Source organism: Nitrospira sp., from assembly GCA_024760525.1.
GTDB lineage: Bacteria > Nitrospirota > Nitrospiria > Nitrospirales > Nitrospiraceae > Nitrospira_D.
This window is the reverse complement of sequence record CP060500.1, coordinates 111,942-227,284: the sequence shown is the minus strand read 5'-3', so window position 1 is coordinate 227,284 and position 115,343 is coordinate 111,942. Positions and strand designations below refer to the sequence as shown.

106 protein-coding genes, 1 tRNA gene and 2 pseudogenes (2 of these 109 cut by a window edge) are annotated in these 115,343 nt (G+C 55.6%); 49 read left to right on the top strand and 60 right to left on the bottom strand.

Annotation, left to right across the window (positions count from 1 at the left end; translation table 11 throughout):
• The 8 genes from H8K04_20925 to H8K04_20890 form a co-directional block, all read left to right on the top strand.
• Positions 1–249: the 3' portion of a transglycosylase SLT domain-containing protein gene (locus tag H8K04_20925; GenBank protein UVT18144.1), read on the top strand. 291 nt of this gene lie to the left of the window's left edge; the window shows 249 of its 540 coding nt (coding positions 292–540); its start codon lies beyond the left edge, outside the window; it ends in the stop codon at positions 247–249.
• Positions 250–262: 13 nt separating this feature from the next.
• The gene (locus H8K04_20920) at positions 263–673 is read left to right on the top strand and encodes a hypothetical protein (protein ID UVT18143.1); all 411 of its coding nucleotides are present in this window, start codon (positions 263–265) and stop codon (positions 671–673) included.
• Positions 670–2,046, top strand: coding sequence for an HD domain-containing protein (locus H8K04_20915; GenBank protein ID UVT18142.1), 1,377 nt, complete (start codon positions 670–672; stop codon positions 2,044–2,046). The genes H8K04_20920 and H8K04_20915 overlap by 4 nt, the downstream gene beginning before the upstream one ends.
• Before the next feature lie 18 nt (positions 2,047–2,064).
• Positions 2,065–2,355, top strand: a complete 291-nt coding sequence (locus H8K04_20910; protein ID UVT18141.1) for a hypothetical protein — start codon at positions 2,065–2,067, stop codon at positions 2,353–2,355.
• 3 nt (positions 2,356–2,358) lie between these two features.
• Complete coding sequence (locus H8K04_20905; GenBank protein UVT18140.1) at positions 2,359–3,114, top strand: hypothetical protein; 756 nt, start codon at positions 2,359–2,361, stop codon at positions 3,112–3,114.
• Positions 3,115–3,128: 14 nt separating this feature from the next.
• Positions 3,129–3,509, top strand: coding sequence for a PilZ domain-containing protein (locus tag H8K04_20900; protein ID UVT18139.1), 381 nt, complete (start codon positions 3,129–3,131; stop codon positions 3,507–3,509).
• 818 nt (positions 3,510–4,327) lie between these two features.
• Positions 4,328–5,185 carry an NmrA/HSCARG family protein gene (locus tag H8K04_20895; protein ID UVT18138.1) on the top strand — a complete coding sequence of 286 codons (858 nt, stop codon included), beginning with the start codon at positions 4,328–4,330 and terminating at the stop codon, positions 5,183–5,185.
• An 81-nt stretch (positions 5,186–5,266) separates the two neighbouring features.
• The gene (locus tag H8K04_20890) at positions 5,267–5,686 is read left to right on the top strand and encodes a nuclear transport factor 2 family protein (GenBank protein UVT18137.1); all 420 of its coding nucleotides are present in this window, start codon (positions 5,267–5,269) and stop codon (positions 5,684–5,686) included.
• Between the two features lie 278 nt (positions 5,687–5,964).
• Here the strand turns inward: H8K04_20890 and H8K04_20885 are convergent, their stop codons facing one another.
• The gene (locus tag H8K04_20885) at positions 5,965–6,267 is read right to left on the bottom strand and encodes an antibiotic biosynthesis monooxygenase (protein ID UVT18136.1); all 303 of its coding nucleotides are present in this window, start codon (positions 6,265–6,267) and stop codon (positions 5,965–5,967) included.
• Between the two features lie 103 nt (positions 6,268–6,370).
• Here H8K04_20885 and H8K04_20880 point away from each other — a divergent pair, with 103 nt between their 5' ends.
• The 4 genes from H8K04_20880 (at position 6,371) to H8K04_20865 (ending at position 11,962) form a co-directional block, all read left to right on the top strand.
• On the top strand, positions 6,371–7,333 hold the full coding sequence (locus tag H8K04_20880) for a helix-turn-helix domain-containing protein (GenBank protein ID UVT18135.1): 963 nt from the start codon (positions 6,371–6,373) through the stop codon (positions 7,331–7,333).
• Positions 7,334–8,084: 751 nt separating this feature from the next.
• Positions 8,085–8,855, top strand: a complete 771-nt coding sequence (locus tag H8K04_20875; protein UVT18134.1) for a hypothetical protein — start codon at positions 8,085–8,087, stop codon at positions 8,853–8,855.
• Between the two features lie 541 nt (positions 8,856–9,396).
• The gene (gene lepB / locus H8K04_20870) at positions 9,397–10,749 is read left to right on the top strand and encodes a signal peptidase I (protein ID UVT18133.1); all 1,353 of its coding nucleotides are present in this window, start codon (positions 9,397–9,399) and stop codon (positions 10,747–10,749) included.
• Positions 10,750–11,680: 931 nt separating this feature from the next.
• Positions 11,681–11,962 (top strand): hypothetical protein, encoded by a 282-nt coding sequence (locus H8K04_20865; protein ID UVT18132.1) that lies wholly within the window; start codon positions 11,681–11,683, stop codon positions 11,960–11,962.
• A gap of 317 nt (positions 11,963–12,279) precedes the next feature.
• Here the strand turns inward: H8K04_20865 and H8K04_20860 are convergent, their stop codons facing one another.
• Positions 12,280–13,587, bottom strand: coding sequence for a hypothetical protein (locus tag H8K04_20860; protein UVT18131.1), 1,308 nt, complete (start codon positions 13,585–13,587; stop codon positions 12,280–12,282).
• 1,106 nt (positions 13,588–14,693) lie between these two features.
• Between H8K04_20860 and H8K04_20855 the strand changes: the two genes are divergently transcribed.
• From H8K04_20855 to H8K04_20820, 8 genes are all read left to right on the top strand, one after another.
• Complete coding sequence (locus tag H8K04_20855; GenBank protein UVT18130.1) at positions 14,694–15,365, top strand: SOS response-associated peptidase; 672 nt, start codon at positions 14,694–14,696, stop codon at positions 15,363–15,365.
• 39 nt (positions 15,366–15,404) lie between these two features.
• A complete protein-coding gene (gene umuD, locus H8K04_20850; GenBank protein ID UVT18129.1) occupies positions 15,405–15,830 on the top strand; it encodes a translesion error-prone DNA polymerase V autoproteolytic subunit in 426 nt (141 codons plus the stop codon).
• A 6-nt stretch (positions 15,831–15,836) separates the two neighbouring features.
• On the top strand, positions 15,837–17,105 hold the full coding sequence (locus H8K04_20845) for a Y-family DNA polymerase (protein ID UVT18128.1): 1,269 nt from the start codon (positions 15,837–15,839) through the stop codon (positions 17,103–17,105).
• 5 nt (positions 17,106–17,110) lie between these two features.
• The gene (locus H8K04_20840; GenBank protein UVT18127.1) at positions 17,111–17,467 is read left to right on the top strand and encodes a hypothetical protein; all 357 of its coding nucleotides are present in this window, start codon (positions 17,111–17,113) and stop codon (positions 17,465–17,467) included.
• A gap of 13 nt (positions 17,468–17,480) precedes the next feature.
• On the top strand, positions 17,481–17,783 hold the full coding sequence (locus H8K04_20835) for a helix-hairpin-helix domain-containing protein (GenBank protein UVT18126.1): 303 nt from the start codon (positions 17,481–17,483) through the stop codon (positions 17,781–17,783).
• Between the two features lie 54 nt (positions 17,784–17,837).
• A complete protein-coding gene (locus H8K04_20830) occupies positions 17,838–18,272 on the top strand; it encodes an AP2 domain-containing protein (GenBank protein UVT18125.1) in 435 nt (144 codons plus the stop codon).
• A 140-nt stretch (positions 18,273–18,412) separates the two neighbouring features.
• Positions 18,413–18,976, top strand: a complete 564-nt coding sequence (locus tag H8K04_20825; GenBank protein UVT18124.1) for a hypothetical protein — start codon at positions 18,413–18,415, stop codon at positions 18,974–18,976.
• 23 nt (positions 18,977–18,999) lie between these two features.
• Positions 19,000–19,497, top strand: a complete 498-nt coding sequence (locus tag H8K04_20820) for a thermonuclease family protein (protein UVT18123.1) — start codon at positions 19,000–19,002, stop codon at positions 19,495–19,497.
• Between the two features lie 156 nt (positions 19,498–19,653).
• On the opposite strand, the gene H8K04_20815 is transcribed toward H8K04_20820, so the two are convergent.
• Both H8K04_20815 and H8K04_20810 read right to left on the bottom strand, forming a co-directional pair.
• The gene (locus tag H8K04_20815) at positions 19,654–19,920 is read right to left on the bottom strand and encodes a hypothetical protein (GenBank protein ID UVT18122.1); all 267 of its coding nucleotides are present in this window, start codon (positions 19,918–19,920) and stop codon (positions 19,654–19,656) included.
• Positions 19,921–19,925: 5 nt separating this feature from the next.
• Complete coding sequence (locus H8K04_20810; GenBank protein ID UVT18121.1) at positions 19,926–20,990, bottom strand: ParM/StbA family protein; 1,065 nt, start codon at positions 20,988–20,990, stop codon at positions 19,926–19,928.
• 455 nt (positions 20,991–21,445) lie between these two features.
• On the opposite strand from H8K04_20810, the gene H8K04_20805 reads away from it, so the two are divergent.
• The 3 genes from H8K04_20805 to H8K04_20795 are packed head-to-tail and all read left to right on the top strand — an operon-like array spanning position 21,446 to position 22,948.
• The gene (locus H8K04_20805; protein ID UVT18120.1) at positions 21,446–21,901 is read left to right on the top strand and encodes a hypothetical protein; all 456 of its coding nucleotides are present in this window, start codon (positions 21,446–21,448) and stop codon (positions 21,899–21,901) included.
• Position 21,902: 1 nt separating this feature from the next.
• Entirely contained in the window at positions 21,903–22,385 is a 483-nt protein-coding gene (locus H8K04_20800) for a metal-dependent hydrolase (GenBank protein UVT18119.1), read from the top strand.
• Between the two features lie 32 nt (positions 22,386–22,417).
• Positions 22,418–22,948, top strand: a complete 531-nt coding sequence (locus tag H8K04_20795; protein ID UVT18118.1) for a hypothetical protein — start codon at positions 22,418–22,420, stop codon at positions 22,946–22,948.
• A gap of 469 nt (positions 22,949–23,417) precedes the next feature.
• Here H8K04_20795 and H8K04_20790 read toward each other — a convergent pair.
• Both H8K04_20790 and H8K04_20785 read right to left on the bottom strand, forming a co-directional pair.
• Positions 23,418–23,492, bottom strand: a tRNA-Thr gene (locus tag H8K04_20790).
• A complete protein-coding gene (locus tag H8K04_20785) occupies positions 23,483–23,665 on the bottom strand; it encodes a hypothetical protein (GenBank protein ID UVT18117.1) in 183 nt (60 codons plus the stop codon). Before H8K04_20785 ends, H8K04_20790 begins: the two co-directional genes overlap by 10 nt.
• An 83-nt stretch (positions 23,666–23,748) precedes the next feature.
• Between H8K04_20785 and H8K04_20780 the strand changes: the two genes are divergently transcribed.
• Complete coding sequence (locus tag H8K04_20780; GenBank protein UVT18116.1) at positions 23,749–23,973, top strand: hypothetical protein; 225 nt, start codon at positions 23,749–23,751, stop codon at positions 23,971–23,973.
• A gap of 173 nt (positions 23,974–24,146) precedes the next feature.
• Here the strand turns inward: H8K04_20780 and H8K04_20775 are convergent, their stop codons facing one another.
• From H8K04_20775 to H8K04_20680, 20 genes are all read right to left on the bottom strand, one after another.
• Positions 24,147–24,530 (bottom strand): hypothetical protein, encoded by a 384-nt coding sequence (locus H8K04_20775; GenBank protein UVT18115.1) that lies wholly within the window; start codon positions 24,528–24,530, stop codon positions 24,147–24,149.
• Between the two features lie 120 nt (positions 24,531–24,650).
• Complete coding sequence (locus H8K04_20770) at positions 24,651–24,851, bottom strand: hypothetical protein (protein UVT18114.1); 201 nt, start codon at positions 24,849–24,851, stop codon at positions 24,651–24,653.
• 457 nt (positions 24,852–25,308) lie between these two features.
• Positions 25,309–25,704 (bottom strand): single-stranded DNA-binding protein, encoded by a 396-nt coding sequence (locus tag H8K04_20765; GenBank protein ID UVT18113.1) that lies wholly within the window; start codon positions 25,702–25,704, stop codon positions 25,309–25,311.
• Positions 25,705–25,758: 54 nt separating this feature from the next.
• Positions 25,759–26,079, bottom strand: coding sequence for a hypothetical protein (locus H8K04_20760; GenBank protein ID UVT18112.1), 321 nt, complete (start codon positions 26,077–26,079; stop codon positions 25,759–25,761).
• A gap of 34 nt (positions 26,080–26,113) precedes the next feature.
• Positions 26,114–27,160, bottom strand: coding sequence for a transglycosylase SLT domain-containing protein (locus H8K04_20755; protein UVT18111.1), 1,047 nt, complete (start codon positions 27,158–27,160; stop codon positions 26,114–26,116).
• A gap of 39 nt (positions 27,161–27,199) precedes the next feature.
• Positions 27,200–27,754 carry a hypothetical protein gene (locus H8K04_20750; protein UVT18110.1) on the bottom strand — a complete coding sequence of 185 codons (555 nt, stop codon included), beginning with the start codon at positions 27,752–27,754 and terminating at the stop codon, positions 27,200–27,202.
• 83 nt (positions 27,755–27,837) lie between these two features.
• Complete coding sequence (locus H8K04_20745; GenBank protein UVT18109.1) at positions 27,838–28,605, bottom strand: reverse transcriptase-like protein; 768 nt, start codon at positions 28,603–28,605, stop codon at positions 27,838–27,840.
• A gap of 223 nt (positions 28,606–28,828) precedes the next feature.
• Positions 28,829–29,284, bottom strand: a complete 456-nt coding sequence (locus tag H8K04_20740; protein ID UVT18108.1) for a macro domain-containing protein — start codon at positions 29,282–29,284, stop codon at positions 28,829–28,831.
• Positions 29,281–29,667 carry a hypothetical protein gene (locus H8K04_20735; GenBank protein ID UVT18107.1) on the bottom strand — a complete coding sequence of 129 codons (387 nt, stop codon included), beginning with the start codon at positions 29,665–29,667 and terminating at the stop codon, positions 29,281–29,283. The genes H8K04_20740 and H8K04_20735 overlap by 4 nt, the downstream gene beginning before the upstream one ends.
• An 80-nt stretch (positions 29,668–29,747) precedes the next feature.
• On the bottom strand, positions 29,748–30,134 hold the full coding sequence (locus tag H8K04_20730; protein ID UVT18106.1) for a hypothetical protein: 387 nt from the start codon (positions 30,132–30,134) through the stop codon (positions 29,748–29,750).
• A 75-nt stretch (positions 30,135–30,209) separates the two neighbouring features.
• On the bottom strand, positions 30,210–30,710 hold the full coding sequence (locus H8K04_20725) for a DUF1273 family protein (GenBank protein UVT18105.1): 501 nt from the start codon (positions 30,708–30,710) through the stop codon (positions 30,210–30,212).
• 83 nt (positions 30,711–30,793) lie between these two features.
• Entirely contained in the window at positions 30,794–30,931 is a 138-nt protein-coding gene (locus tag H8K04_20720; GenBank protein UVT18104.1) for a hypothetical protein, read from the bottom strand.
• A gap of 4 nt (positions 30,932–30,935) precedes the next feature.
• On the bottom strand, positions 30,936–31,118 hold the full coding sequence (locus H8K04_20715) for a hypothetical protein (GenBank protein ID UVT18103.1): 183 nt from the start codon (positions 31,116–31,118) through the stop codon (positions 30,936–30,938).
• Between the two features lie 44 nt (positions 31,119–31,162).
• Complete coding sequence (locus H8K04_20710) at positions 31,163–31,363, bottom strand: hypothetical protein (protein ID UVT18102.1); 201 nt, start codon at positions 31,361–31,363, stop codon at positions 31,163–31,165.
• 47 nt (positions 31,364–31,410) lie between these two features.
• Positions 31,411–31,797, bottom strand: a complete 387-nt coding sequence (locus H8K04_20705) for a response regulator (protein ID UVT18101.1) — start codon at positions 31,795–31,797, stop codon at positions 31,411–31,413.
• A 25-nt stretch (positions 31,798–31,822) separates the two neighbouring features.
• Positions 31,823–32,443, bottom strand: a complete 621-nt coding sequence (locus H8K04_20700) for a hypothetical protein (GenBank protein ID UVT18100.1) — start codon at positions 32,441–32,443, stop codon at positions 31,823–31,825.
• 19 nt (positions 32,444–32,462) lie between these two features.
• Positions 32,463–32,984 carry a hypothetical protein gene (locus tag H8K04_20695; protein UVT18099.1) on the bottom strand — a complete coding sequence of 174 codons (522 nt, stop codon included), beginning with the start codon at positions 32,982–32,984 and terminating at the stop codon, positions 32,463–32,465.
• Positions 32,985–33,041: 57 nt separating this feature from the next.
• Complete coding sequence (locus H8K04_20690) at positions 33,042–33,806, bottom strand: hypothetical protein (GenBank protein UVT18098.1); 765 nt, start codon at positions 33,804–33,806, stop codon at positions 33,042–33,044.
• Between the two features lie 88 nt (positions 33,807–33,894).
• Positions 33,895–34,698: a hypothetical protein gene (locus H8K04_20685; GenBank protein ID UVT18097.1), complete on the bottom strand. Its 804-nt coding sequence runs from the start codon at positions 34,696–34,698 to the stop codon at positions 33,895–33,897.
• Between the two features lie 51 nt (positions 34,699–34,749).
• Entirely contained in the window at positions 34,750–37,197 is a 2,448-nt protein-coding gene (locus H8K04_20680; protein ID UVT18096.1) for an AAA family ATPase, read from the bottom strand.
• 709 nt (positions 37,198–37,906) lie between these two features.
• Here H8K04_20680 and H8K04_20675 point away from each other — a divergent pair.
• The 5 genes from H8K04_20675 (at position 37,907) to H8K04_20655 (ending at position 44,518) form a co-directional block, all read left to right on the top strand.
• A complete protein-coding gene (locus H8K04_20675; protein ID UVT18095.1) occupies positions 37,907–39,934 on the top strand; it encodes an AAA family ATPase in 2,028 nt (675 codons plus the stop codon).
• On the top strand, positions 39,927–41,717 hold the full coding sequence (locus H8K04_20670) for an ATP-dependent helicase (protein UVT18094.1): 1,791 nt from the start codon (positions 39,927–39,929) through the stop codon (positions 41,715–41,717). The genes H8K04_20675 and H8K04_20670 overlap by 8 nt, the downstream gene beginning before the upstream one ends.
• 523 nt (positions 41,718–42,240) lie before the next feature.
• The gene (locus H8K04_20665; GenBank protein UVT18093.1) at positions 42,241–42,969 is read left to right on the top strand and encodes a hypothetical protein; all 729 of its coding nucleotides are present in this window, start codon (positions 42,241–42,243) and stop codon (positions 42,967–42,969) included.
• A gap of 118 nt (positions 42,970–43,087) precedes the next feature.
• A complete protein-coding gene (locus tag H8K04_20660; GenBank protein UVT18092.1) occupies positions 43,088–43,906 on the top strand; it encodes a hypothetical protein in 819 nt (272 codons plus the stop codon).
• Positions 43,907–44,245: 339 nt separating this feature from the next.
• Positions 44,246–44,518 (top strand): TIR domain-containing protein, encoded by a 273-nt coding sequence (locus H8K04_20655; protein ID UVT18091.1) that lies wholly within the window; start codon positions 44,246–44,248, stop codon positions 44,516–44,518.
• 199 nt (positions 44,519–44,717) lie between these two features.
• On the opposite strand, the gene H8K04_20650 is transcribed toward H8K04_20655, so the two are convergent.
• Positions 44,718–49,685 (bottom strand): tetratricopeptide repeat protein, encoded by a 4,968-nt coding sequence (locus H8K04_20650; protein UVT18090.1) that lies wholly within the window; start codon positions 49,683–49,685, stop codon positions 44,718–44,720.
• 669 nt (positions 49,686–50,354) lie between these two features.
• Here H8K04_20650 and H8K04_20645 point away from each other — a divergent pair.
• The 6 genes from H8K04_20645 (at position 50,355) to H8K04_20620 (ending at position 56,072) form a co-directional block, all read left to right on the top strand.
• Positions 50,355–51,140 carry a hypothetical protein gene (locus H8K04_20645; protein ID UVT18089.1) on the top strand — a complete coding sequence of 262 codons (786 nt, stop codon included), beginning with the start codon at positions 50,355–50,357 and terminating at the stop codon, positions 51,138–51,140.
• Between the two features lie 305 nt (positions 51,141–51,445).
• The gene (locus H8K04_20640; GenBank protein UVT18088.1) at positions 51,446–52,324 is read left to right on the top strand and encodes a DUF1353 domain-containing protein; all 879 of its coding nucleotides are present in this window, start codon (positions 51,446–51,448) and stop codon (positions 52,322–52,324) included.
• Between the two features lie 584 nt (positions 52,325–52,908).
• Complete coding sequence (locus tag H8K04_20635) at positions 52,909–53,157, top strand: hypothetical protein (protein ID UVT18087.1); 249 nt, start codon at positions 52,909–52,911, stop codon at positions 53,155–53,157.
• A 315-nt stretch (positions 53,158–53,472) separates the two neighbouring features.
• Entirely contained in the window at positions 53,473–53,916 is a 444-nt protein-coding gene (locus tag H8K04_20630) for a hypothetical protein (protein ID UVT18086.1), read from the top strand.
• Positions 53,917–54,025: 109 nt separating this feature from the next.
• A complete protein-coding gene (locus H8K04_20625) occupies positions 54,026–54,472 on the top strand; it encodes a hypothetical protein (protein ID UVT18085.1) in 447 nt (148 codons plus the stop codon).
• Between the two features lie 136 nt (positions 54,473–54,608).
• Positions 54,609–56,072, top strand: a complete 1,464-nt coding sequence (locus tag H8K04_20620) for a hypothetical protein (GenBank protein UVT18084.1) — start codon at positions 54,609–54,611, stop codon at positions 56,070–56,072.
• Between the two features lie 170 nt (positions 56,073–56,242).
• Here the strand turns inward: H8K04_20620 and H8K04_20615 are convergent, their stop codons facing one another.
• The 10 genes from H8K04_20615 to H8K04_20570 form a co-directional block, all read right to left on the bottom strand.
• On the bottom strand, positions 56,243–56,605 hold the full coding sequence (locus tag H8K04_20615; GenBank protein UVT18083.1) for a single-stranded DNA-binding protein: 363 nt from the start codon (positions 56,603–56,605) through the stop codon (positions 56,243–56,245).
• Between the two features lie 136 nt (positions 56,606–56,741).
• Positions 56,742–58,355 (bottom strand): hypothetical protein, encoded by a 1,614-nt coding sequence (locus H8K04_20610; GenBank protein ID UVT18082.1) that lies wholly within the window; start codon positions 58,353–58,355, stop codon positions 56,742–56,744.
• Positions 58,356–58,407: 52 nt separating this feature from the next.
• Entirely contained in the window at positions 58,408–58,770 is a 363-nt protein-coding gene (locus tag H8K04_20605; GenBank protein ID UVT18081.1) for a hypothetical protein, read from the bottom strand.
• Between the two features lie 275 nt (positions 58,771–59,045).
• Positions 59,046–59,876, bottom strand: a complete 831-nt coding sequence (locus H8K04_20600) for a hypothetical protein (protein ID UVT18080.1) — start codon at positions 59,874–59,876, stop codon at positions 59,046–59,048.
• A 696-nt stretch (positions 59,877–60,572) separates the two neighbouring features.
• Positions 60,573–60,959: a single-stranded DNA-binding protein gene (ssb, locus tag H8K04_20595; GenBank protein ID UVT18079.1), complete on the bottom strand. Its 387-nt coding sequence runs from the start codon at positions 60,957–60,959 to the stop codon at positions 60,573–60,575.
• 114 nt (positions 60,960–61,073) lie between these two features.
• Complete coding sequence (locus H8K04_20590; protein UVT18078.1) at positions 61,074–61,355, bottom strand: hypothetical protein; 282 nt, start codon at positions 61,353–61,355, stop codon at positions 61,074–61,076.
• Between the two features lie 4 nt (positions 61,356–61,359).
• Entirely contained in the window at positions 61,360–61,665 is a 306-nt protein-coding gene (locus tag H8K04_20585; protein UVT18077.1) for a hypothetical protein, read from the bottom strand.
• A 251-nt stretch (positions 61,666–61,916) separates the two neighbouring features.
• Positions 61,917–62,105 carry a DUF2997 domain-containing protein gene (locus tag H8K04_20580; protein ID UVT18076.1) on the bottom strand — a complete coding sequence of 63 codons (189 nt, stop codon included), beginning with the start codon at positions 62,103–62,105 and terminating at the stop codon, positions 61,917–61,919.
• A 2-nt stretch (positions 62,106–62,107) separates the two neighbouring features.
• Positions 62,108–62,563 (bottom strand): hypothetical protein, encoded by a 456-nt coding sequence (locus H8K04_20575; protein ID UVT18075.1) that lies wholly within the window; start codon positions 62,561–62,563, stop codon positions 62,108–62,110.
• A gap of 25 nt (positions 62,564–62,588) precedes the next feature.
• Positions 62,589–63,113: a hypothetical protein gene (locus H8K04_20570; protein ID UVT18074.1), complete on the bottom strand. Its 525-nt coding sequence runs from the start codon at positions 63,111–63,113 to the stop codon at positions 62,589–62,591.
• A gap of 909 nt (positions 63,114–64,022) precedes the next feature.
• On the opposite strand from H8K04_20570, the gene H8K04_20565 reads away from it, so the two are divergent.
• Complete coding sequence (locus H8K04_20565) at positions 64,023–64,631, top strand: type IV toxin-antitoxin system AbiEi family antitoxin domain-containing protein (GenBank protein UVT18073.1); 609 nt, start codon at positions 64,023–64,025, stop codon at positions 64,629–64,631.
• On the top strand, positions 64,631–65,545 hold the full coding sequence (locus H8K04_20560) for a nucleotidyl transferase AbiEii/AbiGii toxin family protein (GenBank protein ID UVT18072.1): 915 nt from the start codon (positions 64,631–64,633) through the stop codon (positions 65,543–65,545). Before H8K04_20565 ends, H8K04_20560 begins: the two co-directional genes overlap by 1 nt.
• 743 nt (positions 65,546–66,288) lie before the next feature.
• Here the strand turns inward: H8K04_20560 and H8K04_20555 are convergent.
• The 5 genes from H8K04_20555 to H8K04_20535 all read right to left on the bottom strand — a co-directional run bounded on the left by H8K04_20555 (position 66,289) and on the right by H8K04_20535 (position 70,038).
• A complete protein-coding gene (locus H8K04_20555; protein UVT18071.1) occupies positions 66,289–66,576 on the bottom strand; it encodes an HU family DNA-binding protein in 288 nt (95 codons plus the stop codon).
• Positions 66,577–66,688: 112 nt separating this feature from the next.
• Entirely contained in the window at positions 66,689–67,408 is a 720-nt protein-coding gene (locus tag H8K04_20550; protein UVT18070.1) for a hypothetical protein, read from the bottom strand.
• A gap of 109 nt (positions 67,409–67,517) precedes the next feature.
• Positions 67,518–68,279: a zinc-ribbon domain-containing protein gene (locus tag H8K04_20545; protein ID UVT18069.1), complete on the bottom strand. Its 762-nt coding sequence runs from the start codon at positions 68,277–68,279 to the stop codon at positions 67,518–67,520.
• A 43-nt stretch (positions 68,280–68,322) separates the two neighbouring features.
• Positions 68,323–68,880 (bottom strand): DNA repair protein RadC, encoded by a 558-nt coding sequence (radC, locus tag H8K04_20540; protein ID UVT18068.1) that lies wholly within the window; start codon positions 68,878–68,880, stop codon positions 68,323–68,325.
• A gap of 195 nt (positions 68,881–69,075) precedes the next feature.
• The gene (locus H8K04_20535) at positions 69,076–70,038 is read right to left on the bottom strand and encodes a tyrosine-type recombinase/integrase (GenBank protein ID UVT18067.1); all 963 of its coding nucleotides are present in this window, start codon (positions 70,036–70,038) and stop codon (positions 69,076–69,078) included.
• A 211-nt stretch (positions 70,039–70,249) separates the two neighbouring features.
• Here H8K04_20535 and H8K04_20530 point away from each other — a divergent pair, with 211 nt between their 5' ends.
• Positions 70,250–71,422, top strand: coding sequence for a hypothetical protein (locus H8K04_20530; GenBank protein ID UVT18066.1), 1,173 nt, complete (start codon positions 70,250–70,252; stop codon positions 71,420–71,422).
• A gap of 8 nt (positions 71,423–71,430) precedes the next feature.
• Positions 71,431–71,601 carry a hypothetical protein gene (locus tag H8K04_20525; protein ID UVT18065.1) on the top strand — a complete coding sequence of 57 codons (171 nt, stop codon included), beginning with the start codon at positions 71,431–71,433 and terminating at the stop codon, positions 71,599–71,601.
• Positions 71,602–71,750: 149 nt separating this feature from the next.
• Here H8K04_20525 and H8K04_20520 read toward each other — a convergent pair.
• A pseudogene (locus H8K04_20520) lies at positions 71,751–72,965 on the bottom strand (IS256 family transposase).
• Between the two features lie 577 nt (positions 72,966–73,542).
• Between H8K04_20520 and H8K04_20515 the strand changes: the two are divergent.
• Together H8K04_20515 and H8K04_20510 are read left to right on the top strand one after the other, a co-directional pair.
• The gene (locus H8K04_20515) at positions 73,543–73,836 is read left to right on the top strand and encodes a helix-turn-helix domain-containing protein (protein ID UVT18064.1); all 294 of its coding nucleotides are present in this window, start codon (positions 73,543–73,545) and stop codon (positions 73,834–73,836) included.
• Between the two features lie 260 nt (positions 73,837–74,096).
• Complete coding sequence (locus tag H8K04_20510) at positions 74,097–75,287, top strand: ATP-binding protein (GenBank protein ID UVT18317.1); 1,191 nt, start codon at positions 74,097–74,099, stop codon at positions 75,285–75,287.
• A 284-nt stretch (positions 75,288–75,571) separates the two neighbouring features.
• Here H8K04_20510 and H8K04_20505 read toward each other — a convergent pair whose 3' ends face one another.
• The 3 genes from H8K04_20505 to H8K04_20495 all read right to left on the bottom strand — a co-directional run bounded on the left by H8K04_20505 (position 75,572) and on the right by H8K04_20495 (position 77,323).
• Positions 75,572–76,099, bottom strand: a complete 528-nt coding sequence (locus tag H8K04_20505) for a GNAT family N-acetyltransferase (protein ID UVT18063.1) — start codon at positions 76,097–76,099, stop codon at positions 75,572–75,574.
• A complete protein-coding gene (locus H8K04_20500) occupies positions 76,096–76,374 on the bottom strand; it encodes a DUF1778 domain-containing protein (protein UVT18062.1) in 279 nt (92 codons plus the stop codon). Before H8K04_20500 ends, H8K04_20505 begins: the two co-directional genes overlap by 4 nt.
• A 373-nt stretch (positions 76,375–76,747) precedes the next feature.
• Positions 76,748–77,323: a tyrosine-type recombinase/integrase gene (locus H8K04_20495; GenBank protein UVT18061.1), complete on the bottom strand. Its 576-nt coding sequence runs from the start codon at positions 77,321–77,323 to the stop codon at positions 76,748–76,750.
• A gap of 291 nt (positions 77,324–77,614) precedes the next feature.
• On the opposite strand from H8K04_20495, the pseudogene H8K04_20490 reads away from it, so the two are divergent.
• Positions 77,615–78,763 (top strand): annotated as a pseudogene (locus H8K04_20490) (IS3 family transposase).
• A 27-nt stretch (positions 78,764–78,790) separates the two neighbouring features.
• On the opposite strand, the gene H8K04_20485 reads toward H8K04_20490, so the two are convergent.
• From H8K04_20485 to H8K04_20470, 4 genes are all read right to left on the bottom strand, one after another.
• Positions 78,791–80,647 (bottom strand): ATP-dependent helicase, encoded by a 1,857-nt coding sequence (locus H8K04_20485; protein ID UVT18060.1) that lies wholly within the window; start codon positions 80,645–80,647, stop codon positions 78,791–78,793.
• The gene (locus H8K04_20480; GenBank protein ID UVT18059.1) at positions 80,644–82,632 is read right to left on the bottom strand and encodes an AAA family ATPase; all 1,989 of its coding nucleotides are present in this window, start codon (positions 82,630–82,632) and stop codon (positions 80,644–80,646) included. The genes H8K04_20485 and H8K04_20480 overlap by 4 nt, the downstream gene beginning before the upstream one ends.
• A gap of 331 nt (positions 82,633–82,963) precedes the next feature.
• Positions 82,964–84,493 (bottom strand): hypothetical protein, encoded by a 1,530-nt coding sequence (locus tag H8K04_20475; protein ID UVT18058.1) that lies wholly within the window; start codon positions 84,491–84,493, stop codon positions 82,964–82,966.
• Positions 84,490–85,953: a toll/interleukin-1 receptor domain-containing protein gene (locus tag H8K04_20470; protein ID UVT18057.1), complete on the bottom strand. Its 1,464-nt coding sequence runs from the start codon at positions 85,951–85,953 to the stop codon at positions 84,490–84,492. The genes H8K04_20475 and H8K04_20470 overlap by 4 nt, the downstream gene beginning before the upstream one ends.
• Positions 85,954–86,103: 150 nt before the next feature.
• Between H8K04_20470 and H8K04_20465 the strand changes: the two genes are divergently transcribed.
• The 7 genes from H8K04_20465 (at position 86,104) to H8K04_20435 (ending at position 93,560) form a co-directional block, all read left to right on the top strand.
• Complete coding sequence (locus H8K04_20465; GenBank protein UVT18056.1) at positions 86,104–86,280, top strand: hypothetical protein; 177 nt, start codon at positions 86,104–86,106, stop codon at positions 86,278–86,280.
• A gap of 6 nt (positions 86,281–86,286) precedes the next feature.
• Positions 86,287–87,249: a XamI family restriction endonuclease gene (locus H8K04_20460; GenBank protein ID UVT18055.1), complete on the top strand. Its 963-nt coding sequence runs from the start codon at positions 86,287–86,289 to the stop codon at positions 87,247–87,249.
• A 2-nt stretch (positions 87,250–87,251) separates the two neighbouring features.
• Entirely contained in the window at positions 87,252–88,823 is a 1,572-nt protein-coding gene (locus H8K04_20455) for an SAM-dependent DNA methyltransferase (protein UVT18316.1), read from the top strand.
• A 331-nt stretch (positions 88,824–89,154) separates the two neighbouring features.
• Positions 89,155–90,240 carry a DUF3800 domain-containing protein gene (locus H8K04_20450; protein UVT18315.1) on the top strand — a complete coding sequence of 362 codons (1,086 nt, stop codon included), beginning with the start codon at positions 89,155–89,157 and terminating at the stop codon, positions 90,238–90,240.
• Between the two features lie 423 nt (positions 90,241–90,663).
• Positions 90,664–90,999 carry a hypothetical protein gene (locus H8K04_20445; protein ID UVT18295.1) on the top strand — a complete coding sequence of 112 codons (336 nt, stop codon included), beginning with the start codon at positions 90,664–90,666 and terminating at the stop codon, positions 90,997–90,999.
• Positions 90,996–91,598 carry a Fic family protein gene (locus tag H8K04_20440; GenBank protein ID UVT18294.1) on the top strand — a complete coding sequence of 201 codons (603 nt, stop codon included), beginning with the start codon at positions 90,996–90,998 and terminating at the stop codon, positions 91,596–91,598. Before H8K04_20445 ends, H8K04_20440 begins: the two co-directional genes overlap by 4 nt.
• 123 nt (positions 91,599–91,721) lie before the next feature.
• Positions 91,722–93,560 (top strand): DUF262 domain-containing protein, encoded by a 1,839-nt coding sequence (locus H8K04_20435; GenBank protein UVT18293.1) that lies wholly within the window; start codon positions 91,722–91,724, stop codon positions 93,558–93,560.
• A gap of 189 nt (positions 93,561–93,749) precedes the next feature.
• Here H8K04_20435 and H8K04_20430 read toward each other — a convergent pair whose 3' ends face one another.
• The 10 genes from H8K04_20430 to H8K04_20385 form a co-directional block, all read right to left on the bottom strand.
• Positions 93,750–95,186 (bottom strand): IS1182 family transposase, encoded by a 1,437-nt coding sequence (locus H8K04_20430; protein ID UVT18314.1) that lies wholly within the window; start codon positions 95,184–95,186, stop codon positions 93,750–93,752.
• Between the two features lie 616 nt (positions 95,187–95,802).
• Positions 95,803–96,222 carry a hypothetical protein gene (locus H8K04_20425; GenBank protein ID UVT18292.1) on the bottom strand — a complete coding sequence of 140 codons (420 nt, stop codon included), beginning with the start codon at positions 96,220–96,222 and terminating at the stop codon, positions 95,803–95,805.
• A 104-nt stretch (positions 96,223–96,326) separates the two neighbouring features.
• Positions 96,327–98,375 (bottom strand): protease Lon-related BREX system protein BrxL, encoded by a 2,049-nt coding sequence (brxL, locus tag H8K04_20420; GenBank protein ID UVT18291.1) that lies wholly within the window; start codon positions 98,373–98,375, stop codon positions 96,327–96,329.
• Positions 98,365–100,995: a BREX-1 system phosphatase PglZ type A gene (pglZ, locus tag H8K04_20415; GenBank protein UVT18290.1), complete on the bottom strand. Its 2,631-nt coding sequence runs from the start codon at positions 100,993–100,995 to the stop codon at positions 98,365–98,367. Before pglZ ends, brxL begins: the two co-directional genes overlap by 11 nt.
• Positions 100,995–104,513: a BREX-1 system adenine-specific DNA-methyltransferase PglX gene (pglX, locus tag H8K04_20410; protein UVT18289.1), complete on the bottom strand. Its 3,519-nt coding sequence runs from the start codon at positions 104,511–104,513 to the stop codon at positions 100,995–100,997. The genes pglZ and pglX overlap by 1 nt, the downstream gene beginning before the upstream one ends.
• Before the next feature lie 23 nt (positions 104,514–104,536).
• Entirely contained in the window at positions 104,537–108,118 is a 3,582-nt protein-coding gene (brxC, locus tag H8K04_20405) for a BREX system P-loop protein BrxC (GenBank protein ID UVT18288.1), read from the bottom strand.
• 12 nt (positions 108,119–108,130) lie between these two features.
• Positions 108,131–108,745 (bottom strand): DUF1788 domain-containing protein, encoded by a 615-nt coding sequence (locus H8K04_20400; GenBank protein UVT18287.1) that lies wholly within the window; start codon positions 108,743–108,745, stop codon positions 108,131–108,133.
• The gene (locus H8K04_20395; GenBank protein ID UVT18286.1) at positions 108,742–109,356 is read right to left on the bottom strand and encodes a DUF1819 family protein; all 615 of its coding nucleotides are present in this window, start codon (positions 109,354–109,356) and stop codon (positions 108,742–108,744) included. The genes H8K04_20400 and H8K04_20395 overlap by 4 nt, the downstream gene beginning before the upstream one ends.
• A gap of 311 nt (positions 109,357–109,667) precedes the next feature.
• Entirely contained in the window at positions 109,668–112,811 is a 3,144-nt protein-coding gene (locus H8K04_20390) for a UvrD-helicase domain-containing protein (protein UVT18285.1), read from the bottom strand.
• A 3-nt stretch (positions 112,812–112,814) separates the two neighbouring features.
• On the bottom strand, positions 112,815–115,343 hold the 3' portion of the coding sequence (locus tag H8K04_20385) for a PD-(D/E)XK nuclease family protein (protein ID UVT18284.1). Its footprint extends 102 nt past the window's final position; the window shows 2,529 of its 2,631 coding nt (coding positions 103–2,631); its start codon lies beyond the right edge, outside the window — the gene reads right to left on this strand; it ends in the stop codon at positions 112,815–112,817.

Below are 115,343 nucleotides of genomic sequence, written 5' to 3'. Positions count from 1 at the left end.
ACGCGACTGTGGAAACAGAATGTGAACTTTGATGTGGGGCTAGGCCAAGTCAATACGCGGAATATGGAGCGATACCGTATACATCCGATCTCTCTCCTCGATGGCTGTGCCAACCTGAAAGTGTCGGCTCGAATCCTCAGGGAATCGATCGAGCGTCATGGGTATAACTGGCGTGCGATCGAACGGTATAACGGGATCAATCCGCAATATCCCTGGAGAGTCAAGAAGGCCCTCGACCAACTCCGTTGAGAGAGGAATGACGATGGGACATTGGTATGCCGGTCACGTCGTGCGATCGGGAGTGCGCCGATTGATTCAGTTATTGGAGAAGTCTGGCGCCTCGGACATCCGGCGGATGGCGGATGAGTATGTGGTCTGGCACGGACAAGAAGAATGGATCCCAATGATACGGACCTGTGCCGGGGTGCGGCAGGTGCTGCCCCTGAGCATGGAGGAGGTTGCAGGATTGCAAATGGAGCGTGTCATGCCGTCGTGCCCTGAGATTGGGGAAACGGTCCGTGTGCCGTGCGGAGCGATGCATGTCGTGGGGCGGATAGATCAGATTAGCGATGGGAAAGCCACTATTGTCACAGCCTTGTTTGGCCGGCCGACCAAAATGGTGGTGGCTCAGGAGCAAGTCCAGGCCGTGGAATTGCCGGAGGCGTGGCGATGAGCCGCTGGGTGCATACGGTACTCGATCGGATCCGGCAATCCCTACTGGTCCGCCTGCCGCAAAAGATGGCGACGTCGGTGAAATGGATGCCGCTCGTCAAACCTTCTCCACTCGTGATTGCGTTAGAGGATTTGGCCCCCGTCTGGTTACGGCATAATCAAGACTTTCGATCAGCTCATGGGAGTGGCTTGCGTCCTATTGGGACACCGGCGGTCACGATGGAGGAAGCCCTGGCGCCGGCAGGGGCGACCGTGGTCTCGGCGATCCTTCGTGGACGTGAGGAGGTGGCATCGCCTGGAAAGGAACCGGTTGTGGTGAGTGCAGTGCCAGCGGTGGTAGCGCCAAGGACGCCCATCACGAAACGCGCGGCCGCATCCATCTTATTGCGGGACTTTATCCTGCCGTATCAGGGTCTCCTTGAGCGGCAGCAAGTTCTGGGGCCGTTGGTGACGATGATTGACGTGTTGGAAGAATATGGAGATTGCCCGTCGGTGGTGTTGGAGGCCAAAACGCAAGATGAAGAGGTCGCGGATCTCTATTCGATTCGGGATACGCTCGCGCAAGTGAATTTGCGGGATCACACGCAGCGTGTGACGAAACACGGACTGGCCGAATTGATGAGCCATTACAAAGATCCCGAGCCGCTGATTCCCAAGATGCTGATGTCATGTCTTGGGCATGATCTGGGAAAGATTCCGGTCTTTCGAGCCTCTGGTATTTACTCCATGCGCGATCATCCGGCGATCAGCGTCATGAAGATCCGTGAATATTGCGAGAAGGTTGAAATCTTCTGGATCGACGAGGTCTGTGAGGCCATTCAAGGGCATCATCGCTTGGTGAAGGATGCGTTTGCCACGTTACTGAAAGTGGCAGACGGCCGTGCTCGCGAAGAAGAAGTGGCGTATGTGACGAAGACCCTGGAGATCAAACGCTGGGACGATTGGTTTACGACGCCAGAGTTTCTCGCCCTGCTTGAGCCGCTGATCAACATGGGCGGGACGGACAGTACGAAGAAAGGGGAATGGGCGGCGGTGGCGAGTGGCGGGATCGTGTACTGTCAGACGCGGGCGTTGTACGGTGTCGTGAAGGAACTCGCGCGACAGAAGAAAATCGTGGACATTCATTTATTGCGGATGTCCGACCGTGATCAAGTCTTGAATCAACTGGCGGTCGTGTTAGGGATGGCTGGCGTGTTGGCAGAGTCGATCGGAGAAGGGTTTTCCGGACGACGGTATAAGCTCCGCCTGAAGACCAAGAAAGAACTGCCGATTTATGCCGTACCCATTCTGGAATCGGCCTTTGCGACGACGCCCTCAAACCTGGAACAGCGGAAGACAGGGTTTTTTAAGTTGATCGAGGACATCGTTCACTAAGGGATGGGGCCCTTGCTCATGAATATCAGTTTCCACCTGATTCAGCCGGTCTCAGCGAGTTTGTTCGAGTATTTGGACCCGCTGAATTACATGAGCGAAGAGGCGTATCGCCACATGTGGATGAACTTCTTTAACTTGATGTTTCACGGCACTTTGGCCCGGATCGGCGCCGCGCTGTGTCTGTTCTATTCGTTCTGGTACGGGACCTACAAGCAGAAGTTTGGACTCGCGGTGTTGTTCCTCGTCTTTACGACCTGCTTTGCGTATTTTGGGTCGGTGGCTCGCACGTTTGGACTATTGGGAGAATAACCGATGGAAGGTGGAGGGGGAGGGATTGCAGGGAAAGGGAATCCAGGGCCGCTGTTCCCTAGCACCACCCCACGGGCCAAACCGAAAAGCCTCCTCGAGGCGATCTCTGACATTGAGAAGCTGTCGGCGGTCGAACGGACGGGGATGGAGATCCCGCCCCATTTTCTCCTGCTGAACGAGAAGTTTGGGTATTTCGACGTCGGGTTGAAAGGGGCCTGGGCCGACATGTTGGTCAACATCATTTTCACCCCGATCAGTGTGGGGGTGATCGATCGCGTGATTCCGATCTTCGGCACGCATGATCCTACGGTGACCGATCAGGTCTTTTCTCTTCTCATTGGATTGAGCTACACCCTGGGCATCAATATTCTGTTGGCGTTTAACTTAGGCGCGTGCTATTTCGGCAAAGTGTGCCGCAATGCGATCTGGCAATTGTACGGCGGGTTTGTCACTGGCAGTATTCTCAAGATGCTCTTGATCTTCGTGGTGTTTCATTTCCTCTATTGGCGGATTACCCCGGACATCATTTCCAACGTGCTGACATCAACCTATTTTGTGGTTCATGGGATTTTCACCGTGGAACAATGGGATCATCTGTTCTACTTCCTGGTCGACTTTCGCAATCTGCTGTTTAAGTCCGGCATTTTCATTGTGATCAGTACGATGGTGTGTCTCACTCTTCCCGGGATATCCTTCCTGCTTGGCTCGCGACGGGCCCATCGTGAAGATGAAATGCGCCGGCAATATGACGCGATCTAAAGTGGATGGGAAATATGCTGAGACCCACTTCAGCGGGAGGCGTGGCGCTTTCTAACATGGCCGATCAACCTATGATGCGTTCTCACCGGCGGGTGTCGGTGTGTGCACCCATCACCTATCAGGTGGGGAACGAGGAAGGGGAGGGAACCGCATGGAACCTCTCCCGGTGTGGATGCCAATTCACCGGCAACCTCTCCTTACGGGAAGGGACATTCTTCTCGTTCACGCTTAGTCTGTCGACATCGGAACGGGTTTATGTGGCGGCCGCTTGCGTGTGTTGGACGGATGGAACAAACCATGGGGTTGAGTATCTCGTGATCGATGATGAATCGGTCGAGACACTGGCGGCTTTCATCGATCGTGAAGCAGCCGCTGTCAGGAATCGAGACGAATAACACCTGTGGCTATAGCATAGCGGTTCATTGCGCCGCTTCTTTGTCTTCGATACACTTCTCCGTCATGTGTGGACGGTATACCGCAAACTGCGGCGCCGGACGTCATTATTGCACCGCCACAATGTGTGGGAGTGCTACGGGTGAATCATAAATTTGCCTCCTGAAAATACGTGATGCTTCGATGTTGCATGCAATAACTGTCCGGTCATTGCACGTCAAGCGGCGATGGACTTAGCTTCCAAGCTTTCCTAGAATACGCCTCCCTGCGAGGTCCCCATGCCCCTCTCGTTTCGCTCTTATCGTGGTTTCCCCTGTGTAAGGCGCTGTGATGAGTATCTCTGGTATGTGCGTCAAACGACCGCTTTCGACCGAGGCTGTGTGAAAACTCTTACGCAGTTCGATTTTGCATGATTTCAGGGGTCCTCAGACCATTACCCGGCTCGAAATAATCGAATACAGGTCATTCTGAGAGGTCGATTTTCTTTGACGCCAATTCTTTTCGCGTTTTCACACAGCCTCGACCCAAAGCCGACGTCCACGACCGACCGCTATCAGGTGGTCCAATCGTATGATGGCACCATCGGGATCCCAGGGGTGTTAACTTCCCGAACATCCCCACTACACCCCCTGTCAAAATCCCCATCTGAAATGCCAGCCCAACGTTGGTCGATTTCTCAAGGAATTTGACTTATGCTGACGCTGTTCCAAAAAGAAATGATTCTGATTGTAATAGTCCGTCCTTCAGCCGGACAAAGGAGTTGAGCCAGAACCAGACACGCCGCACATCGTGGTTGGCGTGCACATAATGGAGGTGTGAGATGGCAACGCAGTCGAAGCTCATTCTGGTGACGGGTGCCACGGGACAACAGGGGGGAGCCGTCGCGACCGCGCTGTTGGCGAAAGGGCAGAAAGTTCGTGTGATGAGTAGAACCCCTGAGAAGGCCTCCGCACTTGCTAAAGCTGGTGCGGAAGTGGTCAAAGGGAATTTGACCAATCCCTCAGATTTGCAGGCGGTGCTCCGAGGCGTGCACGGGGTGTTTGCCATGTCTACCCCTTTCGAGGCAGGGATGGAGGCGGAGGTGCGCCAGGGGGTAATGCTGGCGGATGCCGCGAAGCAGGCTGGCATCACCCATTATGTCTATACGTCCGTCGGGAGTGCGCACCGCAACACGGGCATTCCACACTTTGAGAGTAAGTGGAAGGTGGAGCAGCACATCCGGCAGATTGGATTGCCGGCCACGATTCTGCGGCCCGTATGGTTTATGGAGAATTTCACCACCTTTGCGAAACCGTCTGTGCAAGGGGTCTTGTTGCTGCCCATGAAACCGGCTAGGAAGCTGGCGATGGTCGCGCTCAAGGATATCGGCGCGTTCGGTGCGGCCGCGTTCCTGCGTCCGAACGATTTTCTTGGACAGGCCATTGATTTGGCAGGAGATGACCTCACGATGCCTGAAGCTGCCGCACTGTTGACAAAGGCGATAGGTCGACCAATCCGCTTTCAGGAGTTCCAGATGGAGCAGGCCGAGGCGGCGATGGGTCATGACCTCGCCACGATGTTTCGGTGGTTCAACGAGGTTGGCTACGCGATCAATATGCCTGCGTTGAAACAGCAGTTCGGGATGCCGCTCACCACATTTGTAGAGTGGAGTAAGACGGTCGACTGGGCGAAAGTGTGAATGATAGACACCAAGCAAAGGATCAAAATTTCCCACAGCGTGCGGTCAGGACCGCAACTGGTAGTGAACTGGGAGACTGAAATGACGATCGCCGCTGACCTCTTGCAACGACACTTCCAGACACTCGTCGAAGACAACATGCAATGGCAGACGCTGATCGCCGATGATATTTTGTGGGAACTTGCCTACGCGCCTGCCATCGGCCATCCAGCGCGACTATCGGGAAGGGAGGAGGTGGTGCGTCATGTCACCTGGTTCCTGAGAGCGGTGGAAAATTTCCGTTTCTTCGACCTCAAGGTGTATCCCTTCGCGGATCTGGAAGGGGCAGTCGCCGAAGTCAAGGCGGAGGGGCTCATCAAGCCGACAGGACGAGTCTATCACCAGGATTATGTGCTGTTCCTGCGTGCTAGAGGAGAAATAATTGCGTTCCTACGCGAATATTTCGATCCTACGCGTGCGGCCAAGGCGCTCAATACGCCGATCCTCGATCTCGAACCTTAGTGAGAAACGCACCGACATACGTGATTAATTCAATCCTTACTTGCAACCCCCTATGATCCATAAACAGTTCTTTTAGACCCCTTTGATAGCTACTATTTAGCTTCAACTATATCCATAGAATGGCGTCTCGTTCTTCACAACGTTTTTGACGGGCTTCCAGACAGCCAGTCTTGTCTACCACTATCTTGTCATCAGTCGAGCGGCAGCCTCCGGCAAATCGCTGGTTGCCGCTCATGGTAAATCGGCAAGCAATCTCCTCACACCGACCGAGCCAGACCTCAGTGCGGGATCTTCGCGCCAAGCACGTCGACGTGCTCGATCTGTGGCGGTTCGGCAAGCAACTCGGACGCCTTGGCCATCAGTGCTGCCGCGATTGGGCCAGCCAAATGTGCCTTGCGGCCTGCATCATCAGCAAAGGCATCGAAGATGCCAAACGTCGCCGGTCCCAATCGCAGGGCAAACCAGATCGGCGTCGTGGTTTCCTGATTCGCCAAGGTGAGCCCGTTTTCAAGAAAGCGGGCGACATCCGCTTCTTTTCCTGGTTTGGCTTTCAATCGCACGAACAAAGCAACTTGCACCATGGTAGTCACTCCTATTTGAGGTTAAACCGCGTGAGTGAAATTGTAGGGATGAGTGACGATCTATTCTAGTGGCAGAAGTGACAATTATGGTACAGTTCTCGCCATGCGAATTTATGTGCTCGCTCTGAATGAAGTCTTCGACACCGGCTTAACTACGCTGCTCGACACGTTCGGAACGGCGAACGACTTGGCGGAATCCGCTGGAACACCTTCGACACGTTTCGATGTGACGGTCGTGGGTGTCCGTTCCCGCGTATACACCAGTCACGGGCTGTCTGTGCCTGTACGGTCGGCGGCACGACTTGCGCGCCCGGATGTCGCGCTTGTGCCGGCGCTCGGGGCGAAGATGCCGGACACATTGCGAATTGCGCTTGAACGGCGAGACATCACGGACGCGCAAACACTCCTTCGTCGCTGGTCTGGCAGCGGCGCGCTGGTGGGTGCTGCCTGCACGGGAACATTTGTCCTTGCTGGCACGTCGCTGCTCAACGGCCATCGTGCGACGACATCATGGTGGCTCGCCCCATTCTTTCGTGAACGGTACCCGCATGTCATACTCGACGACTCGCGAATGATCATGAGTTCATCTCGGTTCGTCACCGGCGGCGCAGCGCTGGCACACCTCGATCTGGCATTATGGCTGGTGCGTCGACGCAGTCCCGCGCTGGCGGCGCTGACTGCTCGCTACCTGCTGGTTGACCCACGGCCCTCGCAGGCGGCGTTCATGATTCCCGACCACCTTGCGCACTCAGACCCGCTCGTCGAACGGTTCGAGCGATGGGCACGGAGACAGCTCGCTGATGGTTTCTCGCTCAGCAAAGCGGCTCACGCAGCCGTGACAAGTGAACGCACCTTGGCGCGTCGCCTGCAATCCGTGCTGGGTAAGTCCCCGCTTGCTTATTTTCAGGATCTTCGCGTCGAGCGCGCGGTGCATCTGCTACAAACGAGTACGGCCAGTGTTGATCAGATTGCCGCTCAGGTTGGCTACGCAGACGGAGTGACGCTGCGCACACTCATTCGTCGTAAGATCGGCCGCGGCGTACGCGAGCTACGTGCACGCGACTGATCAAGCCCTTCCCGGAGAGTCGATTGTGCTCATTTTGTGCTCAACCCCATCTCACTCCAACTCATTCCAGCCTACTCAAGCCAAAGTGCGTTTTTTCTCCAACTCTTGGCTCTCATTGGCTCCAGTGAGTTCCAGTTGGCCTGAGTGGGTCTGAGTAGGCTGGAGGTGGATGTCGAAGGCGCTTTCCTAAACCACGGGTTGTACGGGCAAGTCTGTTCCAGAACCATCTGATTGCTGGACGGTGGCGAGGTCTTGGTCACATGAGTTCGAGAACATACAGAAAGACTTGTGGGCAGGTGTCGTGTGCACGGACACGCGTGCGAAGGATCTGTTCTACGATCCTCCTCCCACACCAGCAAACTCATCCCCAATCCAGCCAAGCGTCGCGCAAAGTGGGCACCATCTTTAATGAACGGCAGCTTTCCGGCGCGGAGCGTGCCGTAGCGACTGTCGCGAAGTGGCCGATGGCGATCCTCGACCCAAACCAGTCGATCACCGAATTGAAAAGCAGCCGTTTGCACCACCGGTGAGATAGGATATTGTTCACGATCATTGAAGGTGTGTTACTCGGATAGAAAATGGCAGGTCCGGCTCTTATGCGGATCGGCCTAAACATTGTTAGACGTCGTACAGAATGCGAAGCATAAACACGATTTCCGAATGGCGATGCCATGTGCTTCTGTTGGCTCTTGTCGCGTCAGCGATCTTGTTGCCATTACTTTCTGCGGGTGCCGAGGACTTGAAGACCGAGTTGGTCGAACGCATCACGAAAGAACAGGTTGCTACCTTATTCCCAAGCGCAGCCAAAGAAAATGTGCATACAAACTGGCCTCTTGTGCAGACGGAACTCCGGCAGTTTGGTCTCGGTGACAGTAAGGAAGTCGTCGTCTATGCGCTTGCCACCATTCGTGTCGAAACATCAAACTTCTCGCCGGACCCTGAGCGACCGAGTACCTATTCGAAGACGATCGATCAGCCAAGCTATGCCGGCATCCAAGCCCCGGGAACCGAACGCCCATTTGGCAAGTACGATTCGACCCTGACATTTCGCAAAGACGGAACACCGATCATCAACTTGCACTTGGGCAATTGCTACTACACCGGTATTGATGAAGAGCTGATGCGCTCTCGCCACGGAATGTTACCCCGGACTGAGTGTGAAGACGGAATTCTTTTCCGTGGTCGCGGTTTTGTCCAACTCACTGGCAGGTACAACTACGAGCAGATGCAGAAGCAGATCAAGGACAAAGTGAGCGTCGATATTGTCGAGAATCCTGACGAGGTAAGCAAGCCGGAAGTGGCAGCCAAGATATTGGCCGCGTACTTGTCAAACAACAGGGGCGAGATTGAGCAACTCTTGAACGGGAATAATTTAGCCTCAGCCCGGCGTATTGTGAACAAAGCAGCATTGGGACTGGACGTTTTCTCAACCGCCATCCACAAAGCGAAAATAATTGTTTCGACTGCGGAAAAAGGTGATTCAATGCCACCGTCCACGCCGACAGGCTTGTCTATTCAATAGCGGCTAAAATCCCCGATGCGTGCCGACGCCCAACCCCCGTCGCTCCAGCCGACGTGCTACGGCCTGCGGCCTCCGCACGCGGCTGAGCTCAAACGTTAATGCGATAGGACTGAGGACCGCTTTATTACGGTGCGATCTCGGCGCCGAACTTCCGTTCACAGTCGATCTCCAGCCGCCGCCATCCGACCCAAATCCGACGTCCACGACCGACCGTTATCAGGTGGTTCGCTGAATGACGGCCCCATCGGGATCCCACACTTGCGTCTTAAGTTAACGCCGAGGCCGGGATTTGATTTGAGGACGATTCAGCACCTTCAGCGTTGATGCGCATTTCGCAGTTTATACTATGAAGAACCCCTCCTTTTCAGGAAGGGACTTCCCGCTGGATTAGAGTTGCCTCTCCTCCATCCAGACCGAACGCCTCCAAATCTTCGTGTTTCCTACCAGCATTCTATTAAGTGCCATACCTTGTCAGGCTAAGATGCTATGCTATCCTTAGTGTAACGCCCAGTTTTCTATCTCTCTCGACATCTCGGAAGGCATGAAAGCTAGTACTTGGTTGAAAATCGTTGCGGCCGCGACGGTCTCTGGCCTGGCATTAGGCACGATCTACTTTTCCTATCTAACAGGCCGAGGGTTTATTGAATGGTTGGGCTATCTTGAAGCACCCGATATCGCACGATTGATCCTGGTTTTTGTATTTCCTTCACTGTGTGTCTGGGTTGCCATTGCTCGATATCTCTTCAACAAGCCTCTTTCTGTTTTCCTCCTTATCGGACTTTGCTGGCCGTTTATAGCGCTCTTTGTCGGCGCCAATGTGAATCATGAACCATTGACAACAGGCATCGACTTTTTCCCCATTGTGGACGTGACTATGTTAGTCCTCCTTCTCACGCTAGGCATGATGACTGGCTCGATCATGTATTGGTTGCTCGGGTATCCAGATGGACAAAGCATACCGCTTGCCCTCAACGACAGGGAACAGGAGTGTCATCTCCAGCCTGCAGACAGCCACTACATCCAGTCTCCGCGTCCTTGGGTCTCGTTCTCGCTCAGCCTACTCCCAGGATTAGGACAGTTATATAACGGTGAGTACATCAAGGCAGGGGTGTGTTATCTCGTGTGGATTGGAGGAGCCACATTAGTGAAGTTCTTTATCCTCCTGCATGTTCATTTTAAGCCGCCCTACAATGTCATCGCAGCAGTAACAGCAGCAGGCATCATTTATGTTGGCATCATGGCAGAAGCCCTGGTGACCGCACGCCGGCTGAGGAACGATCCAAGGGCACGCAGTTCGCACCCCTTAAGATGGTTCATCATCCTGGCAGTCGTCTTTCTGGTAAATTTTACTGCGAGGCCGCTTATCAGGACCGCAATCTATAATTTCTACGCTGCCCAGCATCACATTCAAAGTTCTGCCATGGATCCCACCTTGATAGGCGATGACATATTTCTAGTGGATCTCCGCGCATACACAGCTTCCCGTACACCGCAACGCGGAGACATCATCTCGATCCGAATTCCAAACGTAGACGTACCCTATTTTCGGCGGGTTGTCGGTTTACCAGGCGAGACTCTCGCGATCAATCACGATGGGATATGGATCAATGGAACACTGCTCAACGAACGCATCTCGATGCGGCCAACAATATCTCCGATCTCACAGCTCTCCCGTGGCGAAGCTCAAGCCTTTGGGCCAATCGTCGTCCCAGACGGGACAGTGTTTGTGCTAGCGGATAACCTCGCTACTACGTTTGATAGTCGTGAATTTGGACCTATTGCCATGAACCACATTAATGGAAGGGTTGCTGTGATCTATTGGTCCTGGGATGGCATTCAGCAAGACGCACGATGGGAACGCATCGGCCAGATGTTTTCGTCCACCAATCCCTAAGAGTAGCTCGCGATCTCTCCGGATATAAGAGACTGCAGATGCTCAACTGTACCGCTCAAAATCACGAATTCCTGAGCCGAACGCTAAATAGTGCGTGTTTTTCTTGGAAGGCCTATAAATAGGGTCTTTTAGCGATTATGTCAGAGCAAAATACGCACTTGCTCATGACTGGATCAGTAATCAGACCTTCCTTAGTATCCGGATCAAATTACATGTGCGTCAATGCGAACGTAGGAGAGCATGAGATAAGTCGAGCAGGTGGCTGGTTTCAAGTGGAGCAGTTGGCATATAGCACCAGAATGAGTGGCTGATTTGGATCGGAATGACTGACTGGTTTCCTCTGGAATACGTGGCTCATTTTGACCGGAATACGCAGCCAAACCCACTTGCGCCCAACAGAAGGGTGTATGACCGCATTATGGCGGGGCGATCCTGGCGCCGAATTTCCGTACTTGGCCGTTCTTCGACCATCGGTATCCGACCCTTAGCCGGAGTACACGACCGACCGCTACCAGAAGGGAAGGTCTTACGCCGATCCGCATAAGAACCCGTGATCAATGGTCGATGGGCCGCAACTCATTGCACCACCGTCGATGTTGGGATATTGTTCACGATCATTGAAGGTGTGTTACGCGGATAGAACATGGCAGATCCGGTTCTTATGATGGATCCGCCTAAACATTGTTAGGCCGTAACGGAGCGCATTGTGTCTTGGAGCACAGTTGTTCTGACCGCCCTTGGCTTACTGGTGGTTGGCTTGTTTCAAGCAGCCTGGACGCTTATATTCTCACCTAGGTTGTTTCATCGAAATAAGGATTCCATTTCGCTCAATGATCGCATCGACGCAAAGTCACGACGAGACAAGATCGCGGCTTCGGTTTTCTTGCTACTTACGGCACTGTTCTCAATCTGGAATATAAGGGACTCAGCTATGAACGAACCTGCATCGAAGAAAGAGTTCACCGATCTCGCCGCGCGGGTGACAAAGCTGGAGAACGACAGGCCTCCGGGTACGAATGCAGAGATTGACAAGCGTCTGGCCTCGCTTGAGCAGTCACTTTCCAGTGCAAGCCAGCAGGCCAAGGGGCTGGCTACCCGAGAGGATCTCAAGAAGACTCGAAAGGAACTTGAGGAGACGATCGAAAAGATCGTCGCTGAGGTTCAAAAGTTGCGTACAGCCCTGCAGCAACGAGGCCAAGCGCAGGGAGGCTAGTTGCGGCCTAACCCGCGCGTCGAGCCGACGGCCCAAAGCAGTACGAGCGAAGCGAGTACGCTTTGGGTTCTCTCGCTGCGCTCGGCCTCGGCTCACGCGCAGCGTTACGGCGACAGGGGTGAGGACCGCTTTGGGGTGGTGCAATCTCGGCGTCATGAACGGTACAGTTCGTCGATTCCGATAACCTCAATCTCCGCAATTCTCGATCAGACCTCAATCTCCCACGAGACAACACCCCTTAGCTAAACGAGGAGTGAGCAAACGATTCACTCGTTCGCAGATAAGATCTCTGATAGTGTCTTCGCTTTATTGTGGAGTCAGGAACGAATCCAGTCCGCGAGGATCTCCGCTTCCTTTGATAGAAAGTCTTTCTGCTGGATGAAGTTCTCCCGTAATTCCTCAATAGCGGTCGTATTCGCCTTACGGCTTAGGGTGGCAATCGCTCTTGGGTAATATTGGGAGAGGAAGGCGATGGAGTCTATTGTATTCCGTTGGATCGAGGAAAAGGGAAGGCCACACATCGCATATGGGCGTCGATCTTGTCGTTCATAGACGTGATTCTGTGAGGCCCAGAGCGCTACTGGTAATGATTTTCCGAGTTCCCTCTGGAAAAAAGACGTGCCGACTGCCTGGGCCTCTGCCTCTGTCACAGGAAACAAGGTTCCGATATAGGCGCTGGCCCCAGGAAACATAAATCGCTTACTTAATTCATGCCACGATGAGCATGCGTTGTTAAAAACGATCGGCGTACAGCCAGGTGCGAAACCGTGCATCATGGGAAGCCACACGTCATCGCTCATCCGAAGTCCCATGGAGCCGTTAACGCGAATGATCTCTTCGCTTGCTACTCGGTATTTTGCGCGCTCCTGGACATCGCCCATTGCTGACCAGGTGGAGATCGCTGAGCCTACATACAGGGAAGATTTCGCGACCGAATCCGACCAATCAACTCCGTCTAATTCGTGAAAACGACAGAATGTTTGGACGCACACTTTCTCGGTTGTGGGGTCGTATCCAAACCCAACAGCCTCATCGACTACAAGGCATCGAGCAATACCTTCGCTGTCCGTGAATTTATAGGTCACCCGTTTGCCTGAAACATCACCTGCATGCGTCGAAATGACGACAATGTCGAATGGTACAGTCTCGAGCAACATTCGGACATTGTGCACTGTCGCGCGGGGTCCTGCCTGAATACGAACTAGAGTTTGATTCTGTTTCAATGATTCCCGTATTGCCTCGATTTCCGATCCTGCGATGTGATCCGATTGGATCAGCAGCGCTGTCCTTGCGCTCTTGCCAGTACGGGAAGCCGCCCATATCCCTTCCACTATCATGCGTCCCAAATCCGGATATGCGAAGAGATGTGTTGTGGGACGCTCTGGCATGGCCATTCCCCAAGGGAAGCCGTTGGTGATGAACAAAACCTGCTTGTATTCTCGAAAGTCAAAGGCAGGGAGTCTTGTGCGAACGCGATCGCGTATGCAGGCAAATCGCGTTGTGACATTCTCCCCTGATCCGAGGGCATAGATTTCCTCCAGCCATTGATCTTGATCACGATCTGGAAGCTGAGGGACAGTTAAAAAAGATGCATCAGTAGCGAAGGCCAAGTTGCTCCCGGTCACTTCCGCGAGATCCTCCCCTGCCTCGCAGACGATCAACAGGTGAGTTCCACCTGAGACAAAATTGATTGGCGGCGATGTCTCCTCAGCCGTGTCCAGGAACTTCTTCGAGCGACGGGCCAACAGAAGACCAACGCCGAGGTGGTCTCGGCCCCAAGCCAGCTTTTCAGCTGGGCCTTTCGTCCAACCTCTGAGAGCAGATCGCGCCTCTTCTCGAGTGTTGGCGGAAATGAACATGCCGGCCGGCTGGCGCTCAGATAGTGCACAACTTTGATCGGCTGGCAAATTAGCGAATACTACTCGACGAGTTTGAGCCAGCGAGAGGGCATTGGTCCGTCTAATCACTTCGTTTGTGTAGTCAGGTCGAGTCAGACGAGGCCCATCCATGACGGTGAGATAACGCCGAGGACGGGTAAACAGCGATGAAATCTCTGCCGCAAGCCAGGCGTCATCGCCAACGATTGCTACATGTTCGAACGACGGTATGGCAATCATGCAGTTGTGATACTTGAAACGAGAAAAAGAAAGGCTGACTTGTTAGAGTCATCCTGATTCGCACGCGATGACTTGCCTTTAGCTTCACCGTGCAAGAGTAGTATTTATAGCAAGCCGATGCATTAGGTGTAAATCTGAGATGACGGGAATGGTCGCGGGCCCTTACAATAAGTGCAATACCACATGGGAAGAAACTGGCTCAGATAGCCAAACTCAAATGGGTTCAAGTCTTGGAATCGAACATTATGTGTCCCGTCTGCGCGGACAGTGACGGTGCCTGCGACACTTCGCGGAGGGATTTCGTGAGAACTCCCGCTTCAGCGCCGAGCTGTTGTTCGAACGTTGTTCCTACTTGTCAAATCTTTCGGCTGTTTCCCGTCAGGCACTCCTCCTCCGCTACGCTCGGCGGTTACCGGGCAGGTTCATGCGACAGGGCTGAGGACCGCTTTGGGGTGGTGCAATCTCGGCGCCGAATGTCCGCTCTTGGCCGAATGCCGACGGTCGCAAAGTGGAGAGTCAGACGTTCTGTACAATAACCAGTCGGTCATTGCCCAGAAGCAGCTTTGGACTTCGATGTCTGGTTTTCATAGAATAGCCTCCCTGCGAGGCTACTGATGTGTGGACGCTTCACCCAGACGGCTACCCCGGAAGTCATCGCGGAACAGTTTCAGGTTGACGATCCCCCGCTGTTCAAGCCCAACTACAACATCTCCCCAACGCAACGTGTGGCGGTCGTTCGTCTCAATCCTGAGTCTGTGAAACGTGATTGCGTCTTGCTTCGCTGGGGCCTGATTCCTTCTTGGGCCAAGGATGCCAAGATCGGCAACCAGTGTATCAACGCCAAGGGTGAGACCGTGGCCGAGAAACCCGCCTTTCGATCTGCATTCAAGAAGCGGCGATGCCTGGTCATTGCCGACGGGTTCTATGAGTGGCAAAGGTTGGGTGAGCGAAAACAGCCCATCTGGATTGGTCGAAAGGACAAGCGGCCGTTTGCCTTTGCGGGGCTATGGGAACATTGGAAACCCGCTGAAGGCGAGCCGATCGAGACCTGCGCAATTATTACCACGGAGCCCAATGACCTGATGGCGCCAATTCACAATCGGATGCCAGTGATCCTTGCGCCTGCCTCGTATATCCCATGGCTCGATCACACCACACCCGCCGATTCGCTGAAGGCCTTGCTGCGTCCGTATCCCAGTACCGAACTTCAGGCCTATCCAGTCAGTACCCTGGTCAACAACCCGCGGCACAACGCTCCCGCCTGTCTTGAGCCAGCCCAGGCCTAGGGAGTAGACTACAGCCCTTCCTGGCTCTGAGGAACTGTCATGCACATCGATGCCGTCTACGCGCCTGATCTCTCCACCCGCTACAAGCTCCCCGTGTTCCTGGGCCGCCTGCCGGCTGGCTTCCCGTCGCCGGCCGATGATTATCTCGAAGGCAAACTGGATCTCAACCGGCACCTGATTAAGCACCCCGCCGCGACTTTCTTTGTGCGCGTGTCCGGAGACTCGATGCTCGGTGCCGGCATTCATACGGGGGACTTATTGGTTGTGGATCGGTCCCTTGAAGCGGTCGACGGCAATGTGATCGTCGCGGCGCTGGATGGCGAACTCACCGTGAAACGTCTCTCCAAACGGGGCACCGCAGTGCGCCTGCTCCCGGAGAACCGAAACTACCAGCCGATCGAGGTTCAACCGCAGCAAGAGTTTGAAATCTGGGGCGTCGTCACCAACGTCATTCACGCGCTGTAGGGTCCGATGTCTCCAGTCTTGGCCCTCGTCGATTGCAACAACTTCTACGCATCCTGCGAACGAGTGTTTAACCCCAAGCTCGAGCGTCAGCCGGTTGTCGTCCTGTCCAACAATGACGGCTGTGTCGTGGCTCGCTCGAACGAAGCGAAGGCCCTGGGCATCGGGATGGGGGTGCCGGAGTTTCAGATTCGCCCGCTTCTTGACGCGCACGACGTCCAGGTCTTCTCATCGAACTACGCGCTCTACGGGGATATGTCACAGCGCGTGATGGCGTGCCTCGAACAATTCTGTCCGGATCTGGAGAGGTACTCAATCGACGAAGCGTTTCTGGGGTTCTCCGGTTTCGCCTCGCGAAACCTCACGGACTATGGACGTGTCATCCGCGCCACAGTGAAACGCTGGACCGGCATCCCGGTATCGGTGGGGATTGCGGAGACGAAAGTCCTGGCGAAGATCGCCACCAGAATCGCGAAGCGCACTCCCGATGCCGGCAGCGTGGTTGATCTGCGCGCCTGTCCAGATCGAGACGCCCTGCTCAGTCGGATTGCCGTTGAAGATGTCTGGGGCATTGGTCCCAACTATGCTCGGTTCCTTACCCAGCACGGCATTACCACGGCCCTTCAGCTGCGCCAGGCGGATGACCAGTTTATCCGCACGCACATGGGCGTTGTCGGACTGCGCCTGGTGATGGAACTGCGCGGGATGTCCTGCCTGGACGTGGAGCAGTGCCCAGTGCCCAAGCAAGGGATCACCTGCTCGCGGGCCTTCGGAACGATGGTGGGCACGCTGGCGGAGATGGAGGAAGCGGGGTCGAGCTACACGACGCGCGCGGCGGAGAAGCTGCGGGCGGAGCACCTGGCCGCCACCGTGCTGACCGTGTTTCTGCACACGAATCCATTCCAGGATACTCCGCAGTATTACAATGCCCTGACGCGCAAGCTCCCGGTGGCCACGGACAGCACACCTGAACTGATTCGGTCTGCGATAGAGGGCATACGGACGATCTACCGCAAGGGGTTCCTCTACAAGAAGGTCGGGATCATGTTGACGGGACTGGTTCCAGCGAGCCAGGTGCAGACAGACCTTTTCGACCAACACGATCGGGCGCGATCGAAGAAGTTGATGACGGCGCTGGATTCGATCAATAACCGGTTTGGGTCTGGCACGCTGCACTATGCCTCCAACGGAATCACGAAGGCGTGGCGGACGCAGTTTCGTCACAGCTCACCGGCCTACACCACGAGCTGGGATGACCTTCCCATAGTGAAGGCCTAATCGGCATGAGCGATCAGCACCGCCCCAAACGCGAGTCCATGTCGATCGAGGAAGCGACGATCTCCAATATGTGGGAGATTGCGGCAATTGTGGAACTGTTAGAACGGAAAGGGCTCTGTAGCAAGCAAGACTTGTTCGACATCATCGCTGACTTTCGGAAGAAGAATCCCCGCGCCACGATCCCCGAAACCGCGTTTCCTGAGCCGTATGTGCTTTCCCAAACCGAAGAGCAGATCATTGACGACCTGCTCGCCGTGCTCAATCAGCATGGGCTTACGTCGCACCAGGCCACGAACCTGCTGGAACGGCTGGGGCGGATTATTGAAATGGGCCAGCGGTTGGCGAAAGGGACCACACATTAGCAAGGAGGCTTTCATGCTCTCAGTGGTAAAGAAATGGGCGATTGGGTTCGTGGTGATCACATTGCTATTCGGTGTGGTTCCTGTCTTCCCCTTGACTGAAACGACACCCTCGATCCTTCACGCCGCTGAACCCATCGACCTCAACATGGCCACGGCAGACCAACTCAAGGCGCTGCCCGGGATTGGTGATGCCTATTCCGAGAAGATCATCAAGGGCCGACCGTACAAGCGGAAGGATGAACTGGTGCAGAAGAAAGTTGTCCCACAAGCGACGTATGACAAGATCAAGGAGCACGTTGTGGCGAAGCAGAAGTAACCCATTGGCCAACGGGATGGGGCAGCGGATTGCATACTCCTGGTATTAATAGCCATGAAGCAGATCTACCGCATTGATCATGAACCATCATGGACACATTCGTGGTTTGTGACTGTCCAACGGCGGGGCCGGGTCTACCATCGGCATTTTGCCGACAACGTGTACGGCGGGAAGCGGAAGGCCCTTGCCGTAGCAGAGAGGTATCGAAACTGGCTGATTGCCCGCCTGCGACCAATGACCCGGCGAGAAATCTGCCGGATCAAGAAGAAGAACAACCGGTCCGGGATCTCAGGGGTCACAAGAATTGACGCTATGGAGACAGGCCGGGGGCGACCTCGTCACCGACAGTATTGGCTTGCACAATGGCCGATTGGGGGCGGCAAGGCCAAGACTAGAAAGTTTTCGATTACGCGGTACGGCGAACAGGGGGCATTTCAGCGGGCAGTACAGGCACGACGGAAGGCACTACGAGCTTTGGCCTCCCGCTAGTCTTCCTTGATAAACTGTCGCCCGAACGTGGTGCAACAGACTCGTTCGTAGTTCTGCGACCTATTACAAGGTCAAAGATCAGGTGGTGGCGAAGCAGAAGTAAGAATGTTCTAGGGCCGTTGACTCTAGAGGAAACTGTCATGGGACCAGAGGAAGATAGTTCCGAGTATGAAAAGAGAGTTGCCTTCGCGCTTGGAACAGTTCTGGGGGACATTCTCAAGTCGTCATCTAATGAACTGGGCAAATTGTATATTAGGATGCATGTGGGGGACGGATTCTTTCGTGGACGGCCAATGACAGAGGAACTGGCCAGAGAAACCAGGTATGAGCTGATTCCATATGGAGCTGCTCTGGCCGCAGTGCTGTTATATAAGTGGCCTCACCGGACAAGTCCAGAAGGTCCGATCCTCTACCATCTTGAGAAAGCAATATTCAGCCTAAACCTTGAGAACACAAAACCGACATACGCTCACTACCTCGATCGCTATCATCATCCTAGGACCTCTGACCCTTCATCATTTCCCCGAGAGAGCATTATTCATCGCGAGTTTGCCCAGAGTCTCGCAAAAACTTGGAATCTTTTCGAGCGAATCCCCCCCCACTCGGCAAAGCGAATATATTGCGACCTTGAGGGATTTATCGGAGCAAATGGAAGCAGTGCTGAATGCCGCCTTGGATGGTATATGGCCAAAGCCCTAACCTAATGTCTGCCAGAAATTATCGAGCTGTGGCTCTGTTCTTCGCTTGCAGAGCCACATTTGGTCTTACTGTTCTTGCGCTTGGTTCAATTGTATGCGCAGCAGCCGAGATTTCAGGTCCCGTTACTTCCGTCCTTGACGGCGACACCATCGAGGTTCTGCACAACCAACACCCTGAACGCATCCGGCTCCACGGCATCGACTGCCCGGAGAAAGGCCAAGCGTTCGGCAATAAGGCGAAGCAGGCGACCGCAGCCCTGGTCTTTGGCAAAGAAGTCACGCTCCAGACCTACGGCAAGGATATGTACAAGCGCACCCTGGCTGATGTGTTTCTTCCCGATGGCACCAACGTCAATCACGAACTGGTCAAAGACGGCTGGTGCTGGTGGTATCGGAAGTATGCCCCCAAGGATATCGAGCTCAAGACGTTAGAAGAGCAGGCGCGCCAGTCGAAGAAAGGGCTGTGGGGTGAGCGCGCACCCGTGCCGCCTTGGGAGTGGCGTCGTGATGCGCGCGCGACGCGCTGAACGACGGAGACAGGCAGGAGACTCCGTTTGTAGTGGTGGGGCTGGGTTGGTCGACCATCAGGTGTGCCGATCAACGCAGTCGTCATTCGTCGGATTCGACATCTCAATGCCCGCTGTGTGAGGTGGGGGGCAATCCTCGTCATATCGGAATTTGGGTTAGAACACGACGCGCTGATTCCAACTCGCCATGCCTCCTGTCGTGGGCGGCGGTTCAGCGACGGCGACTCGCCGGCGTGAGGCTTTCGGGGTGGCGGAGCGGTTCCGCTGAGGTTCTTTCTTCATGCGCCGACTGAATTCAGCCAGCAGCATTGCGCGATGGAGTGCGGTCCGCTCCGCTGGGCTTTTGCGCATCAGATACTGATAGAGCGCTTGCTCGTCCGGCCGCTGCCGTAGGTACAAGGTGAGACGACGGATGCTCGGCATCGTGCTTAGACCATGGCTTCATCCGGATCGAGCGCCGGCTTTGCAGGCACGTGGTCTACGTAGGCGAGTTGGGGCGGGGGCCCGTAGATTCGCAGTCCCACATTGAGATAGCCGCGCGCATTGGCAAATTGGGCATCGGAGACGACGAGGATGCCTTCTCGGAACCCCTTGAGAAAGGGGTAGAGGAGTTTCGCGCCACCCCCACAGAGGATCACCGCTTCATAGGCGGCGGCATGTGGCCCCCACAAGTCGGTCATTTTCGCCAGGACCTGGCCGGCGGACTCCTTAGCGAGCTGGGTAACGCGATCGGTGATGTAATCGTGCGCGACGGGTCGGCCTTGGGTGCGTAATTCCTCTTCGCCGCGATGGGCCCGCTCAACTTCGTGTGGATCGACGGGGCGGCTGAGTTTCGCCTGCAGTTCGGTCGCCACGGTGGCAAAGATGTCGTTGATGCCGAGCCGGATGCCGACCGAGGCTTGGCTGATGAGATCCTGGCCGGTCATGGCCACGAATTCCGTGGTCCACGTGCCGATATCGACGAGCGCGACCTTATTGCGTGGGTGCTCCAACGTCGGTTCGCTAAAGTAGGCGCCGACGCCTTGTGGGATCACCGTCACATGCTGCGCGCGGAGCCCGCTCTTAATCGTCTGCGCGACATGCCCCATGCCTTGTTGGGCCATGTATTTATCCAACGGCAAGCCGGTCACGATGCAGGCGCCGTCCGGGATGAATTTCTTGGCCTGCGCGATGAGGGCCCGATAGTGGGGGAGCGTCCACCACATATTGTGCAGGTTGGAGAACCGTTCGGCGTGCCCGATCGCCCGTTCGCCGACGATATACCGGATGTCGTCCACCAGCACTTCATCGCTGTCTTGCATCGGATGGAGTTGCATCATGATGGTGGGGGCCACGGCGGCTGCCACCGAGGGGAACATCAACCGTTGGCCATCCTCCCGCACGATTTTGGTAAATCCGTACCCGAGGTCAATCCCGACGACCGGGCCCCGTGGTTTCGAGGAGCCGTCCGTGGATCGTGGCTCCCGACGTCGTGACGATTTTTTCACTCCCATACTTTCCTCCTTCGTGGTGTGTGTCTGCTGACTGCTACCACCCTATTACGTCTTCGGCATCAAGAGGCTCCCCGTGTGTCCCGATCTGCTGGATGCAGATTCTTCCTCATTGAGCCGTTCTGGCATGGAGTGACTGGCTATATCCCCGCTATTCATGCGGGGATTCGCTCGTAGAGTGGTGCGAAAAGTGGTGCACTCCTCCCCTGAGCCATTGTGGAAGTCCGCGCTATAGCTAGGGATTCTTGTCATTCCGCGTTCTGAAGGCTGGGGGACAGATTGGGGGAGCTGGTCGGGTGCGAAGATTGGCGCCCTGGGGAGCGTAATAGGTGAATAGGTCGTCGGGCGAGAGGGTTTCTGGGCATGAGTGGGGTTGGGCTGTCGCCGTGATGTCGAACCATAATCAATAAAGATTACTTGATAGAAAACATCACTACTACAGAACGGAGGTAGTGGGTATGGATACTCAGCCCGTGACGGCTGAACCGAGTCTGGATCAGGGACTGGCGGCAGATCGGTATGCAGCCGGTCGGACGGAAGAACACCTGCATACGGCGGGTGTGACACCACCTAGTTTAGCGACGTTACAGAAGATCGAGTATCAGAAGGAGGTGCAGGCGTTGCTGGCGAAGATCCAGACCACGATGCCGAGCCTACTGCCGTGGGTGGAAACGACCGTGATCAGCCTGGTGAATCCGCAGTGGCATGTGCAGAAGATCGACGCCGCCTTGGAGCATATCTTCCAACGGGAACCGGCCGCGAGTCCACGACGAGCGGCCAACGAAGTCGCGCATTATAAACGGATTCCGGATGAGAAATATAATTACGTGTGGAAACGGGCGCAAATCGTGAAGCGGCGCATACAGAAACGACACGAACGAGCAGAGTTAGCCGACATGATGGAGGACTGCTGAGATGTCAGGCCGTACCCATGCCATGGTGCCAGCGGGTCTGTCCGCCCTCCTCTTCCAGGGCGATCCCCTTCTGACTCTCACGGCTGCATTGGCTGGATTAGCGCCGGATATTGATGAACCTTGGTCAGTGATCGGACAACGGTTCTGGTTTCTGTCGTGGTGGATTAAGTACCTCGTGGGACATCGGACGCTCAGTCACTCATTGATGTTAATTCCCCTGGCTGGGGTGGTTGGGTTAGTCTGTGAGATGGCACCGATGATGATTGTGGCAATCTTGGTGGGGGTTGGCACGCATGTGGTGTTAGATGGATTAAGTGGGGGAGTGTTCTTGTGGTGGCCGTCGAAAGTCCGATGGGTGTTGGGTCGATATCCGGTCTATGGACGGTTAGACCAGCTCCTGATGGGACTGGGATTGGTCTGTGCGGTGGCGGGAATCCTGATGCGGATTCAGACGGAAGTGGCAGGTATGCGGTTGCCTGGGTAACTGGTAAGAAGTTGTCGAGTAGGAGTGGATGTATGAATGTCGAACATCGATGGTCGGCCGTGTGTTACCGAGCCCGTGTCCAACATCAACGGCAAATTGCGATGTGTGTGTCTGGCGAAGGGGGAGTGTTGGTTGGTCAGGGTCGTGAAGTCGAGGTTATTCTCTTTCTGGGGGAAAATTGTGAAACCCTGACTGTCCAGAGAGAAAAGTGGACGGGGTTATTGGAGCATTATATACAAGAAGCTCAGCGACTGGGTGGAGTGGCAGTTGGGGTCATTGTGTCGGGTGTGCTGCCGGAAGAGGAGGCAGGTAAACTGCATTTACGGCCAGCCTTGTTGACGCAGGTGATGGGGGTCGGGGTGTGTGATGGGCGACGGTTTGAGATTGGACATCGGTATGAATCTGAAGGGGAGGAGATGGTGTTCTATGGTCCAATCTCACGAGATGGAACAAAAGTGGAATCGTGGAAGGCAGAATTGGGAATGGAAGGAGTGTTGGTAGGGCCTTGGCCATTTCGATTTATCCAGCGAGTCCCTTCTGGCGGCGAAGTGCGAACAGAGTGAGCACGAAGCCGCCACTCTGTCACGGACTGGTGAACGATCCAGCGACGATAGAGGCATCCACGCTAACGACCATCCTCCTCATAATCTCAGAAGCACGGCATTATCTGACATCAGACAGTCTGATGAAGGCGCTACTGCTTTGAGTCCCGCCGCGAACCCACGCATCGTGTGGGTGAAGCGGCGTCTCCCTCTACGTCGGTGATCACATCAGCCAGGCGAGTAACCACCAAGATTTCGACTGATGCCAAATTGCGAGGGCAGATCAGGCGCCAGAGTGTGTCTGAGGCCCGATCTGTTGCGGAGTGCCCGTCGCAAACGGCGGCCCAGCTAGGAGTCACCTCCTCCAATCTCTGAAGACGGTGCTGAGTCGGCGCCCCCTTCAATCGACATATGTGGTGTCGGGCGTGTGATCCGGCCGCGGAGTCCTCGCAGCATGCGAGGGCGGAGCGGCCATCCTTCCAAGACGGTGTGGAGCTGACTGACCGACTTGAACGGTCATCGATCGCTTACAAGGCGATGGCTCTAGGAGTTGAGCTAAGCCAGCCTGTGGACTGATGTCTGCTGCAGGGCGGTTCGTAAGGCGGCTCGGGATTCTGCGTCACGTACGGCGATACGTTCACGCTGGACAGATCGGCGTTTGGCCAAATCATCGAGCGAGTGATGGGACAACTCACGGAGCTTGGCCTGTGCGTGGGCTGACATATGGAATCGTTGCATGGGGCATCCTCCAAGACATGATGGATTAGAGTATGAAGTGTCACTGGCGACGTACCCTGCGAGCAACGCGAGCCTGATTAGGAGTGGGCAAGAGATTGCTGAAGGTGGTGGCGAGTGGCGCGTCGACTCCATCGCCGCCAATAGCGCTTGGTCAGGCCTTTGATTCGATCGAGTGGGTATTGGCCATCACCGGTGTACTCCCAAAGAATCCCGGTACGTCGGCGCCCACGTCGTTGTTTCCGGGCATGGCTGTGATTGGGGGTGGGCTTCCGGGAGTGACGCATGATGATCTCACACGATCCGAGTGAATGGGTCCTCGATGAGGGCAGGCTCCCCTTCACACCAGTAACCCGGTGTTGAGGCCGGGGCACACCTAGCCTGCCCTCCCTCCGGTCATCACTGTTCAGGTCTGTTCGACAACAGCTAGCCGCCTGAACTCTCATCGAGGAAGCCGCGAGATCAACCGCGGCTGGCCAGAACGTTAATTGGGATGATGCTCGACACGGAAAAACAGGGGCTTCTGTTGAATCGGGACGGAGAGTTCCAGATAAATCACACACTGCCCATTTTCCCAAATGCGTTGCGCTGGTCGTAGCGTGGCCAGCATCAAGTCCTGGGCTGTCACAAACTGTTCGGCTTTGGCAAACGCAATGGCATTAGCCAATTGCCGTTTGGCTCGTGTCGTGGCGAGATCACAGGAGAGGGATTCCTGAGCCGAGTATCCTATCGACCATCCTTTTGCTTGCAGGACAATGACGGGAGTCGTCGCCTTGTCGCTGTGGATGAGATGTGATGGCTCGCTCGGTTCAGCTAAGACGGGTTGGCTGATAATCAGCAGCAAGGCTAGGATGAATAGTAGGTGCATGATGAACCTCCGAGGCTGTGACGTGTGAGACTGCCCCCACACGCATCCTGCCCGCAGAGCGGGCCTCTCACGGGATAAGGTGGTGCGGCAACGGGACGTGGGGAGTTATGTGAAGCTGAGTTAACGGGCAGAGGAGGTCGGACGTCGGTAATTTTCTCTGATGGGATGAGAGGCAGCGGACAAATCCAGGTTGAGCGGCCGCTGTCGAGTGCGGAGATCTCTGGACCGTTGGAGCCAAGGGACCAGCACGACGGTCATGATCACAACCAACACAGCGCCCAAACCGATCGCCGGGATGATGAGAGCAGGATAGGACGTCATCAACACCTCCTCAAGGAATGGTTAGAGAATGGGTAGAGTTGCAGATCTGAAAAACGCTCAACGCCAATGATGTGCTGTGACGCTAAACGGCGTGATCGATCTCGTTCGGTGACAGTCAGCGACACAGTCGCTTCCATCATCAGCCCCGCTCCTCTTTCCCTGCTCATACATGGTGAGATCGTTCTGGTCAGGGGCACTGGCCATTACAATGACCAGCCAGCAGCGCCGAATCGGCCCGACTCCTTAGAGGATGGCTGCTTCTAAGCCTACCTTTCGTCGGTGTTGAGCTGGGTGATCGATTCAGTGAGTGGTACGCGATCGTCCCTGCGTACCAGAGGGTGGACGGTATTCTCGATATTACCTGCCGTCTCAGGGGGCCAGGAGATCATCCTGGTACAGCGATCGTGTGAGAACGGAGGCTACGAGGAGCGTGACGGCCCCCCGTAGCCGACAGATGTTACGCGGCCTGGCGTTGTTCGCCCTTCCGCTGAACCACCTGATACTTGGACGCGATCAGCTCCAAGCGGGTCCGTTTCTGACCTTCGGTGCTTTCCCAGGCATTCTCCTGGAGCCGGCCTTCAACTTCGACGTAATCACCCTTGTTGACTTCATTGGCGAACGTCATCGCCTTGTCTCCGAACATCGTGAGCGGGACACGAGTCGTCTTGGTGACGCGTTTGCCCTTGTCATCGTCGTACTCACTCTTGATGTACAACGTGCAGCTGACCACGGGCTTCTTTCGTGTGCTCCGTATCTCGGGCTTGTTCCCGATTCTGGCCCGGCACACAAACTGGTTCTTGTCGTTCCAGGGTTTCGAGCTGGACTGCGGGTTGCTGGATGATTCTTCTGACATGGGACACCTCCTAAAGTGACTCGTGATGAGTCAGTGATGAACACAGGTCGTGACTTACGCGGCCTGTAACGCGAGATCAATATTGAGTGGAGCCTGTGTCTCGCGCACGAAGGCTCGCACAATGGTGGTGATCCGACGCCTCATGCGTGGCGTGGTCACCGAAAGAATCGTCAAGGTGCATGAACTAGCGGCCGTGGCCGCTCGGGCGATCACGATGTCCGCAATGTCTCCGGAGTTGAGATTGGTAAAGTGGATCGTTTGACGGGATGCGGAATAGGCGCCAAGAGTTCCGTGGATCATGGACGAACGAGCGCTGCCGAGAAGGGCGATGGCCAGACTCAACGGGGTGTCACACTGAATGGGTTGACGCCTCATGCACACTCCTTTCAACGACAGGATCATGAAGCTGTCAGGCTACCCGCGCAGCGGGTCTCTGGAGTGATTCGTCCTGATGCTGCGATCGGTGGACTGAGAGCGGGGATCGTCCTCGTTCGTAGTCCGACGATGTTCGACGAAGGGCAAGCGGAGATGGACGGTGGAGGGCCCGGACACTGTCACGAACGAGCTGATAGGACCAGAGTATCGTGCGAATGACATACGTGCATACGATGAGGAGCGAGATCAGGAACAGCAAGGGGAGGAGGATCTGGACTCCGAGCGTCATCATCGTGGACGGACTGGGGAGTGTGTGTCCGATATGGACGATGTCATTGATCGGGTCCGGGTTGGAGAGCGTGGCTGCTCGATGTGGGATGCGTGATGGCGTCAGGTCTGCGAAGGACAGATCTGGGCCGGCATCATCGGACGTATTCTCGTAAATCGAGGCCTCAAAGGCAGTGGCAGACAGTAAGGGCGTATCAGGCGAGGGCAGAGACCACAGAAGGCTTGAATTACGGCAGAGGTCGGGAGTTTGTCGACAAAGATGTCCATGGACAATCGCAATATACTTCGTGCTTCCGACCGACCCGTTATAGCCAGCAAGAGCTTGCCATGTTTTTCCATGACGGAGGATTTGTTCATGCAGAATATGGCTGGCCGCGGTGAGATTACGGCACGGTTCGAAGAGTTGCTCCGGTTGAATGCCGAGTATGTCAGCAATGGTTCCATGATTGGTCGAGGAGATTTGCCCAAGACCTGCATCAAACTGTTGACCACGCTGTTTCAGGGTCTGCATGAGCCGATGTGCAGCTTGTTCAGTCGGTGGAAATTGACTGTGCCGGGATCCTGTCTCATCGGTCCATCCGATCGCGAACGGGTGATTGCGACTCTCTGCATAGATGAGGGCGCGGAGAAGTGCCGGGTGAAGATCCAGTTCTTGAGCGTGCTGGTGGAGACAATGCGTCCAGGCTGTAGGTGTGGTTGAGAGGGTTAAGGGGTCCTGCGTGGCAGCGGAGCTTGGAGAGAGGCCCCAGATTATGAAGTAACAGGTCAGGAGCCAGACAAGAGGCAGACGCATAGATACTCCTCCGTACAGTGAGTGGAATCGAATCGGCGGTCAGTCGACTTGATGATGCAGGCGTGGGAGCGTGACCGGCCGTGATGTCTGATGTGGGTAGTACACGTACAGGTTTGGAAAGAACGCGCGGAGTTGTGCCGTAGAGCCTTCGCCCCACATCGGGCAGTAGGAACAGATGGCAAACGTTTCTTTGAGATTGAGCGTGTGGCCGTGTTGGGTGATGAAGTCTCCGATCGTCATGGTGTAGTGCGTGGAGGTTGGGGTGTGAAAGCGGACGATGTTGGGAAAGGAATCGACGCTGATAAAGCGGTGATGCCCCGTGAGATGGAACAGCCATGCCTGGGGATTGTAGCCGCAGCCCAGGTCGACAACTGTCCAATGCGTGGGTATGAGTTGCGCCAAGTGCCAATAGGTCGTCATGAATCCAAGAAATTCGTCATTGATTTCAAGCTCGGTGTACGGATGCCCTTCCATGACGGCACGCCATTGCTCTGCTGGAATGATTCGGGCGATTGCACGGGAGAGTTCCTCATTACTGGGCGCATGAAATGGGAGTGCTGTGTCGACATTGAGCGGAGCGCTAGACAGTGACATGGATATTCTTTCTGGTGAGGAGGAGCCCAATGCCACGTAAACAGGAGAGACAGAGGTGGTGGCCATCGTTCTCTCCTGAGGGCTCATTGAGTTGGAAATGTTTTCCAGACGAGTGGTGCAGAACGAGCGGCAGCAGTTGCTAACGAGTCTACGAGGTCATTCATGAGGACGCCGGAATGTGCCGTCACTTTGTGCCACTTGATGGTTGACGAATAGGTGTGGGTATATGCGGCATAGGCTTGAGTAGCTGGTGTATTGGCCCGCCATTGTCCTGTGGCCCATGCTTCGATTCCGGTGTAGTCATAGTAGACGGTGATGGTGTGATAGCCACGGCGCCGGCATTCTTCGAGTCCATGGAGGACCGCTTGTAGTTCCGCAGCAACGTTTCTGTGGTCGGCTGCATGGGCGGGGATCTGACTACTGCTGTGGCGATACACTTCATTCTCATTTTCTCGGATCACGCAGGCCCAGCCGAATTTGAGACCGTCTGGGTGTTGCAGGCAGGCGCCATCGACCCAGAGCTCGACCGTATTGGGTGGAGATACGGGCGTAGGAACTGAGCTGGAATGGTGAGGCGTCGTGGCATTTGTGAGAAGTAATCCACTGTCCGTCCAGGCTTGAGCGAGACGAGCTTGGATCTGGGGGGTGAGGTTCCGAAGTTCGTTAGTCGTATAGCGAGGGCCGTTCTTGCCGGCATAGATGACGAGAGTGCCGAGGGCGGGACCAGCCTGCTCGAATAGCGTGATCTTATGTCCGTAGCCGTTTGGTGTGGGTTCAGGGTGACGGACGGCGTTGAATCCTTGTCCGCGTAGGGCGGGGATCAGCGAAGTGGCAATGTCGGATGCGGTCATAGGTTCTCCCTTCGTGATGGAAGATGTCATAGACAAAGTTCACTACCCACGAAGTGGGTCGATGCCGCTCTTTTCGAAGAAGAAGGGATTGGGTTACCGGAGGAGTGCGCCTACTGGGGCTTCAAAGGCGAGCGCTTCCATGTGTCCTGGAGCAAAACAGCAGGGATGGCTGGAATGTTAAGGGAATCACGGAGGGTCGGCCAACTACCGAGCGAGAAGACGTTCATGGTGTCTCCAAGAGTGAGGTCACAAAGACACAGCGTGATGTGACGTACGGAGCGATCGCCGTGCGGACATCCCGCCAGGACAGTTGCCCCAGGCCACAACCGACCCGTGGGAGGTACACCCGTGACATGTTGTGTTGCTCGATCAGGTGGGCGACCGACTTCATGCTGGCGATGATGAGTTCGAGATCGGCTGGATGTTGCCAGTGGCGTTTGGTGGGAAAGGTAATGATGCGTGTGGAGAGAAAGGCATATGGGTGGTTGCCGGAGTGACGGAGCGCTTGGCCAAGAACGCGTGGAAGATCCGGGTACCGTTGGGCAGCGGCTTTGGCAAGGCCGGCACCCATGACGGCTTCCCCGTTAGCTTTGATGACCCCGTTTGTGGTGATAGCGATCCATTCACCTTGCGTGTGGAACGTCCAGAGGTCGCCGGTGATCTCGTGCACCAGTGTCATGGGGATTCCTTGGTTGACAGGTTGGCGCATGACATCACCTGCGGGCGACTAGAGTCGCTCCGCCCATCTATAAATCGGTCTGGGAACTGCTGCACCGCGAATTGGATCAATTCGTGGGTGTGGCAGTTCCAATCGGCCCTGCAATAACACAGCACTGTCTGTTCCTCAGCCCGGGCTAACTCATCCCACACCTGCATGGGCACGCGGGCGAGAATCTGCGCGTAGTGTGCGCAGTAGTCTTGCCAATTCAGCGTGCCGTTTTTGTATCCCAGCACCATATCCCAGCGCGGGGCAAAGGCCCGCCAGATGCCCTGCGCGCTCTTGACCGTGGTATCGATCCCTATCGCTCCTGGTCGGATTTGCGCACGCCGCAGTCGAGTCATAGTCCCTCCTCCGTCTTATTACGTGCTGATCGCTGAGGGAAGTGGCTACCCTGCGTGCAGGGTCGCTTAGAGGGAGCCAATCAGGCCTCATCCTGAGAGGTGTCGATCATTTCATCGACGTCGTTGATTCCACATCTTTTACAGGCGTCGGGATTGTATGACGTGTCGATGGCGTAGAGTGGATCCGGGTTGAAGAAACAGGTCGTTTCGGGGCGTGTCCCCATTAAGAATGGACAGGGCTGGATGTGATGCCCGATCTGCGGTGGGGGCAGTGGACCGAGTACGGAGTAGCAATAGGGTCCGTGGGGGATGAGAGTAGCGAGCTGATCCTGAGATAGGGCGTGGATATGTTGGCGGAGTTGGTTGGTGCGTTGGTGATGTGTGGCGATCTCGGCAATGAGCGTAGCCTCATTCATCTGGAGAGCGTCGAAGGTATGTGATGTGAGGTTTGGAGTGCGGTCTCTCATAGGAAATGCTTTCCCGCCCCTAATGGACGTACCATCGGCATTCTGGCCCGGCATACCCGGCGTGGCCTTGTCGTTTCAGGGGGCGATCAATTGGCCGGCGTGGTGATGGGCAAGGTGGTCGATCCAGCGAGCGACGTCGGCCGTCCCGCCGGCCGAACCATCCCATACTGCGATCGCAGCATGAGCATCAGTGACCAGCCGACTGTTCCGGGCCATCAGGGCTTCTCGAACTTCCGCGTCGGTTTTGGCTGTGTGACAGACGATCAGGCGGTCCATCGCGAGGCGGAGGAGTTCCTCATAGCGGGTTTGGCTCTGTTTCGGCCATCGGCTGGCCTGGCCGGGAAACGGAATATAGGCCACAAAGGGAGTCTGAGTGGTGAGACAGGCCTCGGCGAAGGCTTGATCGACACCAAGAGCCATTCCGGTCAGGCCGAGGACGTCTAATCCGCGGGATTTGAGGGCTGTGAGCGTACGGGTTAAATGGTCGGCGATGCGTTGAAGAATGGGATTGTTGGGATTGAATCCGCCGAGTTTCTGTGGGCGATGGCCAGTAATGGCCAATCTGAGCGTGGGCATAGGATGTCCTCCTTCAATCTACTACGATCGATGGAGAACGAACCCTGCCTGTGAAACAGGCCTATGGTGCCTTGGGTGAACGATTAGTGTGGTCGGGTCTGACGATGACGGCGGGTAAACCGGTCGTAGAGCAAGGCGCCGACGAAGAGAATGGCACCGACGGCAAAGAAACTGTTCAGTGCGATGAAGCTATCGAGTTGAGAAATGGCGAGTGCCGGCATGGGGTCACCTTTTCAACGAGTATAACGCGCCTGCATGGAGTGCGCAACAACCGAGGAGGCCTTCGGCGAAGATCCACGGGTGAAATGGGGCGTTGGAGAGGACTTGATTGAGGGCTAGTCCTACCAAGGCCAGATTGGCCACATCGGAGAGTATGGTGGCAAGGTGCTCCCATTGCTTCTTGTTCACGATTCAGCTCCTGCCGTCGTTGAATGCAAGGAATGGGATGCGGATCAGGCGTGCTTCTTGGTGGGCTGAAATTCGAGGATGTTCTCCTGCAACCATTCCCGAGCGGCACGTGGTCCAAGATCCATCGTGCCGCGGAGGTCTTGCCGAGCCCATCCGTGGCCTTGTGACACGAGGAATTGGCCATTCTTTTGGAAAGCAGCTAAGGGGTTGGGACGGATGATTAGGCTAAATCCTCGTTCGCTCATGGGGGAAGTCTCCAGTCTATGAGCTGGTTGATGCCCGTGAGGTCCTGTTACGCCGCCGAGCGTGACAGAGCGGGGTTGGGGGCAACATTTTGGATTGTGGCGCGGAGGTGGCCGAGATCTGGGGGCTTGGCGAGTAACGCGGCAATACCCAGACGGCGTTGTTCCAGCTCGAGTACATCCGGAGCGAGTCCGCCGGTCATGCCGACGATGGCAGTGGCCGGCCGGATCTGCTGGAGTTCGGCGATCAGTTGTGGACCATCGATGACGGGCATCTCCATGTCAGTGAGCACAATATCGTACGGGGCATCAAGGATCTTCACCAGGGCGTCGGCGCCATTGGCGGCCGTGGTGATGTCGTGACCTTCGGACGCGAGGGCAGTGCTGAGGATTTTCCGGATGGATTCCATGTCGTCAACAATGAGGATTCTGGCCATGATGTCGTGCTCCTTCGTGGGTCGGTCATCCGTTCGATGCCGTGGTGAGGCCTACCGACTGGTGTTGCTGAATCCACTGGATACAGGTGTGGATGAGGGAACGAAATTCATCCAAGGCCAGGGGGTGGGACATGTACGCGTCGCGAAACGGATATTTGTACCACATCAGGGAAAACTGGCTTGGCGCATACTGAAAATTCGGGCGGACGATCGGACAGGTGGATAGATGGTGATGGGTGTGCGCCCATTGGGCGTAGGCCTCATCGTAGCCGCAGGTACAATGAGCGGTCGTTGCCTCTGAGACGGCGGGTTCAGGAGAACTGATGGGATGCCCTGCCGGCGTGGGGTGGAGTGCGATGGCTGAGTGGTGTGTCACCTCGTCCGTAAACCGATGTTGGTAACAGCTGTCGGTATGATGATGCGTGTCGAGCCACGTGTCTTCAGCTTGTTGAAAGCCACACGGACAATCCCCCCAGTGGTAGCGATGGATTTCAAAGACATCACAGATGAATTCCGTGCCATATCCGTCACAGTCAGGACCATCGATGGCTTCTAAGAGTTCTCGAAAACATTCCTCCCATCCCGCATCACGTGGAACTGGGAACTGGCCACGGCTATGTCCAAAGATGAGATTGCCGAGCTCCATACAGTGCCTCCAATGCGTATTACGGATTGGGTAATTTCGCGGTGTCAGTCGTGTTGGGTGGACGATGGGGCAAGCGACTGGGGATTTGAACCATACCGTTCTGGTCCATCACTCGGATGTCGTGGCTATAGAGCGTTGGGAATGTGGTACCGGCGGGCCATTGGATATGGAAATGCCCATGCTGAATGGGTTGCATGACAAACGGTTGGCCGTGAGCAACAGTTTTCGCCAAGTGGAGGGCAAAGTTGGTGTCGGCATGATGAGGGACGATGAGTAGGATGCGGGCGTGGTCGGCGCACGTGATCAACCAGACCTGGAGTGGTTTATGGGCGAAGGCGCTGGCTTGTGAAAAATGGGTGCTGGGTGGTGTGGATGTGTCGGTGAAATTGGGGAAGGATGGGATAGATTCCATGCCGTGTTTGGCTTGCCAAATACCGTGATAGATCTGCTGGGCGTAGCCGGGCCAGAGTGGATCGAGCGGGCGTCCTTGGTAGGCGGCTTCAGCGGCCTGACGCTCGGCAAAGGTCAGTGACATATGCATAGATTCCTCTCGTGGCCGGTTCCGATGGTTAGCTATTACGTTCTAGGGTGATGAGGCTCAGCTCGGTATGAGCCCGTGATTCATGGCGACCTGACAGAGGGTGCGGTAGAGCTGACGGTTGAAGAGTGGGTAGGCGCTGATGAGGCCATAGATGTGAGGGGTGGTGTCGAGCCATTCAGCCAAAGCGATGGCCACTGCCGGACTCCTACTGACACCCACATGGCAGTGGATAGTGAGTTTGGTCATGGCATTGCGCTGTTGCAGGATAAAGTCCAGAAGGGCCTTTGCCTCCTCGTGTCTGAGCGGGTGTAAATCTCTGTGTGCATCACGAATACGATAGGGAATATCCCACGCTGCGAGATGAAAGATGGCGTGAAAGGTGTAGGCCGGCACGAGAGGTGGGGTGCCAGGTTCTCGAATTGAGATCAGAACTTCGCCGAGCTGGGGCCGATAGTGTCGGCGAATCGCTTCTTCGCATTGAATGGTGATGGGGAGCGGATGTACCGGTACGGCGGCGTGGGCTTCAGCCCAGGCTTGAGCGGCTACCAGTGTCTCAAACTCACAGGTATGGAGATCAGGGGATAGGCCCGGTCGTGGAGTGTGGACGGTCGCAAGATACCGGGTGTCGTCTGATCCGGTGTCGTCCAGCGCTGTGATGGTCGCGGAGGCATATTGATAGGCGTTACAGGGAATGTCGAGCGAACACAGGGGTTCGCCCGGGATGGCGCCGCGATCCATCTCCCAGCGTTCGTGCTTGTCGGACGGTCCGATGGGTTGTGTGGAGATGGTGGTCCACCGTGAGGGAGGTTGTGATCGACGCATGAAGGAGCTCCTATGGTGTCGTGATCGACGAGGCGCTCACACAGCGAGCTGCGGCGGCATGCAGCCGCCGCCTGGATTCGGTCAGAGGCTATGAGGTGAGATGCATCATCGTGCCGGGTTCGCAAGGGACGGTGTTGGCGATCTGGAATGGCGGTAACGGTTGAAGGGACACGCCCATGACTTGTTCAAGCCGTACAGTGGCATCGTCCGGTCGCCCTTCTTTGAGATAGCGATAGACGGCTCGGAGTTCGTCGCGCGCAATCAGGTCTTGTCCGCTTCCATCGATCGTCATGCACTGAGGTGTGGTGAGACCTCTTCGGAATTCGACGCGTTCAGCTTGGTAGAGGGTGGACCCTTTGGACGTACGACGGAATGGCAATTGATGTTGGACCAGCCAGGTTTCGAGCAGATCAAACTCCCCCTCCAGTGCAAGACTGTTGTAGAAGTGCAAGTGATGAGAGCGATCCAGTGCTTGCAGGAGTTGCTGCTCTGAATCGGGCGCAAAGAGGTCAGAGTTCCAACCGAGACAGACCGACGCGCCTTGGAGGGTGGTGAGGAATTCGGGCAGGAACAGACGATCGAGGATGCCACCGATTTCGATTTCGCCGGGATATTGGTCGAAGAGCTCCTCGGAGTCAGGCTGGCTGTCGGGGGCGGTGACGATCTGCCTGATACGGGACTGAGGGTGGGGGGTAAACCCAAGGAGTCGATCGTTAATGGCTTCGAAAAGGTTCAAGAGGAGGTCCATTTCATAGAGGACATCCAGGGGGTCTCGACGACAGAGATCGACGATGGCCTGTTTTATCCAGTAGGAGGACGAGGGATCCTCCATGATCTGGCGTTGGGCTGCCTGGGGATCTTGAGTGAGCAGTGCGAGGAATTCCTTGGTCATGTTCATCTATTACGTTCGCCGACTGGTGAGTGAGGTGTGACCTTGATGTCCTTACGCGGATCCCGGATTACGCCGGATGAGGTAGAGGCGGTTTCCGCGTGAGCGGACAGGTCCTGGCGTGATGGGCGTTGGCCGTGGCTCCGGTGGGGTAGACCATCCTGAGGCGACGGGAACAGGGTGCAGAATACCGTGTGACAACATGACGCCCCCTTGGAGGTCGGTGGTCTGTAAGGCTTCCCACAGCAAACTATCGGGGTGGTTGCTCAGTGTGGTGATGGAGGGCCGATGGCCAATGATGATGAGTTTGCTTTTGGCACGGGTGAACGCGACGTTGATGAGTTTGGAGGGAGAACGGTCCGATTCACACCGGCCGAGCATGGTTTTCGTCAGATTCCCTGTGACGGTGGTATCAAAGATCACGATGTCACTCTGTTGCCCTTGTACACTGTGAATCGTGCCGACGTGTACACGATCGCTGAGGTCGGCTTGACTGATGAGATCCTGAAGCTGTCGGACCTGGTTGCGGTACGGGGCAATGATGCTGACCGTCGGCTGTGTACTGGATGGAAGACGGAGGGCTTGCTGCGCCAGGGCTACGGCCACGGTGGCATGGTAGTGGTTGGAAGGCGATCCTTTATGGTCCTTATCGACCCAGGGTTGCGCATCACTGGTATCGACGAAGACTAAGGCTTTTCCCGGCGCCGGGGATTGCTCGACGATCGTTTGCCGGGCGGTACGAATGTGACGATCAGTGCGATAAGACAGCCCGGCCCGTTGATACAGCTTGGCAGCCAGGGTGGCGATGTCGGGGTGCATCCGATATTGCGTGGTTAACGCGGCGACTCGTGGGTCGTTGTCGTTCTTGATGCCTGTCAAGCCGTAGATGTCGGTGGCCAGCCATTGTTTGGCAGTGAGGGTCTGAGATTCTGCGATCGGGGACAGTTGAAAGAAATCGCCGACGATCAACACTTGCCGGCGGGCGAGGCAGAGCGAGGCAAAGAGGGCTGGGGGCGTGGCCGTTGAGCCCTCGTCGATGATGACGAGATCAAACCGTTCGTGTTCAAGGACTGGGGCGGTGTAGGTGCGCGTGATCGTGGTGGCAAGCACCGTACAGTGTTGGAGGATTCTTCGCTCGACGGTGGCGATTTGATGTTGGAGTTCGGTGATGTCCTGATGGAGGCGGATGGCCTGAGCTTGGTGGGAGGCCAGTAACTGAGGCAGATCGGCGATGGAACGGGTACCGAGTTGGGACGTCAAGCGTTGGGCAAGGAATCGTTTGGCTTCGAGGGTGTCGGTGATGCGTTGTTGGAGGGTGTCCAATTGGGCCGTCAATTGGAGGAGATCTTCGGCACAGTCGGATTCGATGAGTTGGGCATCAAAGAGATCGGCTTGAATGGTGCTTTGACGTCGGAGAAAGAGCCGTCGCCACCGGGAGGCAGTCCAATATTGGTGGAGTTCGTCGGTATATCGTGTAACCGCGGCGTGACTGTCGTCCTGTGTCTGGCGGAGGGTGGTGATGTCATGCTGGAGTGCCGCGAGTTGGGCGTGAAGAGTCTGAGCATGTTCTTCGGATGCGGTAAGGTCGTCATGGAGCTGTCGGAGGGATTCGAGTCGTGCTGTTTCTTCTTGAATCGGGGCAGCCTGTTGTTGGAGCTGAGCCAAGGTGTGCGCCAATGCGGCGGTCTCCTGAGCCGCGAGGTGTTCCATCGTGACGGCATGTAATGGCGCAGGGGCATCGTCGGCGGCCAGTCCATAGCGGACAATTTGACCTGGTGACGTTGTGGGCGTGCTTCGGAGCACGGCCTCAAGAGCTTCGTCTACGGCGGTATTGGTGTTGGAACAAATCAAGACGCGGTCGCCACGCTCCATGGCCAGGCGTGTGACAGCGCCGATCACCTGGGTTTTCCCTGTCCCGGGAGGTCCCCAGAGATAGAGAAAGTCATGTGTGAGCGCGCGGACCAGGGCGGTGAATTGTTCCGGGTTGAGGGATGGGTCTGGGGCAATATCGAGTCGATCGGCCAGGGGGGTGGGGCGCGAGGACGGGGTAAAACACTTCAAGGCGAGTTCGGTGAGATAGTCCTGTGGGTGGGCTTGAATGGCTGCCAGTCGCTTATCGAGAGCCAGCAACAGACGAATGCGATCGATAGTGAGTCGGGCTTGAGGAATCTCCGGTTGAAGATCAGCGATCAAGGATAAGGTGAGTTGATCGACCGACAGGCCGAGGATCACGCAGGGATGGGGTTGCCCGTCGATAATCAGTTCGCCTTGGGTGTCATCCAAGGCGCCACTGAGGGGAAACGTGGTGGTTCGGAAAGTCACGCGTTGGTGCCGGCCGTATCGGCCTTGGACCCGGCCGTCGAGGAGAGGGACGCTCAGGGGGCGTCCTTGGTTGGTACTTTGTCGGCAGTGGAGTTCATCGCGAATGGCGTTACGGAGTGAGTGAATCAGGTCGTGCAAGGATGCGGGAACGGACACCCCACGCTGGAATGTCTCCGGCATAGCAGCCTCCTTATGGCCTGTCTATCAGTTATCACTGAACATTGAGCCTGCGCTCGCATCGAGCGCCTGATTGATGGGCCTGCCTTGCAGACGGGACGATGCCTGTCATAGGAGGCGGAGCGAAGCGAGGCCTAGTCGGCGCGGCGCTGGGTTTGGCTCGGAGGCTGTGGGGGTAGTATGGCTCGGGCGGGTCTTGGAGAGACAGATGGGGGGGCGAGTGAGGGGCGTGATGAGGTGTAAAAATTTGGATTTGATCGGACAGGTAGTGTCAGAACACATGCTCGGTGACCGGCAAGTCTCGACCCTAATCAGACGTACACGACTGACCGCTATCAGAGGGGGGCTTACGCCGATCCGCATAAGAGCCCGTAATCCATGGTCTCACCGGCGCAACTCGTTGAAACGACAACGAGCACGGCGTATTCTTCACGCAAAGTAGTGGCGTGTTATATGGGTAAAATTGGCAAATCCGGTTCTTATACAGCTCGGTATAAACATATTTCGGCACAAACAAGGCCGGAGAACAACGAATTGACAAGCATTACCACTGTAGGTCTGTCTGTTCCGCCTATTGCGGCAAAGCCGTAAATTCGGACTTCCTGACGGGTTATGTTTACTTGCGCGGGACTACCCAGGCGAGAAGCCAGATAAATCGCTCCTGACGTAGTGCCGCAACTAGTTATAGTCCCTCGTTCAATGCAGGATACATATGTATATCGCCAAACTCGCCATCACCAATCTCCGCTGCTTCTGCAAAACGACGATCGAATTCCAACCGGGGATCAACGTGATCCTTGGGGAGAACAATGCGGGCAAGACAGCCCTTCTATGTGCTCTTCGGCTCGTGTTTGACCGCTCCGGCCGACTGCGTCCCGATCTCCCCGATTTCCACCAGGGCATCGCCGACTTCACGAAAGCCCCCGCGATCTCCGTCGCCGCAACCCTACGATCGTCACCGGCCGATACCATCGACGACAAAGCTCTCGTAGCAACCTGGCTCACCAAGTTGGACGCCCCCTGGGAAGCGCAGCTCACCTACGAGTTCTTCCTCCCAGACGAAGAGGTTCCGGCGTTTATCGCGGCGTGCGGGGTGGCACCCGACCGCGACCAATTCTTCCGCGTCCTGGAGCAGTTCATCCCCAAGTACGTCGCCCGCATCTTCGCTGGGCTTCCGGAGAACCGGCTCGTCGCCGAGCCCGACGCCCTGGCGAAATTCGACTGCCACACCGTCGATGCGATCCGTGACGTCGAATCCGAACTGTTCGCAGGCACGAATCCCTTGCTGCGCACGATGCTGCGACAGGTGCTCGACCATGATGCCGACGAAGCCGAGACTCTCGAACGTCGTCGCCATTTCCGCACCCTGACGCAGGAAGCCCGTACCAACCTCACGGGGCGCATGAATCTGAACGCATTGTTCCAACTCGTCAAGGACACGGGAGCGGCTGACGGCGGAACCCCCATCATGCGCGACGCCATCGACGAAGACGACTTCATTGCCGCTCTTCGTCTCCACATCAAACGTGCAGCGTTCACGGTCCCCGCTACCCACAACGGGCTCGGATACAATAACCTAGTGTACATCTCCCTGCTCTTGGCCAGTTTGCAGTTCGAAACGTCGGTGCCCCGGCGGGGCCAGAATGCGGTCCTCTTCCCCATGCTCGTCATCGAGGAGCCGGAAGCGCACCTCCATCCGTCGCTCCAGTACAAGCTACTCAAGTACATCCAGAAGCGGCTCTCCCCTGAGAAGACCAGTCGGCAGGTATTCCTTACGACCCATTCGACGCACATCACGGCTGCCGCGGGGCTTGAATCCATCATCTGCCTCAGCCTCTCCGAAGCCGATGGGGGCGTCCACGTCGCCTATCCCGCCCGCGTCTTCGGCGAGAGTCCCGGAGGCAAAGCGTCCCGCAACTACGTTGAACGGTACCTGGATGCGACAAAATCCAACATGCTGTTCGCGAAGGGCATCATCTTCGTGGAAGGGATCGCGGAACAACTGCTCGTTCCCTGTCTTTCCCAATGTATCAGCCGTCCCATAGAAACCCACCATGTCGCGGTTATTGCTGTAGGAGGCGTGACCTTCAAGCACTTTCTGCCGCTCTTCGGCGCGGGGGAAGACGAACCTCTCCGTCGCTATGCGCTGCGTCGCCGCGTTGCGTGCATGGTGGACGCCGATCCGGCTCGCAAGGTCAAGAACAAGGACGCGCGGCGTCAGAAATGCTGGCCGTACGCTCTGGACCGAGACTGCGCCGGCTACGACTACTTCCACGTGTCCGGCGTCGTCACGAATTTACAGACCATGCGAAACCGATCGCCTGAGAATATCAAGATCTGCGTCGGCAGCAAGACGCTGGAGTACGACTTGGCCTTGGCGAACGCACAACTCCCCCTCCTCGTCACACCGTCTTGCGAGCATGAGGCGGCTCTTCGCGCCCTGGCGGAGACTCCGGCAACGGTGCCGGCCCCCCTCCAATCCCTGCTCGCCGGGGACGGATCCGATACCCTTGATGCGCTGGCGGCTTGTCCAGACATAGCGACGCATCGGTTCGCGACCTGCTACCTGCTCTGTGCCGAGGATGCCAAGGGGGAACATGCCCTTGTGCTGGAACGGCAACTCCGCGAGAACGCCTCGAAGCCGGAAGCAGACCGCAAGCCGTTCGCGTGTCCGGATTACATCAAAGACGCCATTCACTGGACCTGTGTGTTCGATACGCCGGAGACTCCCCATGCCTGAGAAGCTGGAAATCGATTCCGGCACATTCCTCACCGACATCGAACGTCATTTCCGTGTCATGGCTGGGCCGGGAGCCGGTAAGACGTACTGGCTTGTGAACCACATCAAGCAGGTCGTTGCCAGATCCAAGCGGCTCTCTCCCGCGTCCCGCATTGCGTGCATCTCGTACACGAACGTCGCTGTGCATGAGATTGTCACTCAACTCGGTTCGGCCGCTACTCAGGTGGATGCCTCGACAATCCACAGCTTCCTCTACCGCAACATCGTCCGGCCGTACCTCCACCTGTTGCGGGATGGTGACGACCAGCCGCTCGTTGCGTTCGCATCCCTCGACGGTCACGATGAACACCACCCGTCCTACACTATCGTCGACGAATGGCTAAGAAGCATTGGGCAGGCCAAGATCCTACAGCAGACCTTCGATGAGCAGCGAGCTATTCTCAATGACAAGCTGGGGCAGTTGGTGTGGCAGCGTTCGGTGGACGGCGTCTGGACGCTTGGGCCGCGAAAGCTCGATCGCATGGGAAAGATACTCAACGCCATCTGCACGAGCTCGAACCTCATCGACTACAAACGCCGATACTGGAGCCGGGGCATTGTCGATCACGAGGACATCCTCTACTTCGCGCACCGCATCCTCGAAGAGCACCCACTCGTCTGTCAGTGCCTGAGTGCGCGCTACCGCTACCTGTTCATCGACGAATTCCAGGATACGCTGCCCATCCAGACCCATGTCGTACAGTGGCTCGCCGGCGCAGGGACGGTGGTCGGCGTCATCGGTGATGCTGAACAATCCATCTACAGTTTCCTCGACGCCCACCCGCAGCAGTTCCTGTCGTTCTCGCTGCCCGATTACCTCGACGTGACAATGTGTCACAACCGCCGCAGCACGCGCCGCATCATCTCGATTCTCGACCACCTGCGGTCGGACGGTCTACGGCAACATTGCTTCCGCGAACTCGACGGGCAACCCGTGACGGTGTGCATCGGCGACGTCGACCGCAGTCTCGCGGCCATTCGTGCCGACCTGCCGCCGGATGCCGTCCTCCACGTGCTGACGCGGAAGAACAAGGATGCCCATCGCGTGCGATCGGCCCTCGCGCCCGGAACCGTGGAGCCGTGGGAGTCCTTCTACGATGCCGATGACGCACGTGCCCGATTCATGGAGCACGTCATTGCCGCGACGGAACTTGCGAAACGCGGCCAGTACGCGCTTGCCCACCGAGAAGCAGCTCGGATCATCGGACGGAAAGGGCGGGTGAGAAAGCCCCTAAAGTGTGACACGGACCTGAGCGACGTTCATCGGAAGGGAATCGCCGTTACCGTGCTGCAGGAATTCCTGTCCAACTTCGCCACCATTTTCGCCGGTACGCTGCTTGAGGCGTACGTCCGCTGCGGAGCCTGCATCACGTCCGCGTATCCGGCGGTGACCCTGACCGTTGCAAAGGCCGGGAAGTTCAAGACGTTCGCAGAAGCCACGCCGTATGCACACCTCTCAGAATCGGTTCGTTTGCAAGAAGAGGTGCGTCATGTGCGGACCATTCACCAGGCGAAAGGGAGCGAGGGGGACAACATCGCTGTGTATTTCGAGGATGCTGCCCGCGTCCGGCATATCACACAACCCTCGACCGCCCCGGCAGATGAGGAGAAACGCCTCACCTACGTCGCCATGAGCCGCGCCCGCGATCGTCTTTTCCTCTGCATACCGACGGATGTTGCCATCAACGCCGACGATCTCCGGGCACTCGATCTCCACGTAATCGACCTGCGGGAGACACTGTAGCAACCGCCACTGCTCCCGGTGTGCCGATTTGTCCTTGTCATTCGCGTCAACATGTTCTGTCGGTTATTCATAAATGAGAGTGACGACGGGCTGGAAGGCAGCCGTGCCTCGATGGGAGGCACTGTGACAACTCGGCATACCATTATGGGTTGACCCTTTGCTCCCTTGGGGACAAGAAGAATCCGAACAACACGCTCCAGCACGACGGCGGTGCGATCTCGGTACCAAACTTCTGCAGTTGGCCGTTCTGTGATCCCCGCCATCCGACCCAAAGCAGAAGTCCACGAGCGACCGCTACTGGAAGGAGGGGGCTTACGCCGATCCGCATAAGAACCCGTAAAAAATGGTTCCGTAGCCGCAACTCATTGAAACGATAATGGGTAAGGCGTATTGTTCGCGAATAAAAGGGGCGTGTTATACGGACAGAAAGCGGCAGATCCGGCTCTTACGCGGATCGGCCTAAACATAGGTATGTTTCTCGGAGGTTTCTGTGGGCCTAGCGAAGCAACGATGGATGGAGCGCATGGAGGATGAAGCCTGGGAAGAAAGGGCTAAGTGGATACGCGAAAGGCTAGATGACTCAGAAGCAGATGAGGATACCGAGGGGTGGGATGTACTATCAGAGAAGTTTGATCGAGAACATCAAGCGCGCGACTACGATCATTACGAAGACGACTGGGGTGTAGAAGGGAAAAGTCGTCTCGAAATATTTGATGAAAATATCGAAGCGACTCTCGAAATCCTCAAACAGTCAGTAATGCCACGGCATGAGAAAAATTTGATAGTCATGCTTTTCGGACACGTAGTTGCCACCGTTGAAGCATACCTCTCCTCAACTTTTATCCACTACGCACTTTCCTCTGAGAACCACATGAGGCGGCTTGTCGAAAATGACCCTGAGTTCGCCAAACGTAAATTCACAGTTCAAGAGATTTTCACGAAGAGAGAAGAACTAAAGGGCGACCTAAGCGAATATCTCAAGGGATTAATTTTTCACGACATAGCAAAGGTCAAGCCTCTTTATCAGTCTGTATTGAATATTGATTTTGGTGACGTCAAATGGCTTTTTCAAGCAGTTCTAGTTCGTCACCATTGTGTGCATCGAGCCGGATACGACAAAGATGGCAACAAGGTCCTTTTAAAGAAAGAGGACGTGGTAATGCTAACCAATCAAGCCACCGGCTTGGTTCACATGATTGAATCCGTGCTGATAAGCATGCCTATTGACGGAATCTTTTTCTGGAAAACATAACATGGCGCTCAAACTCGCTCCTTTCGGTCGCTGGACGCTGCACGATAATGTAGCGCATCGCCGGTTAGCTCTACGGTATGTCTCCTGACAATCATAAGTCCACAGCGTCGGGCCGCAGATGAGCACGGTCGAAGAAACGGTCTTCCTGTATGGGGATGAGAGCCATGCGCACGAGATTGTGACTTATGGATTCGTGATCGTCCCCGTAAAAAACATTGCGTCTGTGGAATTAACTCTTAAAGAAGTGAAGACGCGCTACGGCCTGCCAGACGACGTCAGAATTCATTGTCGCAGTATATTTAACAAGGACGCGCGAGCCAAGACTGCGTTTGCGAAGTTTTCAACTGAACATGTGCTTTGTTTTTTGAATGAGTTGATGACCGCGTCTTATGTAGCGGGGGCACGCGGATGGGTTGGCTACTTAGACACACAAAAGGCGCCGGATGTATTGCTCTTCGAATCAAACGGCGGGACGGGGGTTGATAAGTGGGATGTAAGTGATCTCAAAAACAGAATGTTGTTCTGCTATCAAGCGGCCAGTGCGCCATTGATGCACATACTCCCGCCTTCATACGTCAAGGCATTTGTCGATGGAGACAAGACTAAGATTCCGCATTTTGACAAGAAACGGCAGGCAGACAGCCTTCGGAGCTTTTTCCCGGTAGAGCACAACGATGCCGAATTCGTCCCTGAAGCCGTCCATGGCTTGAAGCCGTCACCCTTGGACTTAGCAGACCTGTTGGCATATGCAGCTGCACGCGGGTTGTCGAAAACGACCTCCACGAACAAGAGAGCCTTTGTCTCTATCGTCGAGGCGATTGATCCAGGCTACAGTGAAGTGATTTTTGAGACGCCGTCGGTTAGTGGGGCTATGCTCAAAATACGGACATATGATCCAGCAGATCGAGTCAAGTCTTATGTTAGTCAGTTCCTTTGAGGCACTACCGTGAGCTCTAACAACTCAGTCGAGGGGACCGTCTGCAAGCTACGCTTGGATCCTGCCCCTCACTTCAACCGTTAATGCAGCAGGGCTGAGGACCGCTTTACGGCGGTGTGATCTAGGCGCTGAGCTTCCGCTTGTGGCCGAGACTTGCCGGTGGATATGTTGACACTCTTACCTCGTCTGTCAGATCTGACGCAGATTTAGGCGAGAGGCTGTGAAGGGGATTCGCCATACCATCGATACGTTGGCCCAGGAATCTTATTGTGGATTTTCTGTTCGATGCGGTTTAAAAGCGATGTAGCGGTTTGATTGAAAAGTTCCATGCGATAACACATGGGAACCGTGCATGTGAAAACGGTATCCGTTAGCTATTCCCATTGTGACTCCGACTTCGTCGATCGGTTGATCCTTGATCTTCGGGTATCGGAAATTTCTGCGACGTATGACAAATGGTTTGTGAACGTTGGTGACTCCATTATCGAGAAGATAGTCCAGGCTGTGACCAATGCAGATGGGGTGATTGCCATCAACGATGCTGACTGTCTGCGAAAGTACCTCTCGCGATTTGGGCTGGAATGGAGTCAACTTTCCGTTACGGCTTTCTGAGAGAAGAGATTCATAGATCCGAAAAACATTTGTCGAAATGTTAGAGCATTTCAGGCCTAGTCTAGTATCAGCTCTGATGCAATCTTGGTAAACCTTCCCCTTGGCGTTTCCTGTCTTCATGTGGCTGGGTTCAAAGCAGAGATTGAACCGCCGAGAGGTGGGGGCCCTCCTTCCAAAAAGGTCACCGACAGCGGGAATGTTAGCGGAAACGGACACGTTGATAGGTTTTGCAGGCGTGCCATCGGATCTGGAGCAAGGCCTTCAGAGAGATGTAGCGCCATCGCCATGCGCGCCGCACCTCTCGATAGGCACTCTTGAGCTCCCGCCTGTGTCCGTTTCCCGTCTGAGTCCCGGCCACCAGATGAAAGCGGGCGGCGGCGATGACGAACTGGTAATAGCGACTGACCGACTTCCCTTCGATCAGTGCTAAGAGAGCTTGGGCTTGCCCGTAGTCTCCGTCGCGCGCAGCGTCATAGGCCAACCACGTTCGGTGCTCGGGAAAGGTGTGATCTTCCTTGAGGCTCAAGGCATGACGGCTCACATTATGGGCGTCCTCATACTGTCCCATGTCTCGAAAGGCACAGGCGAGATTCAGGAATGCCCATGCAGGAGACCCTGATCGTTGCCGCCAGTCTCCAAACCACTGCACCACATCACGCGACGCGTTCGTCATGATCAGGGCGTAGGCCATCAGTCCATGGGTCGTCTCATCACGGGCCAGTGTGGAACCGTGGTGCCGCAGCAGACGCTGGACCGCTGACGAGGCGTCGCTGTCGGCGAACCGTTGCAGCATCGCTTGCGCTGCCAATTGCCCAGCCGCACCATTGTGAAGTACCCGGTCAAAGCCACGGAACCGCTGCAGGGTCAACAACATCAGATCGCGTCGCTCCACCCAGAGCGTCCCGACGACGGGATTGACCGTCGGCTCCAGCACAAGACGCTCCAACGCGGCCGTCGTTTCATGCCTCCAACCCGCTGAGTCCAACAGCTCCAGCGCCTCGCGATAGATCTCGATGTCGTCCTCGGTTGACCACAGGTTCTCGAACACCTGGAAAATCTCTTCGCGTTGGCCGCAAGCGAGCGCCAAGCGCAGACCGCGGAGACGCGTTTCCGCGGAATTGACGTGCGTCCGCAACGTTGTCAATACAGCGTCGGCAGCCTCATAGGCTTTAGCTTGGAGCTCCAGGTCGAAGAGCAGCTGCGCGCCGTACACATAGTCGGACTTGAGCTGAAGCGCGCGCCGGAGATAGGGACGGACATCCGTCTCCGGTTCGGCATTCAGAAGGGCGTGTGCGAGATAGCCTAAGGCATAGGGACTGTCGGGATCGAGCCGATGCAGAGCGCGAGCCGCTTCGAGGTAGGCGGGATAGTCTTCCCGTTCCGCTTGCCAATCAGCCAATACTTCCCAGCCCGGCGCATAGTCGGGTTCTTCACACAAGATGTCCTGGAGTGTAGCCAGCGCCGCCTCTTTATCTCCCCGTGCCGCCAGCACACTCGGCTCCTTGATGCGCAGAGCCACGGGGGGACGAGCACCCCAGGCCGTCGTGCGTAAGGCCATGAGTGCATCCTCATAGCGTTGCTCCGCGATCAGGGTCTCCACCTTGACGAGATGGGCCGCCAGCGTGAAGGGTGCGAGATGAATGGCTCGCTCGAGGGCCGCCAGCTTTTCCTCCACATCCTCAGTGACCCGGGCCACCGCCATCCATGCGAGGGGCTCTCCCGGGCGTTCCGCGGCGAGACCGCGCGCCAGCTCGAGCGGCACGTGTGGGCGCTCGACCGTGGCGCAATAGTCGCCCAAACGATCCCAAGCCCAGTCGTATCCAATATAGAGTCTGACCGCCTGCTGGATATGCGTGATGGCCTCTTCTCGGGCCTCGAGCCGCCAGAGGGTGGAGCCCAGATAGCCATGTAACACCCCCTCGGTCGGCGCGTGCCGAATCGCTCGCTCCAAGCAGGCTCGCGACGCGTTGAAATCCCCGTCCGCCTCAAACGACTCTGCCAGTTTCGTGGTCGCAGCGCCCCAGGCAGGATTGAGCCGCAAGGCCTCGTGCAAGGCGGTCCGCTCAGCCAGGCGATCACCCATCCGTTTAGCCACCTCCGCGAGCTCGACGTGCACTCGCGGAAGAAGAGGAAATTTAGCGATCGCCTGCAGGCAGAGATCGTGCGCGGAATCGTACTGCTGCCGATCAAGATGCTGCCGGATACAGGCCACCCAGGTTTGCCAGAGGTCTGGCCGCACGCGCCGCGCGTCTTCGAGCATCTCCGTGAGCTCGTCGGGTTCGAAGGTCCCTCTGGCTGCCTGCTGGAAGGTCAGGAGAGAGTCCCCGACGATGACCTGCCGCGTGAATTCCTCCACAACGAACCGTAAGGCGTCACGGCGCTCATCCCGCGTACTGCAGGCCTCGATCAGTTTCGTGAGGGCATAGTCCGAATCGATAGACCGACGAAGCGCCGCGCGAAAATGGGCTTGAGCGTCGACGAGTTGTCCAGCGAGTAGTTCGATATACCCGCGAGTGCTGTACCAGGGCACGACATCCGGCGCGAGTTCATAGGCTTGCTGGCTTTCCGCCCTGGCCTCATCAAACCGACCCTGCTGGGCCAGCGTCATGGCGAGTTGACGCCGTCCCCAGGCATTCGTCGGACTGATGGTCAGCAGTTGGCACAGGGCAGCTTCCTGCTCACTCAGGGGAGCCTCATCGAGCCATTCGGCGAGCAGTTCGTTCAAGCCCTGATGGTGAGGAAACCAGCTGACGACTGCCCGTAAGTAGCTAATCGCCGTAGCACGGCCTTCGAGGTCAGCTGTGAGACGAACCAGCGCTCGTTGCGCCTTGAGATCGAAGGGTTCGCTCGTAACCAACTCTTTCCAGAGCGAGCGGGCGCCGGCAAGATCTCCTTGATGCTCTTGAATCTGTGCCGCCGTATGCACCCACTCTGTCTGCCGGCAGCAGGCACGCGCACGTTGGAGAAAGGAACCAGCCTGTGCGCTATCGCCGGTGTCGAGGGCTGAACGAGCCGCCATTAACAGCAAGGCGCCGTCTTCTGGGTGAGCGTCGAGTGCCTGATCTCGCACGCCCATCGCCTCCTGCGTCCGATGGAGATCTGACAGACAGTGGAACAGCGTGATCGCCGGCTGAGGCGACAAGGTGCCATAACGGCTAACACGATCGCGCAAGAAGGTCAGAGCCGTTTCTTCCTCTCTGACGGTCCGAGATGCGCGGAAGTACGTGGTGGCATGACCCTCATACGTGGATTCCATCGTCGCGGCTAATCGGTAGAGATTCACGGCCTTCGGGTATCCTCCCGAGTACCAATGCGCATCAGCCAGCGTGCTGAGGCCTTCCGCACTATTCCATTTGCGGAGAAGGGCCTCGACAAGTCTGGTGGCTTCGGCTCTGGTCCGGCCATCGTCGAGCAGCGCTTGGGCGTAGCGGAGGGTGAATAGTGCATGGGGCGAGGAGCCGGTAGTTTGTGCTTCGAGGTAAGCCAGATACGTCGACCGATCGGCGACGCGCCGGAGAAGCTCCGATTTGTAGAGTCGCAGGTTGATCTCTGTGGGAGCGAGCTTGAGCAACCGCTCAATCAGCTCAAGTTCTTCCTCCGGCTGCCCGTCATAGTTCGCGAGGCTCCGCTGCACATTAAGGGTGATACGATGTTCCGGTGCCCGACGAAGGAGTTCTTCGCAGCTCGCGACGGCTACGGCGCGATCATGCCGACTGAGTGCCTGTTGAACCTGATGCTGGAGATCATGCAGGTCGGCCTCAGGGAGCAGAAGCAGGTCAAGACGTTCTCGTTCCTCATAGGGCACCAGGGCCATCCCCCGCGGTCCCGTGGCCGCGTGCGTCCGAAAAAACGACATCTGCGCAAACTCGCGGGAGACGCGCTCATAGGGATCGCGAATAAGGAGCACGCCGCGTGGCGCGTCATAGCCGATCACGGCCTGTAAGTGGGATCCGCCCGGATACGGTGTGGTGAGGGTAAAGGGAATCCCGGCATCAATTAGGGCACATGCCGAGTCCCAGGTCACCGTGAATTCCCGGGCCACCCATCCATTGGTCACGGCCCAGTGGCGTTCACTATGGTGCGGAGTGCCGTCATAACAGATCGCTTCAGCCACCGTGAGGTGATCCGCCGGCTTCTTCCAGTAGCGACTGATGGCGGCGAGTGTGGCGGGCGCACAGGTCATGTGGTGCTGACGGACGAAGCCGACCGGCAATAGTACACGCCTCATCGCCGACTCCGCCCGATCGAGATTGTTGGCGACCTCTTCATAGAAAGGAACCTTGGCAAGATGCGCATACGTCAGCGCGGCCCGCCGATCCCCCAGTAATTGATAGACGTCACTGCGTCGACCGGAGAGCCACGCGACGGTCCCTTTGTCCTTCACCACGGCCAATTGCTCGAACCGGTTGAGTGTGTCGAGAGCACTCGTATAGTGCCCCCGTTCTATGTGCAGCTCGGTTAAGGACGCCGCGATCCGAGGACTCTCGATCGTCATCAGCGCACGGCGCAAGGTCTCGATCGAATCCTCATCCAGCCCGACAAGAGTCAGGACGTGAGCCAGACACAGAACGGCGGCGGGGAGATGCGGTGTGAGGGCATAGGCGCGCCGGGCAGCATCCAACGCCTCTTCATATCGATCTTCGAGTTCGTAGATGACGGCGCGTTCGGTCCACATCCAAGACGTATCGCTGTGCTTCAGGGCCGTATCCATGAGACGTTCAGCTCGCTCGAAGTCGCGGTACTGCGCGTACAGATAGGCCATGAACGCCGTCGCGTCCCAGCGCACCGAAGACTCGGCCTCGATGAGAGTGCTGTGCTCGAACAGCTCCAGTGCCGCGAGGGGTCCTCGCCGTGCCATCAGGGTCGGCGCCAGGAAATACGCCGCTTCTGCACTTGAGGGGTGAGCTCTCCACAGGCGGAGGAAGATCGCCGCACTCACTCGTTCGGCAGAGAGTTGCGAAGCCAGCCGCCCAGCGAGAATCCGAGCGTCAGGGCCCGGCCAGGTGTGCAAGGGGCCCAGGGGAGTCCCGGTAGCTAGAGCTTGGACGAACAAGCCCTGGTCATAGAGTGCTTGGATGTTCGTGAGGAGATCCGCATCCCACACCGCTGGAGCAGCCTCTGGAGGACTCGCCTTGGGAGAGGCCAATCGGGCAGCGTGAGGAGTCATATCCTATACCTGGCTTGTCGACATGGATCAGAGGATGGGACATCCGCCCCGACTCTCGGTAGGGAACTAGAAGCAATACGTATCGATAGGCGTGACGGGTTGCTCACAAGAGTAAGTGTAGCAGAGGACAAAATGGGCTAAAGGAAGGGTCCGGAGTACTCAGTGTCTCCGTACCATTGGCAGAAATAGTCGCGGTTTTAGGGTGATGGGGATCAATGGAACCGAAAACCGGGTTTGCGGTACGAAGCACTTCCAACCGAAAGATCGCCTCAAGCCTCCTGCAACCTCTTCAAAATCACCTACTCCATGCCTCTACTGTCATCTCGGACACAGGCCCGAAACCCCTTCAGCCACACCGCTCATCGACCCAAAGCCGAAGTTCACGACCGACGGCTATCAGAGGGGAGATCTTACGCCGATCCGCACATGAACTAGTGATAAATGGTTGCACCGTCGCAACTCATTGAACAAGAGTCGATTATGGTGTATTGTTCGTGAACCATAGTAGCGTCTTATGCGGATAGAAATGGTCGGGGCCAGCTCTTGCGCGGATCCGTCTAAACATTGTTAGGCATCAGATACATAGGCCTCATCGGACGAAATGGCGCAGTCCTATCGCATTGGTAGGACGCTTGGGTTCATCAGAAGTTTCACTTGCGGAGAAGCGGAATGAATCCATTGACCCATGTCCAAAAAAGCTACCAGCGGCTTCGGAGAATGGCTGGATACACCCTGATTGCCCTGCCTCTGGCAATCATTCTGCTAGCTTTCTTTAAATACCAAGAAATACAGCCGACCTTGAGTCATTACTACTTCTTTGAGGAGCATCCTGGACTTATCCGTACGATGTTTACGGGGTTCCTAATCCTCGTCGGCGGTGTAATGATTGCCTATAGAGGGTTTGACAACAGAGACAACTGGATACACAACCTCGCGGGCTTCTTCGCCCTTTGCGTAGCTGCGTTTCCGAAACTACACGACGCAGCCGACCGCTATTACACAACGGGACTGCTTTCTGGACTTCATGGTCCTTCGGCAGCATTGCTCTTCTGTCTGGCCGCGTACGCGGTTTGGTACTGCGGCGGCAACAGTTTCAAGAGTCGGCTGAATAGCTCGGAGTTGCGCATATTAGAAGTATCGAAGTGGACCTCCCTTGGGACAATGCTATCGGGCATCGGCATCTATATTGCCTTCCTCGTATTCGGGAAAATATTTTCCCTGCCGAACGTGGGCATTATTACGGTTGAACTGCTTGGATTCTTTGGTTTCGCGTCTCACTGGCTAGTGATGACTCGCGTCATTTCGACGGCAAACACTAGAAAGGCCACGTCAAGAGTTACACATCAGGATCACAGTGCGCTGCTGCAGGGTGATGTTCACACACGAATTGTGCCCACGATACCGGGGCTACAGGTGCCTGCTGTTACACCGCCGGAAGAGGACTTCATACTGTGAGAGCCCTTCTTGCACCGCCAACTGATGCCTAACCAGCGCATCGAGGGGACTACGCCCCTCAGCGCAACGTTAACGCGACAGAGCTGAGGACCGTTTTACAGCGAGACGATCTCGGCGCTGAACTTCCGCACTTGGCCGATGACAGTCCGCGCCCCAAACCGGTCGATCACCGAATTGAAAAGCGGCCATTTGCACCACCGTCGATTGTGGGATATTGTTCGCGATCGTTGGAGGTGTGTTGCGCGGATAGAAAATGGCAGATCCGGCTCTTATGCGGATAGGCCTAAACATTGTTAGGCCACGCTATGACAATCGAGACTCTATTAGGTCTTCTGAACGATCGCTTTACAGGCTTTCACACCTTATGGTCGTTCTACATTTCAGTATCTGGTGCTCTATTGGCGTATGTCGCCTCCACCTTCACCACGGCAGCGGCGAGCGGCGTTCGTATCATTCTGATCGTCGCATTCGCCATGTTCGCGGCAGTAAACGCGAACGCTCTACTTGACGTCCGAGACCAACGAGAGAATCTGGCGTCACTGGCAAACATAAGGGTTGCTTCTGACTTAGGAGCCGGGCTTATCAAGGAGCCCGAAGCGGTAGTGCTTCGGCAATTCATATCGAAGGGAGAGCCTCACTCCTTTGTCCGTGTGCTGACGTTCCATGTCGTTTCCGATTTACTTGTCATATTGGTTGTCTGGTACGTCCCTGGGGCACTCGCCCGAACGAAACGCGCACTCGCACTGAGTCAAACTCCAGTTGTTCCGCGTAATCGGCGTTATCTTGACCCAGCCCTCATATCCCGTGACGAGCCTGGGAACGTGTGGATTCTCGGCAAGAATTTTCCGATTACGACATCAATGGGTACCCTGATCATTCCCGAAGGGTTCAGGTTCGACCTCGCCTCCATACCCCGCGCATTTTGGTGGTTGCTCGCTCCGTTTGAACTCTCAGTGGCCGCACCATTAGTACACGACTATCTGTATTCCCATGCTGGCAAGCCAAGCGTTCCTGTTTCCCTATCAAACGAGAGCCTTCCTCCCCCGATTAGAAAGTCGCTATCCCGTGCCGACGTTGACCTTCTCTTTCTGGAAATTATGAAGGATGAGGGTGTTTCGTTCTGGCGCAGGTATCCAGCCTATGCGGCTGTTCGAGTATTTGGTGAACTCTCATGGGCTTCGTAATACTTGCGTGGCCTATCAACGAGATCAACTCGGATGTACAAAGGGGCCGCTTTACAGCGGTGCGATCTCGGCGACGAACTTCCGCACTTGGCCGGAACTTGCCTGTCGATATACGTGCGCTCTTACATCGTCTGTCAGATCAAACCTAAGCTTTTGCAGATGAGGAGCTTGCGCTTGTGTGGTGGACCGGCTATCATGCCGTTAGTCATTCATTTCTGGTAGGCTGTTTACTCGCCGAATTCTCCTTTTCTCATTCATCTCTGCTGAATGGTTTCGTCTGTCTGCGGATGTCTCTCCTCTTCTTGAGTTCCAACCATTCTGATGCGTTCACGATGACCTGAATCGAGCGAACGTCCTTCCAGCGTTATACCCTTCTATTCTTTTCATTCCCCGTTGTTGTGTTCTCTACATGTTTGCGTGCTGGTTTCTGACGAATCGTTGTGATTCGTGGAAATCGTTGCGTGCGCCTCGTTGCTCGGTGCTCTAGAACATTTGGCCGATTCATTCGAATCGGAGTGGGTGAGGTGTATTCATTTCATGAAGCTGTCGAACCGTATGGTTCCGATGGCAGAGGGAGGTGTGTGATGGAGCAAGTTAAAATATCAGTCAAACCAGTGCGAGAAGTGGTGCTGGTCGAATTGTATGCTGGAAACGTCTCTGCGCGTGCGTTTCAATTGGTCTATGACGATGTCTTTGCTCGTCTGGATCAATTGATTGATGCGGGGATGGCGTGTTGGATTAAATCACGGGCGGATCATTTCGTGGTTAAGACGCAGCGCGATGTGTCCTCGATCGAACTGGCTGCCGAGATAAAGAAGCAATTGCGGCTGTGATTCGATCAGCTTGTTTGGTTTGTGTCGGTGTGAACCGATGCTGACGTTTCAAGTTGGCCAACATCGCTGAGAGTTTCTTCGCCGGATCTCCAATCATCAAATACCTATCTGTTCCGACAAACGTTGCGTTCGTCGTCCAGAAGCCTTTGCGACTGTCGATGAACCGATTGAGTTGTCGCTGCACCTTCAATAAAGGCCGATTCACCATGTCGACTCTCGGGTTGTTGCCACTACTCTAGCACAGCCTTCGGAGTTGGACTAGTGCGGTCCTATCCAACTCGTTTTCTCACTTAATTTATAACAAGGAGTGTCGTTATGAAGACGTCTATCGTCGAACGGGCCGTGGTCTATGCTGTGATAGATGGAACGGTGCATTCGGATCGGGATGGATTGATTCAAGCGATCTGTCCTGATCGAACTGTCGCTGACCATTATCTCAGTGATCAGATGATTCTGCAGGAGATGAATGGTGCACGGTGTTGGCGAGTAGTGGAGATCCCCATTGCGTCGCTGATTGCTGTGCCGGTCGATCTGCAGGTGCTCTACGTCGTCTATGAATCGGATGATGATGGAGTCCGGCCTGTCTATCTCACCCATCGTGAGCGATTGGCGCAGATGAAGTTCCGTGAATTGGACGTCGATGCGCAAATCCGCTTACTCAACCATGAATTAACTGGTCAGATCGGATCTCGCACCCGCTTTTGGTGGGAATGCTGTCCGGTCGTCTATCGAAAGGAATGTTATGAACACCACATTTGAGGCGCAATTACGATCACAGTCGACGTTTATCATGGCCCTGTTGGATTCAAGACATCCATGTGATCGGTTACACCGAGGACATGTGCCATGTCTTGAGGAAATCCGTCGTGTGTCTCTAAATGGAGAACGACTAGGGCTGGAACTATATGGTCTGGCCGAGTCGGTGATCTGTTCCGATGGTGATCGACAGGTGTCTGTGCGTACATTATTGGATGAGCTTGAGGCACAACTTCCGATCGACTCGAATGTGTCGTCGGAACAGTTGGAGCACGATTATGCTGATGCAGTCGTCTCATTGGCTTGTAAGCTTGGTCCAATCAGTGGCGAGGCGTTACTGTTCTGCGCGCGAATTGAAGCGAGTCGTGTCGCGTCTGAACGTTATGACGAGGATAACGATACGCTGATACTCGAAGCTGAATGGGCCGCGTTGTCCAAGGAAGAGCAATACTGCCATTGGCTACGCTTCCATGATCTCTGCGCTGTCGGGCTTGGTGATGAACATCGCTTCTATTCGCTCCTCATGACTCGCACATTGGCGAATTATGAGGGGGAGTAGCGTTGTGTTTCTGGCCCATCTTCCTGTGTCTCCATCCTGACTGCTCTCGCAGTCGGTGTACTTCTCGGTAGTTCATTTCTATTCACCTATTTCATAACTGGCACCCAGTTGAGGTGTCCAAGAAAGGATGTGTCTTATGACTACGTCAATCCATACGCATTACTCCACGCAGAATCATTCCAACCTGCGCGATCTTCGGATTGCGTTGGCTCCTGCTCGGCTGTCTCGGACCAATCGGTTGCCGTTGGAGCGAGGTTTGACTGCCTTGAAACCAATCGACCGATTGGATGACGGTCAATTAGAGCAGGTTATCCATCTCCTGGAATCTGGGCGCTTTCGTATTTCGCCGGCGAACTGGCTGCGATTACGTGAGCGTGCGTATCAGATGGCGTTACAGGAATTTGGCAATCGCCAATTGCGTAACGAACGGACTTATGAAGAGAATCGCTACGACCTTGACAATCTCCCCGACTCGCCGAATCTGTCTTGGAGCTCTCCAATGGTTCGGGGATATGTGGTGGGATTGGAAGATGGTCGATTAGCACGACGGATTGATCATGCACGCGCCATTCCATTCTGTGGGCTACAGGTTCCTGTCCGCCTGTCAGAGATGGAGCGTGCGCAGGATGCCGTGAGTCGCGTGCGATGGATTACAGGACCGGTGCAGTGTTCGCGGTGTGATGGCTATCATCTGCCGGCGAAAACTGACGTTGGTTCATCCGTGGCACCAGATCTCTCCCGTGCGAACAGTGACTCTGAGATTCACTGTCCGCATTGTCAGGGGAGTTCACTCAGCTTTGAACGCGATGGGTTACTGCTGACTGCCCATTGTTTATGTGGGTGGGAACGCGTGACCACGTTGTTGGGGCTGGATCCGGACATGATTGAGAAGAATACACAGAGTCTCTTGGCTGCGCCGATCCGTGATGTAGTGGATGAAGACGAGAGTCTTCTGCCGATGTCATGGGATGGCGTGGTTGAGACTGAGGCTGTGCATGAAGGGTCAGAAGAGGAATTGGTCGAGAGTGAGACAGGTGATTTGGTGGAGACTTTGGTGGGAATGAGCGAAGGCGCTGAATCATTGTCTGACTCAGAATCCATGTCTTCTACGCCTGAGCTGGACGATCCGGAGATCGATCTGGAGGCGTTGCTGACTCGAGAAATGGTGCAGTTCTGGTCGTCCTATGAGCATCGTGATTTGCGTCGGTTGCTCTTGGATTGCACAATGCGTGGAGAATTGGTGCCGTCGACCATGCCGGATGAGACGTCTGCCGTGTCATGTGAACGTCTTGGTCTGGTATGGACGGTTGCCGCGACATTAACTCAAGGCTGTGGTCGGATGTCGACGCAACAGCAACAGGAGTTTGTGTCGTGGTTGGTGCAGAGTTCTGATGAGGAACTTCGCCAATTCTTACCAGAAGGGACCGAAGAAAGCTCCTTACCGCCCGTGTATATCAAGATCAGGTCTTGGATGCGGTCGTGTCGGGAGCGTGTCTTGAAGTTTCGTTCAGAATCCGCTGGCGTGCGTTTATTGTCGCGTCAGTTTGGAGTGAGCGAAACGGCCTTTCGGACAGCAGTGCAACTGACGGCTGTTGCGTAAGGTGACGTGAGGGTCGGAGGATGATCTGGGTTACTGATGAATGTCAGGCCCGGATCATCCCTCTGACAGTGGAAAAGGGAACCGTGTTGTTCATGAATGACGATTAGACGATGGTCGATCGTATTCGGGACACGCTGGTTCCCTTTTTTTGCCTTCATTCCCCTGAGGCATTAAGCGGCCGCTGAGAGTGCCGGCGCCGGCAGTTTCTCTGTGAGCCAATCGACGCGGTGGGCCCGGACTTCTCCCACCGGAACGGTTTTGTCACCGACCTTGCGTTTGGAGAAATGCAGGGCGCCTTCGATGGACACCATTTTCCCCTTGGTGAGGTTGGCGGCACAGGCCTCAGCCCGTTTCCCGAAGACACTGATGGGAATGAATTCCACGGGTTGATCCGTACGGCCTTTCTTCCGAATGCCGTTGACCGCAACGCTGAAATTGCGGACGGAGGCTGGCTCTTCATTGACGGTGATCGTTCGCAGATCGGGATTTCCGGTCAAACGGCCAATGAGGGTAACAGTATTCTTGTCGAGCATGATGATAACTCCTTGATGGGTGATGAGTGCATGTTGGTGTGCTGAGATGATGATGGTTGGCTTAGATCACGATGGAGCCTCCTGGGAATGAGTGAAACATGAGCCGTGGCGACCCTAGAGCCGCTTTGAACGTGGGTTACGCTGCGGGTGACACTGTGGTAGCCGGCGGGGTGGGCATGAGCCCGCGTTGGATCGCAATGGCATGCAGGCTTTCGACAGCCAGTCCATGGTCGGAGGCTTTGAAGCGACAGCCGGCCTTCTTCTCCCGGAACCGTTGAAGATCGTTAGCCAGATAGGCAATCAGCCCGGTCATGAGGCTGTCGGTCGTTTCAAAGACCGATGGATCCGGGTGATGGAGAAAGGGATGGGTGGATTCCGGGTCACCTGCCAGGATAGATAAATCCTCCGGGCCGAGACTGAGCAACCAATCGACGATTGGTTGCACGCGGGCTTTGTCTTCCGCGTGCAGGGTGAGAAAGTGATGAATGCGTTCGTCTTTGCTCTTAGGAAGATCTTGTGGAGACAGGCTGAAGTGATTCAGCCAGGGGAGGTTGCATTCCTTGAGGAGTCGACCCGCGGCGGCCCAGACGGCCATCCGGGTCGTGGGATTATCCTTTGCTTGTAACGCGCGGTCCAACAAGGTTTGTCTCATTGGGGAACGAGACATCTGAAAGAGCTGATAGGCCGGTTCGTGCAAGAGATCGCTGAGGTGCGAGATCTCTTCGGAGACGACAGCCCTGAAGGTTTCTTGGAATTCCTGGTCGCTCGCTTCATCAGTCATTCGATGCTCAGCCAGAGCAATGAGCTGCTGGACAATGATGGGATGGTTCGTGCTCGCATGCCGAGCCTCCGGGTGTTGAACGAGCTGGAGGACTTGGTGAAGTTCGTCGAGATTGAGAGGGGTTGTTTCCGGCACTTCGCTCATTGTGACCGGATCGTCGTACATGGAGGGGTCTCTGGGTTCTTCGGTGGTGAGGCCGAGGTCCTCAGGGTCCTGTCCGGGATCCTGCTCGATCTCCAGATCCTCGTGGTCATCCGGGTCTTGAGAGCCAGCGCGAGATTCCGAGCCGCTACTGTCTACAGGGAGATCCGCGGTGGGCTGACTGGAGAGGACCCAGTCGGATATCGCGGATTCGTTGGCAGACGTCTCGGTCGAGGTCAGTCCGTGGAGTGGCCGTGCATAGCGTTGGGCGCAATGCCGGCAGACGAGGGTGTCGGAGTCGTCCCAGTAACTCGCGCTTCGTAAGTCGGCCTGACATTTCGTACAGGGAATGGTGGAACTGACGGGTGTGAGTTTCAGCGATGTCGCGGAAAGGGGAGGGAGATGTTTCCCTTTGCACGAGGGGCAGAAGCGTGTATGGCCGGGTTGTCTTCGTAGTCCTTGGGCGAGTTCGAGCGACATGATTACTTGGATGCCGCATTGCGTTTGAATGCGGTTGGAATCGAGGAGTACGGCACGCCGGCCGTCCAACAAGACGACCTCTGGTTTCACCCGTTTGGACTGCTCCCATCGGCAAATGAGGATGGGAAATGCGGGTTCTTCGTGATCGTTCTCGTAGCGGGTTTCCCGTTTGTAGAACCGGTCGCGTTCTTCTTCTTGCCATTGCTCGATGAGCTTCGCATAGCGCGCCGAGAGCTTGTCGTAGACCACGTCTTCTTTGTCATGGGGTTCCAGAATGACGGTGGTCGGCATGCGAAATGGGCTGTCCTCGAGATCGATCGGCTCACGATATTGGTTGAGGCAAATCATGGGGGTAGACCTTTCCTGTGTATTCGAATGAAATGATCGCGATTCTTGGTTGTTATGCGGCTGCCCGGCCCGTGCCTGCAGCCGGCAATTCATGCAGATAAATCTGATCGAGACGGCAAAAGAGGTGGTAACTGACTTTCTCTGTTTGGGTCGCCGGATCGATCCAGGTTTTGCTTTGCAGTTCGGCGTTGTGCACCGTGACCTTGCGGCCGACAGGCAGACGTTCGGCGAATGCATGAAGTTTGGCCTGGTCTGTTGTTCCTGGGACTTTGATCTCCATAAAGAGCGGCGTTTTACTGTGCAACAGATGGACCGCGATGGAGAAGGAGAGGAGCCAGCCTTGGTTCCTGGCCGAATAAATGCCTGGTGGATGAGTAATGCGTCCGCCGAGCGTGCAGTAGTTTTCGTCTTTCATGATGTCCTCCTTGCCTGACGAAGATCATCCTGGAGGACTGACTGCGCGGAGCGCCTGGCCGAATCTCTTTGTCTGGACGGAGGTATGCAGGAAGCGCAAGGGATGGGGAACGAGGCGGGAGGGTGAGGGGAGATCAGAGGGTCTCGATTCACGCGGGGACCGTGACCATACCGTCCGCTTGTCCCCCTCCTGGCGTTGTGCTCAGGCACTGAGGATACTTCGCATCCCTGCGCCTAGCAGGGGGAATGCGCGGACTAATGATCCTAGTTGAGTCTTTAGGCTTTGACCCACAGTGGGCGTTGACGTTCTGGCTGCCTGACTGTGATGTGGCCACCGGGTTCTGGCGTGGTTGGGATCACCATTGCGGTCAGTTTGTAGTCTAAGGGGAATCGGTGTCCTTGCTTCATTCGCAGTTTGAGTTCAGTTTGGTTGGCATAGATGAGTTGGGTGATGCCGCGCCCGAGGATATTGAACAGTTCGCCTCCGGGGAGGTAGGGCAGCGGGAGAAAGTTACGGTCGATGGGGACGGACCTGGCGCCGGCTAACCAATTCAGAATGCCCGCAGGCGTGAGTAAGAGTTGGAGGTGTGCGCGGGAAAAAATGAATTCTTCTTCATGGTAAAAGGCTGCACAGAAGTGCATGACATTGTGATCTTTATAAAGGGGATGTTCATGCTCATGCGGTGTCCCGAAATCGAAGATTTCGACTCGGTCTACGCTGAGCGGAATTGTGGTGACGGAGGGAGGGTCATCCTGCTCTGGAGGTTCCGTGGTGGGGATGAGTAGTTCTTGGGTCGGTTGGGAGGGGGCAGCGATGGGGGTGGCATCGGGGGCTGGGACAGTCCCGATGTTGGTTCCTTGGATCCGAATGAGGATATCGGTCCGGATGTCCTCGGCATAGAGGGCGGCGCGGGTGGATCGTCGACTCAGGGCTTGTGCGACTTTGCGATCGCTGGCAATGTTCGGCCAATCCCGGGTGTAGAACCATTCCAATTCAGCCAGCAGATCGCGGATATGGTCGAGAGTAATTGGGGACCCCTCGGTGGGGTGGGGGCCTGTTCCGTTCTGACTGCCTGTCTCTGTGTGGTTCCCCATCTTCGTGTTCATAGATCCTCCGCAAGGAAACCCCTGACTTCAGTCAGGGGATGAGTCGGGGGTAGTTGACCTCCCAGCCGGTAGATATCGGTACAACCTATTACGTTCTGCCGAAAGGGGATGGGGAAGGGCTGATCTGTAGGTCAAATCGTTGAATGACCAGCTCTTGGCTGGCGACGTTGGCTTGGACGATAGCAACCGTCTGTTCGTCTGATGACTTTCTTGGGATGACAAATAAGACCGGAAGAAGCCAGAGTTTGGGACGCATGGGAACCACGTAGGGTAGGAGGAATGCATAAGTAGAACGGAGTCGCTCAGTGGGAGGGGAATGTGGGTGTGGATCCGGTGGCGTTGGGGTCGATGGGCCCCATGGTGTCGTCTGTGGACAGAAGGTAGTGCCCGATCACGGTCGGTTCGATTTTACTGATGGATCCAGACCATTCTAGGCGATTCGGTGTCAGGAGATTTGGTTCATCGTACTCTACATAAACACTACCGGACCATTCAAAGAATTCGCCATCATGAGGGATGGGAATCCCAAGGAGAGTCTCGATAGGGATGCTTGTGCCGGCCGCATGTAGTTTCCGAAGGTACGGCAGACAAAAGATCCCTCTGGCACCGATGGCGTAGGTGCTCCTTAATTGGATCAGCGTGAAGACAATGGTTTCGTTCTGGAAGACCTGGCTTGGCATGTCGGGTGATGCGCACTTAGGCGGGGACTTCTTCAGGTTCTTGGTCTTCCGCCGGATGTGATTCTGGCTGGTGGGTTCCTTTGGGAAGGAAGGTCACGGTTTGGGCGACGACTTCGTGTTTGCTTCGTTTCTGACCGTCTTCAGTTTCCCAGCGCCGCTGTTGGATCCGTCCTTCCACGATCACACTGTTTCCTTTTGTCAGATATTGCCCGCAATGTTCAGCTTGTTTTCCAAACACGACGATGTCGATAAAGGTGACTTCTTCTTTTAGTTCCTCTCCTTGTTTCCAGCGACGATTGATGCCAAGCCCAAACGATGCGATCGGCGTCCCAGATGGACTGAATCGTAATTCAGGGTTCCTGGTGAGATTGCCCATGAGCACGGTCTTGTTGAATCCTGCCATTGTAGTCTCCTTTCAAATTAGGTGAAACGGAATGGATGAATCGTGAGATGGCGTCGATGCCAAGAAAAGGATCTCGGAGATCGGTATGTGTCCGTGTCGAGGAGCCGCACTACGTTAATAACAAGCTTGCGGAGGAGTCGAGCGGCGCTCGCAGGTTGGACGAACGGCTGGGGGTAATGGTTCAGGATCTTGATAGTGGTAGAACGATCCGGGTTTGTAGGGGAGCACGTTCCAATTTCCCATCATCACGGCATCGCCGAGATCGCGGGTGTTACGCCATTCATCGTAGCAGGCGATGGGATCGGCTGTTTGAGCGCACACTTTTTGGATATGCCCAGGGCCTTGGGCTAAGCGTTGGACTAAGAGGAGTTGGATCAAGAGGGATCCAGGATCCATGCGATTATGATAACGAAGAATGGTCACTCCGGCAAGGGCCGATCGGGCCGATCGGGTCGCAGAAATCGAGGTCATAATGGGGCACGCTGAGTTCGCTCCGTGGAGGGGTTGACCCATTATAGCGTATGCGGCCTGGCGCGAGGACCTGGACATCAAGCGGACCTCGGACTTGTGCGCTGAATACCGCGCAGGGAATGTTCCCGAAGCGTGTCTCGTGATAGAGAAAGATTCTGGTGTGGGTTCGGTGTCCTTTGGCCCGGACTCGGTAGCGCTGGCCTGGTTGCAAGTGTTGGAGGGCTTGCGCCGTCATGAGGACCTCATTAGGTGTAAGTCGTTCTCAGCCAATTCTCGATGAGCCAGTCATGCTCGGCGGTTATCGCCTCGGATCGGGTCTGGAACGGGCCCAGGATGGGTCCTTGGGTCGGTCCAAGATCGGCCATCCATGTGTTGCTTGAGGTCGGTTCGACATGAGACGCTCGAGTGATGTGTGTGTGACCGAGGGTAAAGAGTGGTTGAAGAAGGTCATGGTAGATAAAGTGCAGGCGGCCGTCTCGGGTAATTTTAACTCTGTATGATGTCATGTTGGCTGACTGTTTCTTGATAAAATTCCGGCTTGATGGTTTGTTGTGAGGGCTGCCCAAGTGCGTCTTCTAAGCGTTTGGTGAGGGTGCTGCACGCGGCCCCTTGTCCTCCGACGACATCAACAGTCACGGCGCCGGATTTCTTGATCAGTACGCGGATCGTTGTCATTTCTAGGCTCCAATCTGTCCAAGTTCCAGTTCAATTGACCCATCTTCCAACTGTGTTTGATTCAGGACACAGTGATTCATCGCCGTCAGGTGACCGAGGGTGACTTCGAGAGCGTACGCTTGTCGGAGAAGTTCTCCGTCCTGGCCGATTCGGTCGGTGAGACCATAGCCGCCTTTCCAGAAGTCCCAATGTAGGGCATAGCCAGGGAGCCCGTCTCGTCGGGTGACGATCCCGATCTCGTATGCGTCCGGTTGGTTTGGAATTCGGATCGCATGTTCGCACTTCCCGATATCCTGGTTGGTGAAACCGGTGGGGAACGGATGGTCGCCGACCACGGTCCCGTACCAACGGTAGTTGGTTTGACCCATGACGAGTTCCAGACCAAGACGCGTGGCCGCACGGCCTAACGCGGCCAGGTCGCGGATGAGGAGATCTTTGATTTCGACTGTATGTGACATGAACTGGTTCCTTTCCTATGAGTGGTCAGGCGGTCAGAGCCGTCCAGAGGGCATCTATTGATGGGTATCGCAGATAGATTTCTGCTTTGGCAGTGTCAAATGTGGACATGGCCCAAGGTGTTCGGCTTGTGATGCAACATTCGCATTGATGGAAGAAGGTCTGAAAGGTGTTGTCGATGCGAAGCGCTCGACGTTCATTGCCGGATTCATCAAAGAGATGGAGAAGAATACTCGGTTGGGATTGGAGGACTTGTATTGCCCGAAGTCCGTCATGGTTCTGGTTACAGCCGTTCATCCAGCACTCGAACAATGTGTTCGTGGATGGTGCTCCAAGGCTAATCATGGACAGGACTACGACGGCCGAAGAGCTGTCAAATAATCCGTTGCGGACTCCGATTAAGGGCAGAGGGCCCAGTGTCTCAATGAGCGCGTGACTCGTTTTGATGAGCCATACCACTTGCGGGTGCGGAGTGGACTCTGTGTCGACCAGGTAGAGTGCAAAGGGGCCGGGGGCGTACTTGAGGAATTGCCGATAGGTGGTGCCGGTCATGTCTCCGAGTCTCCCAGGGTGTAGTTTCTCCTGATCGTTATATGGACCGAGAGAGTACTCCCCGTTTTTTCACGGGGCGTGTCCCACGTCGTTTCCGCTCTGGTGTCATGGTTTCATGGCGCGTCACATCCACGTAATGAAAGCGGCCGGCACAGTTTACACAGCGGATTGGTTTATCCTCTTGTGCGGTTAGGACGAGGAGGCCTTTGCATCGTGGGCAACGTGGCATGGACATGAATAAATCTCCTTGGGTGGGGCAACTATTGGATGTGGGAGCGGAAGATCAGCTGTCTTGAACGCGAGCTGCTGCCGCTTATGCTGGTATGGCGGCGACGGAGCTTTGGCTGGTTTGCCAGATGGAAGCATGTTTCATCTGACGCGTACGCTGTCGAACTTGAGTCACTCGAGTACGGTCATGCAGGGTCCAGAAACGGGTGAGGCGATCGAGATAGGGGTCTTTGAGCGATGTGGATGATCAAGAATGATGGTGAAGTCTGGAGAATGGGGACAGCTACTTATTGGAAGTCACCATATCTCGAATGGCGTTCGTCTCTGCCGGGTAAGCGCGTGAGAGGAGAGGTACCATCAGATGACGTGCCAGACGATGAAGACCAGGGGCGTATAACAATATGTCCCAATGGACAACTCAAAGCGGTCGGATACCTCTAGCAAGTAGCAAGCACAACCGATCTGCTGGCTGATCGGATGACGTTCAGGGTGATGGGATGAGTGGTCAGAAAGGCAGAGCTTGTTGTGAGCCTCTCTCAAGGTTGAGATGGGATTATTATTATCCAAGATAGCCAAGCTCGCGTGGTCGCTTGCTTGATGTCATGCGACTTTCGGACGGGTGATTGGGCGGATACAATTGTTTGCATTTAGCTGTAAGTGCATGCATAAGTATCCAGACATATGAAGCGCGTTGACCTGGAACGTCGAGCTGAAGCTGTTTTCCGCCGCCATCGAGGTGTGCTTCGGACCTCTCAGGCGCTGAAGCTGGGGATCCATCCACGCATTCTCTATCGCCTTCGTGACGCCGGGCGGCTTGTCTCTGTGACCCGGGGAGTGTACCGGCTGGCCGAACTGCCGGAGCCGAGCCATCCGGATCTCCTGGTCGTAGCGCGTCGAGTCCCTCAGGCGGTGATCTGTCTCATCTCGGCGCTGTCCTTCCATGATCTCACCACCCAAATTCCGCACGAAGTCCACATTGCGCTGCCTCGGCGGACCCGGTATCCACGGCTCGATCACCCTCCGCTTCGTGTGTTTCTGATGACGGGGGCCGCGTACGCTGAAGGGGTCGAAACGCATTCCATCGAGGGGGTCCCGCTTCGCGTCTATGGCCCAGAAAAGACAGTGGTGGACTGCTTTAAGTTTCGGAATAAAATCGGCATTGATGTGGCCGTCGAGGCGCTGCGACTGGCTCGTGAGCGGAAGCACGTAACGCCCCGTGGGCTGCTTCGGTATGCCCGTCTCTGCCGAGTTGAACGCGTCATGCGTCCGTATCTGGAGGCGTTGACATAATGGCCGGACCTCTGTCCAATCTTCCGGCATCGATTCATCAGCGGTTGCTCAATCAAGCCAAGGAGCAGGATCGGCCTCTTCAAGAGTTGCTCCAGTATTTTGCCATTGAACGATTCCTCTTCCGCCTCAGCCAATCGCCGCATGCCACCCGGTTTTATCTCAAGGGGGCGCTCATGCTTCGGCTCTGGGATGCGCCTCTGTCGCGCCCGACGATCGATGTCGATCTGATGGGGCGGCAGGCGCTATCCCAGGAAGAGCTGGCGCAGGTCATCAAGGACGTGTGTGTCCAAAAGGTGCTGGATGACGGATGCCTTTTCGAAGCCGCAACCGTGCGAGTCCAGCCCATTCGTCTTGAGGATCAGTACGGGGGCATCCGTGTCACGTTCATTGCCCATATCGGAAAGATGCGGCTCAACATGCAGGTGGATGTAGGATTTGGTGACGTCATCGTTCCAGGGCCAATTCCGATTGATTTCCCAGCGTTACTGGATTTTCCGTCACCCCATCTTCTGGCGTACTCTCCTGAGAGTGCGATCGCGGAGAAGTTTCAGGCGATGGTGATTCTGGATTCAGCGAATAGCCGCATGAAGGATTTTTATGACATTTGGCTGCTTGCCAACGCGCGTCCATTTGATGGCTCTGTCTTGAGCCAAGCGCTCGAGGCTACGTTCACACGGCGACAGACGACATTTCCGGATGAAATCCCCACCGCTTTGACAGATCGCTTTGTGAAGGATCCCATTAAACAACAGCAGTGGAAGGCCTTTGTCCGGAAAGGCCATCTTGTGGCGCAACAGGTGTCACTCAGTGAGGTCGTGGAACTACTTCGAGGCTTTCTCCTGCCTCCCATGCGAGCGGTTGCCAAGAGGGCGATGTTTCACCGTCATTGGCCAGCCGGCGGGCCTTGGACGTGACGTCGTGGCTCAACGTTCGGGCCACACATCAGAACAGATCATGGAGACGGTGTCGGGCGAGAAAAGAGCTTCATACATCATGCAAGTGGAACGATGTAAAAGGGAGCCATTTGCAGGATTTCCAATCAGCAGTAGCTGTTTGTTGTGGTGATCGAGGGTGTGAGCAGCAGGGGCTCTGGCAGCAAGATGAAGGCGGTCGAGCATGAGGATCTTCCCCCAATCTTCGGTCTGCCTGTCAGAAAACCATCCCGACCTCTTTGCGACCCCCCTGGTCAACAGGCCGCACGGAGGTTGGCCTCTACAGAGAGACTATTGACGTCCTGCGTCGTGGAGAGGGGGCTAAAGAGTGGCCGGATTCGCTCGGAATCGGCGGCCGGATTCAGCGGAATATGCAGGTGACTTCCAGCCGGACGGTCGTGAGAGTACGTAGGCAAGTGTTTCAGTGGATGCTTGCGTGGCCGTTTAGAAGCATAGTTTAGTCGGATCGACAAAACTATGCTTCAGCGTTCAGCATGCTTGAGTGAAACGGATGGGGAATAGACTGTGCTTTGGATTGACATCCGCCACGGTCTGAAGGCCGGGGTCTCCGTGCCGGGGGAAAAGGGGTGGAACCACTCGGTTTGTGACCGTGGGAAGGTTGCAGAGAATCCTGTCTTGAGCCATTGTTTTGCCGGCTACACGAACTTCCGACAAGCGATGATTCAGCGGGTAGGTTCTCTTATGGAGAGTATGCTTGTTGAGGATTATTTACTGCCGAGGATGGCGTTCTTGGCTGCCTTGGCGATACGGAACTTGACCACCCGCTTGGCCGGAATCTTGATTTCTTCACCGGTTTGAGGATTGCGTCCGATTCTGGCCTTCCGGTTACGGAGAACAAGCTTTCCTAGTCCGTTAATCGGAAAACCATTTTTGGCTTCTCGATAGGCAAGCCCGGCGTAGTCAGCAAGGAATTGGATGACGGCTTTTTTCGTCAAGCCTGACTTTTGTGCAAGATGATCGGCGATTTGGGATTTGGTTAAGGATTTTGCCATCGATAGACTCCTCGTGCGTTGTGTGTCGTACTTGTATAGGGATGCGGTGGTGGTGTCAAGATCGTAACAAATCGAGCAGGTGTATTCAGGAGAATGCTCTGCGGGTATGGAGCTATTCCATCTGTGACCCATGGGAAGGGACATCTTCTCCGTACCGTTGCCGTGAGATCCATTCATCGATCAACGCTCGTCGCTGTGCCTCATAGTGAGGGACACGGTGCCCAAGGATACGGATATCGTGCTGGGCATCAACGGTGCGTTTGGCGTGGGCGGCGAGCCATTGCCGTTGGCCTGGAGTCAGCTGCGAGAGAAATTCCTGCCGTACGAGCTCCTGGCGTTGCTCATGAATCTGCTGTAACAGGATCAAGTGGGCTTCGATCGTCTGGAAGGAGGGCATCGTGTCTTGGGGCATTGGCCCTGGATGGGGTGCCCGGCTACTTCCGGACCCCGCCGGCGTGACTTGCAGATGCGTGATGAGTGCCTCTGTTGTGGCGTGGTCAAACGTCAGGCGATAGATCGTGCCGGCAAAGGTCTGGGAGACGACGCTGATCAGCCCGCTCCGGAACAAGCCCTGCAAGCCATTGCGCCGGATGTGGTCGATTGAAACGCCGGTTCCGTGATGAATGTGGGCATAGCTTAACGGGGTGGTGTGCTCAGGGGTGTGCGGATGCCGGTGGGCCGTCAGGAAGGCGAGGAGTTGGACCTGTTTTGGATGGAGTGGCCGGGCTGCCGTGAGGGCTTGGACAAAGGCCGGGGTGATGGCGGTGCCAGGGGACCCCGGCGTGTCGGATGTGGAAGAACGACTGAGATCCGAGATCGGAGGAGCTTGCATCTCGCCTCGGTGGCCGATTTCACAGACGTAATCAAACGTGCACGGACGAAACTATACCGGAGGGTTCTTCGGGGTTGCAACAGCGAAAAACCGGTTCATGCACGTTTGATTACCTCACTACCATAGGGGTATGCGCTTCCCGATGGAGGCGGATCAGCTCGCGTTTGATGCGTCGGCACTCGGGGCAGGAGACCGGGAACTTCAGGCGGGTTCGGGAACGGATACTGGCGAGATAGGTGTGTTTGTTGTCTCGAGGACATTGCCACCAGACGATGAGTGCGGATCCGGTGGAGAAATTCGCCGGGGTGCGATCCTCGTTGAGATCCGGATGCCATTCTTTCGCCAGGTGCGGAAGTGTGGTGAGCAGCTGGTCAGCGCTGCGCTGTCGCGTACTGGTTTTTCGGATGCGATGGCCGGCACAATACGGGCATCCGCTCCGCCGTCGATTATTGACGGTGGTATCAAACACATGCGTCGGATCGATCGGACATTGCCACCACGCCCGATAGCGTGAATTGAGGGTGACATCGTGGGGGGTGAGGGCGCCGTTCTTTGTGGGATGCCACGTGGCGGCGATCGCCGGGGATGTGACGGCCAGCGTCCGGTTGCAAAACGCGATGCCCTGATAGGTTCTCAGAGCCAGGCGGCAGCGTCGGCAGCCGCTGTGCTTACTATAGCGGGATTTGAGCGAGGCCTGCCAAACGTGTGTGGGCATCCGGAGGCATTGCCACCAGACGGGAATGGTGGAAGCGGTGCTTAATCGGTCGAAGGTGAGCGCTCCGTTGAGGGTTGGGTGCCATTCCGCGGCCAGCTCGGGCAGCCGGTCGCTGAGCGAGGCTCGTCGTCGCTGTGGGGGGTTGGATGTCCGCATAGGTCCTATAGTGCTATTACGATCCGAGGCCGGGCCTTTCCGCTTAAGCGGACGAGGTCGGTACGAGCCAGCCCTGGTCGGCAAAGCTGACATAGCGGTTGTCGCCGACCACGACATGATCGAGCACCCTGATTCCCAAGAGATCTCCGGCTTGGGTGAGTCGCGCGGTGAGTGTGCGATCTTCTGAGCTGGGCGTGGCATCCCCGCTGGGATGATTGTGGGCGAGAATCAGACCGGCGGCGTTCATGAGGACAGCTGCCTTGAATGTCTCGCGCGGATGCACAATGGACAGAGTCAGTGAGCCGATAGAGATGGTATGGAGCCCGATGATGCAGTTCTTGCTGTCCAGAAGGATCGCGAGCATTTCCTCACGATCATGGCCGTGAAAGTAGTCGTGGAGCAACTCGAAGACGTGTTGGCTATGGGAGATCCGCCGAGCTGGGTACGGAAGCGAGGCTTCTCGAATGGCCATGAGCTTGATTCTGGGGATACGGGTCTGATGAACCGGATCGGGCAATGGAGGACCTGGCATCGGGGGTGCCGTGGAAAGAGCAGCAGTGGCGGTGGTGATCGTGTATCGGCTGGAACGTCTTGAGGGCATCGATTCCTCGCTGGATCAGCAAATGGGACATCACTGGCACTCGGCATGGCGTGGAGTCGTGTTGGAGAGGTTTCGCCCAGGAGTCTAGCCGGCGACGGACGGAGGCCCTTCGTGCTCGAGCGGGCCATGGGCAACGGGTGTCGTGTGGCTTATTGACACTCCCACGACTGAAGCCGTGGGCTTTCTGGCCTAAGCTTAGTAATGAGAGAGAAACCGTTCGGCGGCCGTGGCGCGGCGATGTTCCTGGTCGATCAAGCGTTTCGTGGTGCGGATATGTTCATGCCGCAGCATCTCTTGGACGGCCACCGGCGGCGCTTTTTTAGCCAAGGCCTGCTTGCCGGCGGTGTGCCGCAGGGAGAGGGGCGTAATGCCCGGCCGTTTGATCCCGGCGCGGCGCAAGGCGGCCGTGATGCGGCGTCGCATTTCTCTCGGCGGCATCGGCCGTTCGTCGTCGTCCGTGTACGTGGTGAAGAGGGGCGCGTCGGGAGGGTAGGCGCCGCTCGGATAGCGTCGCCGCAGATAATCATCCAGATCCTGTTTGAGCGACGCCACGATGAGCACGGGTTCCTCTGTCTGCTTCCCTTTGCTCTGTAGCGTCAGCCAGGCTTCTGTTCCATCCGGCCCGATGGGCCGGAGATCCTTGAGACGGGCCCGCGCCAGTTCCGTTTCTCGCGCGCCGGTTTTTAACATCAGCCGGCAGAGGACGGCGTCACGGTGCTGACTGAGTTTCTCACAGTCGAAACTCTGTAAGAGCTGTTTGATTTCCCGAAAGACTAACCAGTCGGTCGACAACTGGACCGGTTGGCGTGGGGGCACGACCCGCTGCCACGGATTGGTCTCGAGACGTCCTTGCGTGACGAGATACCAGCCCCAGCGTCGGAGGACGGCAAAATGGAGATTGTGGGATCGACTGGAGCCGGCTTGGTCCTGGAGGTGACGGGCATAGCGAAACGCCAATTGCGCGGTACAGAGTGGACGGGGGGTGAGGCCCGCCCACCAGGAGAGAAACCGCGAGAGTTTCCGCCGATAGGTGTCGAGGGTCTCGGCGGCGAGTTCGACCTCACAGGCCGAGAGATACTGTGCGACCCAGGTGGCAGCCTCGTCATAATCGAGGGCCGATGGGGGAGCCGCAGGGGAGGTGACAGACTGGTCAGGCATAGATCCACGCGCTACTGTGCGAAAGGGTTTTTAGCATAGGGTATCTATCGAGCCCTGGTATAACAAAATCTACCATTCCCCTACAAGCCCACCGCGCACCCGGAAAAGACCACCCTTCGCTTCACTGTCTCGGTACAGAGTGCTCTACCAGGGCCTTTCCTTGTATCGACACAGGCTCAGATCCAGGAGGCGTGACCTGGCGTCCCCGCCAGTGCCCAAGATGAGGGGCGATGGAGTACAAGAGACGGTACAGCTTGGCGAAGCGGCATGGAGCCAACGCGGACTGCGAGGGAAGGGACAATTAGCCGCAGGGTTATTACGAAGGGAGGGGATGATGCCAGGGAAGATCCGAAAGCGCTTCAATGTGTTGACTGCGGAAAACGATCACGCGGCCCGGGCATTTTCTGAGTATGTGCCGAAGGAATATCGGGATACCGCGCAGTACATCGATGTGCTGCAATGGAACATTGAGTGGTTCGGCGCCGGCAAGTCACAGGCGAAGGACCGTCAACGGTTCAACCGGGTGGTGGATATTCTGGAGGCATTCAATTCGGACCTGTTTGTCTTTCAGGAAATCGCGGGCCCCTCGAAAGACGGCCGGTATCCGGGGGTGTTGGATGCGGTCGCCGAGGAGCTCAATCGCCGCGGGGCCGGCGACTATGTGGTCTATTACACGGCCGCAGGCGGCGAGCAGCGGGTGGCGATGATGTGGGATCGGGATTGGCTCCGGTCGAAAGCAGACGTAGAAGATTTGTTTCCCCGCGGAGAGCATCAAAAACCCGGGAAGAAAGATCCCTTCGCTGGGCGAACACCCCTCTACGGCTATTTTACGGCGCGCATTCCTTCAGGATCCTCGGTACCCGTGCCGCCGGGGACGGAGAAGTTCGACTTTCAGGTCCTCGGCGTGCATCTCAAAGCGATGGCGGAGGGGGCGCCCCAACGGAAAGAATCGGCGGCGATCTTGGCGAACTGGCTGACGACGACGGCGCAGGCCACCGATTCAGACACGATGATTCTCGGAGATTGGAACGCCGCGCCGGATGCACCTGAATGGGCCCCGTTTCATGCGTTAGAAGATGATCCGGCAACGCCTGTGCATTTTCGTGACATTAACGATCCGAGCGATTACTCGTATCTGTGGCTGGCGAACCGGAGCAATCGGTTTCTCTCACGGATCGATTTAGCTGCGGTGACCTTGGCCTCGGCCGACCAGGTTGTGGATCAGCAGATTGCGAAGGTGGTGCAGTGGGTGCCCATTCAGGAAGCGTTGGCGCGGGCCGGGTCCATGAAAGATAAGGCTGTGGTGAAGGTGCTGCAAGAGGTCAAGGAAGCTGTCAGCGATCATTTGCCGACGTTGGCGCGCTTCTATATCAAACAGAAGTGAGAGAAGGAGTGAGGGATGTCGAGGCCCCGGCCGATCGGCGAGCGAGGGGCTATGGCTTGGCCACTATAACCACGCGGACCAGAAAGATCGGGGACGTGTTGCGGGTGGACTCCCAGCCTGGTGGTGGGATGGTGATCACGGTGCAATGGTCGTTGGCGTCCATGCTGTGTCTGGCATGACCCCGCCGATTCGCCGCCTGTTGCCTAAGGATCACAAGTTGGTCCGGACGAGGAGCCACCGTCAAGAGGTGTGTAAATAGGGTTCAAGCGGCGGTCCTTTCGGACTGATTGTCCTCGTCGCTGTTCACCCTGCCTGATCTGGTTATCCTTCCATCTTTGAACGGCACACCAGAGGCGACCAGCGGCAACAGCTCCGGCGCATTGAGTTTTCTCCACGACTTCTCCGCCACCCGGAGCATCTTCCAGATAATGGCCTGGGCCCCCTCCACTCGTTTGTAGCGACGAGACGCGTCCGTACGGAGCCGCACCGAGGCGAAGGGGGATTCCACGATGTTCGTCGTTCGAAGGTGAATCCAGTGTTCGTGTGGGAACGCATAGAACGTGACCATGCGGTCCCAGTCCCGCAGCAGCGTATCGACGGCGTTCTTCTCCGTCCTCCGGTATGTTTGCGCGAATTCATCCCGCCGCCGTTCGCATTCGGCTTTCGTCTCCGCATACGGCATCGCCTTCAGCAGCTCAGTCGCCTGCGGCTGGACTCGCCTCGGGAGATCGTTGAGGACATTGGTGATCTTGTGGTTCCAGCACCGCTGCTCCTCGCCGGCTGGATGGATTTCGCCAACGGCCGCCCAGATCCCGAGATGCCCGTCGGCCACCGTCAGCCGCGGGAACGTGAGTCCGCGGTGTTTGAGATCGCGCAAGATCTTCAGCCAACTCTCCTTGCTCTCCCGTTCGCCACTCTCACAGGCTAGCACGATCTTCTCGCCGGTGCGGAGTGCACCCACGATGGTGAGGAGCGCGCGCTTGCGGTCCTCGATGCCCGCCTTCACATACAGGCCGTCGGCCCACCAATAGACGATCTGCAGCTCCGACAGATCCCGTTTCGCCCACGTCTCGTACTCGAGCTCGAAGCGGGCCTTCAGTCGTTGCAGCGAGCTCGCCGACAGCGGCGCCCCCTCGCCCAACAGACCACGGAGCGCCAGCTCAAAGTCTCCAGAGGATAGCCCGTGCAGGTACAACTCCGGCAGCAGCGCGCCGACCTCCTGGGTCCGCCGTGTAAACAGAGGGAGGACCTTGCTCTCAAACCGGTCGGTCAGATCGCGGACTCGTGGGCGCCGAACTGTCACCGTCCCATTCATCATCGAGAAGGCGCGGGGTTTGCCGTAGCCGTTTCGGCTCCCCATTGGTGGATCAATCGGCGACACCATGCCGCGGCGCGCGTAGGGGGCACGGCCGAGGAACGTCGTGACTTCCTCCTCAAGGAGCTGTTGCAGCTGGACCTGAATCTGCCCACGGGCCCACTGCTCAAGCGTGGCGTAACACACGGTGCTTGACTCGGTGGTCTCGGTGCTGGTTCTCTTCTTCATGGTGGCGTATCCTTTCCCCTCCGCTTCAACGGAGGCGTGGTTGGTTGATGTCCAACCGAAAGGGTACGCTGCCTTCATCCTATTTCCACACCTAAAGATGATACCTCCGGACGAGGGCTCCTGATCATCTTGGGTCTGAACAGGACGTGCTGGTTGAGTACAAAACATCAGAACATCGACCCCCGGTGAGAATGCCCAGACACGTGCTAAGGCGTACCTGAATCACTACCGGTCCTGGTTAGATGTGCACAATTCAGTAAGTACAGACTTGCCCAATAGCACAGAAACCACGTGAGAACAACTGCGGGGACATCGCCCTACGTTGCTCACTCCCTGTGACCTGGAAGCAGAAGGCTTGACAGACTTTTACCTGATCGGTTGTTTTACGAAAGCCTGCCAGAATGCCCCGCCCAGAAGGGCGGGGATGAATGGCAGCCCGTAGCGAAGCGGAGGTAAATTCCCTCTTGGTTTACAAAAGCCCCGCCTGGAAGGGCGGGGTTCTTTACCCGTACGGTAAAAATAGGCAATTGCGCGAACTCTACAAAATCGTGCAACTGATCACAAAGGAGATGAGAACATGACCAAGGCAGGCAAACACATCATCACCGGCGCAAAGGACGCGCTCGACATGCTGCACGGGAACGCGTCCGGTAGGGTGCACACCATCCGCACCGCGGACATCGACGTGCGGAAAATCCGCAGCCGCCTCAAAATGACTCAGCAGGATTTCTCCGCAACATTCGGCATTCCCATCCCGACCCTGAAAAAGTGGGAAGTCGGGAAGCGCGTGCCGGAAGGCCCCGCGAAAGGCTACCTCATGGTTATCGACAAGAACCCGTCAGCCGTGAAAAGAGCGCTTCAATCGCTTTAGACCTGTGATGAAAAAACCGCCCGCAAGATTTCCTCACACCCCGGCAGGAGTGCCTTGGACCCCTCGGTCTTACCGTGACCGGTGCGGCCAAATATCTGCGCGTCACCCGGCAGGCCCTCAACAACCTCGTAAACGAGCGGGCAGGGGCTTCCTATTCAGTACCTCAAACCATGCCCGTTGGCGTCAAACAAGGTAGGGCGCTTCTGCCGCCTTCGAATACTTGCCTTGCAGTTCAGGCACTTTATGCCTATATTGCTAGGATGATTAAGCGACATGCTCAAGACAAGATCATGAACCTGCTCCAGATTTTTCCCGCTGTTGGCATACTGGGGCCGAGGCAAGCAGGAAAAACGACACTGGCACTCCAGATCGCCAACACCCTGCGCCCAGAACCGATCTATCTCGATCTTGAAGATGAAGGAGATCGCCTCAAACTGAGTGATCCCAGGTATTACTTCAAAACACATGAGGGGCGGCTGATTATTCTTGATGAAATTCAGCGCTTGCCCGAGATTTTTACTACTCTGCGAGGTGTTATCGACCGCCGACGCCGTGCCGGGGAAAAATCCGCCCAGTTTCTGATTCTGGGTTCTGCATCGCTTGACCTGCTGCAGCAATCTTCTGAGTCCCTCGCCGGCAGGATTGCTTACAGAGAACTGGGTGGCATCACAGCCTGGGAGGGCGCACAAGATAAAAAACTGTCCGCAGATATGCTATGGGTGCGCGGCGGGTTCCCCTCCAGTCTCCTGGCTACCTCGGACGCTGAAAGTTTTGAGTGGCGCAAGACTTTTATTCGCACCTATCTTGAACGAGATATTCCACAAATCGGCCCGCGTATTCCTGCATCGACTTTGCGCCGCCTCTGGACGATGCTGGCGCATCATCAGCGCGGACAAGTCAATATTGCCCAGCTTGCCGGCAGCCTTGACCTGTCGTCACGTACAACGAAACGCTATGTAGAGCTTCTGGAGGATTTGCTGCTCGTTCGCACGCTCCGGCCCTGGTACGGCAATATCGGGAAACGGCTCGTCAAAGCGCCAAAGATTTATATTCGTGACAGTGGCCTGTTGCATACGTTGCTGGGACTTTCAACGCTAGAAGATATCCTCGGTCATTCCATCGCGGGAGCAAGCTGGGAAGGCTTTGCGCTTGAGAATCTTCTGAGCGTGCTGCCTGATGATGCGCTTCCGTGGTTTTACCGCACAGCAGCGGGCGCTGAAATTGATCTGGTGATTGAGCAAGGCACACGTCGCCGGATCGCCATCGAAATCAAACGCTCACTTGCGCCCAAACCCGCGAAGGGATTTTATATAGGATGTGAGGATATCCACGCGACGCACCGATTCGTCGTGTATCCCGGCAAGGACACGTTTTCTCTGTCTGAACATCTGACTGTTGCTCCGTTGGTCGATGTAATGGAAACATTGCAAGAACTGACGAATACCACATAGGGCAGGAGAGTAGGAGACCGATCGCCTGAACCGACCGGGTCACCTCACACTCACTCCGACACCGGAATGTTCGTTTCTCCGAACATGATCGCATCGGTTTTGTCATGGTGCGGCCCTTGCTCATCCCCGAAGGTCTGGCCACAGATCCAATTCGTTCCCGTTGAATTCTATGGCTTCAGATCAAGCGGCGGAAAAGCCTGCATGCCCATTCAGAACACGGGATCGTGTATGCCGTACGACGCCAAGCGCATGAGCCCCTCATCCCGTCATCGTGCGGACAGGCGTTATCCCCGGCCCTTGGCCTTCAATGCTGGTGCAAACGTCGCCAGGGACATGACGAGCGTGCGCGGCGTCGTGGCTAAGGGCACGGCACCGTACGCGGTGTACCAGTCGGCGGCGCGTTCGTTCTTCGCATCGATGATAAGGATCACGCCGCCAACGCTGGCCGCGGCGCGCAGGCAGCGACGGCCGGCTGCCGCAAGGAGCTGGCCACCCAAGCCCTTCCCTTGCAGCCGCACGTGTGTCGCGAGACGCGCGAGCCGAAAGCCCGGCACATCGTGACGTGCGAGGCCACGCCGCACCATCTCCGGCGTGTCCGCATACGCGAGCGCGCCGGGCGCGAGGCTGTAGAAGCCAAGGACCGTCGTGTTGTCGGCATTGTCGATCGCGAGGAAGGTTTTCGCGCCGCCTGCGTCGTGACTTTGGCGGGCGTATCGATGCAGGAACTCGTTCATCGCCGCATCGCCGCAGTCAAAGGCCTTGCGGTCGTGGTGTTTCGCGATCGGCTCCTCGTGCCAAGCCGGGACGCTCATGGCTCTGTCGCTAACGAGGCGAGCGCCTTCCTGAGCCGGGCGTTCGGCGGCGGCGGCGTTTCGAGCAGCTTCAGCACTGTGAGGCTGTCCCGCTCCGACAGCATGAGGCGCTCGGCCTCTTCGATCACCCGCTTGGCTTCGCGCAAGGCCGGTTGGAGCACGAAATTCGTCAGGTCCGTGTTGCTCAACGCCGCCGCCCGCACGAGCGTGGCCTTCTGTTCCGGCCGCACCCGGAGATTCATCCGCTTGTTATCGTCGATCGCAACCCGGGGCATGGCTCTTCTCCTTAGTGTGTACACATTGAAAGAGTACTCGAATTCCGCGCAGATGTCAATGCGTGAGCCTTGAATGCGTACGCCTCCCTGCTGGTCCCTCTCACGCTCAGGCCCGAGTCACACAACGCATCTCGGCTCGTCACAGGAACAACCGTCGCGATGATTGCCCTTGGAGTCGTTCGCCGATGCTGCCACACGTGTACGCGACGATGTGCGCAGACGTTGGCAACCCAACAGCGTACGAGAGGGCAGTCTTGTCAAGACATCCTCAGACCGCTCGACTGTGAAATGGTTGAACGTATTGAGTTGTGGGCCCATGCGGTCCATGCGTACCATGTCGGGCGAACGCCCCCTGTACCAGTCCATCCTCCTTTCAGATTTTAATCCTCTTTGCCAGATCGAGCGCCTTGCGCTGATCAACTCCCAGATAGTGCGCCGTGCTGCCGATGCTCTTGTGGCCCAGCAGGTGCTGGCAGGCCGCAAGGTTTTGCGTCTTGTCATAGATTGCCGCCGATTTCGTCCGGCGCATCGAGTGTGTGCTGTGCCGCCGGGGATCTACGCGGGCAAGAGACGACCATTTCTTGACCAGGTTGGCATATTGTTCGCGGGTCAGATGACGGCCGGTTTTGCGATTGCCGATACTGGTCCACAGGAACGCTTCCGGGTCTTTGTTTTTGTCCGATGCCAGCAGCCAGTCGGCAATCGAATTCCGAGTCTCCGGCGACAGCGCCACGACGTGGCCGGCACCGGTCTTTTTCTGGCGGATCGTAAATTCATGGACGACATCGCCGTTGTGATCCGTGACATCGATGACTCGTAAGGGAAGCAGGTCGGAGGCGCGGAGCATGGTATCGATCGCCGTGTTGAACAACGCCAGATCCCGAATTTTCTTTTCTGCGGCGAGCAGGGTGCGGATCAGGGCACATTGTTCTGGCGCGAATGGTGCCATCTGACCAACGGCTTTATCCTTGTTCCAGGGCTCATTCTCAATTTTGGCTTTCTGCTTTTTACTCACAAAAGCAAAAATAGCATATACTGAAAGTAATGTAAAGCCTTGTTTTATAATGTTATTCTATTTTGGCTTTTATCTAAAGCAAAAATTGAACAAATCCAAGGGTTCATTCGCCTTCGAACAGTAATACCTCACCAATTCAGTCACGCATCACTATTGGGATCTGAACTAGCCCGGGTTTGACGGACACCTCAAATGGGGGCACGATAGCCCCGACGGAGGTGCGACATGGGCCAACGACGACGGTTCACTCCCGAGTTTAAGCGACACGCGGTAGAACTCCTGAATGCCGGGCAACGGCCTGCTGCCGAGATTGCTCGTGAGCTCGGCATTCCGCGGAATCGCCTCTACAAATGGCAGAAAGCGGTCGCCGTCCACGGCGGCGCCTTCCCGGGGTCAGGGCGGCAAGCTGAACCCGCTGCTGAACTGGCGCGTCTCAAGCGTGAGTTGGCGCGGGTCACCGAGGAGCGAGACATTTTAAAAAAAGCGTCGCAGTACTTCGCGAGGGAGTCCGCGTGAAGTACGTGTTCATCCGGACTCAAGAACGCCTTCATCGGGTCACGGCTTTGCACAGTCCTGGGCGTCAGCCGCAGTGGTTACTATGCCTGGCGGGATCGGCCGGTGAGTGCCCGCACCGCCGACGATCAGCGGCTGCTGCCGCTACTCCGCCAGATTCATCAGGAGATGCGGGAGGAGTATGGGGCCATCAAACTCTGGCGGGAAGCGAGCGGTCGAGGACTCCGCTGTGGCCGCCATCGGGTCGCACGCCTCCGAATCCTCGGCGGCCTGGCGGCCAAACGGGTCCGCCGATTCCGCGTCAGTGTCGAGCATCATCAACTCCCGCCGCCGGCGCCCAACGTCTTACAGCAGCGCTTCGAAACGACGGGGCTGAATCGCGTCTGGGTCGGGGACTTCACGATGGTCGCGACCCGGGCGGGGTGGCTGTATGTGGCCGTCTTGTTGGACTTGTATTCACGGCGGGTGATTGGTTGGGCCATGCGAAACAAGCCGGACCAACAACTCACGCTCGACGCCCTGGCGATGGCCGTCCGTCAACGGCAGATTCAGCCGGGACTCATTCATCATTCCGATCAGGGGGCGCAGTACAGTGCGCGGCTGTATCAACAACGCCTGAGGGACCTCGGCCTTACGCCAAGCATGAGCCGGAAAGGGAACTGCTATGACAACGCCGTGGCCGAAAGCTTCTTCAGTACGCTGAAGAATGAACTGATTCATCACCAGACGTATCAGACTCACGGCGAGGCCGGACGAGAGATTTTCGCGTTTATTGAAGGATTCTATAATCGCCAGCGGTTGCATCAGAGCCTCGGCTATCTGAGCCCGCTGGAGTTCGAACGACGGCTCGGTGAGTCTTAACCTGGTGTCCACGAAACCTGGGCCAGCTCAATCTGTCCCTCTCTGTATTCGACGCAGACCAGCCGGCGCTAGCAAGTTCTCAATCCAAGCTATGGGTTGCCCACGCTCACTGCAGAACGTAAAAAATGCGCGTTGCTTGGCGCGGGTGAATGCGACGAAGAAGGAATTCAATTCTTCCCGTTGATTTGGCGTAAGACTCCACCATGTTTGGTTATCAAGCCCGTAAAAGATCATCGTATGAAACTCAAGCCCTTTACTTTTGTGAATCGTCATAAGAACAACTTGACCAACTCCCTCGAACTCATTCAGCACTTCATCCCACGAACTAGCCCCCTGTGCGCATTCCCGGAGAAGCGCAACAAACCCGTTCCAGACCCGTTCGAAGTCGTGCTGGCGTCTATATGCCGGAATGTTCTGCCGGACCAACGACACTCCCACAAAATCAAGAACTCGCCTTACCATCTCACTTGCTGAATCTGGATTGAGATCCACCTCTCTCATAGAGCGACGCAAAGCGCGCACAAAATCACCGAGTCTTGTCTGTAGCTGTTCCTGATCAGGTCCGTCATCCGGGTCAAGGCTTTCGAGAAACTGTATCGTTTGTTGAGCTCGGTCCCAATCCTCCGGACTCCTCATCTTCGCTCCTAGGCGAAGAAGGGGCATCAATATCGCGGTGAGTTCCTCCCCTAGAAGACTTTGGATATCTATGTCACCGACAAACCTGGCCGTATTTCTTAACCTGATACCCCGGCGTGCAAGGGCCGGCGCTAAATCCTCTTCAGCCCGATCGGCATGGCTTCGAACCAGAATCGCTATGTCATGCGGCTCAACGTTTCCAGATTCCACTTCCTCCGCGATCCAATCAGCCAGACGGCTTCTCTCCGCCTCGGGATCTCCAAACTCCCAAATGGCGGCGACATCTCCATGAACCTCACGCTCGGCCCTGGCTTCAGGGCATTCACTCTCTGGGTCAATGCGACACGCGATCACATGCTGAATGCGGACAAGATCTTCGTGCGAACGCCAGTTTGACAATAGCTGCACTCGACCGGCAGAGAAAGTAGTCTCAAACTGAGAAAAACCATCCGGCATTGCTCCCGCCCACCCCATTATCCGTTGCTTGTCATCACCAACCGCCGTCAACACTGAGTCGCTCCCATCCAGCGCTGTCGTGAGAAGCTGAAACTGAGCCGAGGTTGTGTCTTGGAATTCGTCAAGAAAAATGAATGGATAAGTCATCTGAAACGCGCCGCGAATACCAGGATGTATCCGGAGAACCAACTCTACGAGACGATTTATCATCGCGAACGTAAGTCCAACCCCTGCGGGATTCCTGTACTGCTCCCGCCAATAGGCGGTGACTGCCGCGTACACTCCCCCGGTGCCTTCATTTTCATTTAGTGGGAGACGAGTCGTCGCCAAGGCAGATTCTAGCTCTCCCGCTTGCAAGCCGTAGAAGCCATGCCTTTCAAGAAACTGTTCATAATCTCTACGTTGGTGAAATACTATTTGATAGTCTAGCGGCGGACGCAAAAACTCAGGAATCGCTAGCCGGAATCTATCCAATAGCCCCTTTGTAAAAGCATCGAAGGTAAATGAATCTAACCGCCGCGCCTGTTCCGGTGGGCACCGTCTGGCCACCCGATCCGCCAGATTGTAAGCAGCATCCCGCTTGAAACTGATCGCGAGTATCCGTTTGGGATCGCGGCAAAGACCTGTCTGAAGAAGATAAGTCGCTTTTTGTGCAAGGAACTCAGTTTTACCTGATCCCGCTCCTGCAGTAACGCAAACGCTCTGACTCGTTTCCCGCAATGCTTCCCACGCGCGCGGTTCCAGATCATCAATGCCATGCGGTCGCCAGGCTTCAGGACTCATAAGCATCATTCTTCATCGCCTCTGAGCGCCAACGCCTTCTTGACATGTTCGATAAGCGCTCTCAACTCTGCAGGAGCCCCATCTGCCAACTCGGAAGCCTCGATCCGGTTGATGGCCGAGAGATGCGTCTCGGGCTTACTCGAACTCACAAACAGGTATGGGTACCATTTGAAAGCATCATCATAGCTAACATCAAAGAGACTTGGATCGCCGCCGGTTTTTAGCGTTACGGCTTTCTTTTCTTTAATGGCCATAGCATCTCCCCGAGGCCCATGACCTCCAGACCTGGGATGCTCGTAGGCCACTGGAAACGCGGAGAGCATCGAAAAATCAATATCGACAGGGTAGGAGAAATATACCCCTTCCAATTTTAATGCTTGTAACCATGTATTACTCTCCCAACCATCGCACAGGTCCCCGTGATCAAGATCCGTCAGCTCTTCTACCGCGATCTCACCATCCAGAACACACCGGTTCGCTGAAAGGTCGTTGCCAATTGCCCTTAAGGTTTCCACGACCGTCCGCACGGTCTCCGCTCCTCCGTGGCGACGTCCAAGATCTAGATCCAATAATGTCGCATGAGGGATTCGCAGATCATTCAGCAGCTTCCAGAAATGCGCCACATGTCTTCCTCCCAGAGGGACAATCGGAACGAACGAGGGGTCCATCTCCATACCCATAGCCTCTGCGATTTTGGGAATGATTAAACGTTCTGATTCCCCTTCGCCGAGAACCACGAAGCGAGCGAAGTACAGTTCGGGATATGCCTTCACCGCTAACCGCACGTATCTGCTGGCTTCTTCATCACCAGCGGGAAGGCTAAGCCTTTTCACTGACGATTTTCGACTCCCACGTTCAATCCGGAAATATCGAACCTCCTCTGGATCGATCCTGCTCAAAATCGCTGACGAGTGGCTCGAAACAGCAACCTGTGCCGATTGCAGACTGCCAATCTCCCGGCACTGTGCAATAATTCTGGATAGAAAAAATGGCGATAGGCTGTTTTCAGGCTCTTCGATTCCGAGGATCGTCAGGTGCGCTCTCCGCATCTTCGCCACATCGAAAGCGCCATCACTATGAGTCACCGCAAAAGCATCCCTCTCGACCTCCAAGGTTGCCGCTGTGAGAGCTATGTGAAAAAGGGACCGTTGCCCGTCACTTAAATCAACGAGCTCTCGGTCACGTCCTGATTCATCAGGATAGAACATGAATGTGGCGTTTCTAACGAATTCATCGAATCGCCTGTCGACAAGCCTTAGAAGAGGAGTAGTATCAGTATCAGCCTCATGAACCTGGCGCCACCGTCGTTCAAGGCGTTCGAGTACGAATTTCGCTGGCTCCTCCCGGTCAAAACGGTTTTGTATGAGAGTTGCTGTCCTGGCAGCGGAGTTCCGAAACTTGGTTGACCACCGCGCAGCTTGCCACAGACGACCTTTCAAGAAAGATGTTACTTGTGCTCCGACGTCCCTGGTAGCAGGGATATACACAAGCTGAATTGATCCTCGCTGCGCAGGGAGGACTCTCTTGCATTCATCCTCTTCGAAGTCATCTTCCAACGTAAGGACCCACTTTATCTCTTCCTCGATATTCCCATCCGGTGTGCCGTCATCAGTCCACGTAGCTCTCAGTTGAATCCTCGATTTAAGCGGTTCCCCCTCACCCGAGGCAGCCATTTGAAGGAAAAACTCCGCCACTGCATCCTCTCGGTCATCCTCTGCCACACCTTCGAGTTCAGGAAAACATAGGATCACCTCTATGCGTAAAGATGCCCCAGAAGTGATCTCTTCTTGATCAGCCGGCACATGAAAATCCTGACGACGGACACGCCGCTGTGCCTCCGTCAATCCAAAAAGACGCGCTAAGGCCTGAAATACAGCTGTCTTCCCAGACCCGTTCCCTCCCACAAACGCTGTAACCCCTGACTCGAGTTCGATGCTCGTCTTCTCTGGTCCAAAACAACGAAAATTCTGAAGGGAAATGCTTTCTATTTTCATGATCGATCACCGAGGACTCGTCATCGCTTAAGTTGTTTCACAAAACTCTCCCAGCTCATGTCGACAATGCGCTTTCTCCCCTTTACTCCAGAAAAGACAGCTACTCCAGCGGAATTCAATTCAACGCGACACACGAACTTTCCACGTTTGTCGTATGCCCAGAAACGGATGGGTTTTACTCCCAATTCGACGTATTCACTGTACTGCATATATGAGCTTCGCTTAACCATTGTCTCCTCCCGGGAATAGGAATTATGCCGCGATTAATACTCCTCCACGCTCTACCAAACGACACTTTAGCCTTGGGTCGATCACAATGGATCGACCTTGATCAAATATAGAATTTGAAAGGAAGCTTTGGTTCTTCCGTCTGCGGAGCGGACACCAGAATTTCTCCCACCGCATTCGCGAATTTTATCGTAACCGGCAGCCTGTCGTTAAACAGGCATGTGTTGTAATTAAGCTTCGTCAATCTCATGACATCCGCCAACACCGTGTCCTGGTAACAATCACCTTTCTGAATGTTCACAAAAACCGGGTTCGGTGTTTCAGGTCCAAGGTAGGTGTTTAGTCTTGGAACATATCCGCTCGTCCATAAATACGCCGCTCGATCAGAAACCTTGAGCGCGGTTCCCCGGATCACCGGAAATGCTCCCGGCCTGAACAACTTTAGTTCGGATTTTGCATCACGAATTTGAACACCGACCAGATTCGTCGCAGATGGCACGGCTGATTGAAACCCTGCCCATTCCTCCTCGTTGAATCGCGATCGTCCATGGATAAAAAGCTCTTTTGGCTCTTCATTGCCGTGCAAGCGCTTATATTCCGAGACAACCAAAGACATCAATTGCGCTGCCGGGCTCTGTTTCAAATGATATTCTTTGCTCGAAGCCGTATACCAAGGACCAACAGCACCTCTGAATACGACTCCGTCCCCGGACGCAAGAAACATCTGCGCTGCGCAGCAGGCATTGGGATCATCACCGTCTGGATCTGTCTGTTTGTACACCAAGCCTACATAGCAAACCCCGGGGCGCACACCTGACAATCTCCACGGTTTCCCGCCCGCTTTATAATAGGCTGCGGTGCACAGCTTCCAGGCTATCGTCGCAGGATCTTCCACCTTTCGCTGAAGCCCACCAAAAGAAGTTTTGAAGTCTTCCGGGGCTAGTGTCGTTTCACGAACGATTTGCGTGACAATCTTGTCCTTTAGCAGCCTTGCCTTGAGTTGCCGCCGGAAATTCTTAGCATAAAGGTAAACTTCCGCTTCTTCTTCATCCAATCCAAACAGCGTTGGTGCCATCTTTATTAATTTCGCCTTTCTTTGAGAAATGATCACACTGCCTTGAATCGCTTCGCCTTTCGGGACCTTCGAGGTCGGCCTCCCCAACCGGTAGACGATCTCAGGTATTACAACAAACCAGAATGCGGGCTCCGCCTCCTCTTTTTGTGAATACTTGATCAATGGATCCACATATAGGTCTACGGCACGCTTTACCGCCTCGAAGCGATTGGCGATTCTCATGGCACGTTCGATCTCGGTATCCGGCACAATAATTCTTGCCAATGGCTCAGATGGCCATTTCGATCGAAAGACGCTCTCGAACCCCGGAAACGATGTGTGATGCTGGGCCTCAGGGTTTAGCCTTGGCTCAAATCGCTTGATATAGCCGCTGATCGATTGAGACCACCTGCTGAACCGTTCAATTCCCTTCGGTGTACCGATCACTCCATAACGTAGCGTCTCCGGCGCCGCGCTATCCTTGATAGGACCATACAGAAACAGTCCGTCCCGGGGGTGTTCTTCGTGCTGGCCGAATGAAAACTCCAGCTTCGGCTCTTTGATGTAATCTAGCTTCATGGACTCAAACTCCCGGTCGCTCCCGGATCGATTTTGTCCTCAATCACAGTATCCCCCTCCCCTTCGGAAGGGCTCTCTTCCTCATAGTCCTCGTACTCTTCCACAAAGGCAGGGTCATCACTCTCGACTTCCACCTCTTCTGTTCCTGTTGTCTCTCCCTCTCCCTCGAAGATGGACACGCCGGAAGTCATCGACATGGGTGGCACTTCCAACGACAATCCTGATTCGGATCCGGTCTCCAGCCAGATGCAGCGTTCTCCCTTCGCCAGCCAGAACAAGAGTGCTAATAACATGTCCCTCCATCGAGGATTCCGCCACGATTTTGTCACGGATCGCCGCAGACGATTCATCCGTTTAGCATCGTCAAGCGCTGTGCTGCCATCCTCGGACAGTATTATTCGGGGAATCAGCTTTACGTGGGGGGTCTCGCCAATCCATATCTTCGCTGAGATACCAAAATGCCATTTGTACTTCGATACCCCAACACTTGCATCCCCTACGAGCTGTCTTCTGCCACTCGGCCCATCGTTCCATTTAAAGGCTACCTTGTCCTCTGGAATTAATCCTGAATGCACCCACCACCCAGAAACCCCTGTGGAAAAGCCGTACCGAGACAATTTGCTCTCCCGTAATTTGTTTTCCAGCGCGCTTTTTATCAGTTGAGTCACAATGTTCTGTGCTTCTCTCCTGCCTATGGACCGCATCTCATCCCCATTCTCAAGGAAGTGCGGGAACCACCACTCTTTCTCGCGCGAGATTGGCAACGCGCATCCGTGCTCTGACTGAAAATCTGTCTCTTTCGCGCAGGAGAAAAAACCATGCCCATGCAGTGCGACAGGCCACCGCGAACTTGCCTTCAAAGCTGCGGCTCGCTCCTCCGCCCCCGCGCCCAGAAACTCAAAATATGCAATCGCGTTCGGCAATTCCGTAATCGCCAGCCAATTGGAAATCAGCTCCTCGGGCTGGTCCCGAACCGCCTTTGCTTTCACAAGGAAGGCGCCCCGCCAATTCTCAAGACTATCACTATTCGCTGAAGGCGTCCGCGGAACGCTATAAGACTCCAAGGTCTTAAACAGTTCACTCAGCCCCCGCCCCCAACCATTCATGAAATCAATGTATTGAGCCCGTACAATCTGGAAAGGAGAGTCGAATTGTTGCAGCCGCAGCGGGATAACAAACTCTCCGTCTTCTATTTTCTTTGCCACCTCTGTAGCAATCTGGATTTCATTCCGCACCCCGTCTTTCTCAACACCCCACGGTGTCCCGACTAGAAGCATCTTGAAAGCTCTCTCTCGCAATGCCTTCTCAAGCTTTCGCGCCCAATCCTCTCCACCGCGGAGTTTCAGGACATCTGCCCAAACCTCGTATCCTGCGCCGCTCAGGTGTGAACCGAGCCAAATCGCGAAGTCATTATCCTCGGGATTCGCGTGGCTGATAAAAATGGCCGGTCTGGGTTTCATCGGAATGTCGCTTTCCTTGTATTTAGAATCATATCTTGTACTCCTTGCTCCGTATAAAACCAACCTTCTCTAATCAGTGCTTTTTCTCCTCGGCTTGCAAGCCATCAGATCACTATTGACAGGCTGTCGACATGTCGACATAATCTTCACATGAAGAATAAACCGCCATCGATTCGCAAGACCCTGCAGCCACGCCAGATTGTCGGATTCAGCCTTCCCCCTGATCTTGCCGCTGAAGTGAAAGTTGAAGCGGCCCGCCGCAACATTTCCCTCCGCAAGCTTTTCACCGAGCTATGGACAATCTACAAGAACACCAAACACGCGTGAGGAAGAATGCCCGTTAACTCCGACAAAACCCTTCAATGGAAAAATGACATCGCTCAGTCCGTTGACATGTACAATGACTGGTTCATGAAATTTGCGCCTCAGGCTTTTCGCACCACGCGCATCCAGACCACAAAGGACGTAGAAGCTGCGCTTGCCTCAACCGGCAACCTTCTCTCGATCCAGCCATCCGTAATCCGGCAGCATCCTGAAATTCTGCCCACGCTGCGCATGTCGACCTGCCCGCCCATTGCCGTCGACAGGCTTATCGGCTTGGCCGGAGTGTCCCCGAATCTGGTCAAGTACATGGAACTTGAGAAAAAGCTCCCTATGCGAATGAGCGTTACCGAAGCCGATCAACAACTCGCCAAAATCTCAGCCATCATTCAAAAAATGGCCGATCCTGATATTTTCGTTTGGCTTGGACGGAAAGACCTGCCGACAGAAACAGAAATTCACCGCGCAGCCACCATCGTGGCAGACCGCCTTTGCGGGGCAGTTGCCAATCCCATCATCCGCAATGCACAGGAAAAGCGCCAACTGGCCGCTATCAAGGCTTGGCTCGAACAACGCGGCTACAGCCAGCTCCCTCAAGGAGATGGAACCACGTATGACACCATGACCCCGGGAACATTCAGCTTCCGCATGAATGTTCCGGTCACACTCGAAGGCGGCACTCAAACCGTCAACATTCCCATCGACGCCGTCATTATGCCGAAGTCAGCACAGGCCGGAGACTTCCCGGTTTTCTTCGAGGCAAAATCCGCTGGTGATTTCACCAACACCAACAAGCGCCGCAAAGAAGAAGCTGTCAAAATGTCACAGCTTCGCAGCACCTACGGCACCAAGGTCAAATTCAACCTCTTTCTCTGCGGATACTTCGACTCAGGCTACCTTGGCTATGAAGCCGCCGAAGGCATCGACTGGGTATGGGAACACCGCATCGACGACTTGATGCATTTTGGAATATGACCATGCCACGCACTATCGTCAGTCTCGAAACCATGCGCCGCCAGCTACAGGCCGACCTCGATAGCCACAAGACACAAACCGAGCGCAACCGCCTCGGTCAGTTTGCGACCCCATCACCGCTTGCCGAGGAAATTCTCAGATACGCTCAAACGATCCTCCCCCCGCACGAGAAAGTCCGATTTCTCGATCCGGCAATCGGAACCGGAGCCTTCTATTCCGCTCTCCTCAACGTCTTTCCCAGAAAACGCATTCAACAGGCTCTTGGTTTCGAGGTTGACCCTCACTACGGAAAGCCAGCCACACACCTCTGGAAGAACACCGGACTTTCCATCAAGCTTTCCGACTTCACTAAGGCAGAGCCTTCACCACGCTTCAATCTCATCATCTGCAATCCGCCGTATGTGCGCCACCACCACCTTGAGAACGGCAACAAAACCCGCCTCCAAATGCGAACCCAACAGGCCAGCGGCATAAAAATCAGCGGCCTTGCCGGTCTTTACTGCCACTTTCTTGGCCTATCTCACGCATGGATGGACGTGGGAGCTATTGCTGGTTGGCTCATCCCGAGCGAATTCATGGACGTCAATTACGGCCTAGCCGTCAAGCGCTACCTTCTCGAAGGGGTAACACTTCTCCACATTCACCGCTTCGACCCGAACGACATACAATTCGCGGACGCTCTTGTTTCTTCTGCCGTGGTTTGGTTCCGCAATACTGCGCCCCCAAAAAACCACGCAGTACAATTTACGTTCGGCGGCACACTTCTGGCCCCCAAGCTATCCCGCACCATATCCGCTCAAGCACTCGCGCATGAGCCGAAATGGACGCGGTTTCCTGCCGCAGACATCCGAACCGAAACAGGAATCCCGACCATCTCAGACTTTTTCCAGATCAAACGCGGTTTGGCGACCGGCAACAACGAGTTTTTCATTCTCACGGAAGAAGAAATCAAAGCCCGCAACCTTCCGATGGAGCTATTCACCCCGATCCTGCCAAGCCCGCGTTACCTCCCTGAAAACGAGATCAAGGCAGACCGGTACGGCAACCCCAAAATCGACCGCCCCCGCTTTCTTCTCGATACCAAACTTCCCGAAGATCAAATCAAACGCCGCTTCCCAGCCCTGCACCGCTACCTTGAGGATGGGAAGGCCCGTGGCCTTCATCACCGCTATCTATGCCAACATCGCTCACTTTGGTACGCGCAAGAGAACCGCCCGCCTGCGCCCATCGTCTGCACTTACCTTGGACGTTCCGATACCAAAGACGGAAAGCCGTTTCGGTTTCTCTTGAACACATCACGCGCCACCGTTGCCAATGTCTATCTGGCCATGTACCCAACTCCTGTTCTTGCCCGCGCAATGGCCCATGACAAGAACCTGATACGCCGCGTCTGGCACCTTCTCAACCAGATCACTCCAAACCGCCTCTTGGCAGAAGGCAGGGTTTACGGCGGGGGCCTTCATAAACTCGAACCCAAGGAACTTGCCAACGTCCCTGTCTCCGAAATCGCCGCGATCCTTCCAGATCACGCCCGCCCCCTCAAACAGACCGACTTACTCGCTCACGCCGTTTAAAAACCCTACGCCATTATCCGTCATTGACTGTTGGACGAATGCCGGTTTTTACCCGCGGTAGGCCGGGCAGGCTTTTCAGCCATCGGTGGCGCACAGGCCGCGTTGCCGCCCACGCCCAACGCGCCGCTGACTTCCTGCACGGCCTGCAGCCCGGCGACCAGAAGGAGGCGGCATAACAACCCTCCTGTTGATTTCCATTGGCTTGTGGAGCTATGGGGAAAGAACTTAAAATTGCCTTACGTCAACCACGATGAATCAATAGAGTAGAGTGGCTGATCCGGAGGTTTGTGCTTTGGTAGACATAGATGAGATACGGGACGCGCATTTAGCCATGCATGGCCTTACCAAGGCTGATGCAGAATATGTCTTTTATCATGACGAAACGAACAACATTAAAAAGCTGCGCCTTGGTGTGCAGGGGTTCAATGTTACGGAGCCTGGTGTATTTGTGCTGGGCGGCGTTGTGCATGACGGTGCGCCTCGGAGTTTTGACCCAGAGTCATTGCGCAATGCGATGCACATTCAAAGGAGCGCGGGCGAACTCAAGCTCAAGCATGTTGCCAAGGGCGAATTTCTCGATCTGTTGACGTCAGACAAATTGACCACCTTTCTACAGTGGATTTCCGATAACGACCTGTTTGTCCACTATCATGCGCTCGACCCGCTCTTCTGGTCGCTCGTCGATATTATGGACTCGATACTTTACAGGCTCGGCGAACCGCGCCTAATGGAGCTTCATATTCGGCTAAAGGCGGACCTGACCGCACTCCTTCGAGCCAACCTGCCCGAAACGACCAGTCTGTTTTACCGCTATAACTATCCAGACCTGGCTCCGGAGAACCGCAAGCCCTTTCTGAACGAACTCATCTCAATGCTGGAGCAGAGCGATGATGTGCTGCCGGAATTTAATTCGATGATGCTCAAGGGCATGTTGCAGGCGGGACGCGATCTTCCTAGCCTCGACTTCATTGAAGGGTGCACACCTCACCTTTTAATAGAGAGCTTCACCATCTTCTATCTGAAACGGATTGCGCTGTTCAAACATTCAACCCACATCCTTGATATGGAAGATTCCATTCGCGATGATTTGCAATCTATGAAGCTGGTATCAGGCGGGCAGCCAGTAAAGAATTACCGGTTTGCCGATTCCAAATCCGAGCCGGGCATACAGGTATCAGACATCGTGGTGGGACTAATCGGCAAAATGTACAGCTACTTCGCAGGAACCACGCGCGATGAGGTTTCTGCCGCGCGTGCATCTTTGATTGGCACCAGCCTGAAGAACGCGGAACTGCTACGCGACATCATCGACGCCTCACATGAGGCCAATATTGCGTTCCTAGATCACGTTACCAGCGCCAATGAAATTGGCAAGATGAACGTATTTCTTCGGTCTCGCGGAAGCGCGTATGAATGAAAGGGCAGATTGGAGCTTATTGAGACTAAGCCGAAAGCGGTGATGCGTGGTGCGAGGATCCTCGCCAACAAACACGAGGAACTCCGCCGCACCTCATCCGCTTGCAAAACCCTAACTCCGCAAATTCACCCCTGGCCCTTGATCCACGCCCCCACAGCGTACCGGAGTCCGAGCCAGCACACTGCGGAAATGGCCGTATCCTGTTCCCCTCGGTCTCGTCAGACCCCTTTCCCGCTGATTCCCGGTTGGCGCCACATGGCTGGCCGCGCCGTCAGGTCAATGGGCGGCCCGCACCGAAAAACCGTGTAGCCCATGTGACCTGCCGGCTATCCCGGCCCGCATTCCGGGAGCGCCCGGGAATAGCTGCGGGGAAAAAACTCTCTTATCCTCTCGATTAACATTTGTGATTAAGGAAACTGGATCATGGTTACCAAAGTGCCGCCGCCTTCTCCCTCTTTTCCCCCTTCGCTTGCGTTCCCAGACCTTGTTCCCGTGGCGCAGCTTCAGGCATTCCTCTATAATAGACATATGACCGTTGACAGAAATAAACCCATCACCGGCAAGGAGCTGGAAGCTCTGATTGAACGCGGCAAGGAAGCCAAGGCTTCCCTCGCATGCGAAGGAATTTTCCTCACGCCCGAAGAAGATGCCGCCTTCGCGGAAATGAATCGCCTCGGCCTGAGCTATGAACAGCGTGACAAGTTTCTTGACGAGTGGATGCACCGCACCTACGGCATCCCCCTGCCCGATCCCGCATGAGCGATCCTTACGTCTATCCCGGCACCGATGTTCTCAACAACAAGAGGAATATCCGCGAAGCCGACAAGCTTGAGCGCTTCGAGCGCATCATGAGTATGAAGCGCATGCAGGAGCCTCTGCCTGATATACCGATGACGTATGAAGGCTACAAAGCGATCCACAAGCATATTTTTCAGGATGTTTATCACTGGGCGGGAGAATCGCGCACCGTCTCAATGGCCAAGGGAGGCACGTTTTTCGGACCGCCCGACCACGTGGACACGGAAATGAAGAAGCGGTTTGAGATGATCCAGAAGGAAAACAAGCTGAAAGGTTTACGCCGCGCCGAATTCGCCAAACGCGCCGCCGAACATATCGGCGAGATCAACGCCATCCACCCGTTCCGCGAAGGCAACGGCCGGGCGCAACGCCAGTTCCTCAAAATCCTTGCGCGACAGGCTGGCCACAAACTAGACCTGCAACGCATCGCACCGGAAACCTGGCACCAGGCCTCCGTGCAGGGTTTTCAAGGCAAACACGACGACATGGAAAAGCTCATACGCAGCGCCATCATTGAACCCGCGCGCGTCAGATCCCGCGACGAAGGCCGGGAACGGTAAGCAGCCTCATACGGCAAGGGGCGATCAAAATGCACGAACAGACCATATTGACAGTGAAGATAGGATTTGGGCTCTCATGAATCTCCTGATAATCTGTCGTTTAAGAACACTCCAGGGGTAAATATGGCCAAAATTGAAAATCATAAATACAGCGTTGAAGAAGCATTCCGCGACTGTTTTTATATCGTCCCTGATTATCAACGCGAATATGTTTGGCAAGACAAAGAAGTACAGCAACTCCTCGACGACATCGATGAACAGATTGATGGCAGAGCCAACCAGGAATATTTCATTGGCATGGTGCTTGTGTCGCCGTCGTCACAGAAAAACACATTTGAAGTGATCGATGGCCAGCAAAGGCTGACAACATTTTTCCTTCTCCTCTGCACTCTGAAGAAACTATTTCACGGAGAACCTCAATATCAGACGATCAATGGCCTGATATCCGCCAGCTACACATCGAATCAAGGCGAGACAAAGACAAGCCTGAAATTAGAGCCGCGCTATGAAAACGCCGGCGAAGTAATGGCGAAAATCGTGGAGATGGAAGATGAACCTCAAGCGACCCGCAATGGCATTGAGGCCTCCGGAATCGCCAGTTTCGGTTCTTTGGAGAATCTTCTGAACGCCTACAGCACGATTTACGCCCATTTGCTCAAGAAACACGCGGATAAGGCCGCATTGAAGAAATACTGGGGCTATTTGGCCAACAACGTTGTCTTCATCCAGATCTCAACCGACCTCGGCAATGCCTTAAAGATATTTGAAACGATCAACGAGCGGGGTGTTGGTCTGAATTCTATGGACCTGCTGAAAAACCTGCTATTCACGAATGTTGAAGCACAGGAATTTGGTCGATTGAAAAGCGAATGGAAAAACATTACCAAGCCGCTCGAACGAGCAAAGCAAAAGCCTTTACGATTTCTGCGCTACTTTCTGATGGCAAGCTACAAAATTCAGAATGACCGCAGCGATTATATTGTACGGGAAGATGAAATTTATGATTGGCTTACGAAGAAGGAGAATGCCGCTGACTGCGAATATGAAGAGAAACCTTTCCAGTTTGTGAGAACAATCATCGAGAGCGTCAATCACTACCTGGCCTTTAACAAAGGCGATGGTAATGACGGCAGAGATAATGTCGCAATGAAGAACCTTGGGCTTCTTTGCGGCCCGGCCTTTAGTTTACACTTTGTCCTCCTACTGGCAGCCAGCAATTTTCCCAAGGCATTGTTCGACCATCTGGTTACACAACTCGAGAGTTTCCTTTTCTACTATATCTTTACCAAAACGCCCACAAAGGAACTCGAGCGCAATTTCTCAGTATGGGCAGACGAGCTGCGAGAAATTGGGAACGAGAAGAACAAGAAAGCCCAAAGAGAAAAATTGAATGCCTTCATTAACACACGTTTCCAAAAGAGCATGTCAGCCAAGGCTGCTGACCTCACAGACAGTATGAAGCGATATTCACTGGGCTCGATGCAGAAATATCGGACACGCTACCTGTTGGCCAAAATAAGCCAGCACGTCGACATGGCCTATAAAGGCATCAAGACGGAACGATCATTGGAGGATTATATAGAGCTTCAGATCGAACATATTTTGCCAGACAAGCCGAAAAAGGCATTTGCTACGGAGTTTGCCCAAAAGTACTCGGGCTTTGACTACAATCTGATTAAGAACAAACTAGGCAATCTTACGCTGCTGGAAAAACCCATTAATATCGTCATAGGTAACGATTTCTTCGAGATTAAAAAACCGGAATACGCGAAATGTAAGTGCTACCTAACCAGCAGTATTGCCGGTATCACCAAGGTTGGGAAAAACACCTCGACAACACGGATAAACGAAAAACTCCTGTCGTTTGATAACTGGACGCCTGAGGAAATTGACAGGCGGCAAACTATGCTGATCGGCTTGGTGAAAGATATCTGGAAGCTTTCAGATCTTGACGTTGCATAAAGTGTAGGTGTTTGGATTTGATCTGGCGGGTAGTGTCAGAACACATGCCCGGTGACCGGCAGGTCTCGACCGAGGCCGTGTGAAAATAGAAATGCAGAGCGAGTGAAATCTTTGTACCTGTGGCATTGCGGCTACGTTTGACTTGGCGTGACGGACATGCCGTTCAGTGTCGCAACAAGACCGGGCTTGCTACCCTGTCATGGCCGCCATCAGGGGTTTTACGCCGAAGATTCGCATGGTGCGCTTCAGGTTGTACGCCAGCACGTGCAAACTCATCTCTGTGTTGACCTTCGGCAACGTCTTCATCAGGAAATGCGTCGCCCCCATCCACGCCTTGAGCGTGCCGAAGACGTGTTCCACGGTCTGCCGGCGTAGTTTCATGGCGTTCGGCGTTCGATCCAGCCGATCCTGCATGGCTTCCAGGACCGATTCATGTTCCCAGCGCGAGATACGCCGGTAGTCGCCCGTGGTGCAGCGCGCTTTCAGCGGGCAGCGCGGACAGGCCGAGGACCAGTAGCGGTGCTGCGCGAGGCCGCGTTCAAGGCTCGTCATGCGATAGATCGCGTGCTCCCCGGCAGGGCAGCGGTAGGCGTTGCGCTCGGGGAGGTAGACGAAATCGCGCTTGTCGAACAGGCCTGCTGCGTTGTTGTTGGAGGTCAGCGGCTTGGGCACCAAGGTGGCGATCCCCTGCTGCTCGCATTCCCGGATTTGCTCGCCATTGAAATAGCCTCGGTCGGCCAGCACCGTGAGGCGTGCATGGCCGGTCGCCTGCGCCGCGTGTTGGGCCACAGGCGCGAGCTGCTGCCGGTCGTGTCCGTGGTTCGTCACCTCGTCCGCCACGATCAGATGGTGTTTCGTGTCCACGGCGATTTGCACGTTGTAGCCCACCATGCCGGTGCCGCGACCACTCGTGGCCATGGAGCGGGCGTCCGGGTCGGTGAGTGAAATCTGGCCATCGGGCGCGTCACGCATGAGCGCACCCATTTCATTCAGGCGCTGGATCTGCGTGTTGACGGTCTGCAGTTTCTCCTTCAGATGATGCACCCGGGCCTCGGGCACCAACGCGGGATCGCGATCGGCTCGATCCAGTTCGGTGAGGTAGCGTGCGATACTGGCTTCGAGTTGCTCGAGACGGGCGTGGAGCTTCCGGTCGGTGAAGTTCTTGTCGCGATTGTTCACGGCCTTGAACTTGCTGCCGTCAATGGCGACGAGGGCGTCGGAAAACAGGTTGAGCCGCCGGCACAGCAGGACGAATTCTCGGCAGACGCGACGGATCGCCGCGCCCTGGTCTTTCCGGAAGTCCGCAATGGTCTTAAAGTCCGGCTGTAACCGGGTGAGCAACCACATCAGCTCGACATTGCGCTGGGACTCGCGTTCCAGGCGCCGGCTGGACTGAATCCGATTGAGGTATCCGTAGATATAGAGCTTGAGCAGCACGGCGGGATGGTAGGACGGTCTGCCGGTCGCTTCCGGTTGTACGCCATCAAACCCCTGCTTGGCCAAGTCGAGCCCGTCGACGAAGACGTCAACCACACGAACGGGATTGTCCTCGGCGATGTAGTCCTCAAGTGACTCCGGAAACAGGGTGTGTTGCGACCGGTCTTGCCCTGAAATGAAGCGCTTCATCAGGGACACCTCGTCAGGCGAGTGGACTGTGCCGATGAGATCCGTCGTAGCATCGTCACCATGGGACGCGTGATCATGTGGTGGAAAATACAACGTATCGAGCGGCATCGCAATGGCAACCGACTCCCGAATGCATTGCTACAGTCCACTCGGTCACTGAAGTATGTGAGGTGGACAAGAACTCACTGTCCCGTACGGATGCGGCCCACGTTTTCACACAGCCTCGGTCGAAAGCGGTCGTTTGACGCATGTACCAGAGTTGTTCGTCACAGCGCATTACACAGGGGAAACCACGATAAGAGCGAAACGAGAGGGACATGGGGACCTCGCAGGGAGGCGCATTCTAGGAAGGCTTGGAAGCTAAGTCCAACGCCGCTTGTCGTGCAATGACCGTCCGGTCATTGCACATGATCCCCTCCAGAACAATAAAGCAGAGGTCGTTGTCGGCGAGAATTAGCAGCGGGAGTGACAGAGACACTGGCGCGAGCGTTGCGCCTCGGAGGGGTGAGCTAGTCGGCCACTTGCGGGGATGGCAATGATAACCAGCTCTGCGCCGCGGTGTAGGGCTGAAGTGGCAAGCAGCCACGAGATCAGGGGGAGCAGGTCAGCGGATGGATCACTTCCCTTCGATCCTCAGGCCGCGGCCGTAGGGATTCGTGGGACTGTTGGGACTATAGGGATTGCCGGCGCCGAAAGGATTCTTGATCGAGTCCGGTGAGAACGGAGAGCCGTAGCGGCCGTAGGGGTTACTGGTCGAATCAGGATCATAGGGGTTCGCGCTGAGCTTGCCGCGGTAGTTTCCTTGCTGGTCATACAGGCGAGGCGCATCGGTAGCGAACGGATTCGTGGCCGATTGATTGCTGAAGGGACTGCCATGGGGGCTGAAGGGATTGTTGATGCCGTCCGGCTTGAAGGGGCTGCCGGCCCCGAACGGATTGGCTGTGGACTCAGGATTGAAGGGATTCGCGCTCAGCTCGCCGAGGTCTTCCGCGTGGACGGAGAGAGGTAGAAGCAAGAGGAGAAAAAACACCAGCATGGCGAGCCTCTTCGCTCAGTCTGAAGCAGTGCCACTTGACTCAGCATTCAGCACTTTTACAGTGAACGTAGCAAAACAGAAACCAACGATTATGTAACCACGCCCTATTCGACCCCCAACGCCTTAAACACGGCATCCGTGGGATCTGCGTAGAAACTCGTCTGGAACTTGGCAAACAACTCGCCAGGTATGGTTGGGATATCACGCACACTGGCCATGGGGAGCAGAATACGCTTCGCTCCAGAGTCGAAGGCCATCTGAAGAGACTCAGCCAGGTTTTCAACCGGAATCACGTTGCCACCGAGACTCATGCTACCGAGGACAACCATCTGAGACTGAATCGGCTTTCCGAAGACAGCCGAACACAGCGCGACAAATGCGGACAGGGTCAAGGCATTGGTAGGCCCGGTATTGTGCAGCTCCACGATGTGAAGGTGATAGTCATGATCGCCAGCCTTAATTGAGGCACTGACGCGAGAGGCATTCGCTCTGAAGAAGTCAAAACCGACTTTGATAGCTTCTTTCGCTGCGCTGTTCGATCCCAGGCCGGAAGTCTTCAGCGCCCCATTTCCAGCCGTTACTTGAGTCTCCAGTCGATACAACCCTAAGTGACCTGCTCCCCCAGTGGCGACTGTGTGTAACGCTCCTGGGCTCATGGGACCGTCAGGGATGAGTGTGCCTCCGCCCTGTTCGGGCACACTGATAAACTTCTCTTGCAACGTTTCTAGGTCGATGTAGCTAAAGTGCACGTCAAAGAATTCCATTCCGCCGATCTTCTTCAGCTGCTCCTTTACTCGCCGACGTGTTTCTAAGGCATATTCGAGGCATCGACGAACGGCGTCCTTGTTGTATTCTTCATTGGGATACAGCAGCTTCAAGAGCCCGGATACGGTGTGCTTAACAGCGATCGTATCTCGCTGATTGAGATCTCTGCCGAGCTTGAAATACTTGCTGATGGCATCGCCAAATGTTCGCTTGCGCATCTCACGCATCCATTCAGCGAGGTAATCCACGATCATGCCGTACTGGTTGGTGAAGAATTCCGGCCGCATCTTGGGAATTTCCCAGCCTGGAATGTAGGCATGGAACCGGTCAAAGAAGGCGCTGTCGATCATGTCATCCGGGAAGGGGGCCAGGAGATGACTGGTCTTTACCAGTGTGTCCACGGACTGATTGATATTCCCGACAAACACCATAGAGGCGTAGGCATTGATGGCATCCCGTCCACGAGAGAAGGACCCTGAGGCCATGTAATCTTTCATGATCTGGACGCCATCTTTTTCTTTAAACGTAATCCCAGCGACCTCATCAAAAGCCACGACATCCCAGACGCCGACGAGTCCAACGGTCCGTCGCGCCATGTTGTAGAACAAATTCGCAACGGTCGTTTGGCCACCGGAGACAAGAATGCTATTGGGACTGATTTCCTTGTAGATGTGACTCTTGCCGGTCCCTCGTGGGCCTAGTTCACAGATGTTGTAGTTGTTCTCCACCAAAGGGATCATGCGGGCCAATAAGTGCCACTTCACGCGTTGGCTGAAATTCGTGGGTTCCATACCTGTTGATCGCAATAAGACGTCAATCCACTGCTCTTCTGTGAACGCCCGCCGTCCCTGAAAGAGCTCCTCCAGATCCATGTTCGGCATCTGGATCGGCTTCAGGTCCTGAATGACGAATGGTGAGCCCTTCTGGTTCTCCTCATAGAAATACTGCAGCGTCACAATGCACCAGATGCCTCCCACGAGCAGCTTCTCAAACTTTTTGACGTAGCTGGTGCTGACCTCAACCCCTTTCACACCAAGATTCGCGAGGAGGGCTTCATAGACGTCTCGTTTTTCATTCAGCGTCACAGTGATCTTATCGATGATTTTGAGACTTCCACGCTCGCGAACGGTGGACTTGACCTTCTCCGCTTCATCAGGACGCACATAGTTCTCGGCCAGAATATTCTTTACCGTAACGAGTCCGTCTTTGATGATGGTCTCGTCGTTGGATGCGCAGTAGGTGCCCAGGAGGTACTCCAACACGTATACGGGGACATTCGCCCCCTCTTTGACCAACTTGGTCAGATCTTTGCGAACGACCTTGCCGGCAAAATGCCAATTGAGGAGATCGTCGAGGCTGGTATCAATCGCTTTGTTGTCAGAAGTCATCGGCAAACACCCTATCAATGGTCACCGGTACACTCTGTTGCTCAATTCCAGTGTCAGCATCCCGCAGGACGAGCCGATATGCGGTGTTCTTGTGATACTGATGATCTTGCAGCACTACGTGAACCCACTTCTTACGTTCGTCCATCTTATCTGAGGTACTATCAAACGTCACGGTCTCGACATTCGTGACGACGTTATCTCCCTCGTAGATCGCCACCTTCAGTGTGATCGGCTTCACCCGTTCGCTGACTGGTTCCACTTGGATCAGTTCGAAGCGATGACGGTTCGTTGTGACTTTGTGGCTGGCTCCCAACACATGCACGGTTACGGACTTGACCTTGGTGTCTTCGCGAGTGGACTTATCTTTCTTGTGCTTGACCGTGATCACCGGCACAACGATTTCTTGCAACATGGCGCCCCCGTGCACGAAACGAGCACCGCCAGTGAAGTGGAAACGATTGGCTGCCTTGGGAATCCAGAATTCCATTCCGCCCTCAGCACCAGCAGTGACTGCGGTCTTGCCATGCCACACGGACTCATGATCAGGGAGGTTATGCCCGATCACATAGCGCTTTTTGGCTCGCACGGTCCCGTTTGGCTTCTCATCCAACTTGCTCTTTTCCGGCTCACCGGGTGAAGACTCTGTGAAAAGGAACCCGTGATCCGCCGTAATGACCACATGGTTGCCATTCAGACTGTTGATGACATAGGCCACGAGAGAAGCCAGTTCGCCGATCGCCGTTCGTACCGATTCAAATGTTTTCTCCTCTGTCGCAGCCTTATCGCCAATCGCATCGACCGTGTCGTGGTAAATGTAGACAACCCGTTTACCGCTCACAAATTCACGACCTTGTTCTTTCTTCATCGACACCAACTCGCTGGCCTTGCAGGCTACCCCCTCAACTGATCCTAGGACTTCCCCCCGCAGTTCTGTCGAAGAGGTGGACTTCCCATCCACCAAGACGTCGCCATTTGGCTTAAACGACAACGTGTTGTAAGGGAGCAAGCTCGCCATCCCAAGAGCGGTGTATGAGGGCAAGACACCAAGCTGCGAAGCCAATGTCGCTTCAAAGCGGTATGTGCCATTAAGCTCTTGCGTAAGTTCCTGGGCCGCCTCGTAGCGGAACGCGTCGCTGATGATGACATACGCCTTCCGATTCTCCGCTTCCTCCAGACGAGGACGCACCTGACGGTTGAAGAACTCTTGCTGGCTGGGGATCTGTTCGAGCTGCCACTTGCTAAGAAGTTGGGCCGTGCCTTGGGGATCAAGAAAGTTTCCCCAGGCTAATGAGAGCGTCGGGACGTACCAATTCGCATAACAATCCTCGATCAACTCCCGCAACGGCTTCAGGATGTTCCAGCCTTGTGCCTCGGCATGATCAGCGGCTTCGCAGAAATGGCGATACAGTTGGTCAAAACGGAATAACTTTCCCTCGTAGGCCCGATAGAGAGCCGTCGCATCGAGAAAGGCGAACCCGTCTCGATGTTGGTTCCGCAGGGCAAAGAAATCAGCGGCAGCAACCAGCGCGTCATACACCGCATGGAGCGCCCGTCGCGGCACCGTCTGGGAACCGTTCACCATGAGCGAAGCCCAGTGTCCAGCCTGCCTGCGGGTGACGATTGACCGCACTTCATCGGGGTTGATCATGTCCGCCGTCTGATGCACGCGCTCCCGCAGACGGCTGGCGATCCCCCGTTCCACCACAAGGAACGTCATCACATCGAGCAAATCCGTGATCTCCAAGCCGAGCAAGTAATCTTCTACGTGAATCAGGGCCGCCACTTCCTCGGAGAGTCGGTCATAGCTACTGCCTTTGCTGCTGCTGTCGCGCCATTGCCCAAGGCAGACGACGGCATTCGAGCGCCCCTGTGTCGGGAGAGTTAAATGCAGAAGCGCACTTGGCGGAGCGGCCTTCAGATGATGCACGTAGTCGGTCACAAAGAGTCTGAGTAGAAGATTCTTAAGCGTCGGAGTCTCTTCCGAATAGCCGAACGTAGTCTTGGCCATCTCCCAGAAAGGCTTGTCTAAATCAAATTTCTCGATCTGTTCCCAAGCTGCCGGTTCCGTCTGCAAGTCAATCTCATCGTCGTTGTCAGTATAGGCATGGTAGAGCGTACGGATGATGTTGAACCATTCCGGCTGCTCTGCCTTCACGACCGTGGCGATCATTTTGCGGTCCAGGTCGCTGGCTAGATCATTGGGCTCAACCAAGCTCTTCAGCTTTTGGAGCCGTTCTTTGTTGTCAAAAAACTTCCGGCGGTCTGACAAATACTGGCGAAGGTGGAGATTCTTCAAACCAAGCTCATTGAGGAGAATCGAAGCGCGGTCGGCCCGGAATGGGCGACTATACAGGCGCACGTCGAGAAGCCAATCGTTCTCGTAATCGGGCTCTTCACTTGGGGAATAGAGCAGATACCGCCCTGTGGGGTCCTCCCGCTCCACACGAATCTTCACTTCGAGCGCGCCTAGCTCGTTGAGCTGGATGATGTTCACCCCGTCGAGGTTCAGCGCAGGCAGAATAGTCTGGAACTCTTTGTCGGGATCGTTCCAGAAGACAATCCTGGCTCCCTCTTCCTTATATATGCGGTCGAGCGTGTCCTGAATTTGACGAGCATCCATCAGTCCTCGTCCGTTCCGCCTGTCACGGCTTTGACCTCGGCGAGGAGATCGCCAAACTTCCCATAATTGACCTTCACCCCGTCGTCGAGGTCCAATGCGATCCGCTGATCGGCATAGTGCCGCAGCTTCTCGTCAAATGCCCGGAGTTCAGTTTGGTGCTTCAGAAGCTTGTCTCGTTCCTTTTCCAGTGTCTTACGTTGGGAAGTGGAAGATGCCTTCTGGGTCTCGGAAGCCAGTTGTTCAATCCGAGCGGCCATTTTGCCTTGCAACGGAATGACATATTCCGTGCGCATACGGGCCAGCGTGCCGTCTTGATACCGGTGCAAATAGACGAGGCATTGGAACGCGCGCTCCTTGCCGCTGGAGAACAGCCAGTAGATCGGACGCTTCTTGTAGGTTTTGAGGTGGTCCTTGTAGAAGTCGGCAAGGAAGTATTTGCGCAGATCTTTGCCCAGCGATTCCTCAATAAAGCCTAGATTTACTTCCAGTGTAGTCTCAGCGAAGGCAGCTCGCAGAAAAGCATGTACACGGGCCACGATGTCGTCCTCGAACCACTCGCCATCGAGCACGGGGATGATGCCGTCCTCGTCGGGGGCGAAGGTGAGCTGATCCTGCGACCGTCCCACTTTGGCTAGAAACTCACGCAGGGAGTCGCTGGCGTTAGCGAGGATGAGTCCAGGCTTGTCAAGCGAATAGCGGCCCATCATGCAGCCAACGGCATAAGAGAGGAAGCCGGCCATGTCCTTGCGCTGGTCAGCGCGGGCGAGAGTGATCTGGTCCTCTGGGACTTCTGGCGTCAGCTCATCCGCGAGACCGTAGGCATCGATGAAGAGCCGGTTGTTTTCCGTCTCCAGCTCCTTCATTCGACGAATGGCGGCGGTGCTATGCGCCGCCCAATTCCGCCAACTCGCCTCCAGCGTTGCGCCTTTCATCCCCGGCCGCAGCAGCGGCTGGTCGCGGAAGTCCCAGGAGGTCTCGAAATTGTCCCAGTCGGCGCGGGAGATGGAAATACACTCAGCGACAAGATTCTGCTGAGCATGAGACCTAATCGGGATGACCGGCAAATTGCCTATCGGCCCTTCGTGGAAATCCAGTGTTGGAGATAGAGCCTGCAAAAACTGATTTACCAAAGTACTGTTGGCGTATCCGAGGAGTTCCATCAAGAGTAGTCTGTCATCACAGAAACAGGCAGAACCTTTTGTTTCGAAGATGTAGCCTTTGCCCATATAGCGCATTGAAAGCGCCGAAATTGAGAGACTCGACCAGGTGATTGCTTCTCGAAAGTAAAATTGTCGGTTGATTACTCTTCCATTGGAACCAACTCGCACCCCAGGTGTGTTGTCGATATAGTCACAGATGGTTTGCCCCCGGCGCTCATAATTCAGCACATATTCGTTATTCCCATACCATTTCCGAAATGATCCTCCTTTCTGGAGAGGAAACCACTTTTGCCTGCTTTGCTCCGCCTCATTCTCAGACGTCATTTCAAATCCAATTCGCTCAAGTGCCGGCTCATACCACATTCTTAGAAACGCAGAATTGTTGGTCGTAGCCAAACCTTGTCTTGGCTTTGCAATGTCCTTCAATGGAGTGGCAGTAGCAAAAATATGCCTGACTGCAGGAGTGACCCAATAGGCAATGGGCGCACCAGGGATTTGTAGAAAGTCTCTTTGATCGGCAACAAACCTGCCGAAGGATTGATTCAGAAACTTAGCCTCTATTTCATTCACTGAATCGACCTCAACATGCCGTTCAAAAAGCCTTCGATAAATCCCCTTGCGTCCGTTTGCCGGGCAATTCTTGAGCACAAACGCAACCGTCCCGAAATCTGAGCCGAATATACCGCGCCCAAGATGTAGCAAACTGGAGATGGTCTCATTTGCTATGAGGTAGATTCTGAAGGCTTCAAAAGAAGAAAGAAAAAGCCAAGAGGGAAGATTAATTACTGCTATCGTGCCAAAGGGGACTGCCAACGTTGTTGCCCGCTGCATAAAGCACGTCATTAGGTCTTGTTTACTCAAAGTCAGATGTTTCTTCACATATTCTTTGAGAAGAGGATTCATCGCTCCCCCGCCCATATATGGCGGATTGGCCACGACAACGTGATACCTCTGGCACAACATCTCCGCCTGTTCCAAGACGCGGAGGACTTTGCCGTGAGTCTCACGGAGAAAGAGCTGGCCGCCGAGGTCTTTGGTCTTCATGGCCTGACGGGCAAAGGTGATGTTCTGTTCGTCCAGGCAGGGCTGAATGAGCGAACCAAAGGTGGTGGCTTGCTCGAACTGATGTAGGAGTTTCAGCATGGGCTCATTAAAGAGAGTGCCGAGTTCGAGCGCTGCGATGTAGTCGCGGAGTTCGCCTTCGTCGAAGCGGATGTCTTGCAATGCAAGAATGTGGGGCTGAACAAGAGTGCTGGGCTGAAAGAAGCGCCGTGATTTTTCCCGGGCCTTGAAGACGAGGGCCAGCTCGGCGAGCTGCGCCGCGCGGGGGCAGATTTCCAGACCATAGAGATTGTGCTTCAGGATGAGCGCAGGAATCTCGTTTGGCACGTAGCCTTCTTCCTCGTAGATACGGAAGAGCAGGTCGAAGGCATAGGTGAGCATGTGCCCGCTTCCGCACGCGGGGTCTAACAGGCGGATGTCCTCAGGCTTGGTGATCTTGAGGAAGTCGGTCTCAGTTTCCCCCTCGATATAGTAGGGCATCTGCTCACGAAGCCGGGAGCCGGGGCGGTTCAGCAGCCAGAGGCGGCCGAGCGAGTTCTCGACAAGGTAACGGACAATCCAATGCGGGGTGAAGAGCTGGGTGACGGCCGGAATGTCTTCCGTCGGCACGGCGCTCTTGCGGGCCATAACTTCGTCTTTGCGCTCGGCGATGTAGAACTGGTAGAGCCAGCCGATGATCTCGACCTCCTGCCAGTCGTTTTCGTCGATCTCGCCGACGAGCTTGCGGATCAGCGAGTCTGTGTGGAGCAGGTTATCGGGCAAGAGGAGTTCTGTTTCGTCGTCGATCCACTCAAAGAGAAACGGCATCGTCTTGTACAACGCGTTGCACTGAGCGAGTAGCAGCATCCGGTACAGCTCAGCTTCTTTGCTGCCTTCCAATTTCAGCTCAATAACCTTGTGCTTGTCCAAGCCCGGCAGATCGAGATGTTCGGCCTGTTCGAGGATCTCAGGAATCGACTTCGATGCGTCGGGATGGGTCAGTACCCGGTAGCCATGGTCAAGATACCCATGCAGTTCCATGTACCGGATAGCGACCAAGCGGTTAAACCAGGTGTAGGCAATTGCGTCCATGGTCTGCCCGAAGCCGTATTGGGCAATCCGTTCTTCCAAGGCTTTGCGTTTGCTCGCAATAGCGCGAGGAAAGGCGCGGCCACCGATAATAGCCACGTCGCCGTTCTCGGTGATGGGTTCGATCTTCTTCTCAGTCAGACCATAGAAGGCAGCGCGATCTGTGACAGCCTGGATGAAATCCCGGCGAGCTTGTGGGGCGTAGGTCTTGAGCTTGGTGCGGTTCATATTGCCAATCTCATGATCTCTTCTCAGCGGATCTCGATGCGTTCGTCCTTAGTGAGTGCCTGCTCCAACTCCGATCGCAGTGTCTTAAGAAATGCTTCGACATCCGCCTGCGTTTCCAAATAGGGAGATGCGACCAGCTTGGCCGGCTCCACTACCCGTTTCTTCTTGAGAATAGGCTTGGGCTGCTCTCCTTTTTCCTTGGGCTGCTCTGTGGCTTTCCGAACAGATTCTTCTATCCGAGAGGTTGCAAGATCGAATTCTTTCAGAGCCTCCGTCTCTATTTGTGTGATGTGAGCCAGACTCTCTTCAGACTGGACTGCGCCCTTAAGTTCTTCCAGTGGCCTCATGCAGGCAGCGCGAAGTCCTGCGTCTCCCTTGGCTGCCTCAATATCCCTGGTGACTGTGACGAGATGCACGTCAATCTTGGCAAGAGCCTGCTGGCGAGCTGCAGCCACGAGGGCGCTATTAATGGTACTGACTGTGGCAATGAGCCCCTCGGTCTCTTTGATCAGGCTGTACGGACTCGACGCGTTCAGGATTTGCTGCATCCGTTTGAGCGCCATTCCAGCCAGCGCATCTCTCTCAAGCTCAAGGCGATTTCGCTGAAAACGGCCATGCGCCTTCCGTAACCTTTCCCACGTGGACTTTTGGTGTTCGTAGAACTGTTCGAGATTGGTAAAGTGATCAGCGAAATCGAGAAGTTCATTCTTCTGTTCGTTGAGTTGCTGGATGAACTTATAACTGTTATCGGAAGCGAGCAGCTTCTTCACACGCAGGAGCCCGTCGGCGATCTGGTCTTTTCCGGGGTAATCGCCGGTTTCCGCCAACGGCCTGTAGGTCATCAAGGATGATTGCCAGCTCTTGAGCTTGTTCTGCAGGAATGCAAACAGGGCATCCTCGCCATCAGGTCCCATCTCATGAAACAATTCTTTCCCCAGTGTGCGGGCGTCTTGAATGGCTTTAGGGTCGGTGGTTTGCCGCTTGAGAATCACGATCTTTCGACGTTTTGCAGGGGTCGTGATGGCGTCGTAGGCCTTATCGAGCGGAACCAGTGTCCCATCCATCATGAGACTGATTTCGCCCAGCACCATGAGACGGGCTATCAGGATCACCACTTCTTCTTCCGGCCACCCATACGGACGCAGGGAGTACCGCTTGTCGATCATGTCTTGGAGTACGACCTGCTTATTATTGGATGACATCAAGGCAACATAATTGCGTAGGTCATCTATCGCCTGCTTGTTCCCCTCCTCGGTTGCCATGACCAGCGTCTGCTGACCGATGTCGTTACTCCGAATGATGGCCTGAATTTCCTTCAATGGCTCCTGAGACAGCCGCTTCAGGTACCCCATCTTATTGAAGGTGTTCTTGACGAGATACCCCAGCGACTCGTCGAGTGCGGCCAATGGCATGGAGGCTTTCAGCTTCAAGGGCTGGCCGGCAGCATAGAAGTCGGCTCCGGCGAACATCTCGCCTAAGAGTGTGACTAGACGGGCTCGGCGGTCTTGGTTGTTTCCGGATATGTCGCGGAGAATGCGCTTCGCCGACTCCGGAAGTGTGCCATCATTCTTATGGCGAACATACTTCTCAGTCTGAAGGTATGTCCGAAGCTCGCGGCCCAGAGTCTCGTCATTGCCCATGCGGACCAGAATGCTGCCGCCTTCGGTAGAGCTGTCCAGAAGGCATTTGGCATTGTCGTACAACCCGTATTCATCATTCAGTGGCGTAATAACCGAGAGCTGTAATACGCCGTCGAGACGATTTCCAACCGGAAGCAAATCGCAGAAGCGATTGAAGGCAAAATCCATCTTATTCTCGGCATGGCGATGCTTTCGCTGTTCTTTCAAGACATCGTTGTAAATGAGTTCTCCAAGGAGCTTGGCTTCCTCGCCACTACTGAGTTCGACATTCTTGATCTCCCGATTGATGTCCCGTTCTTCGTTGGTCAGGAAGAAATACAGATCACCACTTCGATTAATGAGCGTTTCCTTTTCGAGACGCTGAAGGCTCCCTTCGATCTTGCGACGAAGCGCCAGTCGGTCAGCATCAATCTCGGCGATGCACAGGGTCACCAGGTTATCGACGTTCCCCTTGATCTCCTCGACATAGCGGATGAGAAACAATACCTGCAGAAGGCTAATATCGAAGGGATGCTCCAGACTCGGATTGTCCTTGGCTTGATCGATGGTCTTCTTGACGACGGTATCAAGAAAGCTTTCGATCGAAGGGTAGAACCGATAGAGAGGGACTAGGATACCGACCTCTTTGAGAGCAACCTCCTTGCCAGCCGACTGAAACGCATCGAGGATTGATCGTTCGCCGCGGGATAGGTGCAGACCGGTGGCCCCCGCTCTTCGGATCGCCTCGAAAATCTTTTGGACGAGCTGGAACTGATACGGCACGAATGGATAGTTCTGGACGAAATCCTCGCCATCTTTGACGTTCTTGAAGGTCATTCCGCAATTGGTGAACGTGAGCTGATTCTTGAGAATGTCCCCTTTTTTTCGGAAGACTTCCTGGAGGTCGCTTTTGACCTCTTCACGTTTAGCCAGAAGGCGAGACTGGATCACTTCATCGACGTTGGCACTTGAGAGTGAGAGGCGCGTCCGGAAGCGTCCCTGAATCTTCGAGAAGTCGTTGGCCTTGCTCTGTTTCATTTCCCCTAGCACAGCATCAATATCTTCTTGGGAAGTGACAACGACCCATGCACGCCCCTTGCAGATAGTTCCCAGCTCTTCGGTAATGGTCTGAAGATTCAGCATCAGGTGGGAATCTGTCCCGATGAACTGCCCCACTTCATCGACCAAGAAAATAAGACGATGCTCTTCTCCCTTCGAGTCCAGATACTCCTTGACCCATTTACAGAGGTTTTCGACGGTTAAGGCAAAACTGCCTTCCGCCCCATCGACCCACTTCTCCGCCGACTCTTTGCTCATCTTTAGCGTTTCGCCGAGCGCTTTTACGATTTCGTCCCGGTGAAAATGGTAGGCGTCACGGTCTGCCACCCACTCGCTACCCGTCGCCTTGCGAAAGACGTCATGGAACTGTGTGAGCTTACCTCTCCCTTCCAAATGGCGTTCCAGGTGCGCGATCTGAGGATAATCGCCGCAATAGCCTTGCATCTCGTTCAGTACTTTGAGAAACACGGCAAGAATGGCATCGCGCCCAATGCGGTGGTCGGCCTTGCTGTCAATGTTGAACAGGATGACATCGGTATTCGAGGCAATCGCTCGCTTGATGTCACCAAACAGCATGGCATCTTTGAACTTGTTCTCGAAGAACTCGACCGCCCGCTTAGTCTGCCCCTGATGCGTATGGGTCTTGTTCTGCAAAAGGTAGGAAAGAACCTTAATAAAGTGTGATTTGCCGGACCCGAAGAAGCCTGACACCCACACGCCAATCTTCCCTGCGACATCGGGATCTTGGGGATGCTTGATCGCATCACCATACGTCGAGAAAAAGCGGCGGAGATGCTGATCGAGCTCTCTTGTCACCACGAATTCGTCCAACTCCTGCCAGACGGACGATTCGTCCAACTGATCCGCCTTGACGACTCCGTTGATGGAGCGGAACAGGTCTCGCTCGAAGAGATTCTGAATGTTCATAGTCAGCCTCTGTTAGGGCACTAATCTGAAGGCGCGGTAATAATGTTCCGGCTTCTTGCTCTTTGCTACACCGTCAAAGTGTGCGGACAGGCTCAGCTTCCCAAATAGTCTGAGGGTCAGTTGATCGTACTTTCCTGGATAAAACAGCACGAGAGGAATGGGTCCCATCACATTCTGCAGATTACTGAGCAAGCCGCTGGTTCGGAGTAGCGGATACACGCTTCCGACACCTGACACCAGGACAAGCTTGATCTGATCCGGCCTGGCCACTTCACAAAAGATCGATGCGAGCTTCTCAGGATGGAGGGGGCCAGCCAACGCCGCCTTGAGAGCTTCGTCACCCTTCTCCCGTTGTATCTGTAGTGCCTTCTCGAGCAATTTCCGGCGCTTGAGGTGGTCCAGCACGAGATCGAACAGGTTGATGTGCGTGAAACGAAGCTCTGGTTTTTGTTTGGGAATGTGGTCTACTAAGAAACGAAGGTGAGCTCGTACTCGGAGCTCCTCTTCAGGCGGGTAGTCAAAAATGTAGAAAGAAATCTCGTTCCCGATGCCGCTGCCGCTCAGGAAGTCATCTGAGATGATCCGTGGAAGAATCTTGTTAAGCCGGTCGGTCAGCAGATCACTCACGGAGACACCTGAATGCAACGCAGCACATACTCTTCATGGTGGTCCCGCAAATAACCAAGCACTTCGGAGGCGATATGGACTGGTTGAAGCCGTAGCGTTCGTGTGCCGTCTAGAAATCCTGCCTGTGCAAGGGTTTGGTACACTGTCGATCGCAAGCGTCTCCTCGTCGAGTCGTTCCAGAGCGGCATCAGAGAGTCACGGCCTCGACAGTCATTCAGATACCCTTCCCAGAGTGTTGGTGAGAGTGTTGAGGCAAAGAGTCGGTATTGCTCCCTGATGACCAAATCTAAGAAGTCTCCCAGCAAGGCACTATGCTTAATGGCAGCCGCGAGACACGCGTGCGTAGCCACGGTCTTTGAGCCATCACGAATAAGCCGCCAGAGCTCGGCATCCATCAACTCCAGTCTTTGTCGGATCAGTCGGCCCAGTCGCCTCGCTGTCTCAAGGTTACGGGTTTGGAGTGCATTCTGTTTATAGAGTGTCTCCTGCCATTCTTCTGGCGCGACGCCTCGGAGAAGCAGATCTGCAATAATCCGACTCTCTGGAACTTTTAAGGACCCAGCTGTGAGTTCTGCTCCATAGTGTCTTTCAGTAAGTTCGGCCGTTTTCATCGAATCAGCTATGGTCAACATGCACTACCAGATTCAATGGCATGGGATAGGAAGATCTGGTCACCCCTATATGGAACTGTTTGATATCGTTGCAAGATCACCTCGTCGCAGAATACCTCCATTCGCAAGCGAAGTCACTTGCCATTTCGCTTTCCCGTCAACTTTCGTTACACACGGCCATTGGATGCTTGGTGCTCTTGAACCCCGCGCCTACTGGGCGACAACCGTTCCTGCACACAAACCTCCGCTGCTCGGATGTTTCCACCGCATCCGTTATATATATTCATGCCTTCAGATTACGTTCCTGCACATCACTCGCCTATCGATATTCGAACTGCTCCGGCCGCGACCGGCAGAACAATCCAGGCTTCTTTGACTGAGCGTCCGGTCGTACGGACCAGTGCATTGGCGTACATGGACAATTGCCCACTGTGTTCGGTGGCAACTTCATTCCATTTGTCTCTGGATGCTGGATTGGCCTTATGGTCGAACACCACCCACCCATCTGGTCCATCCAGCAACAGATCGATTCGCCCCTGCATGATTTGACCGTTCGAGAGAATTGACTCGATGGGCATCTCTGCATGTCGGCGACAATCAGGCCAACGAGCGGTTATCCACTGATCAATAGCGCCAATCTGCCGCACAAGCTCGGTAGGATCGACCGCACCGGATAAGCCAAAACCATTGAGGATGCGTGCTGCCCGAGTCTCGTCGATTGGGCAGTCTGGGTCGGTGAATGCGGTTGCCATGCAAGCATGAATGGCATTGCCCAATGCCGTCATGTCGATTCCCGCCTTCAGCTTGAGCCGTTCTCCAAGTGGCAGGGTTTCCACAATTGTGCATGGGTGACGGACGGAAGCCGACGCGGCAAAGGTGGCCGGCAGGCGTTCCGTGCTCGAGGCAGGAACGGGAAACCATCGAAGGGCCACATCTGGTTCCACCGTGGCTGTCATCACACTAGGAGCCTGAAGACTCCGGTACTGAAATGGAATCGTGGAGCCATCCTGCAGATCAACCGAGTCTCTCGCACTCTCTGGTGCGAGCCACGGCACATTCAATGCTCCCAGCCATTCGCAATCTCCTCTCTTTTCCGGAAATCCGAGCACGAGGAAGTCCCGCGCCCGGGTCATGCTCACGTAGAGAAGACGCTTGGCCTCATCCATCGCTTCCGCTCGTAGACGGATCCCGTCCGGGGATTGAGCGATCGCCTCGGCTATCTCAACTTTCTTTTGTGCCCCAAACGGCCAGGGCCAATAGCGGATCCACCGGTCCTTGAGCGGGGCGCCCACATCAAGGCTTGTATCAGACCGAGTACTCACCGACCACAGCCGATCCCGAATGTCTTTCTCCACATCCAGGAGAATGACAATCGGCCACTCCAAACCTTTGGCCGCATGATGGGTCATGACCTTCACCGCATCAACAGGTGGCTCGGCGAGGATGTCGAGTTCCATCTGTGCTTGCTCCCCGAACCAGAGGATCAGGCCGGACAAGGTCGCCGGTTCGCGTCGTGCCAGGCAGGTCTCCTCATAGGATCGTGCCATATTTCGCAACGCCTCCAGGTTGGCCAGACGCACTCTCGCCACAAGTTCGTCCCGCCGCCAACGTAGGACCCTGCCGGCGAGATCACATTGCGTGATGACCAGCTCCATCGCCGCATACGGCGACAGCAAGGGTGCCTGCGCACGCAACTCTGTAATTCTCGTCAGCAGCGGATGCCCGTCCTTGCCCCCATCCCGCCACCGTGCCTTGTCCCCATCGTGTTCCAGATATCGCAACCGATCGGCCAGCCAGGTCTCCGGTTCCTCACAGTCTGCCAGCGACAGGATCTCAGCACTGGCCACGGTGTCCCTCGGATCATTCAGCCGTCTAAGGCAGGCAAGAGCCAGTACGGCCTCAGGGGTCGAGAGTAGTCCGGATTGTTGCGTGGCCCATGGCACGGAGGCGGCGCGAAGGGCTTCCGCCACCGTCTGTACGCGATCATTGGTCTTGCAGAGTACGGCAAGATCGCCAAAATGCGCGACTCGGGGACTGCCTGTTTTGGGATCGACGATGCGATAACCCGAGGCGACCAATGCTTTCATGCCTTCGGCGAGGGCGGCCGCTCTTTCCTCTACGTTCTTGCCATTGAGTGTCCACACCGCAAAGGCCGGATCGGGGACGCGCTCCTCCCGAACGGGCATGAGCGCTACTTCTTCCTGTGAGAGTCCGGGGGAAAAGGCCGCACTGAACGCAGCGTTCACCAATCGGACTAACGAAGGTCGAGAGCGGCGGGATTGTCCGAGAATCTCTTTGGTGCCTCCGAGACTGGGCAGATGTCCAATGACGGCTTTCATCAGTTCGGCGTCACTGCCCCGAAATCCGTAGATCGCCTGTTTCACGTCCCCGACCCACACTGTTTCCCGCGCAAGGCGTGAGAGCCGCACAAAGATTTCGAGTTGAATAGGACTGGTGTCCTGAAATTCGTCCACCAGCAGGAGTTCCAACTCCTCAGAAAGCACGGCACACACGGAGGGGTGTTCCAGCAACCCAAGAAACAGATGCTCCTGATCCACGAAGTCGATGACCCCCAGTTCCCGTTTTCTCTGGGCGTAGGCCTTCAGCGCCGTTGCCCCGAGCGCGAAGATGGCAGCCAGATACGCCGCAATCTCTTGCCGCAGTTGCGGATGGGCGGCAAATTGACTCGCAATGTCCGTCACTGGTTGGGCCAGTGTCTTGAGTCCTGCCTCGGGGGCTTTCTTGGAGAGTTTGACCCAATCGGCCCAGACCGCGTGACCGTTTTTCACAACACGTATGGTGTCGCGCGCCAGCGCGATGTATTCGGCGGTATTCTTTTTGCCGGTTGCGCGTTGTTCGAGGTCGGGAAGCACGCGCTCAATGGTTCGAACAAGCGCCGCATCAAGATCCTCCGCGCTCGGGGCGGGAAAGTGCGCGAGCAGATCCATCGCGTTGCGGGCACCAAAGATTGCACAACGGTCTGGTGCGATATCGTTTGCGCGGGCCTGGGCAATGAGCGACGTGAGTTCCTCATCCCAGTTGTCTATGCCCAGTCTCCGAGCGAGCGAGTTGATCTTCTGTACCGTCTCGGAGTCGGACACCGCATCGAGCGCTTCCCGCACGAGTGCGCCAGCTTGGGCCTCCTCAAGCACACGTTGCACTGGAGCTAATCCGGCCTCGAAGGCAAATCGCTCCAGCAGTCCCCCGCACACACTATTGACCGTGCCGATGCGTGCCTGACCCATGGAATTAGCCAGGGCGAATTCCCCCTTCTCAAGGAGCGCGATCCGGACTCGTTCGCGCAGTTCCGTGGCCGCCTTCCGTGTAAAGGTCGTCGCCATGACACCACTGGGCGAGACTTGCCCCGAACTCAGCTTGTCATGAAGGATCTGCGTCAGCCGGTAGGTCTTCCCGCTTCCTGCGCCGGCACTGACAAAGGTGATCCTGCCAGGCATCAGTCAGTTCTCCCACCCAACCAACCAGCGGAACTCATCATATTCTTCAGACAGCGCTTCCGGCACGAGGGCGCCTGGAGGTGCTTCCGATTCCGGGGTCAGCGCGATCTGTTCAACGGCAATCTCGATGTGTCCTGCATCGATTTGGGAACGGCGCCATCTCCAGGTCGCAACGAGTTGTTCCCACAGGTACGGGGTGCCCCCTGTGGAGTTGGATTGCACCGTGTGTGCCTGCGGAAAGAATGCTGCATCGAGCGCGAGCAGGCGTGCCGCCTCAAGGATGAAATAGGCCACCTCCGGCCAGGTTCCTGTTTCCTGTCGCAACAGCTCTGCATAGAGCGCCAGCTGCAGATGCCGATTGCTGGCGAGGCGGTCCTTGTGTGTATTGGCACCAGCCCATTTCATATCGACAATGGCCTGGCCGCCCCCTGGCTTCCGCACGACGAGATCGGCGTGCCCTTCAAGGTTGCCTCCAGCAAACGTGCCGGTCAAACTGCGCTCGGACTCGACCTCAACAATGCCAGCGGCAGAGAATTGTCGCTGGATCTCTTCGAGCGCGCGGCCCAACGCTGCGCGAAGTCGCTCTCGATCCATACGACGGCCCGGCATCAGGAGGACCGCACCCTCCTCCGCCACAACAGACTCGAATTCCTGTGACAACCAACCTGCCAGCGCATCCCCACACAGCTCATGCGCATTCCCGACATGAAAGAATCGGTCAACGATTCGATGCGCGAGATTCCCATAGAGCCGATTCCGATCCGTCACGGCAAGAAGATTCGATGGATTGAGTCGAGCCGCGTACTTCAAGACCCATTGGTGGGGCGCATTGAGGAATAGGTTGAGACTTGAATAGGACTCACTGGCCCGACGCGCAATGGTGACCTCACGTGGGAGCTGCCACCATCGCCTCCGTTGCGGGAGCGGCGCATGGGCCACGTGTTGTAGGTCTCTTCCTGCCTGACTAGATATCAGGGCTTCGAGCAGTTCCGGCCGGAGATCGCTGATGAGCCCCTGCATTTCGAGCCAAATCGGGTGCAATTCCGCACCGGGAGGAGGCAGTACCAGCACCAACTGGTTTCGGGCGCTGAGGATGGGACGAAGCCACTCCTGGCTTTGATGGGCCAGAACCGTATCAAGAGGCGGCAGTTCGACTCCGGTGCGCGAGAGCATGTCCAGTTCGCTGCGGCTCCACGGATAGCGGTCAGGCAGCGAGGGTGCTCCCATCTGCCACCACACCACCTGATCAAACGATTCGATCACTGCGGCAGGGTGAAAGACAGAAGGCACACAGCCGACCTGCGCATCCATCGTGAAGTTTGGTGCGCCGCGCCCTGTGCATTGAGCCACCAGTGTTTGAACCGCAACGGGTGTGATGGAGGTTTCCCCTTGAGCAACCAACGCTTCAAGGGCGGCAGCCACCGCCATAGCTTGCCTGTATCCACTGGCATGCGCCTGACTGAGAACAGAGTTCTGATCGTACAGGCCGGACCGAAAGTAGTCGCGAACGCGCCGGGTGCGCTCGAGGATCATCGCGAAAGGCGCACCCTCCGCAGGGCGATACCGAGGGTGCTCGACCCACACGGCCAGGGCCTCGCGCATATCCGCAACACGATCCGGATACTGCCGCTCAAGGTGTTCGACCGCGTCCCGCCAATGCGGTCCACCGATTCCAGGGCTTTCCGCAAGAACCTCAGCCAATCGCCCTCGGAGATACCCTGGGACAGGTCCTATGGGGTGAGAGAGCAATTCAAGGAGGGCGTAGACATCCAGCGGTTCCCACATTGTCGCGAGCGCAAGGGGCAACACTTGAAGCGCCGGGGCCAACGGGCTCGCATCCTGAAATCCCTGCCGGGCTACATCCGTGGCGTCTATCGTAGCATCCAGTAAGGAGCGGTCATGCTCGGCGACAATCGCCACCTCCTGCTGGTGCGCGACAAGTCTTTGAGCGACCCACCGTGCAGCAAGCAGACTGGTCTCAGCGCGCACCACGAAGAGACTCCCATCGTCCGACCAGGCAACCTTCCCATTGGGATTCTTGCCCTCATGGGCCACCGTGAGGACCCGTTGAAGCTTCCCCAGAACGGTGTGTTCGGACGCTTGAGGTTCATAGGTTCGTCGAGATTGGACCGGCAACTTTGCGAGGACTTCCCGCCAGCGCTTCGGGAATGCCTCGATGGGATCGGCTAACTCAATGTGTTCGATCTTCGCTTGTTGTTTCGAGAGAGACTCGGTCACTTGAGCCAGTCGTTCTCCAATCGATGGAAATAGGAGATTATGGGCGGTCTCTTCCACGGCAGCCAGATCGGTAAGACGATTGCCCGCTCCAGTAGGCGCCGTGCCGGTCCATCCATGGAGATGCCACGTATCACGCCATGACAGGAGTGCTGCAGAGACTCCGATAGGATCAATCTGAAACGAGGCATGGTAGAAGCGATCGGGGGTGTCGCCGCGAGTGAGACATTCTCGATACTGAGTTGTTCGTTGAGCCTGGCTACATTCCGCTCGCAGCAATCCAAGCCTGGTCTCAAG

Excerpts from the sequence above, each read along its gene's own strand:
- H8K04_20920 (UVT18143.1), top strand. The coding sequence starts at position 263 with ATGGGACATTGGTATGCCGGTCACGTCGTGCGATCGGGAGTGCGCCGA.
- H8K04_20915 (UVT18142.1), top strand. The coding sequence starts at position 670 with ATGAGCCGCTGGGTGCATACGGTACTCGATCGGATCCGGCAATCCCTA.
- H8K04_20910 (UVT18141.1), top strand. The coding sequence starts at position 2,065 with ATGAATATCAGTTTCCACCTGATTCAGCCGGTCTCAGCGAGTTTGTTC.
- H8K04_20905 (UVT18140.1), top strand. The coding sequence starts at position 2,359 with ATGGAAGGTGGAGGGGGAGGGATTGCAGGGAAAGGGAATCCAGGGCCG.
- H8K04_20900 (UVT18139.1), top strand. The coding sequence starts at position 3,129 with ATGCTGAGACCCACTTCAGCGGGAGGCGTGGCGCTTTCTAACATGGCC.
- H8K04_20895 (UVT18138.1), top strand. The coding sequence starts at position 4,328 with ATGGCAACGCAGTCGAAGCTCATTCTGGTGACGGGTGCCACGGGACAA.
- H8K04_20890 (UVT18137.1), top strand. The coding sequence starts at position 5,267 with ATGACGATCGCCGCTGACCTCTTGCAACGACACTTCCAGACACTCGTC.
- H8K04_20885 (UVT18136.1), bottom strand. The coding sequence starts at position 6,267 with ATGGTGCAAGTTGCTTTGTTCGTGCGATTGAAAGCCAAACCAGGAAAA.
- H8K04_20880 (UVT18135.1), top strand. The coding sequence starts at position 6,371 with ATGCGAATTTATGTGCTCGCTCTGAATGAAGTCTTCGACACCGGCTTA.
- lepB (UVT18133.1), top strand. The coding sequence starts at position 9,397 with ATGAAAGCTAGTACTTGGTTGAAAATCGTTGCGGCCGCGACGGTCTCT.
- H8K04_20865 (UVT18132.1), top strand. The coding sequence starts at position 11,681 with ATGAACGAACCTGCATCGAAGAAAGAGTTCACCGATCTCGCCGCGCGG.
- H8K04_20855 (UVT18130.1), top strand. The coding sequence starts at position 14,694 with ATGTGTGGACGCTTCACCCAGACGGCTACCCCGGAAGTCATCGCGGAA.
- umuD (UVT18129.1), top strand. The coding sequence starts at position 15,405 with ATGCACATCGATGCCGTCTACGCGCCTGATCTCTCCACCCGCTACAAG.
- H8K04_20845 (UVT18128.1), top strand. The coding sequence starts at position 15,837 with ATGTCTCCAGTCTTGGCCCTCGTCGATTGCAACAACTTCTACGCATCC.
- H8K04_20840 (UVT18127.1), top strand. The coding sequence starts at position 17,111 with ATGAGCGATCAGCACCGCCCCAAACGCGAGTCCATGTCGATCGAGGAA.
- H8K04_20835 (UVT18126.1), top strand. The coding sequence starts at position 17,481 with ATGCTCTCAGTGGTAAAGAAATGGGCGATTGGGTTCGTGGTGATCACA.
- H8K04_20830 (UVT18125.1), top strand. The coding sequence starts at position 17,838 with ATGAAGCAGATCTACCGCATTGATCATGAACCATCATGGACACATTCG.
- H8K04_20825 (UVT18124.1), top strand. The coding sequence starts at position 18,413 with ATGGGACCAGAGGAAGATAGTTCCGAGTATGAAAAGAGAGTTGCCTTC.
- H8K04_20815 (UVT18122.1), bottom strand. The coding sequence starts at position 19,920 with ATGCCGAGCATCCGTCGTCTCACCTTGTACCTACGGCAGCGGCCGGAC.
- H8K04_20810 (UVT18121.1), bottom strand. The coding sequence starts at position 20,990 with ATGGGAGTGAAAAAATCGTCACGACGTCGGGAGCCACGATCCACGGAC.
- H8K04_20805 (UVT18120.1), top strand. The coding sequence starts at position 21,446 with ATGGATACTCAGCCCGTGACGGCTGAACCGAGTCTGGATCAGGGACTG.
- H8K04_20800 (UVT18119.1), top strand. The coding sequence starts at position 21,903 with ATGTCAGGCCGTACCCATGCCATGGTGCCAGCGGGTCTGTCCGCCCTC.
- H8K04_20795 (UVT18118.1), top strand. The coding sequence starts at position 22,418 with ATGAATGTCGAACATCGATGGTCGGCCGTGTGTTACCGAGCCCGTGTC.
- H8K04_20785 (UVT18117.1), bottom strand. The coding sequence starts at position 23,665 with ATGCAACGATTCCATATGTCAGCCCACGCACAGGCCAAGCTCCGTGAG.
- H8K04_20775 (UVT18115.1), bottom strand. The coding sequence starts at position 24,530 with ATGCACCTACTATTCATCCTAGCCTTGCTGCTGATTATCAGCCAACCC.
- H8K04_20770 (UVT18114.1), bottom strand. The coding sequence starts at position 24,851 with ATGACGTCCTATCCTGCTCTCATCATCCCGGCGATCGGTTTGGGCGCT.
- H8K04_20765 (UVT18113.1), bottom strand. The coding sequence starts at position 25,704 with ATGTCAGAAGAATCATCCAGCAACCCGCAGTCCAGCTCGAAACCCTGG.
- H8K04_20760 (UVT18112.1), bottom strand. The coding sequence starts at position 26,079 with ATGAGGCGTCAACCCATTCAGTGTGACACCCCGTTGAGTCTGGCCATC.
- H8K04_20755 (UVT18111.1), bottom strand. The coding sequence starts at position 27,160 with ATGCGTCTGCCTCTTGTCTGGCTCCTGACCTGTTACTTCATAATCTGG.
- H8K04_20750 (UVT18110.1), bottom strand. The coding sequence starts at position 27,754 with ATGTCACTGTCTAGCGCTCCGCTCAATGTCGACACAGCACTCCCATTT.
- H8K04_20745 (UVT18109.1), bottom strand. The coding sequence starts at position 28,605 with ATGACCGCATCCGACATTGCCACTTCGCTGATCCCCGCCCTACGCGGA.
- H8K04_20740 (UVT18108.1), bottom strand. The coding sequence starts at position 29,284 with ATGACACTGGTGCACGAGATCACCGGCGACCTCTGGACGTTCCACACG.
- H8K04_20735 (UVT18107.1), bottom strand. The coding sequence starts at position 29,667 with ATGACTCGACTGCGGCGTGCGCAAATCCGACCAGGAGCGATAGGGATC.
- H8K04_20730 (UVT18106.1), bottom strand. The coding sequence starts at position 30,134 with ATGAGAGACCGCACTCCAAACCTCACATCACATACCTTCGACGCTCTC.
- H8K04_20725 (UVT18105.1), bottom strand. The coding sequence starts at position 30,710 with ATGCCCACGCTCAGATTGGCCATTACTGGCCATCGCCCACAGAAACTC.
- H8K04_20720 (UVT18104.1), bottom strand. The coding sequence starts at position 30,931 with ATGCCGGCACTCGCCATTTCTCAACTCGATAGCTTCATCGCACTGAAC.
- H8K04_20710 (UVT18102.1), bottom strand. The coding sequence starts at position 31,363 with ATGAGCGAACGAGGATTTAGCCTAATCATCCGTCCCAACCCCTTAGCT.
- H8K04_20705 (UVT18101.1), bottom strand. The coding sequence starts at position 31,797 with ATGGCCAGAATCCTCATTGTTGACGACATGGAATCCATCCGGAAAATC.
- H8K04_20700 (UVT18100.1), bottom strand. The coding sequence starts at position 32,443 with ATGGAGCTCGGCAATCTCATCTTTGGACATAGCCGTGGCCAGTTCCCA.
- H8K04_20695 (UVT18099.1), bottom strand. The coding sequence starts at position 32,984 with ATGCATATGTCACTGACCTTTGCCGAGCGTCAGGCCGCTGAAGCCGCC.
- H8K04_20690 (UVT18098.1), bottom strand. The coding sequence starts at position 33,806 with ATGCGTCGATCACAACCTCCCTCACGGTGGACCACCATCTCCACACAA.
- H8K04_20685 (UVT18097.1), bottom strand. The coding sequence starts at position 34,698 with ATGACCAAGGAATTCCTCGCACTGCTCACTCAAGATCCCCAGGCAGCC.
- H8K04_20680 (UVT18096.1), bottom strand. The coding sequence starts at position 37,197 with ATGCCGGAGACATTCCAGCGTGGGGTGTCCGTTCCCGCATCCTTGCAC.
- H8K04_20675 (UVT18095.1), top strand. The coding sequence starts at position 37,907 with ATGTATATCGCCAAACTCGCCATCACCAATCTCCGCTGCTTCTGCAAA.
- H8K04_20670 (UVT18094.1), top strand. The coding sequence starts at position 39,927 with ATGCCTGAGAAGCTGGAAATCGATTCCGGCACATTCCTCACCGACATC.
- H8K04_20665 (UVT18093.1), top strand. The coding sequence starts at position 42,241 with ATGGAGGATGAAGCCTGGGAAGAAAGGGCTAAGTGGATACGCGAAAGG.
- H8K04_20660 (UVT18092.1), top strand. The coding sequence starts at position 43,088 with ATGAGCACGGTCGAAGAAACGGTCTTCCTGTATGGGGATGAGAGCCAT.
- H8K04_20655 (UVT18091.1), top strand. The coding sequence starts at position 44,246 with ATGGGAACCGTGCATGTGAAAACGGTATCCGTTAGCTATTCCCATTGT.
- H8K04_20650 (UVT18090.1), bottom strand. The coding sequence starts at position 49,685 with ATGACTCCTCACGCTGCCCGATTGGCCTCTCCCAAGGCGAGTCCTCCA.
- H8K04_20645 (UVT18089.1), top strand. The coding sequence starts at position 50,355 with ATGAATCCATTGACCCATGTCCAAAAAAGCTACCAGCGGCTTCGGAGA.
- H8K04_20640 (UVT18088.1), top strand. The coding sequence starts at position 51,446 with ATGACAATCGAGACTCTATTAGGTCTTCTGAACGATCGCTTTACAGGC.
- H8K04_20635 (UVT18087.1), top strand. The coding sequence starts at position 52,909 with ATGGAGCAAGTTAAAATATCAGTCAAACCAGTGCGAGAAGTGGTGCTG.
- H8K04_20630 (UVT18086.1), top strand. The coding sequence starts at position 53,473 with ATGAAGACGTCTATCGTCGAACGGGCCGTGGTCTATGCTGTGATAGAT.
- H8K04_20620 (UVT18084.1), top strand. The coding sequence starts at position 54,609 with ATGACTACGTCAATCCATACGCATTACTCCACGCAGAATCATTCCAAC.
- H8K04_20615 (UVT18083.1), bottom strand. The coding sequence starts at position 56,605 with ATGCTCGACAAGAATACTGTTACCCTCATTGGCCGTTTGACCGGAAAT.
- H8K04_20610 (UVT18082.1), bottom strand. The coding sequence starts at position 58,355 with ATGATTTGCCTCAACCAATATCGTGAGCCGATCGATCTCGAGGACAGC.
- H8K04_20605 (UVT18081.1), bottom strand. The coding sequence starts at position 58,770 with ATGAAAGACGAAAACTACTGCACGCTCGGCGGACGCATTACTCATCCA.
- H8K04_20600 (UVT18080.1), bottom strand. The coding sequence starts at position 59,876 with ATGAACACGAAGATGGGGAACCACACAGAGACAGGCAGTCAGAACGGA.
- ssb (UVT18079.1), bottom strand. The coding sequence starts at position 60,959 with ATGGCAGGATTCAACAAGACCGTGCTCATGGGCAATCTCACCAGGAAC.
- H8K04_20590 (UVT18078.1), bottom strand. The coding sequence starts at position 61,355 with ATGGATCCTGGATCCCTCTTGATCCAACTCCTCTTAGTCCAACGCTTA.
- H8K04_20585 (UVT18077.1), bottom strand. The coding sequence starts at position 61,665 with ATGACGGCGCAAGCCCTCCAACACTTGCAACCAGGCCAGCGCTACCGA.
- H8K04_20580 (UVT18076.1), bottom strand. The coding sequence starts at position 62,105 with ATGACAACGATCCGCGTACTGATCAAGAAATCCGGCGCCGTGACTGTT.
- H8K04_20575 (UVT18075.1), bottom strand. The coding sequence starts at position 62,563 with ATGTCACATACAGTCGAAATCAAAGATCTCCTCATCCGCGACCTGGCC.
- H8K04_20570 (UVT18074.1), bottom strand. The coding sequence starts at position 63,113 with ATGACCGGCACCACCTATCGGCAATTCCTCAAGTACGCCCCCGGCCCC.
- H8K04_20565 (UVT18073.1), top strand. The coding sequence starts at position 64,023 with ATGAAGCGCGTTGACCTGGAACGTCGAGCTGAAGCTGTTTTCCGCCGC.
- H8K04_20560 (UVT18072.1), top strand. The coding sequence starts at position 64,631 with ATGGCCGGACCTCTGTCCAATCTTCCGGCATCGATTCATCAGCGGTTG.
- H8K04_20555 (UVT18071.1), bottom strand. The coding sequence starts at position 66,576 with ATGGCAAAATCCTTAACCAAATCCCAAATCGCCGATCATCTTGCACAA.
- H8K04_20550 (UVT18070.1), bottom strand. The coding sequence starts at position 67,408 with ATGCAAGCTCCTCCGATCTCGGATCTCAGTCGTTCTTCCACATCCGAC.
- H8K04_20545 (UVT18069.1), bottom strand. The coding sequence starts at position 68,279 with ATGCGGACATCCAACCCCCCACAGCGACGACGAGCCTCGCTCAGCGAC.
- radC (UVT18068.1), bottom strand. The coding sequence starts at position 68,880 with ATGCCCTCAAGACGTTCCAGCCGATACACGATCACCACCGCCACTGCT.
- H8K04_20535 (UVT18067.1), bottom strand. The coding sequence starts at position 70,038 with ATGCCTGACCAGTCTGTCACCTCCCCTGCGGCTCCCCCATCGGCCCTC.
- H8K04_20515 (UVT18064.1), top strand. The coding sequence starts at position 73,543 with ATGACCAAGGCAGGCAAACACATCATCACCGGCGCAAAGGACGCGCTC.
- H8K04_20510 (UVT18317.1), top strand. The coding sequence starts at position 74,097 with ATGATTAAGCGACATGCTCAAGACAAGATCATGAACCTGCTCCAGATT.
- H8K04_20505 (UVT18063.1), bottom strand. The coding sequence starts at position 76,099 with ATGAGCGTCCCGGCTTGGCACGAGGAGCCGATCGCGAAACACCACGAC.
- H8K04_20500 (UVT18062.1), bottom strand. The coding sequence starts at position 76,374 with ATGCCCCGGGTTGCGATCGACGATAACAAGCGGATGAATCTCCGGGTG.
- H8K04_20495 (UVT18061.1), bottom strand. The coding sequence starts at position 77,323 with ATGGCACCATTCGCGCCAGAACAATGTGCCCTGATCCGCACCCTGCTC.
- H8K04_20485 (UVT18060.1), bottom strand. The coding sequence starts at position 80,647 with ATGATGCTTATGAGTCCTGAAGCCTGGCGACCGCATGGCATTGATGAT.
- H8K04_20480 (UVT18059.1), bottom strand. The coding sequence starts at position 82,632 with ATGAAAATAGAAAGCATTTCCCTTCAGAATTTTCGTTGTTTTGGACCA.
- H8K04_20475 (UVT18058.1), bottom strand. The coding sequence starts at position 84,493 with ATGAAGCTAGATTACATCAAAGAGCCGAAGCTGGAGTTTTCATTCGGC.
- H8K04_20470 (UVT18057.1), bottom strand. The coding sequence starts at position 85,953 with ATGAAACCCAGACCGGCCATTTTTATCAGCCACGCGAATCCCGAGGAT.
- H8K04_20465 (UVT18056.1), top strand. The coding sequence starts at position 86,104 with ATGAAGAATAAACCGCCATCGATTCGCAAGACCCTGCAGCCACGCCAG.
- H8K04_20460 (UVT18055.1), top strand. The coding sequence starts at position 86,287 with ATGCCCGTTAACTCCGACAAAACCCTTCAATGGAAAAATGACATCGCT.
- H8K04_20455 (UVT18316.1), top strand. The coding sequence starts at position 87,252 with ATGCCACGCACTATCGTCAGTCTCGAAACCATGCGCCGCCAGCTACAG.
- H8K04_20450 (UVT18315.1), top strand. The coding sequence starts at position 89,155 with ATGCATGGCCTTACCAAGGCTGATGCAGAATATGTCTTTTATCATGAC.
- H8K04_20445 (UVT18295.1), top strand. The coding sequence starts at position 90,664 with ATGGTTACCAAAGTGCCGCCGCCTTCTCCCTCTTTTCCCCCTTCGCTT.
- H8K04_20440 (UVT18294.1), top strand. The coding sequence starts at position 90,996 with ATGAGCGATCCTTACGTCTATCCCGGCACCGATGTTCTCAACAACAAG.
- H8K04_20435 (UVT18293.1), top strand. The coding sequence starts at position 91,722 with ATGGCCAAAATTGAAAATCATAAATACAGCGTTGAAGAAGCATTCCGC.
- H8K04_20430 (UVT18314.1), bottom strand. The coding sequence starts at position 95,186 with ATGAAGCGCTTCATTTCAGGGCAAGACCGGTCGCAACACACCCTGTTT.
- H8K04_20425 (UVT18292.1), bottom strand. The coding sequence starts at position 96,222 with ATGCTGGTGTTTTTTCTCCTCTTGCTTCTACCTCTCTCCGTCCACGCG.
- brxL (UVT18291.1), bottom strand. The coding sequence starts at position 98,375 with ATGACTTCTGACAACAAAGCGATTGATACCAGCCTCGACGATCTCCTC.
- pglZ (UVT18290.1), bottom strand. The coding sequence starts at position 100,995 with ATGGATGCTCGTCAAATTCAGGACACGCTCGACCGCATATATAAGGAA.
- pglX (UVT18289.1), bottom strand. The coding sequence starts at position 104,513 with ATGAACCGCACCAAGCTCAAGACCTACGCCCCACAAGCTCGCCGGGAT.
- brxC (UVT18288.1), bottom strand. The coding sequence starts at position 108,118 with ATGAACATTCAGAATCTCTTCGAGCGAGACCTGTTCCGCTCCATCAAC.
- H8K04_20395 (UVT18286.1), bottom strand. The coding sequence starts at position 109,356 with ATGAAAACGGCCGAACTTACTGAAAGACACTATGGAGCAGAACTCACA.
- H8K04_20390 (UVT18285.1), bottom strand. The coding sequence starts at position 112,811 with ATGCCTGGCAGGATCACCTTTGTCAGTGCCGGCGCAGGAAGCGGGAAG.